Genomic DNA, 115,343 nt, shown 5'->3' on the forward strand with positions numbered 1-115,343 from the left:
CGTTGCGGACCGCAACGCGACGTTGGCTGCCCATGGTGCCGCCGACATCGCCGGCCTCGCCACCATGGGTGTGGCCCTGCCCCGAGTGCACCTGCTCATCGACAACCTGCCAGCCCTCGTCGACGCCATCGAGCGTGGCGGTGCCGCGCGACGCGGACACGTCGACCAGCTCGTCCAGGTGCTGCAGGAAGGTCGTCGTTGTGGCGTGCACGTGTCCGCCACGACGCCTCAGCGGATCGGACTGCCGGCCGCGATGATGGCCTGCTTCGCCCAGCGGTTGGTGCTGCGGATGACCGTCGACGACGACTACACGATGTTGGGCGCGCCCGTCGGAGTCGTGGACCGCGACAGCGATCCCGGACGCGGCCTGCACGGCGGCCACGAGGTCCAGCTCGCGACGCTGGGTGGCGCCGGGACCCCCGTTCAGGGCGAACGTCTCGCCCTCGTGGCCGACGCAATTCAGAGCCGGTATGCCGCCCGCCCAGCTGTGGAGGTGGCCGCCATGCCGACTCGGTTGCCCATGGACGTGCTCCCGCAGGCCCAGGGATCGCGTGTCTGCCTGGCCGTCGACGCCGACGTCGTCGGTGGTGTGTGGCTCGACCTGCGAGACGGACCACTCACCGTGTTCGGGCGCACCCGGAGCGGCCGCACGAGCTTCCTGCGCGCCGTCGCGGGCCTGGCGCGGTCCTCGGAACAGCCACCCGCACGCGTCGTGCTCATCGGCCCCCGGGCCGGCGAATGGGCAGGTGACGAGGCGTTTGACCACGTGGCTAGCGACCCGGACGAGGTCGTGAGAGAGCTCGAGGCCATCGCGGGTGAGTCACGTGGGCCGGGCAAGTGGACCCTCCTCCTGATCGATGACGCCCACGAGTGGGAGCGCGGTGCCGAACAGGGAGGAAACTTCCGGGAGCTCTGTGAGCAGATCACCACTAGCATCGCGAGTGCACAGGATCGCTCCATCGCCGTGGTCCTCGCCGGTGATCCCGACGAGGCACGACAGCGTCAGCACCTTGCGGGGCCGGTCAAGGCCGCCCGCCTGGGCCGACGGGTGATGTTGCTGGCCCCCGACCTCGCGGACGGGACGCTGGCAGGCGCGATGGTGCCGGGGGCCACGCTCGAACCGACCTCCGGAATCGGACGCGGCGTCCTGTGCACGGCAGGAACGGTGCAGGTGGTCCAGGTGGCCACCGCGCCGGAGTCAGATGCATTGATGGGGAGCTGAAATGGCACGCACACGCTGGCAGGGTCTGGCCGGAGCATGGAGTGGCACTCTCGGGCGCGCCTGGGAGAAGGGCGCGGTCGAGGTCGGCGCGGTCGCCGTCGCGGCGTCCCTGCTCGTGGGCGCCGTGGCCGGTCAGGGCCTGGCGACCGTGGCCCTCGACGTCGCCGACGGGGTCACCTGGCTCCCCGACGACGCCAGCGGCCAGATCGTCGAGATCAACCCGAGCACCGGACAGCCCCAGACCCGTCTCCAGCTGGCCGGAACCGGCAGCTCCCTGCAGATCAGCCAGCGCGACGGACGCCTGCTCGTCATGGACGGCAAGACGGGGCAGATCAGCTCGGTCAACCTCGCGACGCTCCTCGCCAGCGGGCGCCGGGCCGGCGCCCCCGTTGGCAACTCGAAACTGCTCGTCGGCACCGGTCGCGTCTACCTCGTCGACCTCAGCACCGGTTCCCTGCGCCGGGTCGACCCGATCACCCTCACCGACCTGGGCAACGAGCTCAAGCTCGGCCCGCTCGCCGACGCCGTCGTCGACGGACGAGGCACGGTGTGGTTGGCCCAGGCCGACGGCGAGGTCGTCTCGGTGCGATGGTCCGACGAGGCCGACCGGTTCGTCGGCCAGGAGCACCAGAAGGTCGCCGGGAGCGGTCCGAGCGCGCGCCTCGTGGCGCACCCCAGCGGCGTGACCGTCTTCGGCTCCGACGGTGGGGTCGTCGTGCAGGTCGGCACCGACAAGGACGTCGCCGTCCCCCTGCCCGCACTTCAGGGTGAGGTCCAGGCTGCGGCCGAGTCGCCGCGCGACCTCGTGGCAGCCGCCCTGCCCGACACCGGCGCTGTCGTCATGCTCAGCCAGGGCAAGCTCCTCGACCTCGCCGTGGGTGCGCTCGGCTGCTCCGCTCCCCAACGCCCGATCATCTTCGGCGGCCGGGTCTATGTGCCCTGCGCCAACGCCGGCCGCGTCCTGGTCCTTGGCCCCGACGGACGGCGAGCGGCACCCGACATCCTGACCGAGGACCGCCGCACCCCCACCCTGGTCATCGACGACGGTCGGCTCGTCGTCTCGTCGCCGGGCGCCGCCACGGGCGTCGTCGTCGACAACCAGGGCAACACCCGCACGGTGAAGCTCAAGGACGACAGCGTTCCGGTGCGACGCGTCGACACGCCCCCGCCGCCGCCGGTCGTGCCCGCCGTGCCCCCCGTCCTGCGACCGGACCCGCCGGCTCCGACCCGAACCGAGCAGCCACGCCCGTCCACCACCCCCGGCAACAAGCCATCCACCTCACCGTCCGGCCGGGGCCCGAACCAGTCAGGACCTGGTAACAGCAACAGCAACAGCAACGGCAACGGGCAGGGCAACGGCAACGGCTCCCCGCCCGGCACCACGACCGGGCCCCGACCTGTCTCGGCCGTGGTGGCGTCTGCCCGGGCCGACGGTGTCGTCGTCGTGTCGTGGTCGCCGACCCTGCCTTCGGAGGCCGTCGACAGCTACACCATTCGACCTGTCGGAGGCGGCGTCGGCACCGCGGCCTCGGCGGGAGCCACGAGCGTCCAGGTGTCCGGTCTGGCCGCCGGCACGACTGTGTCCTTCGTCGTCATCTCGACGGCGAACGGTCGCTCCGCCACGTCGGTGATGAGCAACCCGGTCACCGTGGCCGGTGGCGGTCCCGGGACACCCACCCCCGCCCCGACCACAGCGGCGCCGACTCCCACGCCCACGGTGACGACTCCCCGGCCGACCACGACGACACCGCCGCCCACGACACCTCCGCCCCCTCCGCCAGCCACGACACCGCCGCCGACCACGACGACGCCGCCACCCACGACTCCGCCCCCGCCACCGCCACCGGACACGAGCGAGGTGCCAGCCTCCGGCGGAGCGGTGATCACCTCGATCTACCAGGACGGCTACGCGCTCGGCGACAACGTCTACGCCACCCTCGGTGGTGCGTGGGCCTCGCACAAGGGATCGTGCGTCGTCATCAAGCAGCTCAACTCCCTCACCCCCACGACGGCGGCCCTCCCCAACTGCGGCTCGCAAACGGTGACCGTCGGACGCGTGGCTCGCGTGGGCAAGACGCTCAAGGTGACCATCCGGGCCACGAGCGAGGACGGGAGCCGCACTTCGGACTCGGCTCAGGAGGCGTACTTCATCGAGCCCGACCAGACCTCGTGCCTGTCGGCACCGGCGTCCTTCTCGGGCAACGCCAATGATGAGTACCTCCAGGTGTTCGCGCCGGCGCTACCTCCGTGTGGCTGCCCCACCGAACCCGGGACCATGTGCCCCGTGAGCCCGGTGTCCACTGCACCCGAGGACCCGGCCAAGGCACCCGTTGACGGCCGCTACACCTGGGCCGGACTCCTCTTCGGCGGCGCCGCCCTGCTGCGCACCCTGCGTCTGCGCGGTCGCAAGAACGACGGCGACACGGACCCGGAAACGGGCCACACGGCATACCCCACATTCACGTCAGACCCAGCCCGACGGCCAGGCGAAGGAACGCACCGATGACGACCACCACCGGCAGCTCGCCGATGACCGAGGCGCAGGTCGCCGCCTTCCGCCAGCTCCACTCCAAGGTGGTCGACGCGGTCGAGTCCGCCGTGCACGGCAAGCGCGGCGTCGTCGAGCTCGTCGTGATGACGATGTTCGCCGGCGGCCACGTGCTGCTCGAGGACGTGCCGGGCACGGGCAAGACGACCCTGGCACGCGCCGTCGCCGGCGCCCTGGGCGGGAAGTCCAGCCGGGTGCAGTTCACACCCGACCTGCTCCCGAGCGACGTCACCGGGACGACGATCTACGACCCGCGCACGGGTGAGGTGAGCTTTCGTGAGGGTCCCGTCTTCAGCCACGTCGTGCTCGCCGACGAGATCAACCGGGCGGCGGCCAAGACCCAGTCGGCCCTCCTCGAGGTCATGGAGGAGCACACGGTCACGGTCGACGGAGTGCCTCACCCCGTGCCGAACCCGTTCCTCGTCGTCGCGACCCAGAACCCGGTCGACCTCGACGGGACCTATCGGCTGCCCGAGGCGCAGCTCGACCGGTTCATGATCCGCACGAGCATCGGCTACCCCGACAGCGAGTTCGAGATCGGCGTCCTGCGGCCGGGCACGACAGCGGGCAACGTCGGCGCGGTGCAGACCGTCACCGATCCCGAGACCGTCGCCGGACACACGGCCGACCTGGCCCGACTGCACGTGGCCGACGAGATCCTGCACTACGTGCGTGCGCTCGGTGCGGCCACTCGCAGCGACACCCGGCTGCGGATGGGCGCGAGCACCCGTGGACTGCGTTCTCTGGTGCGCGCCGCCCAGGTGCATGCGGCCGCGCAGGGCCGCCACTTCGTCGTGCCCAGCGACGTCCAGCGACTCGCCGGACCGGTCCTGTCACACCGCGTCATCGTCCAGCGCGACGTCGCCGTGGGCGGAGTCACCGGCGCACGAGTCATCGCCGAGATCGTCGACGCCACAGCCGTCCCGCGCCCGAGCGCTGGGTGACCTGAGCGTGTCCGCCTCATCGCGCGAGGTGACTCGCGTGCGGCCCACTGTCCGTGGGGTCGTCGCGGTGATCACCGGCGCGGTGCTCCTCGTTGCCGGCATGTGGGCCGGCTACCCGACGGTGCGCGGCCTCGGGGCGGGGTTCCTCGTGCTCGTGCTCGTGAGCCTTGTCAGTGTCCTGCTTCCACTCCCCCTGTCCGTCGACCGGGTCGTTTCCCCGTCGCGGGTGTCGCGCGGCGATGCCTGCGAAGGGCAGCTGACGGTGCACAACGGCTCGGCCCGCTTCGGGACGAGCCTCGACGCCACCGACTGGGTGAGCGGCGGAGACACCTCCGTCGAGGTGCCGGTCGACGTGCCCTGGCTGCCTGCCGGCGAGTCGCGCACAGTGGCGTTCCCGCTGCCCACCGCTCGTGTTGGTCGCCTCACCATCGGACCAATGGCCCTGCGGCGCAACGGATTTGGCGGTCTGTGGCTGCGCGCAGGCCAAGTCGGAGACACCCGGGACCTCCTCGTCACGCCGAGGCTCCTGCCGTGCCATGGCGTGCCCACCGGCGTGACCCGTGGACACGTCGGCGCCGACGAACGGGTCGAGCGCGGCGGCACCGACCTCACCGGGCTGCGCGAATACGTCCCCGGTGACGACCTGCGCCGACTCCACTGGGCGACGACGGCCCGCACCGGCACGCTCATGATCCGCGAGGACAGTGATCCGTCGCGCGCCCACCTCACCGTCCTCGTCGACGACACCCCCGCGGCCCTCGTCGCCGACGGTGATCTCGACGAGATGGCCGACGTGGCTGCCAGCATCCTGCGGGCCGCCGTCGCAGCAGGGCACCCCTGTCGCCTCACCTCGGCCCGCGGCGGCATCGACATCGACCTGGCAGCCGGAATCGGCATCGCCGTCAACCCGGCAGCCGTCCTCGAACCGGCCCTCGTCGCCCTGTGCGACCTCGCGTCTCAGCCCCCGTCGACAACGGGGTCACCACCTGCACTGCACGACACCGACGTACTCGCAGTGGTGGGCAGCCGACACAGCGACCGCTCCCGACTCGCCACCCTCGCCGGCTCCCTCCGTCCCACCCTGCTGCTCATCGATCCGACTGCGACACAGGGCATTTCGTGGTCCGCAGGTGCAGCGACCCTCAGCGGTGCGCGCGCCACGGACGTCCTCGCCGCGTGGGACTCGGTGACGTCATGACCCGGGCCATCGTCGTGCGGGTGGTCTGGGCCGGCGCCCTCGTCGCCCTCGCCTCCACGGTCTTTTCTCCGGCGTATGCCGGCCGCACCCTTGCGCTCCCGGCGACCGTTCCGATGTCGCTGGGTGCCGTCCTGCTCGCGGCGATTCTGGCCCTCGCGACAGCCCGCCTGAGGCTTCCCCGATGGACCGTCGCCCTCGCTGTGACAGTGCTGACCTCGGTCGCCCTCTCGCTCGTCGTCCCCAATGTTCTCGACGCCCTCCCGCGCCTGCTGACCGCCCCGCGCCCTGCTCCAGCGACCCCTGAGACGCTGGCGCCCGTCGTGGCCGTCGTCTTCGTCGCCGCCGTCGTGGCGTGTCTCGCCGAGGTACGACCCCGGGCCACCGCGGCGGCCGTGGCGCCTGCCGCAGCTGGCCTGATCTATCTGCTGGCAGCGCTGCTCACGGCGGGGAGGACCGACTCCCATGGCCTCGTGGCTCTGGCGCTCGTCCTGGTGACCGCGGTGGGGTGGATCCTGCTCCCCCGCGACGCCCCGGCGTCCGCGGCCGGCGGATCCGTCTCTGCGCGACGGCCCCTGCGCGCCACCGTCACGGCCCTGGTCGCCTCGGTCGCAACTGCGCTGCTCGTCGCACCTCTGGCCGGGCTGGGGTCCGTGCGGCCGGATGCCTTCGACCCCCGTTCCCTCGTCACCACTCCCCGTCAGGACACGCAGGTGCTCAGCCCGCTGCCCATGCTCGGCGTGTGGGCCGACCAGACCGACCTTCCCCTCATCGAGGTGACCGGACGACCTCCCGCTCGCCTCACGCTGGCCGTTCTCCCCGACTTCGAAGGGGCCTCGTGGTCGAACAACGGACGCTTCACGGTGCCCGGTGCTGCACCCGTGGCCGACCTGCCGACGGGCCCGAGCACGCTGGCCTATGACCTGCGCGTTCGCGTGATTGCCCTCAGCGGTGGCTGGGTGCCCTCGGCGGGCAGCCCCACGGCGATCGACCTCGATGAGGTGCGAGTCGATGCCGACTCCGGTGCCGTCGTGGCGCTGAAGGGCCTGCGCGAGGACCAGCGCTACCACCTCGCCGGGCAGGTCGCCGCTGCCGATGATGCGGTCCTTGCCGGCGCGGCCGTGCCCGCAGCCGATGTGGCGAGTCGCTATCTGCGGACCCCTCAGATGCCTGCTGCGTTCGCCACCTATGCGCGAAGTGGCGTGGCCAGGGCCACGACCCGGCTCGAACAGGCCGTCGCCCTCGAGGAGCTCGTGCGGTCCGGGCGCAGGTTCAGCCCCAAGGCCCCCAGTGGGTCGTCCTACGCCCACCTCGAGCAGTTCCTCTTCCCGGCCGCCGGATCGTCGGTGGGCACCAGCGAGCAGTTCGCCGCGTCCTACGTCCTCCTCGCGCGGTCGGTGGGGCTCCCCTCCCGCCTCGTCGTGGGGCTTCAGCTCCCCGAGGGCGCGACCACACCGGTGACCCTCACCGGCGGCACGGTGCAGGCCTGGCCCGAGGTCTACTTCTCCGGGGTCGGCTGGGTGCCCTTCGACCCGACGCCGACGCAAGAGGGAAGCGCGCGCAGCGCCCCCCGTCAGCAGGTGCTCGATCGCCTCGGCGAATCGGCCGACGCCGACGATGAGAACGGCGACGACACGGTCAACCCCAACGCGCAGCGGGGCCCGGAGAGCCGCCTCAGCGAACTCTCCACCCAGGATCGGGCCCTCCTGGTCAGTGGCGCCGTCGTCCTGATCGCCCTGCTGCTCGTCATCGCCCTGGGCATCGCTCGGCAGCGCCGACGAGTGCGGCTGCGTCGGATGGGTGCCATCGGCGCCTGGCAACAGCAGATCGATGCACTCGTCCTGGCCGGCACGCCGCCTGCTCCCCCAGAGTCGGCGACGGTGATCGCGGGGCGCGTGGCCGGCGAACACCCCAGCGTGGCCGAATCGGCAGGCGAGCTGCTCGTGCGAGCCGAGCACGCGGCATACGCACCCGAAGGGTCCTCGATCACGGATGGTGACGACTCCTGGCAGCAGGCCGTCGCGATCACCACCGCGATCCGACGGGCGGCGCCCTGGTGGCGGCGGGCGATCTGGTGGTGCGACCCGCGGGTCCTGCGTCGCGGACGTCCACGCGGCTGAACGACACCTCGCGTGCCCACGACTCAGTCGCGCTGGCGGCAGACCTTGCGACTGGCGCCGGAGTCCTGAACGCCTGACTGCACGACGATCGCTGCGACCTGGAAGCAGACTTCGCGAGCCGTTGGGTCGATGCCTTCCACCGTGGTGCTCGTGGTGCCCGACGCAACCTGCTGGACGGCCTTGTTGGCATCGGTCGTGGCGTCGACGATGACGAAGGTCGCGGCGCCCTTGGTCGGGTCGGTCCAGCGCAGCAGCACAGAGGATCCCCGGTCCTCGATCTGCACGTCGGCGGGCGCCAGCTTGGGGTTGCCGATGTCGTAGGGCTTGGCCGTGACGGTGGCTCCGGTCGGCGTGCCGGAAGCCGTCGGAACCGGCGCCGCCTTCGTGGGGGTCGACGCGTTGCCCACGGGATCCTCGGAGGACCCGGCGACCTTGACGAGCACACCGACGGTCAGGCCGACGAGCACGGCCACGGCGATGACGGCGATGAGTCGGCGCAGCGTTCTCGCCCGCGGTTCGTCCTCTTCGGCCGCGGCCTGCGTGTCGGCCTGCGGGACGAGTCCGGTGGGTTCGGCGTCGGCCTGGCTGGCCCCATGCGACGGGGTCGGGTCGAAGTGCGCCACCGCGGAGGTGGAGGGAGCCACAGCGGCGACGAGGGTCTCTGGTGTGGAAACCGGAGGCGTGGGGTCGGGCACGGAAGGCACGGGAGGTTCGGGCGCGACCGGGGTCGGGGTGGGCGCCGGCGGTGTGGGCGTCGGCGCGGCGTCCTGACCCGTCGAGACGACCGGTGCGCCCCCGGGCTGCCACGCCCACTGCTCCCCGGCCAGCGCCGCGACCTCATGACGAAGGTGCGCCATCGACGGACGCTGCTCAGGTGCCGGCGCCAGGCAGGCGTCGACGAGCGCGGCCAGTCGAGCAGGCAGGTCGTCACGGCGCAGGGCTCGACGCTCGCCCCGGCGCACCCGCCCCAGGTAGGCGAGCGCGGTGTCGTCGGCAGGGTCCTCCGCGCCGAAAGGAGCCCGCCCGTCGAGCAGCGTGAACAGGGTCGACCCGAGCGACCAGATGTCGTCGGCCTCGGTGGGCGGCACGCCGTCGAGAACCTGCGGTGAGGCATGGCGGTACGAGAAGCGTTCGAGCGACGCGGTGTGTCCCGCGTCGGCCATGCGCGCAATGCCGAAGTCGGCGAGGACGTACGACGTGGGCAGGACCAGCACGTTCTGGGGCTTGACGTCGCGGTGGAGGATGCCTTGGCTGTGCGCGAAGTCCAGAGCGTCAGCCACGGCAGCGGCCGCCTTGATGACGTCGGTGACGGGCAGCGGTCCCGTCGCGACGAGTCGATCGTGCAGCGACCCGAGCTCGTGGTACTCCATGACGATCGCGGCGCGCCCGTCGGATGTCGTCCCGGTGTCGATCACCGTGACGATGTGCGGGTGCTGACGGCCCAGGCCGAGAGTGATCTCGAGCTCGCGGGTGAAGCGGGCACCGCCCGAGGTCTCGGCGATGTCGACCGTCTTGACGGCGACGAGGCGGTCGAGGGCGTTCTGGCGGGCCCGGTAGACGACGCTGTCACCGCCGCGGGCAATCTCGACGAAGTCGCTGTAGCCGGGCAGCCCCATCCCCGGGTCAGCCGCCGACGGCGTGGGAGGTGCCCACGCACTGTCTGGCACGTTCGCGCCCGCGTCCCCCTCAGTCATGACCACATCATGCACTGGGAGGTGGTCACGTCTGCTCACTCACGGCATACATGGCAGGGAGTTCGTGTCGTAGTTTGACGTCCATGGCGCGACCACCGCAGCTCACCACATCCGACGACGCCGGCTGACCGGCGATGGGCAAGTTCGTGTCACGGCCGTTGGTGCTGCTGCCCCTCGGCGTCGCACTGCTGCTCGCCGGGCTGCTCACGGGCCTCAACAGCGTCGGCGCGTGGCGATGGGGCAGCGTGCTCGACGACCAACGCTTCTGCGGCGCCGACCATCAGGGCATGTGCCTCGTCCGTGAGGACGTCACGATCGACGGACCGCGCAACACGTGGCGCAGCGCCGGAGACGACTGGGACCTGCGACCGACCTCGGGTCGCGCCCACGAGGTCTCCCTCCCCGACGGCGACTCCGACGCGCTCGACGACGCCCAGGTGCACGACGGCGCGATGCTCTCGCAGCCCGACGGTGACGTCGTGGGCGTCGAGGTGGACGGCGCATGATCGGCACGACGTCCGTGGGTGCCTACGGCGCGCTCCAGCTCGTCGGCCTGGGGTTGCTCGTCACCAGCCTGGGAGCGGGGATGGTGCTCGCGGCCCGTCGGATGCGCCGCGCGACCGGGTCGTGGGTCGAGCACGAGCCCCTGCAGAAGCACGGTTCGGCCGCGTTGGCGCTGCCGATCGTCCTGGGCTTCGTCCTGTGGGTGCTGCCGCGCTTCATCTGGTGAGCCGCGCTCATTTGCCGGCAGGGGTGGGTGTCGACGGCATCCACTCGCTGACGCCGGGTTCGGTGCGTCCGTTGGGGCCCGAGATGACGTCGAAGCCCAGGGTGAACATCGAGCGCCACTGGTCGACCGTCAGCCGCTCGGCGTTGACACCGGACTGTGGCTCGGTGAGCAGCACGCTGCCGTCCGGGCTGTGGATGTCGAGGTAGAACGTCGGCGCACCCGACTCCTGCTTGACGAGCAGGACGTAGATGTAGCCCTTGGACTCGGTCGCGACGTCGAGGTAGGTCACGCCAGTGCTCGCCGCCTCCCGCAGTGGCAGGTAGGAGACCACCTGCTGCACGACGAGATCTCCGTTGGGCGGCTTGGTGATGTGATGGCGGGTGAAGTTCGTCGTGTCCTCCACGAGCCACGAAGCACCCACGCTCTCGAGTGTCACGATGAGCGTCGGCGCGATGTAGGCGTCGAGGTAGGGAACGCCGTACTCGTCGCTCTCCAGACGGAGATCGAGGACCAGGCCCGACGTCGTGTCGGTGAGCAACCAGAGGTGCCCGGCCGTCGTGGTGAGCACCGAGTACGCATCCGGTTGGTTTCCCGTCGACCCGAAACCGGCGCGGGTGAGCGCGTCGATGAGGGTGGCATCCACCACGCCCGCATCGAGGTGGGCGACCACGGGGGCCGGGTCCTTGACCGCGAACTTGGGCGCGGAGGGTGCCTTGGCCCCGGCCTGGAAGGCCTGGACGAGAGCCGGCGGCGCCTCGTGAGCATCGAGGTCCTTGACGAACTGCGTCCCGATGAGGAAGTGCGGTTGACCCACGGAGAAGCAGGCGACGGGGTTGCCCATGACGTCGAAGGCCTGGATGCGGCGGTTGCCCTCCTCGAGCACGAGGATGCGCCCGTCAGCCGTGATCGTCAGGGCCTGTGGGTTCTGCATGAGACCCTCCCGCACCCCCTCCCCGGCGAGCGGCATGGCGCAGGGCGCGTCGTCGCTCGGCAGGGCGGCCGCGGGGAGCTTGAGGCAGTAGAGCTTGTGGTTGACGTAGTCGACGCCAACGACGTAGCCCTGAGGGTGGACCGTGAGGCCCTGCAGGTTCCCGGCGTTCATGAACCGACCCCAGGCCGTGGTCCCTTCGTAGTCGAACGTGTGCGTGCCGAGGCCCTGGTCCAGGTCGACGCCGCGCAGGTAGAACACGGGGTTCGCCGCCGTGTGAGAGCGCGGGTCGAGATAGAAGTTGTCGAGGCCGGGCACGGGGTAGGCGTAGACGGCGATGTGGCTCGTCGTGGCGGTGGTCTTCGGGTCCTTCGCCGCCGCAACCGGGTCGGTGACGGTGACCAGGTCGAGCTCGTAGAGCGGGCTCTGACCGGCCACGCCGATGGTCCAGGCCGACCCCGCGGTGACGACTGCCACCTGGCTGCTGCTCGGCAGGGTGCGACCGAAGCCGGCGAACTCATGGGCGACGTCGGGCGGGACGGGGCCGGCGACCAGTTCGCCGGCCATCGCGGAAGGCAGGGGAAAGAGCTCGGTGAGTCCGAACTGGTCGTAGGCGATGAGGGTCGGAAGGCTGAAGCCACGGGTCGGCTCGAAGATGAGGTCCTCGGGTCGGGCGAGGGTCGAGATGCTCTGCATCGCATACATGGGGACGTCCTGCGGCTGGTCGCCGTGATCGAGCGGCAGGTTCTGCCCGCTGGCCATCCAGGCGTAGCCCAGCTGGTAGGCCGTGTTGTTGTGGACGATGTTCTGCAGGAAACCGAGGTGGTGACCGGTGGGCCCCTTGGGCAGCGGATAGGTGGCTGGCAGTGGGGGCACCTCGTGCTGGGTGTCGACCACCTTGAGCTCCGAGTCGGTGCTGTCCGGGATCGGGGCGAGCGCCACCGAGAAGGCCGCGCCGGTCGTGGTGTCGCTGATGGTCCACGAGGAGTGTGGCGTCACCACGGTGATCTTCGCTGTCGCGGCGAGCGGGTTCCCCTCTGCGGCAAAGGCGGCGACGAGGTCTGCCGAGGGGCTCCCGCCGGCGTCGAGCCCGGACGCGAGCGCCGCCTTCAGGCTGAACCGCGTGACCCTCCAGACGTGGGTTCCGCCGGCATACGTGAGCGCCTGCTTCTGGCTGTAGGTCGTCGTCGGGGTGAGCGGCACGAGCACCTCGGTGATGGCGCCCTCGACCGAGATGGAGTCGCCGCTCGTCGGGACGGCGCTGACCCACCCACTGGACCACTGACCGCACAGCCAGTTGGTGTCGGAGTAGAGGCCCGCGGTGACCTCGACCTTGCCCCCGGCGGGGATGTGCGTGAAGGTCACGACGATCGGCTCGTCGTGGACAGCGGGCATCGGCCCGGCGAGCGTGTAGGTCGTGCCGCCGCCCTGACCGGGGGCCGCGGGATAGGTGACGCGCACGACGTAGTGGTCGCTCACCAACGGCCACACCGGCTTCTGGTTCTTGGTGCCGTGCTTGGGATCGGGGCTGACCGTGACCTGCAGGTCCATGGTGCGCAGGACATCGAGCTGGTAGGTCGCCGGAGACAGCACGCACTCGACCGTCGTCGCCGTGAGCGAGGCCAGGGAGGCAGCGATGCTCACCACCTTGAGGGCCCAGCCCGCCACGGGGACCTGCTCCAGCGCCTCCTCGGCGGTCATCTCGGCGACGAACTCGGCCGTGGCCTCTGTCAGCCCCTTGATGGCGGCCTTGGCGCCCATGACGATGAGGCGCTCCATGATCTTGCCGAACACGACGCCGGTGGCGATCCCCGCGAGCTTGGACAGCACCATCTTGCCGAAGCTCGAGTCGAACGTGCCCGCACCGGTGACGATGCCCGCCGCCCCCAGACAGCCGGCCACGGCGAAGAACCCCACGCCCCACTCCTCCTGGAGCCACTTGATGAAGGGGTTGATGATGTAGACCTGCGCCAGCATCGCGATCGCACCGATGCCGTAGCAGACGATGCCCGTCGCCAGGACGCCAACGATGTCGACGTCGCTGTCCCAGTCCGTGAACCCCGACGCGCAGCCGAGGCCACCGAGCAGGATGGCGGCATGTGTGGCGTCGTCGGGCCACAAAAAGGACAGTTCGGTGCGCTGGGTGAGGAAGGGTGTCGGCGCTCCGAACAGGGCCGAGCCCGCCGACGAGAAGCCGAGGTAGTTCTTGGTGTCACTGGGCTCGACGAAGCCGCGCACCATCTCGAGCGGCAGCCGGTCCTCCCACGTGAAGGGCTTGCTCGGGTCCTTGGGGTTGGTCGCCGTGATCTTTGCCCTGCTGATGGCGGTGCCGTCGGACCGCAGGAAGGAGACGTAGAGCCCGAGGTAGCGCGACGGCCAGTTCTTCACCGGGATCGTCAGCATCTTCTTGTCGTCGTCCCAGGTCAGCTCCGTGTCGTACAACCACAGGCCGTAGGTCGACGTGACGTTCTTGACGCCGAACGCGCTGGCCGATGACGAGAGCGCACCCGCACTCGTGGCGGCGGCGACGGCCGGGGCGACGGCGGCCAGCGGTCCCGGGCGTCCACCTCGCAGGTCGGGGCGCAGCTGCGGCGCGGGCGTGGGAGCGGGGGTCGCCACGGGCATCGGCGCGGGCATCGGCGCAGGCGTCGCAGGGGCAGTGGCAGTGCGCTCGGTGGTGCCGGTCGGCTGGGTCCACATCAGTCCGCGCAGGGCCGAGTCGTCCTTCGTGGCCCGCAACACGTCGGAGACGACCGCCGTCGCCGCTCCGATGACTCCGAGGTCCGATGAGTTGCCGGCGGGCGGGTCGTACTCGTCGGTGAGGTCGTAGGTGGCCAGGCCCGGAGCGTTCGAGCCCGGAGGTGTGTGCCACGTGGTGATCTTCTCGCCGTTCTTGTAGACCAGCTCCGTGTTGGCCTCCGCAGGCACGAGCGGCCCTGTGCCGTCAGGGTTCTGCGACCACGAGACCCACGACTTGTTGTACCAGCAGCTTTCGCTGTTCGGGCCGTTCTCCTGGAGGTAGGTCACGAGGTCCTGGAAGGAGATCCCCTCACTGACGTAGGTGTCGAGGACGTACTGCGCCACCATCCCGTTGACGGTGCCGATCTCGGGGTGCTGCATGACGATCGACTGCGCCGTGACGTGCGGCGGCTTCACCGCGGTCGCCGCGAGGTGGACCCCGTGGTAGTTGTCGAACGTCGCCTCGCGCTCGACCCCGTAGCTCGCGAGCGCAAGGTGATGCCGGCCGCGGTCGCGATAGCCCGGCATACGGTGCAGTGCGTCCTCGACGTCCTGGCGGCCCACGTGCATGAAGGCCATCGCGATCTCCGGGAGCGGGTGCTCATCGAGGGACGGGAAGACGACTCGATGCATCGCCACCCCCCGCACCAGCAGGGGCGCCTCCTCGACGAAGTGGGTCATCTGGGTGAGCTGGTCCTCCTGCACCAGGGCCAGCGCCGCATTGGTGGACCGGTGCTCGTCGAGCTTGGACGGCTCGTCCGCATAGCGCCGCAGCGGCACACCACCGGGCACGCCGCACAGGAGGCGGTACTCGAGCTCGGACGAGTGGGCGGAGAGGTCGAAGTGCAGGGTGCTCGGCTGGACGGTCATGATCTCTCCTGGGATGGGGTCCTGGTGCGGTCCGGGTGCGGTTCAGATCGGGCAGATGAAGTTGCCGTCGGGGTCGGGGACGCAGAATGGCGGTCGGGACAGGAAGCGGGCCCACATCCACTGGTCATAGGGCAGGCCGCTCGAGGTGTTGGCCGACACCGGGGCGCCATTGGGGCAGATCGTGCTGGTGCCCGGCGACAGCACGCTCGAGGGCAGGATCGTGATCGCGCAGGGGACGTTGACGAACTCCTCCTGGCCCGGCCCCGACGACCGGACGATCCGGATCATGCGTCCGTAGACGTCGAGCCCGCCGTCGGCTGACGGGAGCGCGGTGAACTCGATGTAGCCGCGCGCGCTGCTGAACGGGTCCTCGGCGTCGTTCGAGATCCGCCAGCCCTTCGTGCGCAACGACGTCACGGTGGCAATCGCGCTGAGAGGAACCGACGAGCCGCCGAAGAGGGAGACGACCGTGGCGAGGGCCGAGCGCACGGTGATCGTCGTGTCGACACCGCGCACGGACGACGAGAACGACAGCCACAGCGTGTAGGTCGTCGCCCCGTCGATGACCTGCCAGGACTCGGGCGTCATGTCCGTCGTCATCGTCGCGGTCGCGGCGAGGGGGTGTCCCGCCTTCTCGAAGGCGCTCCGGATGCTCGCCGCGACTGCCCCGTTGCCGCAGGCGCTCATGAGGCTGAGCGGGAGGAAGAACGACGCAGAAACGGTGTATGCCGTTCCGCTCGCCACTCCGAGCGCCGGACTGTAGTCGTTGTCGACGGTGCGGAACACGACCCACGAGTTCGATCCGTCGGTCACCCGCCAGTAGACACCGATGGTGAGCACCGCCAGCAGTGCCGAGCCGGACAGGGTGATGCCGGCCTTCTTGAACGACGTCGCCACCCCGATCGGCACGGCGCCGGTCGCCTGCATCTGCGGCAGGACTGCGGTGGGCACGGTGAAACCCTTGGTGGCTGCCTGCAGCTCCGGGACGGCGATGACGGCCTGGTCCGGTGGGAGGCTGAACAGCCACACGCCGGCAGCTGCTTTGGCATCCGAGGGATCGGCCACCGCCACCGCGGCGTTGGACAGGATGACGTCACGCAGGGTGGCCCCGGTGAAGTCGGCCCCCTGGAGGTTGGCACCGTTGAACGACGGCTGGCCGCCCGTGGAGTCCACCGACACGGTCGCACCGATGAACTTGGCGCCCGTGAGGACGGCGTAGTCGAAGTTGACCCCCGTCAGGGACGCCTGGCTGAGGTCCACCAGACCGAGGTTGGCGTTGTTGGCCTGGAGCCCCTCGATGATGGCCTTGTTGAGGTTCACGGTGCGCCCCTGGGTGGCATAGAGCTGCGCACCCGACGCGCGCACGCCGAAGAGGTTTGCACTCTTGAGGTCGACGTCGACGAGGAAGGCGTTCGTCAGCACCGCCGGCAGGGTCGGTTGGTAGACGGTGAGGGACTTCGCCGCACTCCCGGGAGTCATCGACTCGAGGAACACCAAGTAGGTCTGCTCCACTCCGCCGCCCTGCACCGACCACGCACGGTCGGGCGCGAACGTCGACTGCCGCACGGCGAACGGTGCCGTGAGTGGGTGCTTTGCCGTGGCGAAGGTCTCGGTGACCACGGCCGCATCGGCGGAGTCGAGCGCCGCTCGGAAGGCGGCATACGTCGGCTGGTCCGACCCCACGCGGAAGACCTCACCGACGGCGCCGAGCTGCGCCCCGGTCAGGTCCGCCCGGCGCAGGCTGGCACTCGACAGGTTGGTCCCGTGCATGCCCACACCACCGGTGATGGTGGTGTGGTCGAGCACCGCGAAGCCGAGGTTGGCGCCGTCGAGCTTGCTCTGGTCCAGCACACAGCCCGTGAGATCGGCGCCCGAGAAGTTGATCGTGCGCAGGTCGTAGCCACTGAGATCGAGCCGTTGGATCCTGGCGCGGGGAAACTTCGTCTGCGCATTGATGACGAGGTTGCCCGGATAGATGTCCAGCCCGCCCCCATCGGGGTTGTTGAGGGTGGCACCGGTGAGGTCCGCGCCGGAGATGTCCATCTTCCCGGTCACGGAGGAGCCGGTGAAGTCGACCCGGGTGAGCGTGGCACCCACGAAGCTCGTCTGGTAGATGTTCGCTGCCCGGACCAGGATCGCATCGGTCATCACGGCGCCCGCGAACACCGCGTGGGCCAGGTTCGTCGAGTCGGTCAGGTCGGCGCGGGCGAAGGTGGCACCCGTGCAGTCGGCTCCGGAGAGGTCGACGCCCACGAGCTTGGCGTCGTCGAAATGCGCCTGCTTCAGTGTGGCTTCGCCGAGGATGGCGTGCGGCATGGTGGCGTGTCGCAGGTCGAGGCCCGTCGCCCTGGCCTTCTGGAAGCCGGTGCCCGAGGAGAACGTCACCCCCGACAGGTCGGCTCCGGTGAGGTCGCTCTTGCTGAGGTCGATGAGCTGTTTGGCCGCGGCGAAGTCGGTGCCGTGCAGGTCTGCCCACGAGAGGTCCGGCTCGTTCGTGATCCCCTGGGCCAGGATCTGCGTGAGGCCGACCGTGACGACGCTCTGGTCGAACTGGGACGACGCGGTCGGCGCGGCTCCGTCGACCGGGACGACACCACCCGCGACGACGCTCCACACCAGGTTCGTCGGGTGGTCGCGGTCCCGGCCGAGGTCGACGACGAGGACGGCCGCCCCCACCCCGGCGCTGCGGAGCGTGAACCAGTTGGCCGCGTCCGGGGTGCCCGCGGTCGCTGCGTAGGTCGTCCCGGTGCCCACGACCCAGCGACCGTCGAGTCCGCTCCGGAGCCGGAACGCCGGGTCCGTGCCATCGCCGTTGAAGCGGTCGCTGTGATCGCTCGGTGGGGCGCCGGCCCGCAACACGCCCGACACCGGGTCGACGAGGACGTGGGTCGACCCCTGACCGAGGACCCACTTCCCGAGGAACACGGCCTCAGCCGTGCTGCAGCGGCAGGATGGTGATGAGGATCGCCGTGGGACCCATGGAGGAGTCGCTCTTCAGGGACATCGACCCCGACTGGCCAGCCTTGCCGGGAAGCCCGGCGTGGCCGGGTCCGAGCTGGCCGGCGGGAGGTGCCAGGGTCCCGTCACTCTTGTGACCGCTGGCTCCGGGAGTGCCGGCGCCGCCGGGTTGGCCCTCGTCACCAGCCCGGCCCGCCCTGCTGTCGACCGAGACCAGGCTGCTCGGCAGGCCCGAACCCAGAACCACGGTGAGGTTGCCGCCTGAGCCGGCGTTGCCTCCGCTGCCCGCTCGGCCGCCCATCCCGCCGCGCCCGCCGGAACCTCCGGCGATGACGTCCCGACAGGCCTTGGGTTGCTTGCCCGCGTTCCCTCCGGGGCTGCCGTTGCCACCCGTCCCGGCGGTGGCGCCCTTGCCGCCGTTGCCGCCGTGGTTCCACACGTCCAGTGAGGCACCGACGAACTCGTCGCACGTGAACCTGCCACCGGGGGCGCTCTCGCCGTTGACGCCCGAGTTCGCCGGTGGCGCCGTGCCACCGTCGATCCCGGGGAGTCCGGGACCTGCCGGGTGCTCGCACTTGATGCCGAAGAGGTCGGCCTTGCCCGGCTCCCCGTTGCCTGCCGGGCCGAGGGGTGGCCCGTCCTTGCCGGTGGGGATGGGGTCGGGCTGGACCGCATCCGGGCCGTCGGCCCCGCAGAACATCAATGTCGCCGTCACGGTCATCGCCTCGTCCTCTCGTCAGCTCGGGTTCTGTTTTTTGCCGTTGAGGAAGAACTGGCCGCCCTTGCCCGCAACGCCCTTGTGGCCGTAGTCCCCGCCGCCGAGGGACCCGCCGCCGCCCGTGCCCGCACCTGGCGCACCGCCGGCGCCCGGGTTCCCGCTGGACCCTCCGGTGCCGGGTTGGATCGTGGCTGCGAAGGTGGGGCTGCCCTGGGCGAAGGTGATGTAGATGTCGCCGGCATCACCACCGTCCGGACCGTCTCCCCCGGTCCCGCCCTTCCCACCGGGCCCAGCAGGGCCGCTTGCGTTCGCCGAGCAGTCCGAGGGTTTGCTGCCCGGAGGACCACCGTCCTGGCCGGTCCCGCCCGTGCCACCCGGACCGCCGTTGCCCGCGTTGCCGCCCTTGACCGTGAGGACGTAGTGGCCCTCCATCACGGCAAGGTCGATCTTGATCTGGTTGCCATTGCCCGGAGTGCCTCCGTCCTGGCCCTTGATCCCGGTGTTCCCGTGGACTCCTGGGTTGCCCTGGCCGGGCTGCACCGAGCAGCTCTTCTTGCCCTCCACCCCGGGTGTCCCCTGCGCTGCCTGAACGGGGTCGATGCTCGCGGGCAGCGGAGGCGCCGGTGCCGCGGCATTGTCCTTGCCGTCCGGACCAGTGTTGCTGATCGTGTTGTCGGACATGGCGCTCAGCTCGCCCCGGGTCCGGGTGCGTCGGACTTGATCATCTTCTGGCAGTGGAAGTCGACGTTGCCCTCGAACTTGATCGATCCTCCGGCATAGATCGTCACCAGACCGTAGATGTGCCCGCTCTCGGCCGTGATGACGTAGGGGCTGTTCGCCGTGGTGATGACCAGCTCCTCGGCAGCGAAGACCGGAATCACCTTCGGGTAGTCCATCGCGTTGATCACGTCGCGGTAGCTCTCGACCCGACTCGAGTTGCCATAGAGCCAGACGAGGTGCGCGTGATGGATCTCGGCGAGTTCCTCGGCGCTCGCCTCCTTACGGGTCAGCTGGCTGCGCTCACCAGGCCATTCGTCGGGGATGCGGTGGTGCTCTTCCATGAGTCCGCTCGTGTAATGACTGTCCGGTATGCCGGCCAGTTCCTTGAGCGTGCCGACGTCCTTGACCGTCATGAGGTGAGGTCGAATCGTGGACACGTCCGGGTCGGGACTGGCCACCAGCTGGCCCGGATGCGTGTCGGGGCCCACCAGGGCCGCGACGTCGGCGGGCTCGATCCCCGCCTGCGCGAGTCGTGCTCGAAAGGCCGCCTGCTGTGAGTCGGTGAGGTCGCTGAGTGGCATGGACGCTCCTCGGTGGTGTCAGGTGATGGATGGTGTGGGTGAGAGAGCGGGAGCTGGCTGACGGGCGTCCTCGTAGAACGCGATGAGGGACCAGCGGTCACCGTGCGTGACGCGGCGGACTCCGTGGATGAGGGCCCCGGGATGGCTGATGGCCCAGCCACGCCGCCGCTCGACCACGCGCAACCCGCCATCGAGCAACATGACCAACTCGCCCCCGGAGGTCTGGTCGGGGTCCTCGAGCGGCACGTTGACGGTCCAGTGACTGTCGTCGGGGTGGAACGGGATGAAGGGTCTCGTGCGCTCGGAGAAATGACGCACGAACACTCCCCGCGGCACGGCGTGATCGGGTGCGGCGCCCTGCAGGCGCCGGGTGACGCTCTCTCCCAGGACCGCCTCGAGCTCGTCGAGCCCGAAGTCGACCTGGTACTCGGGTCGACCGTCCACCGAGTCGATCACGAGCCCGCTGAGCCGTTCACGGGCCCGGTGCACGAGGGTCTCGCACTCCCAGTCCTCCAGGACCGACGTCCGGGTCACGTCGTCGCTGCCCGTCGGCTCGACCCCGCGCGTCCCCACCGGTCCGATGGCTGCAGCGGTGGCGGCCGAGAGCGCGGTGAGCGCCTCGATCTCCTCGGCCCGCAGGGTCGCCAGCTCCTCCGAGCGGTCGAGCAGCCTGGCGGAGATCTCGCGAAGGACGCGTCCCTCGTCGGCCCTCCCGGCGGCACCGACGGAGCCAGCTGGGCCAGCTGCGTCGGAGGTGTCCGCGGTGTCGGCGGGTGTTTCCCCGTGTGCCCGGGCAGCAGCCCCGACCACGGAAGCGCTCGGACGTGGGGCGGACAGTGGCAGGGCGGTGGCCATGAAGAACGCCGCCACGTCCGACATCGATGCACCGCACGTCGAGGACGCCGCCCCGGTGCGTGCCAACGACGGCACGTCGATCCCGACCCGCATCACGGTCCCCCGCCCGACGAGGCGACTCGTGAGGTATCCCCCGCAGACCAGCACACAACGCGGGGCCAGTTCCCACTGCTCGGCGTCGTCGCCGTCACCGACTGCGAGGTGGCACTCCCCACCCTCGTCCAGTCGCACCCAGGCCACGAGGTCGGTCCCGGCACGGGCACCCTGCTTCTCCTCGTCCACCGTCACCACGGCTGGCGGCTCGACGAGGGCCCCCATCGTCGCGATCCCCCGTGTCGTCAGCACCTCGTCGACGACGTCGACGACGCACCGGAAGGCCTCGAGGAGGTTCGACGAGCCCGACTCCGCGTCGGTGGACGAGTCATCCGACAGCTCATCGACGGGCAGGGCGCTCACCGCGGCGAGCGCCGCAGAAGTCACCCGGCGGCTCAGCACCTCGTCCCGACGGGTCACCGACCAGAGCAGGTGGCCCCGGGGATCGACGAACGCGTGGCGTGCCCTGCGCGGACCCCGGCTCAGTGCGGCCAGCTCGACCCGGCCCCCGGCGACGGCCTGCTCCTCGACCGCCGGCCTGGGCAGCCGACGCCACCGGTCCGGCGGCGGCATGTCGAACTCGTGGACTCCCCCGGGCAGGTCGGCCCTCGAGCTCACGACCAGGTCGTAGGAGACAGACACGCGTGCCTCCGCCCCGCCGTGGGGCAGCACCTCGTGACGCTGCTTCGCAGGGAAGACGAGCAGCCGTCCCGCGACGGCTTGGTAGACCGCACTGCCATGGCTGAGTGGCCCCTGACCCGATGCCGCACCCGCCCCGGCGCCGGTCGCCAGCTCGTTGGGGTGACCGGTGTTGGCAAAGCTCAGCTCCCCGCCCGGTCCGGGCGCTCGCAGATGGACCACCGCGCTCACATGGGCCGTGGGGTGGACGTGCGGCGCCACCCGCGACCCCGGCGCCGCGACAACCGGCCACGCGCGCTGGACGAGGAGGTCGAGCTCGTGGGTGGGGTGGCCGAGCTCGGCAAGGTAGGCCCATACCCCGGCGGCCACGGCTGCCGTCAGCTCGTCGAAATCGGGATCGTGGTGCAGGGTGTCGACCCCGTCGATGTCACCCGTCCAGGCAGCGCCTTCGGCGGGTGTGCGGCCGGCGAGGGAGAGGGCAGCCAGGACGAGCCGCTCGAGGGTCTCCGGGGCGAGGTCGAGGTCCTCATGGTGCACAGCGAGCGGGAACCACGTGTCCAGAGCCATGGAACTCCTCACACCTTGCACAGGGGCGAATTCCGGGCACAAAGAAATGGCAGAATTCACTGTGTGAATTGACGCAAGCAAGGGCGGGCGCATGAATGCGTCGCGATTTCCGAAAACCCACAACGGAGCCCGGAAGGACGGGTGGAGATTGCTTTCCCGAAGCCGTTCAGGTGCCGGTCCCCGGACATTCCTGAACAATCAGTCAGACTATTGCTCCTGCTTCTTCCGCGCAAGTAAATCGTCGAAACCCACGGCCCTCGATGGGCCAGCCGTCGCCCGGCTGATCCGCCAAACCCCACTGCCACAACGTCATTGGCCCCCCACAGGCCGCAGCGCGCGCCCGACTCGGTCAGCTCACCCGGGACAAAAAATTGCCCTCCTGGGACACAACTGCGTAGCCGTGGGCCAACGCTGCCGTGCCCCAGAAGGGCAATGACTCAAGATTTCAGGCGGTGGCGACGAGTCCGAGGCTCGCGGGGGCGGCGAGGCCCGCGTGCTTTGGCAGGACGCGCACGGTGTAGCCGAACGCCCCACTCGTGTTGAGCGTGAGGTCGCCGGAGAACTGGTGACGACCGTGCTCATAGGTCTCGGTGTGATCCAACGCCATCGTCGTGATGTCGTGCAGGTCGTCGCCGCGATGGTTGGTCCGACCGTGCGCGACCTGCACCTCCACGTCCTCGGGAGCGAGGCCGTCGAGCGAGACGTAGGCGTTGACGTGCAGCGTCTCGCCGATCTCGGGGCTGTCTCCGACACCCGAGGACTCGATGTGGTCGACGCTCACCTTGGGCCAGGCCGCCTTGACCCGGGATGTGTATGCCGCGAGGTCGCGAGCGCCGGCGTAGTCGTCGTGCTTGAGTGCCCAACCGGAACGGGCCGCCGGGACGTAGAGGCGCTCGGTGTATTCGCGGACCATGCGGCTCGCGCGCACCTTGGGACCGAGGGTCGAGACCGTGTGCATGACCATCGCGAGCCAGTTCTGCGGCAGGTCGTCGCCATCGACGTCATAGAAGCGCGGCGCGACCTGGTTCTCGATGAGGTCGTAGAGCGCGTTGGCCTCGATGTCGTCGCGGCGCTCGGGGTCCTCGACACCGTCGGCGGTCGGGATGGCCCAGCCGTTGTTGCCGTCGAACCACTCGTCCCACCAGCCGTCGAGGATCGAGAGGTTGAGGGCGCCGTTGAGGGCCGCCTTCATGCCCGACGTCCCGGAGGCCTCGAACGGACGCAGCGGGTTGTTCAGCCACACGTCGCAGCCCGGGTAGAGGTGCTGGGCCATCGCGATGTCGTAGTTCGGGAGGAACGCGATGCGGTGACGCACCTCGGGGTCGTCGGTGAACTTGATCATCTGCTGGATGAGCTGCTTGCCAGTCTCGTCGGCCGGGTGGGACTTGCCGGCGATGACGATCTGGATCGGACGCTCGGGGTCGAGCAGCAGCTTCTTGAGGCGGGCGGGGTCACGCAGCATGAGCGTGAGCCGCTTGTAGGTCGGGACGCGGCGGGCGAAGCCGATCGTGAGGACGTCGGGGTCGAGGATCTCGTCGGTCCAGCCCAGCTCGGCCGAGGACGCGCCGCGCTTGATCCACGAGGCGCGCATGCGGGCCCGTGCCTCGACGACGAGCTGCTCACGCAGCTGACGCTTCACGGCCCAGACCTCGTCGCGGGGCAGGTCGGCCATGGCGTTCCACGAGGCCTCGCTGTCGAGAACCGTGGTGTCGATGGTGACGTCGTCGGAGTGGCGCGCGGCGAGCTCGTAGACCTTGCGGTCGACCCAGGTCGGGCCGTGAACACCGTTGGTAATGCTCGTGATCGGCACCTCGTCGGCGTCGAACCCCGGGAAGAGACCGTCGAACATGTCCCGGCTCACCACACCGTGCAGCTTGGAGACACCGTTGGCGCGCTGGGCGATGCGCAGGCCGAGGACGGCCATGTTGAACATCGACGCGTCACCGCCCTCATAGGTCTCGGCACCGAGGGAGAGCAGGCGGTCCAGCGGCACGCCGGCCGGAGCGAGGTCGCCACCGAAGTAGATCTCGATGAGCCGTCGCTCGAAGCGGTCGATGCCAGCAGGCACCGGCGTGTGCGTCGTGAAGACGGTCGCACCGCGCACGGCCTCGAGGGCCTCGTCGAAGGTGAGGCCAGCACTGGTCACGAGCTCACTGATGCGCTCGATCGCGAGGAAGCCGGCGTGGCCCTCGTTGGAGTGGTAGACGTCCGGGGTGGGTGCACCCGTGAGTCGCGACCACAGGCGCAGTGCCCGGACGCCACCGACGCCGAGGAGCATCTCCTGCTGGAGTCGCTGCTCGCCGCCGCCACCGTAGAGGCGCTCGGTCACGGCGCGGGCGGCGTCGTCGTTGCCGGGGATGTCGGAGTCAAGGAGGAGCAGCGGGACGCGTCCGACCTGGGCACGCCACACCTGGGCGCGCAGCTCGCGGCCGCCGGGGAGCTTGATGAGGATGACGCTGGGCGTGCCGTCCTCTTCGCGAAGGAGCGCCAGGGGCAGGCCATCGGGGTCGAGGACGGGGTAGTCCTCCTGCTGCCAGCCGTCACGGTTGAAGCTCTGGCGGAAGTAGCCGGTCTTGTAGAAGAGGCCGACGCCGACGATGGGCAGGCCGATGTCGGAGGCCGCCTTGAGGTGGTCACCGGCGAGGATGCCCAGGCCACCGGAGTACTGCGGCAGGGCGGCGGCGATGCCGAACTCAGGGCTGAAGTAGGCGATGGCCGCAGGGGCACCGGCCTCACCCTGCTCGGTGGCCCATTGCTGGTACCAGCGGTCCTGACCGAGGTAGTCGTCCAAGCCGCGCTTGGCGTCCTCGACCCGCGCGACGAAGGTGTCGTCGGCGGCGAGCCGGTCGAGCTCCTCCACCGGCGTCGCCGACAGCATGGCCACGGGGTCCGAGCCCACGCTGGCCCACCGCTCGGGGTCGATGCTCTCGAAAAGGTCGCGCAGCGGCGGGTGCCAGCTCCAGCGCAGATTCATCGCGAGGTCGCCGAGCGCGGCGATGCGGGTGGGCAGAACGGGGCGGACACTGAACCGACGGATGGCCTTCACGAGGCGTCATCCTAGGGTCACAGGTCGGCGTGGCGGAAACGTTTACTCACATGGGCCCCTGACGTGCGGCGATGACTCGTGGTGAAGGGCCTCGGGACGATAGCGTCACCGTGTGACCGCGACGCCGCTCAGCACCCCGCCCCAGACCCCGATCGGACGGATCCCCGTCCTCGACGTGTCCCCACTCGTTGATGGGGGCGCCCGCCCCACGAAGTCCGTGGTGGGCGAGACCTTCCTGGTCGAGGCGACGGTCGTGCGTGAGGGGCATGACGCCGTCAGCGCCTCGGTCGTCCTCACCGATCCTGAGGGCGTCGACCACGTCACCCAGATGGTCTGCACCAACCCCGGTCTCAACACGTGGGAAGCCGTCGTCCACGCCGACAGCCCCGGACTGTGGACCTTCCGAATCGAAGGATGGTCCGATCCGTTCGGCACCTGGGAGCACGACGCGACGGTCAAGATCCAGGCCGACGTCGACACCGACCTCATGCTCGCCGAGGGCGCCCTCCTCCTCGATCGCGCCGCCGAGTCCGAGGAGCGCACCGCCACCGGTCGAGCTGCCCTCGTCGCTGGCGCCGCCGCCCTGCGCGACGAGACCCGCCCGCCGCAGGTGCGCCTCTCCTCCGTCACCCACGGACCCGTGCACGACGAGCTGACCACCACTCCGGTGAGGGACCACATCAGCCCGACCACGGCATACCCCCTGCTCGTCGAGCGTCAGCTCGCCCTCTCGGGCGCCTGGTACGAGTTCTTCCCCCGCAGCGAAGGGGCGCTCTACGACGAAGAGACGCACACGTGGCGCTCGGGCACCCTGCGCACGGCCGCCAAGCGCCTCACCGCCGTTGCCGGGATGGGCTTCGACGTCATCTACCTCACGCCGATCCACCCCATCGGGCAGGCCGCCAAGAAGGGGCCCAACAACACGCTCGACGCGGGGCCCGAGGACCCAGGCAGCCCCTACGCGATCGGCTCCCCCGACGGTGGGCACGACGCGATCCACCCGGACCTCGGCACCTTCGAGGACTTCGACTTCTTCGTCGCCGAGGCCCGCCGCCTCGGTCTCGAGGTCGCGATGGACATCGCACTGCAGTGCTCCCCCGACCACCCGTGGGTCGCCGAGCACCCCGAGTGGTTCACGACGCGCGCCGACGGGACGATCGCGTTCGCCGAGAACCCGCCGAAGAAGTACCAGGACATCTACCCCCTGAACTTCGACAACGACCCGGCCGGGGCCTACGCCGAGATGCGCCGGATGATCCAGGTCTGGATCGACCACGGCGTCACGCTCTTCCGCGTCGACAACCCGCACACGAAGCCAGTTGAGTTCTGGCAGTGGCTGATTCAGGACGTAGCCATCGACCACCCCGACATCATCTGGCTGTCCGAGGCGTTCACGAAGCCGGCCATGATGCGCACCCTCGCCAAGGCGGGCTTCCAGCAGAGCTACACCTACTACGCCTGGCGCAACACCAAGCCGGACCTGCAGGAGTACGTCACCGAGCTCGCCACGGAGACGGCCCACTACATGCGGCCGAGCTTCTGGCCGACGACGCACGACATCCTCACGCCCTACATGCAGTTCGGTGGACCGGCGGCGTGGAAGCTGCGCGCGGCACTGGCCGGCACGCTCGTCCCGACCTACGGCATCTACACCGGCTACGAGCTCATGGAGCATGTCGCCCGCCCAGGCGCCGAGGAGCAGATCGACAACGAGAAGTACCAGTACCGCAACCGGCGCTGGGAGGACTTCGAGCCCGGCGGCGCCCGCGAGGGGCAGTCGCTGGCCTGGTACCTGCGCCGACTCAACGAGATTCGCCGCGAGCACTCGTCGCTGCACTGGCTGCGCAACATCACGTTCCACCACGCCGACGACGAGAACATCATGGCGTTCAGCAAGCGCCGTGCCGTGCCAGCAGACGCAGCCACAGGCACGCCAGCGCACGAGGACGTCGTCATCGTCATCGCCAACCTCGACCCGCACAGCACCCGCTGGAGCCGCGTCGTCTTCGACATGTCCGCCCTCGGTCTGCACCCCGACGAGGGATTCCGCGCGCACGACCTCATCACGGACACGTGGTGGGACTTCCTGCGCGAGGTCACCGTCCAACTCGGCCCCGACCACGAGCCGGTCCACATCATCGAACTGAAGAGGTACTGACCCCGTGACGACCACGCAAGGCCTGGGACTGCACCAACCGGGACTCAAGCACGACCCCGAGTGGTTCAAGACGGCGGTCTTCTACGAGGTGCTCGTGCGGGCCTTCGGTGACTCCAACGGCTCCGGCGCCGGCGACTTCCAAGGAGTCATCAACCGCCTCGACTACCTCCAGTGGCTCGGTGTCGACTGCCTGTGGCTGCCGCCGTTCTATGCCAGTCCCCTGCGTGACGGCGGCTATGACATCGCCGACTACACGCAGGTCCTGCCCGAGTTCGGCACCCTGCCCGAGTTCCAGCAGCTCGTCACCGAGGCGCACGCGCGCGGCATCCGGATCATCACCGACTTCGTCATGAACCACACGAGCGACCAGCACCCGTGGTTCCAGGCCTCGCGCAGCGATCCGGACGGCCCCTACGGCGACTTCTACGTGTGGTCCGACACCGACGACAAGTACACCGACGCGCGCATCATCTTCATCGACACGGAGACGTCGAACTGGACCTTCGACCCGATCCGTCGGCAGTTCTTCTGGCACCGCTTCTTCGGTCACCAGCCGGACCTCAACTTCGAGAACCCCGCCGTGCATGAGGCGATGTTCGAGGTCGTCCGCTTCTGGATGGACATGGGCATCGACGGGTTCCGCCTCGACGCCGTGCCCTACCTCTACGAGGAGGAGGGCCACAACGGCGAGAACCACCCCAAGACGCACGCCTTCCTCGCCAAGCTTCGCAAGATGGTCGACGAGGAGTACCCCGGCCGCATCCTGCTCGCCGAGGCCAACCAGCCGCCGGCCGACGTCGTCGACTACTTCGGTTCGATCGAAGAGCCCGAGTGCCAGATGTGCTTCCACTTCCCCGTCATGCCGATGCTCTACTACGCCATGCGCGACCAGAAGGCGCAGCCGATCATCGACGTCCTCGCGTCCACGCCCGCGATCCCGGAGGGCACGCAGTGGGGCACTTTCCTGCGCAACCACGACGAGCTCACCCTCGAGATGGTGACGCCGGAGCAGCGCGCGGCGATGTACGGCTGGTACGCCCCCGACCCCCGCATGAAGGCCAACGTCGGTATCCGGCGCCGGCTCTCTCCCCTGCTCGACAACTCGCGTCCCGAGATCGAGCTCATCCACGCACTGTTGCTCTCGCTGCCCGGTTCGCCGTGCCTCTACTACGGCGACGAGATCGGCATGGGCGACAACATCTGGCTCAACGACCGCGATGCCGTGCGCACCCCGATGCAGTGGACGCCCGACCGCAACGCGGGCTTCTCCGAGGCCGACCCGGGCAAGCTCTACCTCCCGGTGATCTCCTCTCTCGTCTACAACTACAACGGCGTCAACGTCGAGGCCCAGATGGCGACCGGCCACTCGCTCCTGCACTGGGTCCGGGGCATGCTCGGCGTCCGACGCCTGCACCCGGCGTTCGGCCTCGGGGACTTCGCCATCGCGCCCACCGACAACGACTCGATCCTCGCCTACACGCGCTCCTGGGCGGGCAGTCGCGACAGCCGCGGCGAGACCGTGCTCTGCGTCAACAACCTCTCCGACAAGCCGCAGGCGGCGACGATCCAGCTGCCCGAGCACCTCGGCGAGAACGAGCTCTTCGACCTCTTCGGTGGCGCGAACTTCCCGTGGATCGCCGCCGATGGCCGCGTCACCTTCACGATGGGCAGCCGCGACTTCTTCTGGCTGCGCGTCGGGGACGAGAGCCGTCAGGAAGCGCAGAGTCGTGGCTGAGATCCACAAGGGCGCCAGCATCACGCCCACCAAGCTCGAGCTGATCGACGCATGGATGGGGACACAACGTTGGTATGCCACCAAGGGCACCTCTCCCTCGCTGCGTCGCCTTGCGTCGTGGAGACTCGGCGACCCCGAGGGCGAGGTCGGCGTCGAGGTACTCATCGTCGCCGATGACTCGGGGCCCTCGCCGATCACCTACCAGGTCCCGCTCACCTATCGGGCCGCGCCGGTGGCCGGTCTCGAAAACGCTCTCGTCGGCCTCATGGAGCACTCGGTTCTTGGCACACGGTGGGTCTACGACGCACCGCACGACCCGGTGTATGCCGGGCAGCTGCTCGAGCTCCTCCAGGGCCGGGTGCGTGCCGAGTCCAGTGCCGCGAGTGACGCTTACGACGACACGGTCGTCGCGACTCCGGCCAGCACGTGGACCCGTGCCGTGACCGTGCAGAGGTCCAAGGTCCTCTCCGGCGAGCAGTCCAACACCTCCGTCATCCTCGACTGCGTCGATGCTGCCGGTGAGCCGGTCCCGGTCATCGTCAAGGTGTTCCGGATGCTCTCCGCCGGCGAGAACCCCGACGTCGTCCTGCAGTCGGCGCTCGTCGAGCACGGGTCCCGTCGGGTGCCGGCCGTCGTGGGGTCCGTGGCCGGGCAGTGGCCCGACGCGGGCACCGAAGGTGAGCACACGGCATACGGACACTTCGTCTTTGCCCAGGAGTTCCTGCCCGGCGTCGAAGACGCCTGGCGCGTTGCCCTCGAAGCGGTGCGCGCGGGCGAGGACTTCAGCGCACCGGCGCGTGCGCTCGGCGAGGCCACGGCCGAGGTGCACGCCATGCTCGCCGACGCTCTCGGCACCACCGAGACGACTCCCGACGTCGCACGCGAGATCGTCGCGGGGATGCGCGATCGCTACGCCGCTGCGGCCGCGGAGGTCGGCGCCCTGAGCGACCACGACGAAGCCGTCTCGGCGATCTTCGATGCTGCCGAAGGCGTCAATTGGCCTGCGCTGCAACGGATCCACGGCGACTACCACTTGGGTCAGGTGTTGCACACCTCCGATGGTGGATGGGTGCTGCTCGACTTCGAGGGCGAGCCGCTGCGGCCGCTCACCGAGCGCAACCAGCCCGACCAACGCATCCGTGACATCGCGGGGATGTTGCGCAGTTTCGACTACGCCGGGGGCGCCGTCGAGCATTCGAGCGATGCGTCCGCGCGCGACTGGGTGACCGACACCCAACAGGCCTTCCTCGACGGCTACGCCGCCACCGCTGGTGAGGATCCGCGCGAACGGTCCTCACTGCTCGCCGCCTTCGAGCTCGACAAGGCGATGTACGAAGTCGTCTACGAAGTCCGCAACCGACCGTCGTGGGTCGACATCCCGCTGGCCGCCATCGAACGGCTGGCAGCAGGCTTTGGCACGACCACGGCTGCATCACCCACCGCTCCCCAGGAGGACACCCCGTGACCCCGACCCCAGCTCACGAAGTCAGCGGTGCGATCAGTGCCCTCATCCAGGGGCGGCACCAGCAGCCCCACGACCTCCTCGGCCAGCACCTCGAGGACGGCGGCCTGCGCATCCGCGCCCTGCGGCCCATGGCGACATCGGTGCGGGTGCGGTTCGAGGACGGCGAGGAGCTGACCCTCGACCACGAGGCCGAAGGTGTGTGGACGGCGGTGCGTCCGGCCACGACGAAGACGATGGACTACCGCCTGCTCGTCGCGTGGGCCGACGGCATCGAGCACCTCCAGGACGACCCCTACCGCTTTGCCCCGACCCTGGGCGAGATCGACCTGCACCTCGTCGGTGAGGGCCGGCACGAGGAGCTGTGGACCGTGCTCGGCGCGCGGGTGCACGAGTACCCCGGCCCCCTGGGGACCGTGCGCGGCACGTCGTTCGCGGTGTGGGCCCCGCGAGCCAAGGCCGTCCGTGTCGTCGGTGACTTCAACGGCTGGGACGGGCGGATCCACCCGATGCGCCTCATCGGAGCAAGCGGCGTGTGGGAGCTGTTCATCCCCGACATCGGTGCCGGCTCGATCTACAAGTACGAGATCCGCGGCGCCGATGACATCGTGCGCGCCAAGGCCGACCCGATGGCGCGCCGCACCGAGGTGCCACCGCTGACCGGTTCGGTCGTCGACGAGGCGCACCACGAGTGGGCCGACACGTCGTGGATGACGGCGCGCGCGGCCGGCAACCCGCACACCGGTCCGATGAGCGTCTACGAGGTCCACCTCGGTTCATGGCGTCAGGGCCTGTCCTACCGCGATCTCGCCGAGCACCTCGTCAACTACGTCGTCGACCTCGGGTTCACCCACGTCGAGTTCATGCCGGTGATGGAGCACCCCTACGGGCCGTCGTGGGGTTACCAGGTGACCGGCTACTACGCGCCGACGTCGCGCTTCGGGACGCCGGACGACTTCAAGTTCCTCGTGGACACGTTGCACCAGGCCGGAATTGGCGTCATCCTCGACTGGGTTCCCGGCCACTTCCCTCGTGACGAGTGGGCGCTGGCGCGCTTCGACGGACTGCCTCTCTACGAGCACCCGGACCCCCGGCGCGGGGACCAGCCCGACTGGGGCACCCACATCTTCAACTTCGGCCGGCTCGAGGTCCGCAACTTCCTCGTCGCCAACGCGCTCTACTGGCTCGAGGAGTTCCACATCGACGGCCTGCGGGTCGACGCCGTGGCCTCGATGCTCTACCTCGACTACTCCCGCAACGACGGTGAGTGGCTGCCCAACATCCACGGCGGACGCGAGCACCTCGAAGCCATCGGGCTGCTCCAGGAGACCAACGCCACGGCCTACAAGCGGGTCCCCGGCATCGTCACGATCGCGGAGGAGTCCACGTCCTGGCCGGGCGTCACCAAGGAGACGAGCGGCGGCGGTCTCGGGTTCGGCCTGAAGTGGAACATGGGCTGGATGAACGACACGCTGCGCTATCTCGCCGAGAAGCCGATCGACCGGCAGCACCACCACCACAAGCTGACGTTCGCCCTCATGTACGCGTTCAGCGAGAACTACCTGCTGCCCATCAGCCACGACGAGGTCGTCCACGGCAAGGGTTCGCTCGTCAACAAGGCACCGGGCAACCGGACCGAGCAGCTCGCGACCGTGCGGGCCTTCCTCGCCTACATGTGGGCGCACCCCGGCAAGCAGCTGATCTTCATGGGCTGTGAGTTCGCGCAGCCCAGCGAGTGGGCCGACGGCAAGTCGCTCGACTGGTGGCTGCTCGACCAGCCCGGCCACTACCGGGTCCACAACCTCGTCAAGGAGCTCAACCGGGTCTACCGCGCCCACCCTGCTTTGTGGACGCTCGATGCACAGTCCGCCGGGTTCGAGTGGCTCGACGCCGACGACAACCTCGGCAACACCTACTCGTTCGTGCGGTTCGAGGACGCGGGTCGCGAGACCGGTGACGTCGTTGCGGCCGTCGTGAACTTCGGCGGCGACTCCAAGGAGTGGCTGCGAGTCGGTGTGCCTCGCGGCGGCCGGTGGCAGGTGCTGCTCGACACGAGTGGCTACGACCAGCACGGCACGCCCAGTCAGGCCGGGCTCGAGTTCGACGCGGTCGAGGAACCCTGGAACAACCAGCCGTTCCACGTCACCGTCCGCCTCGCCGGCCTGACCACGATCTACCTCGCGCCCGTCGTCGACGAGCCACAACCCGTTGCCGAGCCGAAGCTCGTGACCCAGGAGGAAGCCAAGTGACCGAGTCTCGTGCAGGACAGCTGGCCCAGCCCTCAGACCTCGTCGACCTGCCTCATCTGGTCACGGCCTACTACGAGCTGAAGCCGGATCCGGACAACATCGACCAGCAGGTCGCGTTCGGGACCTCGGGACACCGCGGCTCGTCGCTCAACACCGCGTTCAACGAGGACCACATCCTCGCGACCACGCAGGCGATCGTCGACTACCGGAAGTCCCAGGGGTTCGACGGTCCGCTCTTCCTCGGCCGTGACACCCATGGGCTGTCCGAGCCGGCGTGGGCCTCCGCGCTCGAGGTGCTCGTCGCCAACGACGTCACCGTGCTCGTCGACTCGGCCGATCGCTACACGCCGACACCTGCGGTGTCGCACGCGATCCTCACGGCCAACCGCGGCAAGGTCACCGGCGTTGACGGTGTGCCGGCCGGCGCCGGTCTCGCTGACGGCATCGTCGTCACGCCGTCGCACAACCCGCCCTACGACGGAGGCTTCAAGTACAACCCGCCGCACGGCGGGCCCGCGGACTCGGATGCCACCAAGATCATCGCCGCCCGCGCCAACGAGCTCATCCGCGCTGGACTCGAAGGCGTGAAGCGAATCCCGTTCTCCCGGGCTCGCGCTGGCGCCCAGTCGTACGACTTCATGGGCACCTACGTCGACGACCTGCCCAACGTCGTCGACCTCGCCCGCATCAAGGACGCGGGCATCCGCATCGGCGCCGACCCCTTGGGCGGTGCCGCAGTGGACTACTGGGGCGCCATCGCGGATCGACACGGCATCGACCTCACCGTGGTCAACCCGTTGGTCGATGCGACGTGGCGCTTCATGACGCTCGACTGGGACGAGAAGATCCGAATGGACTGCTCGTCGCCCTCGGCGATGGCCTCGCTCATCAAGCGCAAGGACGAGTACGACATCGCCACCGGCAACGACGCCGACTCCGACCGCCACGGCATCGTCACCCCCGACGCCGGCCTGATGAACCCCAACCACTACCTTGCTGTCGCAATCCAGTACCTCTACGGCGGAGCGCGCCCCCAGTGGCGTGAGGACGGCTACATCGGCAAGACCCTCGTCTCCAGCTCGATGATCGACCGTGTGGCTGCCGACCTCGGCCGCAGGCTCGTCGAGGTGCCGGTCGGCTTCAAGTGGTTCGTGCCCGGCCTGCTCGACGGCTCCGGCCCGTTCGGTGGTGAGGAGTCCGCCGGTGCGTCCTTCCTCCGCATGGACGGTTCCGTGTGGACCACCGACAAGGACGGCATCATCCTCGCGCTGCTCGCGTCCGAGATCCTCGCCGCGACGGGCAAGTCCCCGAGCCAGCACTACGGCGAGCTGACCGCGAAACACGGCACACCGGCATACGCGCGCATTGACGCACCGGCCAACCGCGAGCAGAAGGCCAAACTCGGCGCGCTCACCCCCGACGCCGTGACCGCCGAATCCCTTGCGGGAGAACCGATCACGGCCAAGCTCACCGAGGCACCCGGCAACGGGGCAGCCATCGGCGGGCTCAAGGTCGTCACCGAGTCGGCATGGTTCGCGGCCCGGCCCAGTGGAACCGAGGACGTCTACAAGATCTACGCCGAGTCCTTCAAGGGCGCCGAGCACCTCGCCCAGGTCCAGGCCGAGGCCAAGGACGTCGTCAGCGCCGCCCTCGGAGCCTGAGCACGTTCGACAACACGACTGATTGGTCAGCTGGGGTTGGAGGTCAGCCGGTGCTGCTCGTCGGTGAGCCACATGCCGAGCAGGCCGCCGAAGTGACCCTCGAACTTCTCCCACTCGTGCGTGGGATAGGTCTGGTGGATCGTCGTCTGGAGCAGCTTGCGGAACTCGTCGGACCCGATCCATTCGTGCACCATCTCGTCGACGTGCGACAGTGACGTGGCGCAGAACTCCTGGTAGCGCTCGGTGTCGAAGTAGTCGTCGGCCAGCCCCTGGTAGGCCTCGAGCTTGGCCTTGTAGTCCAGCGCCCCGTCGTCGGCGATCGTGAACCACGGGTCGGTGTCGACCTGGGTGCGGGCCTTGCGACCCGTGACGACGCAGAAGACCGACCACCGCAGCAGCGCCTTCATCGCCCACGGGAAGTAGTAGTGCAGTGACGTCACCGCCACGTCGGGGCAGGCATTGGCGTAGTCGATCGGGTAGACGACCCCGTCCTTCACGAGCATCTCGCAGGAGTTGAACTCCCACCGGAAGAACGCGTTGACGGTCTGGGCGATGGTGACCGCCTCGCGACCCACGTCCTCCGCGAGGAAGCCGTGCTCCACGGCGTACCGGTTGTGCATGGGCTCGTCCGGCTGGAACTTCATCGTCATCGTCTCGGGGCCGATGGTGAGGGCGCGCGCGAAGACCTCGAAGCCGGCCACGGACTTCTGCAGGTGCATGAGCATCTCGCCGGAGTCGTCGTAGGCGTGGTGCAGTGCCTCACGGTCCTTGATCATCGAGACCCCACGCCAGCCGCCACCGTCGAAGGGCTTCATGAACATCGGGTAGCCGAGCTCGTCGGCGATGGCATCGAGGTCGAACCCCTTGTTGTAGCGGCTCGACGTGAAGGCCCAACGGGCGTTGTCCACCGGGTTCTTGTAGGGCACGAGCACGGTGTCGGGCACGTGCATCCCCAGCCGCATGAGCGCGCAGTAGGCCGAGTGCTTCTCCATCGACTGGAACGTGAAGGGGCTGTTGAGCAGGTAGACGTCGTCCATGAGCGAGACCTTCTTGAGCCACTCGCGCGGGTGGTAGTACCAGTACGCGAGCCGGTCGATCACGAGGTCCTGCCGCGGACGGTCGCGCAGGTTGAACGGCTCGATCGTCAAGCGCTCCGAGCTGACCCGGTGGTCCGCACCGTCGGCCGTGCGGATCACCCCGAGGCGCCGAGCCAGGGCCTCGAACGCGGCCGGCCAGTCGTCCTCCGCCCCGAGGAGGAGCCCGATGAGGTGGTCGGTCTTCGGTGCCATGTGCGGTCCTTCGCTGTTGGTGTTGCAGGGTTGGGTGCTGCGACGGTCCAGAGGTCAGACGAAACGCGGGAGGTGGTGCGCCAGCTGTCTGCGCCACCACGGCCAGTCATGAGCCGAGTCGTGTCCCCACACGTCCAGCTCATGCCGAATTCCTTTGTCCCACAGCAGTTGTGAGAACTCACGGGTCGACGACAGCGCACCAGTCGGCGACTCCTCGAACGGCCCCTCCCCCACGACAAGGAGGATCGACAACCGCTCGCGCAGCCAGTCGAGGTGGTCACCGTGCAAACCCGGAACGTATGCCGTCGGGTTGGCGAAGTAGGTCGCGTCACCGAGGTCGCCCCACGAGTTCCACGTCGTGGGGTCGTAGTTGCCGGAGAAGCCGATGGCCAGCGGTGCGAGGTCGGCGCGCTGCAGGGCGAACTGCACCGCGTGGTATGCACCCAACGAGACGCCGAACGTGATGAGCTCGGGCTCCTCGCTGGTCTGGTCGGCGATCCACGGGACGACGGCGTGCTCGACCCACGAGTGATAGGCGCTGTGCCTGGCCGCGCGCTCGTCGGTGGGAATGTCGTTGGCCGACCATGTCCAACCGTCCAGCGAGTCGACGGTGAAGACGCTCACGCGCCCTGCCTCGACGAGGTCGCCGATGGCATCGAGCATGCCGTTGCTCTCGAAGTCCGCAGCGCTCCCACCCTCGCTCGGGAAGGCCAGCAGTGGGCGCCCGTAGTGGCCGTGACGCACCACGGTGAGCTCGGCGTCATGGCCGGGCACTCGGAGGCGGGCTTCAGCGCGGTGCATGCGTCCTATCCTTGCGCTTCCCCCCACAGGTCCCGCAACACTTCGGTGAGATGAGGGTCGAGCGCGTCGCGCCAGGCGGTGTAGTTGTGGAGGTCCGGGACCTCGGTGAGGGTCACGTGGTGACCCGCTCGCTTCAGCGCAGCGGCCATCACCCGGTTGTTGCCGACGTTCTCCTCGAGGGAGCCGCAGGTCAGGCCGATGCGCAAGGGCCGTTGCGTGGAGCGCGTGTCGAGGACTTCCTGGACCCGGCGCGAGATCCGCCCGAAGTACTTGTAGGAGCTCTCCTGGTCATCGAGGCGGGCCTGGAAGAAGGACCCCGACTGGGAGAACACTCCCCCGATGTCCTCGACGTCGAGCAAGCCGACGAGCAGAGCCGTCAGACCGCCCAGGCTGGCACCCACGACGACGACCGGGCCGGCAATGGGCGCCGCCTCAGCCAGACGCGAAAAGCCCTGTCCCGCAATGGTTCTCAGATACTGCGGCGACCCGGAGTACCACGCATCACGAAGCACGGGATGGGCCAACGCCACGCGGAACGGCGGCAGCTCCCCTGCGGCAATCTTGGCGCCCGCGAACTGGGTGATCGACGCCAGCTGGTCGTACTCCGGACCGTCGTTGACGAGGAGGAGCGGCAGGGACTGCCCCTCCGTACCCTCGGGCGCCCACACCGTCACCGGCACGTCGTCCGCCGTCTCGCCCTCCAACGCAAGGGGGGTGAACCCACCGGAGACGGAAGGTGCCGACAGCCAGGACGGCACGGCATACCCCGGCATCTGCATCACCGAACGTGAGCCGAACGCGGTCTCGACGACGAGCGGGTTGTCCGGGTCGAGAATCGTCTCCGCGGCGACGCCGCCCTCGACGGGTCGGGTCACGATGAAGCGGTACTCGATACGTTGCAGGTCCGGGCGCGGAAGGGCCAGCTCCCACACCTCGTCGACGAGGGCGAACTCGCGCCCACCCGGGATGACCGGATCGCAGTCGAGCACGACCGAGAGGACCGCGCCCTCACCCGGGGCGAACCGGAATCGGACGTGGTCGTCGAGCAGTTTGGGCGGCACCTCAGAAGAGGGCGTTCATCAGCGCGGTGCGACCCTTGCGCACGCGCTCGTCGTGGTTGCCGACGACGTTGAACAGCTCGAGCAGGTGCTTGCGCGCCTTGTCGCGGTCCTCGCCCTCGGTCGCCTTGACCGTGTCGATGAGCCGGGTGAAGGCATCGGCCACGTGCCCACCGAGGACATCGAGATCGGCGACGGCGATCTGCGCGTCGACGTCCCCCGGGGACGCGGCAGCTGCGGCGCGGGCCGCCTGGAGGTCGACGCCGTCCGTGCGCATCATCAGCTTCACCTGGGCGAGACCGAGCTCGGCCTCGTGGTCCTTCGGGTTCTGCGCAAGTGCCTTCTCGTATGCCGTGACCGCACCTTCGAGATCGCCTGCATCGATCGCGTCGTAGGCCTCCTGGATGAGCGGGGGCAGCGCGGGCATCTCGTCGACGCCCGACGCAGCGCCGGGGACCTGGCCGAGCTCGACCCGCCCGGTGATGCCGTTCTGGACAGCGGCCTGCACGAGCTGGTCAAGGATGGTGCGGATCTCGTCGTCCTGCGGGATGCCCGGGAAGAGCGGGACGGGCTGGCCCTGGAGGAGGCCGAACGTCACCGGCACGCTGAGCTGGCCGAAGGCCTGCACGATGACCGGCTGGAACGCCTGGAGGATCGACGGGGACTTCTGCACATCGGCCGACACGACGAAGAGTCGGCCTTCGAGCTGCGCGGCGACGGCAGCGACGCGCTCGGCGAGGCCGATGGTCTGCTCGTGGGCCGAGGACCAGATGACGAGCACGGCAGGGACCTGAAGGGTCCGGTTCATCACCTCGGAGAACGTGGCATCCGTGGCCTCGACGAGGATGCCGTCGGGCAGGTCCGCCGCAGCCGTCCCCGTGGCCGTGGCCGGAGTCGCCGATGGAGTCGCAGCCGCTCCTGTGGGCGTGGTGGAGGCGAGGGCGGAGAGGTCGATGGCGCCGCGGGCGCCCCAGGGAGGTGTGGGGGTGGTGCTCATGCAGATGATTCTCTCAAAGAGCGAACCGGCCCCGCGCCCGAGGGCGTGGAGCCGGTCCTGATCGAGGGGTCAGCTCACTTGGCGGTGGCCGAGACGAGCTGCTCGTCGGCTCCCACGGCGGTGGCCGCACCCTTGGCCGGGATGACCATGATGATGTTCTCGAGACTGGTGATGCTGACGCTCGACGTGGCCTTGGTCTTGCCCACGAGCTTGCTGTAGCTGGCGGGGATCACCAGTTCTTTGGCGGCCTTGCTGGTCGAGATGACATCGAGCCGCGTCAGCTGACCGAACGTCACCGTGCCGCCGTCGGCCAGGCGGAAGGCGATGATGTTCTGGGGCACGGACGTGTGCCGTTGGCTGAAGTACGCGAGCTTCCCCAGCGACTTGACCTGGCCCGCTGCCGAGGTGCGCAGGGCGGTGGCGTAGGCGTCGGCCGTCGTGACCTCCTTGGAGGCCGTCGGCTTCGGGTAGTTCAACGCACCGGCGTAGGTGGCGAGGGCCGCCTCCGGCGCCATGGGGGCGCCGGACTTGTCCGTCGCCTTGACGAGCGGTGAGCCACTGGCAAGGTCACCCATGGCAGGCACGCTCGTGCCCGGCAGCATCGGCACGGAGGCATAGACCTTGAAGGGGTCGGCCGGGGCGGTCGACATGAGCACGTGCAGCGTCTGGGTCTTGCTCGCCTCGTCGAGGGTGCCGACGAGGATGGCGCGCGGCCACGCCTTGCCGCGCGAGATCGCGACCACCTTGGGGTTGCTCGACTTCTGCAGGGGGTCGGACGAGGCGACGGCACCGATCCTGGTGGCGGCCTGCGCCTGGGCCAACGCAGCGGCGGCGAGAACGGTCGGCTGCAACGTGGTTGCCTCGGCGCCCTTCGCGGCGCGAGCCGCCACAGCAGCATCGAGGACCCGAGCGGCGACGTTCCCGGCGCCGTCGACGTTGAGTGGCGCCGTGTCGGTGCGCTCGGCCGGTGCGTCGTGGACGCCCACGATGCTCGCGCCCAGTCCGCAGCCGGTGAGGCTCGCAGCGAGGGTCAGGCCGACGAATGAGGTGGTGAGGGTGCGGCGGTTCATGCCGTCTCCTCCTCGTGAGTCGCAGCAGGAGTGGGAGTGAAGGCGGGCCGTGGGGCCTGCGGAACGTCGGGGACGTCAGGACCACCCGTGGCGGGCTTCGCCTCGTCAGCAGAGTCGGTCGGCCCGGCCGGCTTGGTGCCGCCGTGGCGCGAGCTCCACAACAGGCTGAGTCCACTCAGCAGCAGGAACAGACCGACGAGCGCGGCGATGACGGACTGGACGAACCAGGACTTGCGCTCCCAGCTGAGGTCGACTCGCTCGATCTGACCCTTGGTCGCCTGAGCGATCACGGCCTCGGGGGCGTTCGCCTGCTCGATGGTCATCGTGACCGCACCCTCATGCGTGGCGGTGTTGCGCCAGACGTCGGTGGTGGAGAGCGCGGGCGTGGTGCCGGTGCCGCTCGTCGTCGTCTCGAGCTCCCACGGCTTCGTGCTCACGCCGGTGACCGTGGTGTGCGCGGTCTTGGCGAGGACGGCCTTGGCGTCGGAGGGCGTGGCCGCAGCAAGCCAGACGGTGCTTCCCTTGCGAGGAACCGCCGTCACCGTGACGTTGCCGTCGACGCGGTTGAGGACGGTCTGCGGCATGAGCACGGGGTTCGTGCCGGAGGCCGTCGTGGAGAAGGTCGCGGTACCGCTGCCACCGAGGTGGAAGGCGTACCAGAGGCCGACGATGGTGAGCACCAGGCCGATGAGGGCGAGGAGGCCACCGACGGCCCGCTTGGCGAGCGTGGGCATGCAAGGTCCTTTGTTTTGGAACAGGGGGCGTGCCCCGAAATGTCTCATTTCGGTCACGGACTGCTCTCAACCATGACAAAGGAGTGACTCCGGAGCCAAATCGCCTGCCATCGAGTATGCCGTGATCTCGCCTGTGCGTAACCCCTCTCGGGAGCGTGCTCAACGACTCTCAGTCGTGCTGGCCGCTCTCGTCGACAAAGTCGCCGGCAGCGACTCTCACCCCCCTGAGCAGGGAGAACAGAGCCTTCTGCTCGTCGCCACCCAGCATCCCGAGCCCGAACTGCGCAGCCTCCAGGTCAGCCGTCGTCGCCTCCATCGCGGCTCGACCGGTGTCGGTGATCACAGCAAAGGCGCCACGCCGGTCGGCCGGGTTGGTGACGCGCTCGACGAAGCCCTGGGCCGCGAGCCGCTGCACGATGTTGGTCGCGCTCGTGGGGTGCACCATGAGTCGCTCACCGATGCGGCCCATCGACAGCTGACCCCCGCGGCTGAAGGCGAGGAGCACGAGCGCCTCGTAGCGGGCGAACGTCAACCCGTGCCGCCCCGCGATGGCGTCGAACTCGGTGATGAGCAGCTGCTGCACCCGCATGATCGAGGTGGCCGTGACCATGGGCGCTGCTTGGCTCCGTTCGCCCCATCGCGCGCGCCACAGCTCCCCGGCGCGTGCGATGGGGTCGAACGGCAGCTTGAGGTCCTTGGGCACAGGAGCACGCTAGCCGCCCCCGGCCCGCGGACCTCGACTCTCACCTCACTTCAGGTCACTTCACCGAGGCCAGCGACGAGAAGGTCCCGCCGGCACCGTCGTCCCAGCCGACAAGGGCCCGAGCCCCACCCACGAGGTCGCGGGTGAGCGGCACGCTGATGACGACGAGGCCGGATGCGGTGCGGGCGACCGGCGCCACGACCTCGCCGACGATGCCGTCCCTGTCCGCGATGGTGATGTGCGCCGTGCCGGAGTCCTTGACGCGCAACCTCAGCTCGACGCTGTCACCACGCAGCTTGGCCTTGTCGACCCAGCCGACCTCGGCAGGCGTCGACGATGGGCGACCGGCCAGGGCGACGTTGGTGCGCACCGCCTGTTCGACGGACTGCGGCGAGTCGACGGACTGCAACGCCTCGGTCGGGATGACCGGATCGGCTGGCGTCGTCGGGCGGTCGGCAGGCGGGACATAACCGTCGAGCGACACGTCGCCCCAGCGGTAGGGGTCGCCCTGCACGCCGCCCCAGACGGACCAGCCGATGCGGGTCTGCCCGGTCTTGTCCTGGGTGTCGGAGTCGTAGGGCAGGACGTTGAGCCCCATGTGCGCCGGGTCGATGGCACTCGGGAGGAGCGACATCGGGATCGAGGTCTCGACGACGTAGCCGGTGTAGGGCTCGGTCACCTTGGACGCGATCCTCATGCCGGGGGCGGTGGCCGGACCATCACCCTGGTGGGCGTCGGCGTCCCGCAGGTAGCACGGTCCGCCCTCGGCCGTCCACGGCAGGATCGCTGCCTTGAACGTCGTGGACGTGTTCTCGGAGGTGCCACGTGGGTCGATGGCGATCTCGACGGAGTCGGTGCGCCAGTGCCGCTTGCAGTCGGTCGCCGCGAGCGGGGTGCCGCGCACGTCGTCCTTGACCGTGACGGCGAGGAACAGCGTGTCGTCGCGCCAGGTCACCTGAGCGGTGGCCGAGCAGTCTGCGGCCGACGTGCAGTTCTCACCCTCCCAGCGACGGGACAGGTCAAGGACGGGACCGGCATACTCCCCCGCGCTCACGACACCATCCACGGTCGGTGACGTGGACGCCTGCGGGACCACGCTCGTCGGGACGAGCTCCAGTGCCTGCTGGGTCGTGCCCGTCGCCGTCGTGCTGGTGGCGGCGATCGAGTAGAGGTAGTCGCCCGCCACGCCGCCCTCGACGGAGGTCTTGAGGGAGGTGTCGGTGTTGACCGCGGTGAACCGCACCGTGGTCTGTGCTCCCGGAGCAAGAGCGGCGTATGCCGCCGTGCCCGGGCTCATCGTGAACCCTGCCGGTGGCGTGGGGGTCACCGTTCCGGACTGGGTCGTCGCGCTGTGGTTGGTGACGACGACGTCGACCGGTCGGCTGCCCCCGGAGGCGAGGGTGAGGACGGGTCGGACGATCTCGGCGAACTCCTGCGCGTGGGCGACCTGGGCCCACTGCTGGTACTGCGTCACCTGGGGCAGGAGCTGTTGGGTGGCCGTGACCGGTGGACTCACGAGGAGCGGCTCGTCCTGGTAGCCGACACCGGCCGCGGTGTCGACGAAGGCCTTCACCCGAGCCCTGGTGCCAACGGTCGCGCCTGCCGGCGGAGTGACGGTGAAGGTGGTCGCCGCCTGGGCAGCGGAGGCGATCGTGCCGAGGGCGCCGCCGCCCGTCACGGTCCAACCCGCCGGGACCTCGAGGCGCGCGGTGCTGACACCCAGAGGAGTCGCCGCCGGGGCGGAGGCACCGACGGTCACAGAGAAGGGCGCACCGGGCAGCACCCGGTACTGGTCGGTCTCGACCGTCATTCCACTGCCGAGCGGGAGGCCGCCGGGGAGCTTGACGAGCGACCCGTCGAGCGGCGAGTGGCTCGTGAAAGCCGCGTCAGTTCCCCACTGCGGCAGCGGGGTTCGCGAGTCGATCAGGGTCAGGTAGTTGCAGCCGAGCTGGGCCGGGTCGGTCGAGACGTCGGGGAAGCCGGCCCATCCCTGGGAGGCGTACTCTCGCTGGGCGTCACGGGCGACCGCCGCCCAGGTGCGCCCATCGGGTGATGGCGCACCCGACCACACCCCATAGATCGTCTGACTCGCATCGGTCGGTGCGAACTTCTTGGCGCAGTCGGGCCCGTTGGCGCCCGTCCCGGCGGAGGAGTTCATGAAGATGCGGTCGGGCGAGAACGGCTTGAGGCCCTCCTTCGTGATCTGCTCCGGGAACCGCGTCGGGTCCCCTGCCGCCCAGTAGGCCTCGACGGCGATCCGCGCCGCCTCCTGGTGGTTGCCGTGCTGGCCCGGCGAGGGAGCGGGGTTCATCGTCAGGAGGACCTCGGGACGGGTCTGGCGCAGGATCCGAACGGTCTTGGCCAGGGTCTCCTCGTGGTCCCACACCTGGGCGGTGAGTGGCTCGGAGACGGTGTAGTAGAAGTCGACCTCGTCGAGGTTGTAGACGTCGGTGATGCCTGCCTTGGCCACTGCGTCGCGTTCCTCCCGCTCGCGGATGAGGCCGAGCGCTGGCCCTTCCTCGGGGCCGACGGCGTTGCCGCCACCCTCCCCTCGCGTGATCGTGATGACGCCGGTCCTGGTGTCGTGCTCACTGCCCCACTGTCCGAGGGCCGACAGCGTGAACGCCTCGTCGTCGGGGTGGGCACCGATGAACAGCGCATCGAGATCGGCGGGTGGGCCGGACGACGTTGTCGCATCGGGCGGTTTGGGCCCCTTGTCGACGGCGGCTCCCGGTGCTGCCAGTGCTGCGCCCGGGAGGGCGAGCGCGGCGACCAGTGTGGCCACTGCTGCGAGGGTGCTTCTGCCTGGGATTCCTGACATGTGATCTCCCCATCGAGGTGCGCCCACTGGTCGAGCTCTGAGCCGTCGTCCTCGCGGGCGCTGAGGGGGCGGCGACAGGATCAGTCCTTGACGGCCCCCTCGAGCATCCCGGCGATGAAGTGCCGCTGGAGGAAGAGGTAGACGATGACGACGGGCAGGGCGACGATCGTCGCTCCGGCCGCGAGCAGGGCGTAGCCCTGGGTGTACTGACCGGAGAAGAAGCCGAGGCCCAGCGGAGCCGTGCGCAGTGCCTCGTTGGTCGGGATCATGACGAGCGGGATGAGGAACTCGTTCCAGGTCCACATGAAGGTCAGCACGATGAGGGTGACGATCGCGGGGCGGGCGAGCGGGACGAGCACCTGCCAGAGGATGCGGTTCGTCGAGGCACCATCGAGGCGGGCCGCCTCGATGAGCGAGCGCGAACTCGACCGGAAGGCGGCGCGCAGCCAGAACGTCCCGAAGGCCACGGACTGGGCCACCTGCGGCAGGGCAATGGCCCAGAAGGTGTCCGTGAGGCCGAGTGCTCGCAGGTCAAAGAACAGGGGCACGACGATGGCCTCCGCAGGCATCATGATGCCGATGAGCATGAGGTAGAACAGCGCGTCAGCGCCCCTGAATCGCATTGTCCCGAAGGCGAATCCGGCGAGGACGGACAGCACCGTGCTCACCGTGACGACGAACGCCGACACGAAGAGACTGGTGCGCAGGTAGCTGCCGAAGCGACCGATCTCCCACGCCGCCGTGAGGTTGCCGAACCCACCCGGAGCCTCAGCATCGGGCTGTAGACCGGCGATGACGATGCTGAGAATCGGATAGATCGCGAAGATGGCGAACGCCGTGAGGATGACGTAGTTCATCGTGCGCTCGGACGTCGAGACCTTCATCAGTCGGTCACCCTGTCGCCGACGCGAGTGATGGCGAAGCTGATCGCGAAGATGATCACCGTGAGGACGACACCGATGGTGCACGCGAGGCCGACCTGGCCGAGCTCGAACGCCTGCCGATAGACCTCATAGCTCGGCACTGTCGTCGTGTGCCCCGGCCCGCCGGAGGTGGTCATGTAGATGAGGTCGAACGTCTTGAGCGCGGCAATGACCGTCAGTGTCAGCGCGACCGCGATCTCGCCGCGCACCGAGGGCAGGGTGACCGCGAAGAACTCCTTGACCGCTCCCGCGCCGTCGAGCCGGGCCGCTTCGTAGAGGTCTCGGGGGATGCGCCCCATCCCGGCCAGCAGCAGCACCGTCACCAGCCCACTCTCGAACCACGTGCCGATCAGCCCGACCGCTGGCAGCGCAAAGACGTACTCCCCCAGCCATCCTCGCGTCCAGGACTCGAGCCCGACCGAGGTCAGCACCGAGTTGATCGTCCCGTCGGGCGCATAGATCCGGCGCCAGGCCACCGCGATGACGACCATCGCCACGACCTGCGGCAGGAAGACCACGGTCCGGAAGAACCCCAACCCGCGCACGCTCGCCCGGTGCAGGACCGACGCCAGCACGAGGCCGACGAACAGCGGCACGACGGCGAAGAAGAACATCAGCACGAGCGCGTGGCCGAACGACGCCCGCAGCCGCTCGTCGGTCAGGACCTCCTGGTAGTTCGAGAGCCCGGCCCACGTACCGACGGTCAGCCCGTCCCAGTCGAAAAGGGACAAGTAGACGGCCTTGAGCAACGGATAGAGGGCGAACGCGGCATACACGAGGAAGGCAGGAAGGACGTAGAGGTAACCGATGCGCCGGGGTACTCCCGGCGGGCCGAGCGCCCGGGTGCGACCTGCCATCACTTGGCGGTGAAGTCGCCGTAGTCCTTCTGCAGCGCCTCGAGGGCCTTCTCGGGTGTGACCTTCTTGGCGAGGAGGTCCTGGAGCGTGGCCCCGAGGGTGTCACCCATCGTCGGGGTGGCCCAGTCGAGGTAGGGCACGAGCCCGTTGTCGGACGAGACCGCACCGAAGGCCGAGAAGACGTCGGTCGCGAGGGCGTCGGGCGCCTTCTGCGCCGCTGTCTCGACGACGGGCAGGTTGCCGTTGTCCGCGAGCACCTTCATCGCGTCCGGAGTGGTGAGGTAGTTGATGTAGGCCGCGGCGGCGTCCTTGTTCTTGGCCTTGTTGGTGATGGCGAAGGGGAGGCCCGTGCCACCCGTCGTGACGGCAGCGCCGCCCGCCTCGGGTGCCGGAGGGAGCGAGAACTTCACGTCGGTCTTCATCGCCGCCGAGAGGTCGGCCTGCAGCCACGAGCCGGCGATGAGGAAGACGCCCTTGCCCTTGGTGAAGCCCTGCCACGCGGGGTCGTAGTCCTGACCGTTGAAGCCCGAGCTGAAGTAGCCCTTGTCCACCCAGTCGACGAGGGTCTGGGCCGCCTTGGTGTTCTCCGGAGTCACCCAGTTGCCGCCGGTCTGGCCGAAGCCGAGCTTGCGGATGTCGTCGGCCTTGGTGAAGCGGCCCTGCACGACACCGAAGACGTGTCCGGCGGGCCACTTCTCGAGGTTGCCGAGGACGAGCGGGACCTCGCCCTTGGACTTCGCCGTCGCGAGAGCCGCATCGAACTCGGCCCAGGTCTTGGGCGGGTTGATGCCCAGGGTCTTGAGCTTGGCGTCATTGGAGAAGATGCCGACGACCTCGCCGACCTGCGGCATACCGAACAGGGAGCCGGAGCCGAAGGTCTTGCCGTCGGGTGAGTACGACGCGACGTTGCGCACCGACTGCGGATAGCGCTTGTCCCAGCCGTACGCCGCGGCATAGGGATCGAGGTTGACGAGCTGTCCTGCCTTGACGAACTCCCCCATCTGCGAGCGAGTGTTGTTGGCCTGCACCACATCTGGCGCGTCGGCGCCGGTGAGCGCCAGCCGCAGCGTCTTGACGAGGTCGTCGAAGGAGCGGGAGACGCGCTTGATCTTGATGTTGGGGTACTTCTTCTGGAACTCGGCGTTGAGCGTCTCGATCTGCTTCGCCTGACCGCCGCGCACCTCCTGGTCCCAGACGGTGAGGGTGACGTCGCCCAGGGAGGCGGCATCGGTCTTCACGGCGCCCGACGGGGTGGGCGACGCGTCGTTCTTGGCGCCCGAGCCACCCGGCGCGCAGGCGCCGAGGGCGAGCCCGGCCCCGACTGTGAGGGCAACCAGAGAGGTGCGGGTGCGGGTCATGGTGTCTCCTCGGTGAGCGGTGCAGAGGGGTTGTTGGTGCGGGAGTTGGTGGGGACCTGGGCATCGGACAGCTTGGCGATCGTCGCCGCCGCCCGGCGCACGGCGCCCGGAGGAACTTCGGCGACGAGGTCGTCGAGGAAGGCGAAGCGACGTTGCACGGATCGGGCCGCGGCGTTGGAGGTCGGCTGACGCCTCACCCGCTGCCACCAGTCGGCCAGGTCACCCCAGCCCGGTGCCGCGAGAGAGCCGCCGAACTCCTGCACGGCGAGGCTGGAGCACAGCGTGGCGAAGTTCATCCGGTCCAGTAGTGGCCACCCGGCCAGGCTGCCGACGAGGATCCCCGCGTCGAAGACGTCGCCGGCCCCGGTCGGGTCGATCGCGTCGACACGCAGGGCCGGGACGGAGGCTTCCTCTCCCGTCGCGGAGTCGATGGCCAACGCACCATCGCGGCCGTTGGTCACCACGGACAGGGGAACGAGGTCGGCGAGGGCATACAGCGCGTCGTGAGCCGAGTCGGTGCGCGTGTAGGCCATGGCCTCAACGGCATTGGGCATGAACGCGTGGCAGTGCTGGAGCTGCTCCAGGACCGTGGGCGACCACTGTCCGCTCGGATCCCAGCCCACGTCGGCGAAGAGCAGCGCGCCCCCAGCGGCTGCCTGCTCGACCCACTGCCGCTCTGGGTGCCCGTCGCCCAGGGGCCGGTCGGCGTCGAGGTCGATCAGGACCGACCGCGCCCGCGGCGCCGTTCCGATCATCTCGGTCGCCGTCTGGGGCGCGTCGTGCCCATGCGTGATCATGCGACGGTCCCCCGAGACCGACACCGAGACGGTGACCGGGGTGTGCCAGTGCGGGTAGCGCTGGGACCGCGAGAGGTCGATGCGCTCCTGCTCGAGGGAGCGCCAGCAGAACTCGCCGTAGTCGTCGTCGCCGAAGGCCGCGCCGAGTGACGTGTTGAGCCCGAGGCGGGAGGCGGCCACGGCGAGGTTGGCGATGCCACCGGGGCACGAACCCATGCCCTCGGCCCAGACCTCGGTGCCGTTCTTGGGCATCGCCGTGAGCCCGGTGAAGATGATGTCGAGGAAGACCATGCCCTGCACGAAGACGTCGACAACCGGGTCGTCGTCACGGCGCAGTGACGCGAGCGGGTCAAAGACGTGGTCCACCGGCACCTCGTCATCGTGTCCCGACATCGCCGCCACCGCAAGGGCAGATTGCGTGTTTTTGCGCGTTTGTTCGGGTCTCTCGTGCTCACAGGTGTCTCACACGGTCCAGCCATGGCTGAAACTGCGCGCTCTTGGTACGTTGCGTCACGTGAAGGTGCAACGGCACAGCGAGATCGTGGCCAGAGTGCGTGAGGGCGGGACCGTGTCGGTCAGCGAGCTCTCGAGCGCACTCGAGGTGAGCGCGTCGACGATCCGCCGCGACCTCTTCCAGCTCGACCGCGCCGGGGTGCTCACCCGGGTTCACGGCGGTGCTGCCGTGACGGCCTCCGACCCCGACACGACGCGCCCCTTTGACGCCGTGGCCCGCGCCGACGCCCACGAGAAGTCGCTCGTCGCCGCGGCCGCAGCCGCACGTGTGAGGGACGGCGAGGTCGTCGCCCTCGACATCGGGACGACCACGGCACTCCTCGCCCGCGAGCTGCGGGGACGAGCCATCACCGTCGTCACCAACAGCCTCGCGGTCCTCGACGTCCTCCGCTTCGACGAGTCGGTCGAGCTCATCCTGCTCGGCGGGATGGTGCGGCGGTCCTACCACTCACTCGTGGGGGTCCTCACCGAGGACGCGGTCCACCAGATCGGCGTGGATCGCGCCTTCATCGGCACGAGCGGCATCTCCAGCGGCGGCCAGGTCATGGACTCGACGTTCGTCGAGGTCCCGGTCAAGCGAGCCTTCATCGCCGCCGCCCGCGAGGTGGTCCTCGTCGCGGACGGCCACAAGATCCCCGGGTCCGGAACCCTGCGCGTATGCCGGGTGGACCAGGTCGACGTGCTCGTCACCACCGCGGAGGCCGACTCGCTCATTCTCGACGAATGCCGTGAACGCGGCGTGGAGGTGGTGATCTCATGAAGCTGACGATCCTTGGCGGCGGGGGCTTCCGCGTCCCCCTGGTCCACGGCGCGCTTCTGCGCGACGACTCCGAGGGGCGGGTCACCGAGGTCGTCCTCCACGACCTCGACGAGGGTCGCCTCGCGGCTGTCACCCAGGTGCTGACGCAAGCTGGCGCCTCCTTCGCCAACGCGCCCCTGGTCACGGCCACGACCGATCTCGACGAGGCCCTGCGCGGCGCCGACTTCGTCTTCTCCGCGATCCGCGTCGGTGGCCTCGTGGGGCGCACGCTGGACGAGCGGGTGGCGCTCGACCTCGGAGTCCTCGGCCAGGAGACGACCGGCCCTGGTGGACTCGCCTACGCCCTCCGCACCGTCCCGGTTGCCCTCGACATTGCCCGACGCGCCCGTGAGGTGGCGCCCGACGCGTGGTTCATCAACTTCACCAATCCCGCCGGCATCGTCACCGAGGCGATGCAAGGGGTCCTTGGTGACCGCGTCATCGGCATCTGCGACTCGCCCATTGCCTTGGCACGCAGGGCAATTGGTGCACTTGGCCTGGAACCGGCGGCAACCGCAATCGACTACGTCGGCCTCAACCACCTCGGCTGGTTGCGCGGCCTGCGCGTCGATGGCACCAACCACCTCCCCCGGCTCCTCGCTGACCCAGCGGCTCTCCGGACCCTCGAGGAGGGGCGCCTCTTCGGCACGGAGTGGATCCAGGCACTGGGCGCCATCCCCAACGAGTACCTGTACTACTACTACTTCAGCGCAGAGGCCCGAGCGGCGATCCTGTCCGCAGCGCAGACCCGCGGCGAGTTCCTGCGCGACCAGCAGGACGCCTTCTACGTGGCCGTCGCGAGCCACCCCGACAACGCCGCCACCGAGTGGCACCGGGTGCGCGAGGAGCGGGACGCGACCTACATGCGCGAGGCCCGCGCCGAGGACGAGGAGCGGGATGAGGCCGACGTGGCCGGCGGCGGATACGAGGGCGTCGCCCTGGCGATCATGGCGGCCATCAGCCATGGCGAGACGTCGTCGATGATCCTCAACATCCGTGGCGGCGGAGCCGTTCCGGGTATGCCGGACAGTGCCGTGGTCGAGATCCCGTGCGTCGTCGACAGCGAGGGTCCTCACGCGATTCCGCTCGCCCCCGTCGAGGGCCACATGCTCGGTCTCATGCAGCAGGTCAAGGCCGTCGAGCGGCTCGTCATCGAGGCAGCGACCACCGGCTCACGGCAGGCCGCGATCAAGGCCTTCGCACTTCACCCGCTCGTCGACTCGGTCTCGACGGCGCGGTCCTTGTTCGAGGGCTACCGCAGAGCCCACCCCGAGCTGGCCGCCCTCTTCGCCGACACCTGACCCGCCCCGAGCAACCCTCTTCGTGCCCCGCACGGACCTCAGGAGCAACCCTCTTCGTGCCCCGCACGGACATCAGGAGCGACCCTCTTCGTGCCCCGCACGGACATGAGGGAGCGCAGCGACGACTGTCCGTGCGGGGCACGAAGAGGAAAAGACCAGGGCGGCGTGACCGCGACGGCCTGGGATCAGGCGCGCGGCCAGGGACGGCCGTCCCGCGACGCGATGTCGGCGTTGAGCGACCCCCTCTTCGTGCCCCGCACGGACATCAGGAGCGCAGAGACGACTGTCCGTGCGGGGCACGAAGAGGAAAAGACCAGGGCGGCGTGACCGCAACGGCTTGAGGTCAGGCGCGCGGCCAGGGACGGCCGTCCCGCGACTCGATGTCGGCGTTGAAGCGGCCCAGGAGCTCGGCCAACTGCTCGACATCCTCGTCGGTCCAGTCGCTGAGCACCTTGCGGAGTCCGCGGATGTTGGCACGCCGGTCTCCTGCGAGTCGGTCCTTGCCTGCCCTGGTGACGAGGAACTTGCGCGCCACCCCACCTTCGGGGTCGGGGATGCGCTCGACCAGGCCGTCGCGCAGCATCGCGGCGGTCTGCCGGTTGAGGGTCGAGGCGTCCAGGCCGAACGCCTCGCTCAGCTGGCCGATGGACATCGGGCCCTGGAGCTGCAGTCGCGTGAGCAACGTGTAGGCGCTCCGGTCGAGCTTTTGACGACCGAGCTCATCGCGGTAGATGGGAGAGAGATGGCGACCGAGCAGCAGTGTCTCGAGCTCGATGTTCTTGTACGGATCACTCACCATTCATCCCTCCTCCTGTGGCGGTTCGCCGGAGTCTAACGCACAAGTTTTGTGCATGATGCACATGATGTGTATCGTGCACTTTATGACCACCACCCTCCCCGCCGAACCACGGGCCGCAATGACTCCGCCCGCGGTCCCGTCCGGCGCCATCATCTTCGTGCTGTCCGTCGCGGGCATCACGGCATCGCTCATGCAGACCCTCGTCATCCCACTCATCGGCGACCTGCCGACCATCCTCGGGACCAGTGCCTCCAATGCCTCCTGGGTCATCACCGTCACCCTGCTGACCGCCGCCGTCGCCACTCCCGTGAGCGGTCGCCTCGGTGACCTCTACGGCAAGCGCCGGATGATGCTCGTCTGTGCTTCCGCGCTCGTCGCCGGTTCAGTCGTCTGCGCCCTCGCAGCCTCGGTCGTGCCGATGATCATCGGTCGCGGCCTGCAGGGCGCGGGCATGGGCCTCATCCCACTCGGCATCAGTGCGATGCGCGACATCCTCCCCGCCGAGAAGCTCGGCACCGCAATCGCCCTCATGAGCGCCTCCATGGGCGTCGGTGGCGCGCTCGGCCTCCCCATCGCTGCGGCCGTCGCCGAGAACTCCAGCTGGCGCGTGCTCTTCTGGGGCGCGGCCGCAATGGCTCTGCTCATCTGCGTGCTCATCGCTACCCTCATCCCGGCCGCCTCGGCCGACACCTCCTCAGGCCCACGCGCCCGGTTCGACGTCATCGGCGCAGTCGGCCTCGGCATCGGCCTCGTCTGCCTGCTGCTCGGCGTCTCCAAGGGCGGCGACTGGGGCTGGGGTTCCCCGACCACGGTGAGCCTGCTCGTCTCCTCCGTGGTCGTGCTCCTCGCCTGGGGCTGGTTCGAGCTGCGCACCGCCGCTCCCCTGGTCGACCTGCGGGTCACCGCGCGTCCCGTCGTCCTGCTCACCAACATCGCCTCACTGGTACTCGGCTTCGCCATGTACGCCCAGATGCTGATCCTCCCGCAGCTGCTCCAGATCCCGTCCCAGACGGGCTACGGGCTCGGACAGTCGATGTTCCAGATGGGTCTGTGGATGGCACCCGGCGGCCTGATGATGATGCTCATCTCACCTCTGGGCGCGAAGCTCTCACACCTGCGCGGACCCAGGATCACGCTCGCTCTCGGCGCCCTCGTCGTCTCGATCGGCTACCTCGCCGCGGTCGTCCTCATGGGTTCGACCTGGGGCATCCTCATCGCGGTCTGCATCTGCAGCGCCGGTGTCGGACTGGCCTACGGCGCGATGCCGGCCCTCATCATGGGCTCGGTCCCCATGTCGGAGACCGGCTCGGCCAACAGCTTCAACACCCTCATGCGCTCGGTGGGCACGTCCCTCTCGGCAGCCGTGGTCGGTGTCGTGCTGGCGCAGATGACGACCGACTTCGGTCCGGTGTCCCTGCCCAGTGAGACCGGCTTCCGGACGGGCCTTCTCCTCGGTGCAGCCGTCGCCCTCGTGGCCGCCGGGGTCGCCATGGCGATCCCCACGCGAGCCAGCCGTGCGGCTGAGGAGAGCATCGAGCACGCAGCCGTCCCAGCCTGACCCCGCACCACCCACTTCGTGCCCCGCACGGACACGCGAGCGCCAGCGAGCCTGTCCGTGCGGGGCACGAAGGTCGCAGGTCGAGCTGCACGTCAGTGCTGGACGACCTCACCGTCGTCGAGCTCGATGACGCGATCGGCGCGTGCGGCTGCTTCGGGGTCGTGCGTCGTCATGATGACGATCGCTCCGGCGTCGGCCTGGGCCCGCATGAGGTCCAGGACCCGCTCGCGATTGTCGTGGTCGAGCTCGCTCGTGGGCTCGTCGGCGAGCAGCACCCGGGCACCGATGGCGAGCCCGCGAGCGACAGCAGCACGTTGCTGCTGGCCGCCACTGAGCTCCTCGACGAGGTGCGTCCCCGACTCGCCCAGCCCCACGGAGACGAGCGCCTGCGTGGCACGGGCCGCCGCATCCTTGGGATCGTGTCCTCGTGCTCGCAGTGGAGCAAGGACGTTTTCGTATGCCGTGAGCACGCTCGCGAGTCCGTTGCCCTGCGGGATGATCGCCACCGCGCTGGGGTCGAGTGAGTGACCGCTCCCCCGCCCGAGGTCGATCGCGCCCGATGCCAGCGGGACGATCCCGCCGATCGCGTTGATGAGGGTGGTCTTGCCCGCACCCGAGTGACCCGTGATCGCGACGAACTCGCCGGGGGCGGCGACAAGCGACACCGCGTGCAGAGCGGTGACCTCGCCATAGGTCACGGTGACCGCGCGCACGTCGACGCGAGCCGGCTGACCATCCCGCACGGCACCGTCGTGTCCGGACACCGCCCCGCGATGGCCGTGCTCAGAGTGCTTCCCCATCGGGCACCTCCTCGAGCTCGTCCCTGACCAAAGTCCAGCCCTGCTCCGACTCCACGAGACGGACGAGTGTGCCCGGCGTCAACGTCGCCAACACATGAGGTGGCAGCGGCACGGAGCCATCGGCCGAGACCACGGCGAACTCCTCCCCCTCACGGCCTTCGGCTCCGACCCGGCCATCACGGATCGTGACGGTACGCGGCATACGCGCTGCCACGTCGGGGTCGTGGGTGACGACGATGATCGTCGTCCCCCACGTCGAGTTGATGTCACTCAGCGTCTGGAGGACCTGGTCCCGGGCCTCGTGGTCGAGCTGACTCGTCGGCTCGTCGCCGAGGAGCAGGCCCGGCCGCGTCGAGACGGCCACCGCGAGCGCACCGCGCTGCAGCTCGCCGGGCGTGAGCGATGAGAGTGGGGTGTCGGCACGGTCACGCAGTCGAACGAGGTCGAGGATCTCGTCGACGGGAGCGATGTCCTGTCCGCGACCGCGGCTTGAGCCCTGCGCGAAGGCGACGTTCTCGCGGATCGTCTTGTGCGGGATGAGGTTGCGGGACGCGCCCTGCAGCACGATGCCGACGTCGCGGCCGCGCAGGGAGTCGAGGTCCTGCTCCGACATGCGCGACAGCTCGTGGTCCCCGATCCGGATCCGACCCGCGCTCGGCCGCAGGAGACCGCCGAACAACGTCAGCAGGGTGGACTTGCCCGCGCCGGAGGGCCCGAGCAGCGCGACCATCTCGCCCGCCTGTACCGACAGGTCGACTCCTGCGAGCGCCGCGACGTCGTGGTGCTCGGCCCGATAGATGTGCACCAGTCCGGCTGTCATGACGGGAAGTCCGGTCACCACGCCTCCCTCAGTCGATCGGAATCTCCCTGTCGGGAGGCGCGCAGGGCCAGGACCGACGACACCAGGGCGAGGACGAGGACGGCGACCAGCCAGGCCAGGCCCATGACGAACCAGGCGGGTGACAGGTCGAGGGCGGGCACTGGCGCCGGGGTGTCGAACAACGGGATGAGTGGGACGGCCAGCACGGATCCCACGACTCCACAGAGGGCTCCGACGACGGCTGCGACGAGGACCGGCGCCAACGCCTCGCGCACGGCAGCGCGCCGCAGGTCTCGACCGGAGACACCAGCCACCCGGAGCGCAGCGATGTCGCGGGTGACGATGCGCCCGGTCGTCATCGACACGACGACGAGCATGACTGCGGCAAGAAGGAGCGAGAGGACCGCGGTGAACAGTCCGAGCAACAGGCCCCAGCCGGTGGCCGACTCATCGAGGAGTCGCTTGTCCTCCGCCTGCGAGCGCGTGCCGAGGATCTCGAGGCCACCAGCACGCAGAGCCTTCTCCGCACCGGCCACCCCACCAGGGAACTGGTCGTCGATCCAGACCTCCATCGACCCGGTCGGCGGGAGGCGCCCACCGATGCGGAGCATGAGGTCGAGATTGACGAGGGCTCCGCGGTTCCCGACGAAAGGCAGTGCCGGGAGGAGTTGCTCGGCCGTTGCCGGGGTGGTCCGACCGGCGAGGCTCTGGATGTCGAACTGCTCAGCCGTCCCGCCGACGGGGACGCGTCCCGACAGCAGGGCCGGAATGAGCGTGGGGGCATCGGCCCGGTTGATGGCCGCGATGCGGCCGGTGTTGGTGAAGGTCAGCCGCAGGCCAGCGGCAGGCCCGGCTGCCAGCGCGATGGAGTCCGTCGGTGGTCCCGAGATCTCGACCGGGAACCCCGTCGCCGGGTCGATGACGACCTGTCCGCTGCTCCCACTGGGACTCTCGGCGTCGCCACGGGGCCGCAGCCACCCACCCACGGCGTCGATGCCCAGACTCTTGCCGTCGAGGGCCAGCCCAGAGATGTCGATGGATCCCCGGACGGCTTCGAGACCCGGGTTGCTCTCGCCGACGTCGAGTCGCAGCCAGAGCGACTGCAGGCGACAGCCCTGTGGACAGAGCAGCGGTGCGTCCAACGCCACCGTGCCCTTGCCCTGGCCCGGCAACGCCCCCAGGTCGCGGGTCAGGACCTCACCCTCCGGAGTGGTCACACTGATGCCGAGACGCAACGGCGTCCCCGACACCGTCGCCGGCTGCCAGTCCTCCGGCGGGACGTCGGCCGGTCGCGCGCCAAAGCCGTAGCCGAGCGGCGCCACGGCAAAGGTCACGCTGGCCGTCACTCGGTTGCCCTTGAGCTGCACCGGTGGCTGGTCGGGCAGGGCGATCCTGTCGAGGGCGAGAGGCGCTTGGGCACTCGGCGCATAGGCGATCCGGCGCAACTGCTCCGGGCGCGCGGCGAGGGTCGTCGTCGAGTCGGGGTCCCGCTGGCTCACGATCCCGACCGGCATCGCGTGTTCTCGCTGCCCGAGCGGAAGTTGGTCGACCACACGAGCGACGGCTGTGGGGTCCTTGGACCCGGTGCGCAATGCGCCGAAAGCGCCGACCGTGAGCTCGGCGCGACTCTCCCTGTTGCGATCGGCGACGGCCACGGCATCGGCCGCGAAGACCACGAGGGCCGACACCGCCGTGACGACCAAGAGGACGTGCCGCGTCGTGGGGCGCCGAGCGATGGCCAGCCCTGCCAGCGCCGACCCCAGGCTGCCCGAATCCAGGGCTCGCCGACCCAGGCGAGTCGCCACGACGACCACCACCGCACCCAGCAGCGCCCCGGCCGCGAGGGCGAGGAGCGTCGGGGTGAGGATCGCCATCGGCCCGGTGATCTGGTCGGTGACGATGCCGACGACGCCCACGGCGGCGAGGACGACGAGGATGACGTCGCCCACGCGCAACGTGCGCGCAGCGGTGACCGGTGGAACCCGCCGGAGCAGCGAGGCGATGGGTTCACGCAGAACCGGCCGCGCGGCGGCATACACGACTGCGAGGGAGGCGAGCCCGGCAACGGCAGCGGCGAGCGGCACCTGCCACCCCAGCTCGAACGGCACGCCCGGCGGCAGGATGAGACGCCGCACGACCTCGCTCAGCCCGACGGCGAGCAAGAGTCCGAGCGGCAGCCCGAGCAGCACGGTGAAGCCGAGCTCGGCCATGACCAACCGACGGCTTGCGTCCCGGCTCCGGCCCCGCAGACGGGACACGGCGATCTCCGGGCGGCGCTGTGCCACAGCGGCTCCCGCGACGAGCACGAGCACGGCGAGCGCCACGGCCACGAGCTGCGCGATGAGCAGGGGAACGAGCTGGCGGACGAGCGTCTGACCGTCGTCGACCTGGGTGGCGATCTCGGGCAGCGGGCTGTCAACACTGGCCTGGTTGGGTGGGCGCAGCGCCGCCACCGCAGCACCCGCCTCGGCGAGCGAGTCGAGGGTGATCGCGGACGTCTTGAGCCGGTAGTCGACGGACAGCTGCGCGTCCTGCCAGCCCTTCTCGACCCCCTCGGGCGTGACGATGAAGTCGTCGATCCCGGGAACGAGGTCACCGAACTCGATGAGGTTGCCGGACTTGCCCTGCAGCTCGGTGCGAAGCCAGTAGTCAGGCTCGCCCTTGACGGTGTAGAGCCCCGAGATCGTGTAGCCCACGGACTGGCCGAGGTCGTTGGGCACCGTGAGCGCCGTCCCGACCTTCCATCCCCAGACCTTGCCGTCGGCCGCGGAGACGAGCAGGTCGTTCGGCTTCGTCGGACACGCTCCCACGCTCAGCGTGACGTGCTCGCAGACCTCGTCGCGCGCCACGAGGCGCACCGGCGACGGTTTCTTGCCCGCGACGGGCACGACCTGCGTGTCGTCCGTGGTCATCGACAGGCCTGGTTCGTACCACCGCAGGAGGTTCGCGGGCATGGCCCCCTCGACCGCACCCGCGGCAAGCGTCTCGTCCTGAGTGCGACTGGCCAGCACGCCGAGCTTGAGGTCAGAGGCCTCCATCCGACCCAGCGTCGCGCGCAGCAGCGCCTGGTCGATCGAGCGTGAGAAGAGCGGCGCGAAGGCCGCGCATGTGGCGACCAAGGCCGAGATGAGGATGAGGACAAGGGACTGACCGCCGCGGTAGCGAATCGCCTTCCACATGCGTCAGGTCCCCCCGGGTCTCGGTCGTCGATGCGTCACTCGCACCTCGGCCACGCTAACGAGGGGGTCGGGACGGCCTGACCTTCTGCCGACAACCGTGACAGTTTCGAAACTTTGTCACGTCGGGTCAGTCGTGCTGGAGCACGGCTTCCAAGCGGTCGAGCTTGCCCTCGAGCTCGCCGGTGCGACCCGGTCGGATGTCGGCCTTGAGGACGAGTCCGACGCGCGGTCCGTGAGCAGCGAGGGCGTCGACACAGGCCTTGACGACGGCCATGCACTCGTCCCACTCCCCCTCGATGGTCGTGAACATCGAGTCGGTGCGGTTGGGCAGACCGCTCTCGCGGACGATGCGCACCGCTTCGGCGACGGCTTCGGTCACCCCTCCTTGGTCATCGGAACCGGACGGGGACACGGAGAAAGCAACAAGCATGACGACACCGTATGCCGTCCGCCCGCGTTCGCGTCCGGCGCGCCTCTCGCTCGACTCGCCTCTCGCTCGACTCGCCTCTCCGTCGGGGTCAGCGCGCCTCGGGCGCCAGGAAGGCGTGGACGAGCGGCACGACCCCGGCGCCTTCACCACTGGCCGAGGCGACCCGCTTCATCGACCCGCACCGGATGTCGCCAGCGACATAGACCCCGGGCACGGTCGTGGCATAGGGCTCCGGCGGCCGGCCACCCTGCCACGACTGCCATGGGGTTTCGGCACCGGCGAGGACGAACCCCTTGTCATCCCTCGCCACGTCCGGCGGGAGCCAGCTGCACGTCGGCTGCGCGCCGAGCAGGAGGTAGAGCCCCGCCGCGTCGACCCGCTCGTCGGCGCCGGACTCCACGTCGCGCAGGGTGAGCCACTCGAGGTGCCCCTCGCCGCCACCGTCGGTGACGATGGTCCGCGGTCGGATGGTGATCCGCGGGTTCCCCTCGAGTTCGCGGATGAGGTACTGCGACATGGTCGCAGCCAGTCCCTCCCGCCGGACGAGGATGGTCACGTGCTTGGCAAAGCGAGAGAGGTGCACCGCCGCCTGCCCGGCGCTGTTGCCACCACCCACGACGTAGACGTCCTTGTGCTTGACCTCTCGTGACGTGCTCGCGGCAGCGCCATAGTTCACGCCCCGACCGACGAGGTCCTCGAGCTGCTCCACGCCAAGGCGTCGGTAGTCGACCCCCGTGGCGATGAGCACGGCTCGACCACGCACCGTGTCGGCACCGAGCTCGACGACGTGGCAGCCGTCGGGGCCTGCCGCGATCCGCAGCCCGGTCACCTCCTGGCCAGCGAGGAACCGCGCCCCGAAGCGGACGGCCTGTGACCGCGCACGTTGCGCGAGCCGCATACCGGAGATCCCCCGGGGGAAGCCGAGGTAGTTGCGGATCATCGAGCTCGTCCCGGCCTGCCCGCCGATCGGCCCCTGGTCGATGATCAGGGTGTCGAGCCCCTCGGACGCCGCATAGACGGCCGCACCGAGTCCTGCGGGCCCGGCACCGACGATGACGAGGTCACAGATCGCGTCCTCGCCGATGTCGGTGGGGCGACCGTAGAGCGCGGCCCCGAGGTCGGCGTTCGTGGGCTGCGACAGGGTGAGCTCGCCGTTCGGTCCCTGGAGCAGCGGAAGCTGCGCGTCAGGACCGGCCGAGGCCAGCACCTCGATGCCCGCGGGGCTGTCGGAGGTGTGCACCGTGTTGGGCATGCCCATGCGGTCGAGGAAGTCGCGGATCCGGCTGAGGTCGGGCGAGGGTCCATCGGCGATGATCCGGGTCCCGTCGATCTCGGACAGGCCGAACGACTGCGCCCAGTCCGACAGCGTCTCGCAGATCGCGGTGTGGAACTCCTCGTCCCGTGGCCCCTGCGGCAGCATGAGGTAGAGGTCGAGCCGGCCCTCGGCGAGGCTCTCGCGCATCACCGACACCGAACCGCGGAAGCGCTCCGCCGGGACGTAGACGAGTCGGCGGGCGCTTGGCATGAACTTCTGGAACTTCGCGAGCAGGTGGGTGGCCTTCTCACCCTCCGCGAAGAACTCGCAGGCCGCGAGCGCGACGGGTCGTCGGCCGGTCTTGAGGTCGGTGAGGACCTCGATCGCCTCCTCCATCGTCGTCGGCGCGATGATCTCGTAGTCGACGGCATAGCGCTGCGTGAGCACGTCGACCATCGCCTGCCGGTAGTCGTTGCCGAGGACGAGGATGACGGGGGTCGGGCGCGTGTCTGGAGGTGTCACCCTCCTCACGCTACTGGCGTCCGGGCTCCCCGGTGAGCCGGTCGACGACGTCCTGCGCGGCGGCATACACATCCGTGTCGCCGGAGGCGACGGCACTGGCGAGCTCGTCGGTTACGAGGCCTCCCCCGTCACCGAGTCGTCGGCGCAGCGTCGCGAGGGCGATGGCCTCGATCTCGGCCTGGGCCCGACGGCGCCTGCGGTCCTCGAGCGCGCCGGACGACGTGAGCCAGTCGCGGTGTGCCGCAAGCGAATCCACAAGCTCGGGTATGCCGTCCCCTCGGCTCGCGACGGTCCTCACCACCGGGGTCCGCCAGTTGACGGACCGCTCGCGGTTCCCGAGCTGGATCATGTGGCGCAGGTCGCGCACCGTGTCGTCGGCGCCGTCGCGGTCGGCCTTGTTGACGACGAAGACGTCACCGATCTCGAGGATGCCTGCCTTGGCCGCCTGGATGCCGTCGCCCATGCCCGGGGCGACGATGACGACGGTCGTGTCGGCGCGGGCGGCGACCTCGACCTCGGACTGCCCCACGCCGACGGTCTCGAGGAGGACGACGTCGAACCCGGCGGCATCGAGGACGCGCAGGGCCTGGGGCGTGGCGAAGGACAACCCGCCGAGGTGGCCGCGTGACGCGACCGAGCGGATGAAAACGCCCGGGTCAGTGCCGTGTTGCTCCATCCGGATCCGGTCACCGAGCAGCGCGCCACCGGAGAAGGGCGACGACGGGTCGACCGCGAGCACGGCGACGCGCCTGTCCTGCGCCCGGAAGGCCGCGATGAGAGCCGCCGTGGTCGTGGACTTGCCGACCCCGGGTGATCCCGTGAGGCCGATGATGTGGGCGCCGCCGGTGTGCTGTGCGAGCGCCGCCATCACCTCGGGGAGGGCGGGGTGACCGTCCTCGACGAGGGAGATGAGCCGGGCCACCGCACGCGAACGCCCCTCTCTCGCTTCAGCAACGAGAGAGGGGACGTCGACGATGCGGGGTGACCTCGCGATGGTGCGCGCCTGAACGCTCAGGCCTTGGGCACGGTGATGAGCAGGGCGTCGCCCTGACCGCCACCACCACAGAGGGCGGCGGCTCCGGTGCCGCCACCACGACGCTTGAGCTCGTGGGCGAGGGTGAGGACGACGCGGGCACCCGACATGCCGAGCGGGTGACCCGTGGCGATGGCTCCACCGTTGGGGTTGACGATCTCGGGGTCGACGCCGAGCTCTTTGGTCGAGGCGAGGCCGACCGCGGCGAACGCCTCGTTGATCTCGATGGCGGTGAGGTCGGCCGGCGTGATGCCCGCGCGCTCGCACGCCTTCTTGATCGCGTTGGCCGGCTGGCTCTGCAGGCTCGAGTCGGGGCCCGCGACGACGCCGTGGGCGCCGATCTCGGCGAGCCAGTCGAGGCCGAGCTCCTGCGCCTTGGACTTCTTCATGATGACGACGGCGCACGCACCGTCGGAGATCTGCGAGGCGGAGCCTGCAGTGATGGTGCCGTCCTTGGCGAAGGCCGGGCGGAGCCTGGACAGCGACTCGGTGGTCGTGTCGGCGCGCACGCCCTCGTCCTCCTTGAACTCGATCGGGTCGCCCTTGCGCTGCGGGATGGAGACGGCGATGACCTCGTCGTCGAAGAGTCCGTCCTTCCACGCGCGGGCGGCCTGCTGGTGGCTGCGCGCGGCGAAGGCGTCCTGCTCCTCGCGGGTGAAGGCGCTCGCGTCCACGTTGCGGGACTCGGTGAGCGAACCCATCGCCTGGTTGGTGAGGACGTCGTAGAGACCGTCGAAGGCCATGGAGTCCTGAAGGGTGACGTCGCCGTACTTGTAGCCGTCGCGGCTCTTGGGCAGCAGGTGCGGAGCGTTGGTCATCGACTCCTGTCCGCCGGCGACGACGACCTCGAACTCACCGGCGCGGATGAGCTGGTCCGCGAGCGCGATGGCGTCGATGCCGGACAGGCAGACCTTGTTGACGGTGAGGGCGGGGACGCTCATCGGGATACCAGCCTTGACCGCGGCCTGACGGGCGGGGATCTGGCCCTCGCCCGCGGTGAGGACCTGGCCCATGATCACGTAGTCGACGTCCTCGGGCTTGACGCCCGACTTCTCCAGGGCGCCCTTGATGGCGAACCCACCCAGGTCAGAGCCGCTGAAGCCCTTGAGGCTGCCGCTCATGCGGCCCATCGGGGTCCTCGCCCCCGCAACGATGACTGTCGGGTCGGTGTTCTGGGTCGGGGCGGTGCTCACTGCGGTCCTCCAACGTCGGTGTCGGGCTGAGTGCCCAAGGGGCTCCCATGATGCTAGCCACTTCCCCGCCCCGGGCCGACGGGCCCTGTGACGGACGTCCCGTAGGTGTCCATTGCCACACCCACAACACCTGTATGCGGTGCGCTCACCTCCCTAGGCTCGGGTCCTATGAGTTCCCGTCACCTTGAGTCCTCTCCGATCGCATCGCTGTTCACGGCGATCGACCACGTCGGCGTGGCCGTCACCGACCTCGACGAGGCGATCGCGTTCTACCGCGACACCTACGGGATGACGCTGGCTCACGAGGAGGTCAACGAGGAGCAGGGCGTTCGTGAGGCGATGATGGCGGTCGGTGACTCGGGCTCGCACATCCAGCTGCTGGCGCCCCTGTCCCCCAAGTCGACCATCGCGAAGTTCATCGACCGCAGCGGCGCCGGTGTCCAGCAGGTCGCCTACCGCGTCGAGGACATCGATGGTGTGAGCGCCACGCTTCGCGAGCGCGGCCTGCGCCTTCTGTACGACGAGCCCAAGCGCGGCACGTCGAACTCACGGGTGAACTTCATCCACCCCAAGGACGCCGGCGGCATCCTCGTCGAGCTCGTCGAGCCCGCCACTGCCCCACCCACCCACTGACCCCCGACTTATTGCGCAAAACGTCGGTTCACCCCACTGATTGCGCAATCCGTCCAGCATGTCAACGCATCACCTGACCTGACCCACCCAGATCAAGGAGCACCACCTCTCATGGACCAGATCCGCGACGCCATCCTCAGCGGTGACCGCACCGAGGAGACCTACGCGAACCTCGCCATCCCCGCGACCTACCGGGCGGCGACCGTCCACAAGGACGAGGTGGACATGTTCGAGGGCCTCACCGCCAAGGAGAAGGACCCGCGCAAGTCCCTCCACATCGATGACGTCCCGGTCCCCGAGCTCGCGCCCGGCGAGGCCCTGGTCGCCGTCATGGCCAGCGCCATCAACTACAACACCGTGTGGACCTCGATCTTCGAGCCGGTCTCGACCTTTGGCTTCCTCGAGCGCTACGCCCGCACGTCGGAGTTCGCCAAGCGCCACGACCTGCCGTACCACATCGTGGGCTCCGACCTCGCCGGCGTCGTGCTCCGCACCGGCCCGGGTGTCGGCAAGTGGAAGGTCGGCCAGGAGGTCGTCGCCCACTGCCTGTCCGTCGAGCTCGAGGACGCCGATGGTCACAACGACACGATGCTCGACCCGCAGCAGCGCATCTGGGGCTTCGAGACCAACTTCGGTGGCCTCGCCGAGCTCGCGATCGTCAAGACCAACCAGCTCATGCCCAAGCCGACCCACCTCAGCTGGGAAGAGGCGGCGTCGCCCGGTCTGGTGAACAGCACGGCATACCGTCAGTTGATCTCCAAGAACGGTGCCGCCCTCAAGCTCGGTGACCGCGTCCTCATCTGGGGCGCCTCTGGCGGCCTGGGGTCCTACGCGACGCAGATGGCGCTCGCTGCCGGTGCGACCCCGATTTGTGTCGTCTCCTCGCCCGACAAGGCCGAGATCTGCCGCAAGATGGGCGCCGAGCTCATCATCGATCGATCCGAGAAGACTGGCGAGGGTTACCGTTTTTGGAACGACGAGGACACCCAGCAGGACCCCAAGGAGTGGCAGCGTCTCGGCAAGAAGATCCGTGAGCTCACGGGCGGGCACGACGTCGACATCGTCTTCGAGCACCCGGGTCGCGAGACCTTCGGCGCCAGCGTCTACGTGGCACGCAAGGGCGGCACCATCGTCACCTGTGCGTCGACCTCGGGCTTCATGCACGAGTACGACAACCGCTACCTCTGGATGAACCTCAAGCGCATCATCTCGTCACACTTCGCGAACTACCGCGAGGCGTGGGAGGCCAACGAGCTCATCAACCGCGGCCTCATCCACCCGACGCTGAGCAAGACCTACACGCTCGACGAGGTCGGTCAGGCTGCGCTCGATGTCCACAAGAACGCGCACCAGGGCAAGGTCGGCGTCCTCACCCTCGCCCCCGAGCCGGGCCTGGGCATCTCCGACCCCGAGAAGCGCGCGAAGTACGAAGCAGAGATCAACCGCTTCCGCGACGCCTGAGTTTGCGACGACAAGCCAGCCCATCGGTGTATGCCGGTGGGCTGGCTTCGTCTTGCGCCTCGCCCTATTGGTGGCGTTGGCGCGGGACGAGCACCTCGTCGAGGAGGAGGAGCAGCGCCGCCGCCACGGGGATGGCGAGCAGGGCTCCGAGCACTCCGAGCAGGGTGCCGCCCGCGAGAGCCGCGACGACCGTAAGCGCGCCCGGCACGGAGACCGTGCGCTGCATGATCTTGGGCGCGATGACGTAGTTCTCGACCTGCTGGTAGATGAGGTAGTAGATCGCCGCGAAGAGCGCGATCCGTGGTTCGTCAAAGAAGGCCACGAGGCAGACGAGGCCCGCACCGAGGGTCGCACCGACCATCGGGATGAGACCGAGGAAGCCGACGAGGACGGCGAGCACCGCGGCATACGGAATGCCGAGGAGCAGCATCATCACGTAGCTGAGGATCGCGTTGATCGACGCGATGGCGACCTGGCCGATGGCGTAGGAGCCGGTGCGACGCATGATCTCTTCGCTCAGCTGGGCGAAGCGGTTGCGGCGGCTGGCCGGCACCATCGAGTAGGCGGTCTTCTTCATCTTGGGCAGTGACGCGAGGAAGTACAGCGTCAGGATGAGGATCGTGAAGGTCTGGAAGACGCCGTTGAGGACGGCGCGACCGGCGCCGAGCACCCCACCGAGGATCGAGCTGATGAAGGTCTCGTCGGTGATCCGCTTGTTGAACTCCTCGCGGACCTTCTCGACGATGTCGTAGTTCTTGTCGAGCTCCTGGGCCCATTTCGCGTTGAGGATGCGGTCGAGATAGCTCGGCGCCTGCTGGATCAGCTCGCCGCCCTGGGTCACGACCGGCGGGAAGACGAGCAGGCCGAGGAAGGTGAAGACGACGAGCACCCCGATGAAGACGATGCCCACCGAGAGCGAGCGCTTGAGCCCGCGTCGCTCGAGCCATTCCACCATCGGGTTGAGGGCGAGGGTGAGGAAGAGCGCGACGACGAGGATCGTGATCGTCGTCGCGAGGCGACCGAGCGAGTGCCACAGCCCGATCGCGATGAGGGCTCCCAGAGCGCCGACGAAGCCGAGGTAGAACGGCGAGCGCCGGTTCATGGGGCGGCCCATCTCCCCGAACTGGGTGATTCCGCTGGTTGCCGACGTCTCCGTCGCGGCGGCAGCCGTCTCTTCCGCGTCGCTCGAGGTCGACGACTCCGACGTCGCTGCCTCGTCGTCATCCCCCAGGAGGTCCTGGATGAGGCTGTGCTCGAGGTGCTCGTCACCGTGACGGATGCGGTTGCTCTCACGCAGGGCGCTGCGCTGCCGCTGGCGGTAGTCCCGCCAGCTGCGTACCGAGTTCTTGCCCCAGCTCAGGTTCACGTCGATCTCCTCGTCGGAAGCATTCGACGGGCATCATCGCAGGTCAGCGGAACGCTCCACGCGGTTGTCGTCGTTCGCGTGCCGTCCAGCACGGCGAGTGCCAGTGTCTGCGGTCGCCCACGCCACCCACGCCTTCTTCGGGCCAGGCAACGACGTGGGGCGTGCCGGGCACGATGTCCTGCTCGCAGCCGGGGCAGAAGTAGGTGCGCTCCGAGGAAGCACCGGTGAGGCGACGCACTGCCCACCGCTGACCGGCATACATCTCGGTCGTTGTGCCACCACCGGTGAGGCGTCCCATCGCGAGAGGCACGTCCTCGGGACGTCGGCGGTTGGCACGGGGCATGACTCAATCGTCCCAGACTCGATGTCACCGGTGGCTGCGAGGGTGAAGCCATGACCGACACGTGGGACATGGTGCAGGCCGAGCGGGAGGCCCTCGTCGCGGACCTGTCAGGCATCAAGGAGGACCAATGGGCTGAGCAGTCACTGTGTGGTGACTGGACCGTGCGTGGCGTGGCGGCCCACCTCGTCGACAACGCGCTCACGACCCGCTTCGGCATCGTCGTCGCGATGGCCCGGGCGCGGTTCGACTTCGACAGGCAGAACGCGATGGGGGTGGCTCGCGCGCTGGGCGACTCCCCCGCGGCCACCCTCTCGAATCTGCGGGGTGTCGTCGATCGCCGCACGGGTCCGCCAGCACCGGTCGACAGCCGGCTCGTCGAGGAGGTGGTCCATGGGGAGGACATCCGGCGGCCGCTCGGCATCACCCACGCGTATGCCACGGACGCTGTCGAGCGCTCACTGGTCCACCAGGCCAGGACCCCCGTGAGTCTGGGCGGCGGCAAGCAGCGCATCGCGGGGGTGCGTCTCAGCGCCACGGACAGCGACCTCGTCATCGGCGACGGCCCAGACGTCGTCGGCCCGACCCTCTCGCTTCTGCTCGTGACCTCCGGTCGCGACGCGGCGCGGGTCGACCTCGACGGACCCGGAGTGCCCCACCTGGGCTGAGTCGCTATGTCCTGACGCGGGCACTTGTCGGGTCATAGAGCGGTCGGAGGGAGACGGTCGCCGGGACGCGCACGCCGGCGACATCGACTTCCCAGGTGCCCTCGTCGAGCCACGCCTTGGTCACAGGTCCGTGCGCCGCGACCGACGCGATGCCCACCGCACCGCCCAACGTCCAGCCGTAGGACGCCGAGCGCACGTCACCCACCGGCACCCCGTCACGCAGCAGCACCTCGGCGCCGAACAGCAACGGCTCGGGGTCGGTGAGCAGCACCTGGACGAGTTTCTCGTGACGCGGTGTCTCGCGCTCGGCCAGCACCGCCTCGCGCCCGATGAAGTCGTGCTCGAGGTCGACGGCGAACCCGAGCCCGGCCATCTGCACCGAGTCGGTGTTGTCGATGTCGTGGCCGTAGTCGCGATAGGCCTTCTCGAGCCGCAGGGATCCGAGCGACTTCAGACCCACAGGAAGGAGCCCGTATGCCGTGCCCTCCTTGCGCAGTTCCCTCCAGACCGCGGCGGTGTGCTCCCGCGGGAGGTAGAGCTCGTAGCCCAGCTCCCCCACGTAGGTGATCCGGACGCAGAGAACCTCGACGCCAGCCACCGTGATGGTGCGTGCGGTGCGGAACGGGAAGGCGTCTGTCGACAGGTCGGCATCGGTGAGGGCGGCGAGCAGGTCCCGGGACAGTGGCCCCTGGACGTTGAGCTGACCAGTGGCCTCGGTGACGTCCTCGATGACGACGTCGGCGTCACCGATCTGACGCCGCAGCCAGGCCAGGCTGTGGCCGTGGGCGGTGTCGGAGGCGACGACGAGGAAGTCGTTCTCGCCCCTCTTGGTCACTGTCAGGTCGGCCTCGATGCCGCCGTCGGGCCCGAGCCACTGGGTGTAGGTGATGCGGTCGATGTCGCCGTCGACGTGCCCAGCGCTGACTCTCTCGAGGACGACGCCAGCGTCAGCACCCGTGACGACGAAGGTCGCCATGAACGACATGTCGATGAGCCCGACGGCCTCACGCACCGCGCGGTGTTCGGCCTCCCACCGGTCGAACCACGGCTGGCGACCCCACGACGGGGTGACGTGGGCACTTTGTCCGTCGCCGGCATACCAGTCGGCACTCTCCCAGCCCGAGACGTCCTTGAGCTTCGCGCCCGCGGCGACCATCTCCTCGTGGACCGGCGAGACGAACGTGCCGCGTCCGGTCTTGAGCTCAACGCCGGGAGTGTGCGCGGCATAGGTCTTGCCGAGAACCTCGGTGACGCGGTCGCGCCGGTAGTCACGATGGAGCTGGTGCGGCCTGAAGCGAGCAACGTCGATCGCTGTGACGTCCACGTCGGGACGACCATTGGCGATCCAGTGGGCCATGACCCGACCGAGCCCACCGCTGCTGAGGATGCCGACCGAGTTCAGGCCCGCCGCAACGAAATAGCCCTGCAGGTCGGGTGCCTCGCCGACCGCCGGCAGCCGGTCGGGGGTGAAGGACTCGGGCCCGCAGAAGAAGGTGCGCACCCCTGCCTCCAGGGTGATCGGGACACGTGACATCGCGGTCTCGAGCGCCGGAGCCATTCGCTCCCAGTCGGGCGGCAGCGTTCCGAACGAGAAGTCCTCGGGGATGCCGTCGAGCTTCCAGGCGGCCGCCTCCGGTTCGAAGAGGCCGACCATCATGCCGCCGCCCTCCTCGCGGTAGTAGCCGTAGCGCGCCGGATCCTCGAACACCGGCCCGTTGGGATCGAGCCCGGGGATCGTGTCGGTGATGAGGTAGTAGTGCTCGGCCGCCTGGTTGGGGATGACGACGCCATGCCGCTCCCCCAGCTGGCGGGCCCACATGCCGGTGCAGTTGACGACGGTCTCGCAGTCGATGTCACCGACGCTGGTCCGCACTCCAGTGATCCGCGGCAGCGCCCCGTCGGTCCGGGTGATGACGTCGCCCGCCGTCACGCCCTCGACGATGCGCACCCCGAGATTGCGGGCACCGCGTGCCAGCGACATGGTGAGGTCAACGGGATTGACGCGCCCGTCGCCGGGGACGTGGAAGCCGGAGATGAGGCCGTCCATGTCGGCGAGCGGGAAGAGCTCGGCCATCTCGCGGGGGCTGATCTCGTCGACCTCGAGTCCGTGTCGGCGCTGGAACGCTGCCACCCGCCGGTACTCCTCGAGCCGATCGGTGTCGCCGACTGCCTCGATGAGGCCCACCGGTCGGAAGCCCGTCGACAGCCCGGTCTCCGCCTCGAGCCGTCCGAACAGGTCGCGCGAGTAGAGCCGGATCCCGGTGAGCGTCTCGCTCGTCGACCCGAAGCAGGTCATCAGTCCGGCCGCGTGCCACGTCGTCCCGCTCGTGAGCCGATCGCGCTCGAGCAGGACGACGTCGGTGACCCCCTCATGGGCGAGGTGGTAGGCGATCGACGTCCCGATGACCCCGCCGCCGATGATGACGACCTGGGCGCGGGCGGGAAGCTGCGTTGCACTCACACGCGGAGGCTACCCACCCGCCGCCGCGAACTCGCAGCGTCTGCGGAAAGGGTTGCTGGAGCGACCCTTTCCGCAGACGCAAGGAGTCAGGCGTAGGTACGGAAGCCGCGCCCCGTCTTGCGGCCCAGATATCCGGCCGTGACGAGGTGCTCCAGCAGCGGTGCCGGCGCATAGCCGGGCTCACGGAACTCGATGTAGAGCTCGCGCTCGATGGCCAGCGACACGTCGAGGCCGACCACGTCGAGGAGCTCGAACGGACCCATGGGCAGACCACAGCCGGTCTTCATCGCGGTGTCGATGTCGTCGGCGCTGGCGTAGTTGGCGTCGAGCATCTTGATCGCGTCGTTGAGGTAGGGGAAGAGCAACGCGTTGACGATGAAGCCCGAGCGGTCGCCACACGTCACCGGGTGCTTGCCGATCTCGCGGCACAGCTCCTGCACGGTCGCGACGACGTCCTCACCGGTCGACACGGTGTGCACGACCTCGACGAGCTTCATGATCTGCGCCGGGTTGAAGAAGTGCATGCCGACGACGTCCTGGGGGCGCGACGTCACGCGGGCACAGTCGATGATCGGCAGCGACGACGTCGTCGTCGCGAGAATCGCCCCGGGCTTGCAGATCTTGTCGAGGTCACGGAAGAGCTCCTGCTTGATCGCGAGGTCCTCGGCGATGGCCTCGACGACGAGGTCGACCTCGGCCAGGTCGGCGCGCTCGGTGCTCGGGTGGAGACGGGCCAACAGTGCGTCGGCCTCCTCCTGCGTGGCACGACCCTTCTCGACCGCGCGGGCCTGGGACTTCTCGATCGCGGCACGGACGCCGTCGAGCTTGTCCTGGCTGCGGGCGACGTACGTGACGCTCTTCCCCGCCTTGGCAAAGACCTCGATGATGCCGGTCGCCATCGTGCCGGAGCCGACGACGCCGACCGACGAGACCTCGCGCAGCGCCACGCCCGCGGCAACGCCGTCACCCGGCGTCTGCGCATCGGCGACGACCTCGGGCGAACCCGCCGCGGCATACGTGTAGAAACCGCGACCGGTCTTGCGACCCTTGAGACCGGCGGACACCATCTGCTTGATGATGGGGCTCGGTGCGTGGAGGCGGTCGCGCCCCTGCTTGTACATCGTGTCGAGAATCTCGTATGCCGTGTCGAGACCGATGAGGTCGAGCAGCGCGAGCGGGCCCATCGGGTAGCCGCAGCCGAGCTTCATCGACGCGTCGATGTCCTCGCGGGTGGCGTAGCGGCTCTCGAACATCGAGACCGCGTGGTTCAGGTAGCCGAAGAGCAGGGCGTTGGCGATGAAGCCAGCCTTGTCCCCGACGATGACCGGCTTCTTGTCGATGCGCTCGGCCAGGGCCTTGACGTCCTCGAAGACGTCGTCGGCGGTGATGACGGTGCGGATGACCTCAACGAACTGCTGGACGGGCGCCGGGTTGAAGAAGTGCATGCCGACGATGCGCTTGGGGCTCGTCGTCGACGCGGCGATCTCGGTGACCGGCAGCGACGACGTGTTGGTCGCGAGAATGGCGTCGGGTCCGACGATGGAGTCGAGCTTGGCGAAGATCTCCTTCTTGAGATCCAGGTGTTCGGGGACTGCCTCGACGACGAGCTGACAGTCGGCGAGCGACTCGAAGTCGGTCGCGTAGGTCACGTGCCCGTGCAGGGTGTCGTGGGCCGTCTGGTCGATCTTGCCGCGGTCGAGGGCGCGCCCGGTCGACTTCGCGAGGAAGGAGCGCCCGCGCTCGACGGCCTCGTCGGTGACGTCCACGGCGACAACGTCGATCCCGTTGCGCGCGAACACCTCCACGATGCCCGCACCCATGGTGCCCAGTCCGATGACGCCTACTTTGGTGAACTCACGTGACATGTTCGGAGTCTCCCAGAGTGGGGCTGCACTGTGGTCACCGATGCGACGTGAGCCTGCCCACCCCACCGGTCTCAGTGGTGAGCTAGGCCGGGACGAGGGCGACGTCCAGAACCTCGTCCTGCTCGGCGACGATCCGGGAGGGCTGCACGAGCACGAGCAGGACAACGGCGCCGAGCCAGACGGCACCGGTCATCACCACGGCCATGCCGACCGCATTGCCCGTGCTGACCAGACCGGTCAGCGGCGTGATGACGCTCGCCATGCCGAACTGGATGGCCCCGAGCAGAGCAGCCGCAGAGCCGGCAGCCTCACCGTGTCGCGACAGGGCGAGCGCCGGGGTGTTGGGGAACGACAGGCCCACGGCGAACATGACGAACCACAAAGGCACGAGGACCAGGACCAGCGGCGCGTCGGTGAGTGCGGCCGCGAGCAGGCCCGCGGTCGCAGCCATGGCCACGACGACGCCAGCGGTCAGGATGTGCTGCGGTTCCCACTTGCGCAGCAGGAACGGGTTGACCTGGGTCGCCACGATGAGCCCCGCCGCATTGACGCCGAACAGGATGCCGAACTGCTGCTCATTGAGGCCGTAGTACTCCTGCAGGACGAACGACGAGCCCGCGACGTAGGCGAAGAGGGCGCTGAACATCAGGCCCGCGAGCAGCACCAGCCCGACGAACGGACGATCGCGCAACAGACCGGCATACGTGCGCAGCGTGGCTCCGACCCGTGCGGGTCGCCGGCGCGCGACCGGCAGGGTCTCGTCCAGACCGCGCAACGCGACCACGAAGAGCACGACAGCGATTCCGGCCAGCGCCCCGAAGATCCCGCGCCACCCGGTGAGCTGGAGCAGGAGGCCACCGAGGGACGGGGCGAGGATGGGGGCGACACCGATGACGAGCGTCAGGTGGCTGAGCAGCCCGGCGGCTCGACGCCCGGTGAACAGGTCACGCACGACGGCCATCGCGGTGACCGCGACCGCCGCACCCGAGACACCCTGACCAATGCGCACCGCGGTGAGCACTTCGATCGACGGGGAGAGGCCGGCAAGCACGGACATCACGGCGTGGGCAGCGATGCCGCCCAGCATGACGCGGCGGCGGCCGACGGCATCCGAGATCGGGCCCAGCACGAGCTGACCAAGACCGAGGCCGAGCATGATGCCGGTGAGGGTGAACTGCACCTGGGGCTCGGTGGCACCCAGGTCATCTGCCAGCGTCGGCAGGGCGGGCAGGTAGGTGTCGATCGTCAGCGGGCCGAGCGCGACGAGTGCGCCGAGAACCAGAACCAGACGGAGATACGCACGCCCGGCGAGGGGGACGGCGGGAGTCGGTGCGGTGTGGGTGGTGGGGCGCGCTGACACGCTGCTGGCTCCTGAGAAAGGGTGGGATCGGACGGTGGCGCGCGCGCCGGTGAGCCCGCATCGTCAGTGTCCAAGGCACTGGCGCGCCGAGGCATTCCCGTTTCGCGTGGGCTGTGCACGCCTGCGCCGGTCGGGACCCTCGACCGGAAGGCGACTATGGTGTGCCGGTGCGAGTGGTGATTGCGAAGTGCAGCGTTGACTACGACGGTCGACTGACGGCCCATCTCCCTCTCGCGACCCGGTTGCTCATGGTCAAGGCCGATGGCTCGGTCCTCATCCACTCCGACGGCGGGTCCTACAAGCCCCTCAACTGGATGTCGCCGCCGTGCGCGATGGCCGAGGTCGAGCCCGAGGAGTCCGAGGTCGCCGAGGGCGTCACGGCCGTGTGGGTCGTCCAGCACGCCAAGTCCGAGGACCGCCTGCGGGTCAAGCTCCACGAGATCCACAGCGACACGGCGCACGACCTCGGCGTGGACCCGGGCCTGGTCAAGGACGGCGTCGAGGCCCACCTCCAGAAGCTCCTCGCCGAGCACATCACCACGCTGGGCGACGGCTTCACCCTGACCCGGCGTGAGTACATGACGCCCATCGGACCCGTCGACATCCTCTGCAAGGACTCGGCGGGCGCCACGGTGGCGGTCGAGATCAAGCGCCGCGGAGACATCGACGGCGTCGAGCAGCTCACCCGCTATCTCGAGCTCATGAACCGCGACACGCATCTCGCGCCCGTCTCCGGCGTCTTTGCCGCGCAACAGATCAAGCCGCAGGCACGCACGCTCGCCGAGGACCGCGGCATACGCTGCGTCGTTCTCGACTACGACGAGCTCAAGGGCATCGACAACAGCGAACACCGCCTGTTCTGAACCGTCTTCGGCCCAGAAGAGAACTCAGCTCAGACGACGGAGCGGTCGGCGCTCCCCGGCCACGACACGACGGTGACGTCGTCGGCATCGATGCTGATCTGCGCCACGGCGCAGTTGGGCAGGAACATCCGCTCCGCGAGGTCATTGCGCACGTTGCGGCCCAGTCGCGGCAGGCAGAACGACATCACTCCCCCATGGGTGAACACGAGCACGGTCTCGCCGCGGTGCTGGTCCGAGATCGCCTCGAGCGCAGCGCGATAGCGATCGAGCGCCTGCTCGCCGCTCTCACCGCCGGGGATGAACGTGCCCAGATGTCCGGACTTCCACGCCTCGAAGACACCCATGAGCTCGGGGTCGTCGTGGGCGCGACCCGCGAGCAGACCCACGGAGAACTCCTGCAGGCCGTCGATCGCCCGCGACTCGACACCGAGGACCTCTGCCGCGATCGCGCCAGACTCTATGGCGCGCTGCAGCCGGCTCGTCCAGACGGCGGCGATGTTGCGGGACCGGAGCGACTCGGCCACATGCCGCACCTGGTCCTTGCCCTTGTCCGTCAGCCACCCGCCGTCGTCCGAGAGCACCTTGGCGTGGGGATAGTCGGCATCACCGTGGCGAGCCACGAGCAGCGTTGCGGGACAGTGCAGATCACTCACCCCCTCACCTTCCCATGCCGTTCGGACAATGCGTGGGTATGCCGTGTGCTCCCGAATCCGGTCGACACCGCACCTTCTCGGCTGGTCAACTGAGGGCGTGACCGACGACTTCTCCTTCGCGACGCTCGACCTGGATGACGAGAGTCACGAGAACACCGCCCGGGTGAACGGCTGGCTCGACGCCGTCACGCGCGGCTTTCACCAGGGCCATGCCACCGACGAGTTCCGTGAGAAGTGGCTCGCAGCCGTACGCCTCGACGGTGCGACATCACGCGGCGTGTGGGAATCGCCCGAGCTTCCCCTCTCGACCGAGGTCCCGGTCGCGACGTTCGGACACTTCGTCAAGACGCTCAACGCGGGTGCCGCGCACCTCCCCGCCCGGATGATCACCGACGTCACCGTGGCACCGACGCACCGTCGTCGCGGCCTCATGCGTCGACTCATGACCGAGAACCTCGAGGACGCAGCATCCACGGGCATCCCGGTCGTGGTGCTCACGGCATCCGAGGGCGCCATCTACCAGCGATTTGGCTTTGGCCCCGCGACCCGCGAGGCACAAGTACGCGTCGACAGCACGTCCCGATTCCAGCTGCGTCAGGTCCCCGACGACGGTGGACGGGTTGCGATGGTCGACGCCTCGGTCGCGTGGCCGACCCTGTCTGCGGTCTTCGAGAAGCACCATCTCGTCACCCGAGGCAGCCTCGGTCGCCCGACGTACTACGAGGCCTGGCTCAAGGGATATGACTGGCAGGCACAAAGCGAGGACCGCCGGCAACGCATCGCCGTCCGCTTCGGACCAGACGGAGAGGCCGATGGTTTCGTGGCCTATGCGCAGAAACGGACCGAGGGCACGGGCGAGATCGAGGTCCGTGACATGGTCACGTCGTCGCCGGCCGCCCACCTGGCCCTCTGGCAGTTCCTCGCTGACATCGATCTCGCCGACGTGGTCACCGTCTCGGCGCCCGTCGTCGATCCGCTCACTCATGCCTTGGTCGATCACCGAGTGCGACGGGTGACGGCCATGCCCGACCACCTGTGGGTGCGCATCCTCGACGTTCAGGCCGCTCTCGAGGCGCGCCCTTGGTTCGGCACCGATCGCATCGTCCTTCGGGTGGTCGATGGTCTGGGACACGCGGACGGCACGTTCTCGATCGACGCCTCTGACGGACGCGCAGCAGTGACTTCGACGACGGACGCGCCCGACGTCACCCTTGATGTCGAAACCCTCGGCACGCTCTACCTCGGTGACGTCACGGTCGACCCGCTGGCCAAGGGGGGCCGCATCACGGCCACCGGCGAAGCGCTGCGCCGGTTCGCCGCCCTGGCCGATGGCTCACCGTCGCCTCACTGCAACACCCACTTCTGACCCGACGGAGATCTGCCGGGACGCGAGGACCCGGGTCCTCAGACGGTGGGAGCGGCCGTGGTCAGGCGGGAGTCGCGGATGACGTCGACGAAGCGGCCCATGATGTCGTTGAGGCCGAAGTCCTTGGGCGTGAACACCTCAGCCACACCGATGGCCTTGAGCTTGGCGGCATCGGACTCGGGGATGATCCCGCCGACGATGACCGGGATGTCGCCCGCCCCGGCCTCACGCAGCCGGTCGAGGACCTCGGGGATGAGCTCCATGTGCGACCCGGACAGGATCGAGATCCCGACGAGGTGGACGTCCTCGGACACGGCGGCCGCGACGATCTGCTCAGGCGTCAGGCGGATGCCCTGGTAGATGACCTCGAAGCCGGCGTCGCGCGCGCGCACGGCAATCTGCTCGGCTCCGTTGGAGTGACCGTCGAGGCCCGGCTTGCCCACGAGAACGCGCAGGGTCTCGCCCAGCTCGTCGCGCAGTCCGGCCACGCGCTCGCGCACTGCGGAGAGCTCGGCGCCGGCAGCTCCGCCGGTCAGGCCGACCGTGCCCGTCACCCCGGTCGGTGCACGGAACTCGCCGAACACCTCGCGCAGGGCCTGCGCCCACTCCCCCGTGGTGACCTCGGCGCGAGCGCACTCGATCGAGGCCTCCATGAGGTTCTCGTCGGTCTGTGCCGCGGCCTTGAGCCGAGCCAGCGCCGCGACCGCGCGCTCGCGCTTCACCGGATCGGCGTCGCGGGTCTCGCGCCACTCGCGCACTGCCTTGGCGGCTGCGGCCTCGACGCCTGCGTCGACGGACTGGATCGCGGTGTCGAGGTCGGCCGTCAGCGGGTTGGGCTCGGTGGTCTCGAACTTGTTGACACCGACGACGATGTCCTCACCGGCCTCGATGCGCTGGCGACGCAGCGCGTGCGAGGCGACGAGGGCCGACTTCATGTAGCCGCTCTCGACGGCAGCGACCGCCCCGCCCAGCTCGGCGACCCGGGCGATCTCGGCCTTGGCGCCGGCGACCAGCTCGGCCACCTTGGCCTCGACGACGGCCGACCCCTCGAAGAGGTCTTCGTACTCGAGCAGGTCGGACTCGTAGGCGAGCACCTGCTGCATGCGCAGGGACCACTGCTGGTCCCAGGGACGCGGGAGGCCAAGCGCTTCGTTCCACGCCGGCAGCTGCACGGCGCGCGCGCGGGCACCCTTGGAGAGCGTCACCGCGAGCATCTCGAGGACGATGCGCTGCACATTGTTCTCTGGTTGCGCCTCGGTGAGCCCGAGCGAGTTGACCTGCACGCCGTAGCGGAAGCGTCGCTGCTTGGCGTCGGTCACGCCGTAGCGCTCCCGGGTCAGCTCGTCCCAGAGCTCGACGAAGGCGCGCATCTTGCACATCTCCTCGACGAACCGCACACCGGCGTTGACGAAGAACGAGATGCGCGCGACGACCTCGCCGAAGCGCTCCTGCGGCACCTGGCCCGCGTCACGCACGGCATCAAGCACGGCAATCGCCGTGGACATCGCGTAGGCGATCTCCTGCACGGGCGTCGCGCCAGCCTCCTGGAGGTGATAGCTGCAGATGTTGATCGGGTTCCACTTGGGGATGTCAGAAACGGTGTAGGACACCATGTCCGTGATGAGCCGCAGGGATGGAGCCGGCGCAAAGACGTAGGTACCGCGCGACAGGTACTCCTTGATGATGTCGTTCTGGGTCGTGCCGCCGAGCGCCTTGACCACCGACGCCGGGTCCTCGTCCGCAGCAGTCGCCTGGTCCTCAGCCGCGACCTGATACATCGCGAGCAGCCACATCGCCGTCGCGTTGATCGTCATTGAGGTGTTCATCTGACCGAGCGGGATCTGGTCGAACAGCGCGCGCATGTCACCGATGTGCGAGATGGGGACACCGACCTTGCCCACCTCGCCGCGCGCCAGCACGTGGTCGGGGTCGTAGCCCGTCTGCGTCGGCAGGTCGAAGGCGACCGACAGCCCCGTCTGCCCCTTCGCGAGGTTGCGGCGGTACAACGCGTTGGATGCAGCGGCACTGGAGTGGCCGGCATACGTGCGCATGACCCACGGACGGTCGCGCTCGGGGCGAGCAGGAGCGGCGGCGGGCGCGATTGCGGCAGAAGGGTCTTCGGGCATGCCTTCAACGCTACGCGGGGCCCACCGGTCGAGACAGGGTCTCAGGCGGTGAGAGTGCTCACGCCGCGAGGGAGGCGCGCGGGCGCCGAGAAGGCGAAAGCCGGTCAACGAGCCACTCCACCGGTCCCCGCCCGACGAATCGAGCCCAGGCCCAGGCCGTGACGAGCGCCACGAAGAGCAGCAGGCCGAAGGGCAACCAGCCGCCCGCGGGGAACCTCGGGATGAGGGGCACGAGCAGCACGACGTGGAAGACGTAGAGGGACAGCGCCACCTGACCGACGAGCGAGAGTGGGCGCAGCACGGCATACACGGCTGGCCGTCCTCCCGCGGCGATGTCAACGGCCATGACGATCCCGTATGCCGCCAGCGCCAGTCCGTTCTCCTGCACCTGGTCCGGGTAGTCACCGGAGAAGACGACGGGGTGCCCGAGCAGCTCCGCGGCGAAGCTGGCCCACAGCATGGTCAGCCCGCCGAGGGCGCACCACCACGAGGTGCGTTCGTCACCGAGCCCGCGCCGCGCCAGCACTGCCCCCACGAGGAAGAGCGGGAGGAGGGTGAGGACGCGGTAGTGCACGTTGGTGACGAGCCACTGCACCAGCGGGTTGGCTGCCCAGTCAGCCGTGGTGGCAACCATGCCCGCGACGCCACCGCCCGCGCGGGTCACCGCCTCGATCACCCAGGGACCGCCGACGAACAGAACGGCAGAGATCCCCACCAGCCATCGCGTCCCCAGAACGAGCAGGGGGGTGCCGATGATGAGCAGGAGTCCCAGGATGTGCAGGATCACGGCGACCCAGTGGTTCAGCTGCTCCAGACCCACGCCGAGGGCGATGAGGGCGAGACCCCTCACGGTCGCGCGACCCACCCCTCGCGCAGCGGAAGCACGATCGAAGACCAGGCCCGCGGCCACACCCATGACGAGGACGAACAGCGGCGAAGCAAGGTCATTGACCTGTTGCAGGACGAACGCGCCGGAGGTCGACACCCGCTCACTGATGAACGGAACTCCGTGGGCGATGACCATCGCGACGACGGCCAGTCCACGCGCAGCATCCAACCCGAGAACGCGTCGGGGGACGGCATCGCCGTCAACGGCGGTCACGGGATCTGCCACATCACGGAACCTGCCACATCACAGAATCTGCCACACGGACGGGGCTGGCAGACGGTGTGTCGCAGAGGTCAGCTGACTGCGGTGGCGATCGCCGACGGCATGGCGCCGACGACGTGGTTCAAACGGGCGCGACGCAGCAGTCGCAGAGTGCGCTCGTCGGCATCGACGATGCAGAAGCTGCGTGAGCCTCGGCGAGCGCGCCGCAGACACTCGACGATGACGCCGAAGCCGGTCGCGTCACCGATCTCGCACTCAGCGAGATCGAGGAGGAGGTCGTCGTGGCCGTCATCGACGATGCGGTGCAGCACCATGCGCACGTCCGGGACGGTGTGGAAGTCGAGGCGTCCGCGCAGCGAAACATGGTGTCCAGACGCGTCGCGACGCTCGTCGAGCGTCACGATCGTGTGTCCACGCTGATCCACGGTCGCCTTCTTCATGTGGGCCCCATTGAACGCGACGGTTCCCACGGTCCGGGCATGCTCCGGGTAAAGAATCGGCAAAGGCGTCTGGCAGTCTCATCCCATGGTCAACCTCACCCGCATCTACACGCGCACCGGCGATGACGGCACCACCGGCCTCGGAGACTTCAGCCGCACGAGCAAGACGGACCCGCGCCTGGCGGCCTATGCCGACGTCAACGAGGCCAATGCGGTCATCGGGGTCGTCCTCGCGACCGGCACCCTCACCGACGACGTCCGCGCGATCCTCACCCGGGTGCAGAACGACCTCTTCGACGTCGGCGCCGACCTGTGCACTCCCCTGCTCGAGAACCCCGAGTACCCGCCGCTGCGCGTCCAGTCGGTGTGGATCGACGAGCTCGAGGCCGACTGCGACACCCAGAACGCCAAGGTCGAGAAACTTCGCTCCTTCATCCTTCCGGGAGGCTCGGTCGGCGCGGCCCACCTCCACCAGGCAACCACGGTCGTCCGCCGGGCGGAGCGCACGACCTGGGCGGCCATCGAGGCTCACGGCACCGAGGTGGGGACAACCCAGGGTGAGGGTGGCGTCAACCCGACCACGGCGGCATACCTCAACCGTCTTTCCGATCTGCTGTTCATTCTCGCGCGCGTGGCCAACCTCGACGCGGGCGGCGACGTCCTGTGGCAGCCGGGCGGCGGTCGCGTGACCGCACCCCCCAAGGGCACCAAGAACTCGGAGACCGACGACCCCACGACCGACGACGACTGAGCTGCGCTCCAGTCGTCAGGCGACGTTGACGTTGAAACCGGGGGGCGAACTCTCGAGCCAGGCACGCAACGACGTGTATGCCGCCGGGCTGAGGGCGAGCTCGTAGTCCTCCGACCGCGACCGGCCGGTCACACAGACCGCGTCCGAGGGGAGCCCCGGGACGGCCTCGCCGAGCCGGCGTGGCGCCCCGAGGTCTAGGTCGTGGCGGATCCACGAGTGACCGGGACGCAAAGAGGGACCGACGACTGAGAACCAGTCGAGTCGATCCCCCGCGATGCGCGCCAGGCCGAGACGCCAACGGCGGTCTCCGGTGCTGATCGCGCACAGCATGAGCGGCTTGCCGCCCGAGATGTAGCGGCGACGCAGCCAGACGTAGACGATGGACGCCACGAGAAGGGCGAGCGCCACCACGAGCACGAGCTCGATGGTGGCGATCGGCGTCATGGCATTCCCCGCCCGGATCTAGTTGGTCAGACCCGAGGCGTCGACGGCCTCGGCGAGGATCGTGACGCGGTCGTGGTCGACCGAGAGGAAGCCACTGTCGATGGTGGCCGTGCGCACTCCACCCTCGGCGTGGATCTTGACCTCGCCCTCGACGAGAACGCCGAGCAGGGGGGTGTGACCGGGCAGGATGCCGAGCTCACCCTCGATGGTGCGGGCGCTCACCTGGCTCGCCTCGCCCTCCCAGACCTTGCGGTCCGCGGCAACGAGTTCGACCTGAAGCTGGCTCACGAGTTCCTCCGGGAAGTGATGTGGGTGTGAAGTCTAGCGGCGCTGGCTGGGAGGCCCTGCACCGTATGACGCAGGGCCGATACCGCTCGCGGCATCGGCCCTGCGATCAAGCGTGAAGAATCAGAGACTCTTCTGGATCTCAGCGTTCTGGCGCTCGACGTCGTCGAGGCCACCACACATGAAGAAGGCCTGCTCAGGGAAGTGGTCGTAGTCGCCATCGGCGATCTTCGTGAACGCCTCGATGGTGTCGACGAGCGGCACCGTCGAGCCCTCGATGCCGGTGAACTGCTTGGCAACGTAGGTGTTCTGACCGAGGAAGCGCTGGATACGACGGGCGCGGTTGACGAGGATCTTGTCCTCTTCGGAGAGCTCGTCGATGCCGAGGATCGCGATGATGTCCTGCAGCTCCTTGTTGCGCTGAAGGATCGACTTGATGCGAACCGCGGTGTTGTAGTGGTCCTCGGCGATGTAGCGACGGTCGAGGATTCGCGAGGTCGACGTGAGCGGGTCGACGGCCGGGTAGATACCCAGCGAGGCGATCTCACGCGAGAGCTCGGTCGTCGCGTCGAGGTGCGCGAACGTCGTGGCCGGGGCCGGGTCGGTGTAGTCGTCAGCAGGCACGTAGATCGCCTGCATCGAGGTGATCGAGTTGCCTCGGGTCGAGGTGATGCGCTCCTGGAGCGTGCCCATCTCGTCGGCGAGGGTCGGCTGGTAACCCACGGCGGACGGCATACGGCCGAGCAGCGTGGAGACCTCGGAACCGGCCTGCGTGAAGCGGAAGATGTTGTCGATGAAGAGCAGAACGTCCTGGTTCTGCACGTCGCGGAAGTACTCGGCCATGGTGAGGGCCGAGAGGGCGACGCGAAGACGCGTGCCCGGCGGCTCGTCCATCTGGCCGAACACGAGGGCGGTCTGTCCGAGGACGCCGGCCTCTTCCATCTCGACCATGAGGTCGTTGCCCTCACGGGTGCGCTCACCGACACCGGCGAACACCGAGACACCACCGTGGTCGCGAGCGACTCGGGCGATCATCTCCTGGATGAGGACGGTCTTGCCGACACCGGCTCCACCGAACAGGCCGATCTTGCCACCCTGCACGTAGGGGGTCATGAGGTCGATGATCTTGATGCCGGTCTCGAACATCTCGGTCTTGGACTCGAGCTGGTCGAAGGCCGGGGCCTTGCGGTGGATGCCCCAACGCAGGGAGGGCTCGAAGGTCTCGCCCTCGGCGAGGTTCATGACCTCACCCGTGGTGTTGAAGACCTTGCCGAGCGTCTCGTCGCCCACGGGCACCGTGATGGGGCCGCCGGTGTCCTGCACCTGCGTGCCGCGGACGAGTCCGTCGGTCGGCTGGAGCGAGATGGCGCGAACCATGTTGTCGCCGATGTGCTGGGCGACCTCGAGGTTGAGGTTCTTCTTCTCACCCGAGAGCTCGACCGTGGTGGTGAGCAGGTTGTACTGCTCGGGCATGGCGTCGGCCGGGAACTCGATGTCGACGACCGGGCCGATGATGCGCGAGACACGGCCGACTCCGCCGGCTTCCGGCGCTGCGTTTGCAGTGTTGTCAGTGACAGTGGCAGTCATTTTCTCTCTCACTTGCTCTCGGCCAGGGCGCTGGCGCCACCGACGATTTCGCTGATCTCTTGGGTGATCTCCGCCTGACGGGCCTGGTTGACCAGTCGGGTGTACTTCTTGACGAGCTCCTCGGCGTTGTCCGTCGCGGACTTCATCGCACGCTGACGTGCGGCGAGCTCGGACGCGGCGGCCTGGAGCATGCAGTTGAACAGGCGCGAGGTGACGTACTTCGGCAGGAGCGCGTCGAGCACGTCCTCCACGCTCGGCTCGAACTCGTAGAGCGGGAACAGGTCGCCCTCTGCAGGCGCCTCGGTTCCTTCCACGATCTCGAGCGGAAGCAGGCGGATGACCTCGGGCTCCTGCGTCACCATCGACACGAAGCGGGAGTAGACGATGTGAACCTCGTCGACGCCACCCTCGGACTCGGTGTCCAGGAGGAAGTCCGCGACAAGTCGCTCGCCGATCTCACGGGCACGGTCGAAGGTCGGCTTCTCGGAGTCACCGGTCCACTCGGCCGCGAACGGGCGCTGACGGAACTTGAAGTAGCCGAGCGCCTTGCGGCCCAGGAGGTAGGGGACGGCTTCCTTGCCCTCTTCACGCAGACGCGCGATGAGACGCTCGGACTCCTTGAGCACCGACGAGCTGTAGGCGCCGGCCAGTCCACGGTCCGAGGTGATGATGACGACCGCAGCGCGGGTCACCTTCTCCTTCTCCGTGGTGAGGAGGTGCTCCTCGTTGGAGAAGGTCGCGACAGCCGACACTGCGCGAGTGATCGCGCGAGCGTAGGGGGTCGATTCACGCACGGCCTGCTGGGCCTTGACGACGCGAGCCGCGGCCATGAGCTCCATGGCCCGCGTGATCTTCTTCGTCGCGCTGACGGACCGGATGCGCTGCCGGTAAACCCGGATCTGCGCTCCCATAGTTTTCCGCCTTCCTGTTTCTCAGGTTGCTGTCTCTGCTGTCGAAAAATCTTTGCTGCCCAAAATCTTGGGTATGCCGTGCAGTCGCCGTGGGCGACCACGCTGCGGGTGCCGGGTGGTCACCATCGGTGACCACCCGGCATACCGGATCAGCGCTTCTGCTTGACGATCTGCTCCTGCTCGGAGTCGAGTGCGTCGTCGCCGCTCTCGTTCGCGTCGCCAACGGGCACGTTGGCCTTGTCGGAGGACTCGAAGCCCTTCTTGAAGGCGTCGATCTCGACCTTGAGGGCTTCTTCGGTGGACTCCTCGAACTTGCCCGTCTCGCGGATCGCGTCGAGCAGGTCCTTCTTGCTGCGACGAAGGTGACCGAGGAAGTCGGCCTCGAAGCGGCGGATGTCCTCGACGGCAACCGAGTCGAGCTGACCGGTGGTGCCGGCCCAGACCGAGACGACCTGCTCCTCGACCGGGAACGGGTTCGACTGCGACTGCTTGAGCAGCTCGACGAGACGCGCACCCTTGGCCAGCTGGGCCTTGGAGGCGGGGTCGAGGTCGGAGGCGAACATCGCGAAGGCCTCGAGCGCACGGAACTGGGCGAGGTCGAGCTTCAGACGACCCGACACACCCTTCATGGCCTTGGTCTGCGCGGCGCCACCGACTCGGGACACCGACACACCCACGTCAACCGCGGGGCGGACGTTGGCGTTGAACAGGTCGGCCTGGAGGTAGATCTGACCGTCGGTGATGGAGATGACGTTGGTCGGGATATAGGCCGAGACGTCACCCGCCTTGGTCTCGATGATCGGGAGGCCGGTCATCGAGCCCGCGCCCAGCTCGTCGCTGAGCTTCGCGCAACGCTCGAGCAGACGGGAGTGCAGGTAGAAGACGTCACCGGGGTAGGCCTCGCGGCCCGGCGGGCGACGGAGGAGGAGGGACACGGCGCGGTACGCCTCGGCCTGCTTGGACAGGTCATCGAAGACGATGAGGACGTGCTTGCCCTGGTACATCCAGTGCTGGCCGATGGCCGAACCGGTGTAGGGCGCGAGGTACTTGAAGCCGGCCGAGTCGGACGCGGGGGCCGCGACGATGGTCGTGTACTCCATGGCACCGGCGTCCTCGAGCGTGCCGCGGACCGACGCGATGGTCGAGCCCTTCTGGCCGATCGCGACGTAGATGCAGCGCACCTGCTTGTTCGGGTCGCCCGTCTCCCAGAACTCCTTCTGGTTGATGATCGTGTCGACGGCGACCGTGGTCTTGCCGGTCTGACGGTCACCAATGATGAGCTGACGCTGCCCACGGCCGATCGGCGTCATGGCGTCAACGGCCTTGAGGCCGGTCTGCAGCGGCTCGTGAACCGACTTGCGCTGGACGACGTTGGGCGCCTGGAGCTCGAGCGCGCGGCGCTCGTCACTCTGGATGTCGCCGAGGCCGTCGATCGGGTTGCCGAGGGGGTCGACGACGCGGCCGAGGAAGTTGTCTCCCACGGGAACGGAAAGGACCTCTCCGGTGCGCTTGACCTCCTGGCCCTCCTCGATCTTGGAGAAGTCACCGAGGATGACGACACCGATGTTGTGGACGTCGAGGTTGAGCGCGAGGCCCAGCGTGCCGTCCTCGAACTCCAGGAGCTCGTTGGTCATGGCCGAGGGCAGACCCTCGACGTGGGCGATGCCGTCACCAGCGTCGCTGACTCGGCCGACCTCTTCGCGGGAGGCCGCGCCGGGCTCGTAGGACTGGACGTAGGTGTCCAGTGCGTCCCGGATCTCCTCCGGACGGATCGAGAGCTCCGTCATGTGATCTCTTCTCCTCGGTTACCAGCCCCCTGTGGGGCCGAAGTGTGTGTGGTGTCCTGCTTGTTCAGATGTGGTCGAGCAGTGGCGCGAGCGCCGGGTCAGCCGGCGAGGTCGCGCCGCACCATGTCCAGGCGCCGGAGCACTGTGCCGTCAACGACTTCGTCGCCGATCTGGACGCGGATCCCGCCGACGATGCTCGGGTCGAGCACCAACTGCAGGGTGACCTTCTTGCCGTAGATGTCGCGCAGCGCCGCCGCGAGGCGGGACTGCTGCTGCTCGTCGAGCGGCACGACGGCGGTGACGAGAGCGGTGAGCTCGTCGTGACGACCCGCCGCGAGCTTGAGGTAGGCCTCAAGCACTCGGTCGAGGCGACGACCACGCGGCACGAGCACGGCCTGCTCCGCGAGACGGATCGTCTCGGGTGCTGCCTTGCCCTCGAGCAGGGTGCGCACGACGCCGGCCTTGCCGGTGGCGTCGGTGTTGCGGCTCGACAGGGTGTCGCGGAGCCCGGCGTCGGCGGCGATGATCCGCTCGAAGCGGAACAGCTCGTCCTCGACCGCGTCGACTCGTCCGGCCTTCTCGGCACTCGCGATGAGCGCCCGAACAGCCAGCGCCTCGAGCGTGTCGCCGAGGTCGCCCTCGTCGGACCAGCGCTGGGCGACGACCTCACCCGTGAGATTCGTGGCCGCCTCGCTCACCTTGCCGCCGAAGAGGCGGTCGGCGAGTGCTCGCTTCGCGTCACCCTCGCGAGAGGGATCAGCGAAGGCACGACGCAGGGAGACGTCGGTCTCGATCGCACGAGCGATCGAGAAGAGCTCCTCCGCGAGTGCAGCACGGTCGACGCCGTCAAGAGCCAGGGTGAGGGCCTTGTCGGCCGCCGCCCGGGCTCCGCGCGACGAACCACGCATCAGGAGTCCCCGTTGCCGAGGTCCAGCTCGGTCTGCTGAGCCTGCGAGGGCTCGCCGACCGAAGCGGACGCGCCGACCTTCTCGGGGCGGACGTTGCCGCTCTCGAGTTCGGCGAGGAAGCGGTCGATGGTGCCCTTCTGGCGCACCTCGTCCTCGAGGGACTCCCCGACGATACGACCGGCGAGGGTCGTGGAGAGGGTGCCGACCTCCGAGCGCAGCGAGACCAGGGCCTGCTGACGCTCGGCCTCGATCTGACGCTGTGCCGATTCGGTGATCCGAGCGGCCTCCGCCTGCGCCTTCTCGCGCAGTTCGGTGACGATCAGAGCGCCCTCGGCGCGTGCCTCCTCGCGGATGGTGTTGGCCTCGGTACGGGCTTCGTGCAGCTGGGCTTCGTACTGCTGAAGCGCTGCGTGAGCCTGTGCCTGGGCCTCCTCGGCCTGCTCCATGCCACCCTCGATGGCCGCGGTGCGCTCTGCGTAGAGCGCCTCCATGCGCGGAACGACCTTCGACTTGTACAACCAGTACATGATGCCGAAGGCAATCAACCCGACGATCATCTCAACCGGGTGCGGGAGCAGCGGGAAGCCCGAGGGGAAGCCCACCTCTTCGGCGGCAACGACGGATGTGGGAATCACATCTGGTCCTATCTGTTTAGGGCTCGATCAGCAGTAGACGAGGGTTCGGTCAGCCCTTGAAGACGAACGCGAAGACCAGACCGAGGATCGCCAGTGCTTCGGTGATCGCCATGCCGGTGAAGGCGATGGTCTGGAGCATGCCGCGGGCCTCGGGCTGACGCGCGACGCCGTTGATGTATGCGGCGAAGATCAGGCCGACACCGATGCCGGGGCCGATCGCGGCAAGGCCGTAGCCGAGGAAGGCAATGTTGCCAGTGACCATGTCAGTGTTTCCTTTCGGAGGCGCCGGAGGGGTTCCGGCGTCGAGTGCGGTGCGGTGTATTCAGTTGGTGGTGCAGACCGGCTGGAAGGACCGGGGCGTGTGGCGTCTCAGTGGTGTTCGGAGACGGCGTCGGAGATGTAGAGCGCGGCGAGCAGGGTGAAGATGAACGCCTGCAGGAACTCGATGAGCAGCTCGAAGAACGTCATTCCGATCGAGAAGCCGAAGGCGAGGATGCCCGAGCCCTTGAGGAAGAAGTTGTCGCCGTGGAGCAGGAGGTACTCGCCGCCCAGGATGAAGACGAGGAGCATGAGGTGGCCGGCGAGCATGTTGCCCATGAGTCGCAGGGCCAGTGTGAGCGGCCGGATCACGAAGTAGGTGAGGAACTCCAGCCCGAAGAGGATCGGCTTCAGCCAACCGGGCAGACCCGGCGGGATGAGCGACTTCAGGTAGGGCAGGACGCCGTGCTTCCGGCGGATTCCCACGGTGTGGTAGACGATGTAGACGATCAGCGTCAGCACCAGCGGGATGCCCAGGCGGCTCATCGTCGGGTACTGGACGAAGGGCAGGATCCCGAACAGGTTGTTCAGCAGGATGAGCGTGAAGAGCGTCATCAGGAGTGGGACGAACTGCAGGAAGTCCTTGCTACCGATGATGTCGCGCCCGAGCGTGTTGCGGACGAAGTTGTAGACACCCTCGACCATGAACTGACGCTTGGTCGGCACGACGGCCAGCTTGCCGCTCGTCCCCACGAAGAACCACGCGAGAACTCCGACGGAGATCAGGAGGACCAGTGCGGGGCGGGTGAATGCCCAGGCGCCCTCGCCGATCAGTGGCCACCAGAAGTCCTGCACGCCAGGCGTTTCGAATCCGCCTTCGCCAGCGACGGAACCGATGCCGGGCAGCATGTGCAGGGCCATCATGTTCGGGGTCAAGACCTCTCCTCCAAGGACGTGTCAAACAGTTGCCGCGTCGTCTCCGACCCGAGTGAAACAGCAGTGGCGCACCACGGCGCCAACTTCATCGAATCTGCAGTCGACGGCACGCCGTACGGTACCGGACGCGCACCGGTGGTGGATACGCGGCCCGAAATCATGACGAGCCCCCGTCGGCGGTCTGATCCGCGACTGACGGCTCGTCATAAACAGGCACGCGGGCGTGACGCCAGGCGTACATCTGGGCGCCCTGCCAGACGAGAACGGTGACGAGCAGGGCGATCCCGGCGGCGGTGCTGTCGAACGTCTCAATTTGACGTGCGACGACGAGCACCCCGAGCAGCAGGATGACCTGCGCGAAGTAGACAGCCATGCCGACGGCCATGAAGAGCGCCGGCTGGGTGTTGTCCCGCACGAACCGGCCGACGATGAACAGGCCGGAAGCGAAGAAGACGATCCCGATGATCACGCCCACGAGGGCGGAGACGAGGCCGATGCCACCTCGGAACGGAGTCAGGACCAGTGCGGTGACGACTCCCGCGACTGCGGTGGGAAGCAGTGCCCGGCGCAGGACGACGTCAAAGAGGTTGTCGCCTCTCGCCGCGGTCTGCTGTGTCATCACTGGGTCTCCATTGACTCGTTTCGGGTGCTTGTGAAAACTATCACAAGCGCCCCACCGAGGCCAACTGGCCGACGGAATGGGGCGTCCCCGAAGGCGGTTCCGGCGGCGAATACACTCACCGCCATGAGACAGCGGCTCCTCGTCGGCATGGCCTGCGCAGACGCCGTACTCCTCTTCATCGCCTTTGTCATCGCTGCCTTCGCGCAGTTCGGCGGTCACCCGTTCAGCGAGACCGTGAAGTTGCAGACCCAGGGCCGTGGCCTGCTGAGCATCCTCGTCATTGCCCTTGTGGGGTCCCTCCTCGGCAGCACCCTCGTCGCCGCGGTCATGCCGCAGGGGCCGCCACGACCGACGTTCAGCCGCGCGGCTCTCGGTGCGCTCTTCGCCTTCCTCGCCATCACGGCCCTGATCGTCCTTGCCCGCCCCTACTACTCTCGACCGCACCTCTTCACGACCCTGGCGATCTGGCTCGGCCTGGTGCTGCTGATGCGGGCCGTGCTGAGGTTGCGACCGTGGACCGAGCGCCTCGTCGTCGTCACCAGTTCCGAGGCCATCGTCCAGGCCCTCGACGCGACCCCTCACATCACGGTCGTCGGCGTCATCGACCCGGCCGCGACCGGACCTCTGTCCGCTCCCCCGCACGACACGATTCTCACGGTCGACCTCAGTGCCCCGTGGTCGCGTGAGGTCACCCGCTACGTTTCCGCGACGTCGGTCGCCGGCCGCGAGGTGCGCCCCCTCAACGACGTCTACGAGGAGCACACCGGCCGTGTCCCCCTCGGACACCTCTCCGAGGGGTGGGAGATCGAGACCTCCCTCTTGCGCAAGCTGCCCTTCCTGCCGTTCAAACATGCGGTCGACCTCGCCCTCGTCGTGGTCACCCTTCCCGTGTGGCTCCCTGTCATTGCGGTCGTGGCGCTCCTCGTCCGAGTCGTCGACGGCAGCCCGGTGATCTTCCGACAAGTGCGCGTCGGACGTCGCGGCGAGCTCGTCGAGCTCTTCAAGTTCCGCACGATGCGCGCGGACGCCGAGGCACACGGAGCCAAGCAGGCAACCGGTGACGATCCGCGCATCACACCTTTGGGCGGCTTCCTGCGCAGCGTCCGGCTCGACGAGCTCCCGCAGTTCTTCAATGTGTTGCGCGGCGAGCTCTCTCTCATCGGCCCCCGGCCCGAGCAGGTGAGCTTCGTCGAGAAGTACCGCGAGGCGATCCCCTTCTACGACCAGCGCCACCTCGTGCGGCCCGGCATCACCGGGTGGGCGCAGGTGCGCCACGGCTATGCCGCGTCGGAGGAGGAGACCATCGAGAAGCTCTCCTACGACTTCTACTACCTCAAGCACATGTCGCCGCTGCTCGACCTCGAGGTCTTTGCTCGCAGCGTCTGGACCATCGCGTCGGCATCGGGCACCAAGCCCAAGGCTCGGCCTTCGGTCGAAGAGGCCGCCGCGCTCGAGGCGGAGGCACGTGAGCAGAGCGCCGACGACCGCCGCAATCGCCGCAACAACAACTGACCCCAGACTGAACGACTGAGTGCCCGTTCGCAATGCGCGAACGGGCACTCAGTCGTTGTTGCTCAGCGCGGGTATGCCGGGAAGCGCGTCACGAGATCGGTCACCTCGGCGCGCACCTCCTTGGAGACCTTGTGGTCCGGGTCAGCGTCACCGTCGACGACTGCGCGTGCGATGAGGTCGGCGATGGTGCGCATCTCGTCCTCGCCCATGCCCTGGGTCGTGACACACGGCGTGCCGACACGGATGCCACTGGCGATGTTGGGCTTCTGCGGGTCAAAGGGGATGGCGTTCTTGTTGAGGGTGATGCCGGCCGCGTCGCAACGGGCTTCGGCATCGACGCCGGTGACGAGCACCGGCTGGAGGTCGTGCAGCGAGAGGTGGGTGTCGGTTCCGCCCGTGGTCGGGCGAATCCCCTTCTCCCCCAGCGTCTCCGCGAGAACCTTGGCGTTGGCGATGACCTGCTTGGCGTAGGTCTGGTACTCGGGTGAGGCGCACTCCTTGAAGTTCGTGGCCTTGGCCGCGATGGTGTGCATCTGCGGGCCACCCTGCATCATCGGGAAGACCGCCTTGTCGATGGCCGCCTTGTGCTCCTCCTTGCAGACGATCGCCCCACTGCGCGGGCCACGAAGCACCTTGTGCGTCGTGAAGCTGACGACGTCGGCGTAGGGCACCGGGCTGGGGATGGCCTTGCCGGCCACGAGGCCGATGAAGTGGGCGGCGTCGACCCAGAAGATCGCGCCGACCTCGTCAGCGACGCGGCGGAAGAACTCGAAGTCGATGAGACGCGGGATCGCTGAGCCACCGGCCAGGATGACCTTGGGACGATGCAGCCGCGCCAGAGCCTCAACTTCGGCGTAGTCGATGTCCTCGGTGTCCTTGTCGACGCCGTAGTGCACGGCGTTGAACCACTTGCCCGAGAACGACATCTTGGTGCCATGGGTGAGATGGCCACCGTGCGGGAGGCTCATCGCGAGGATCGTCTCGCCGGGCTTCATGAACGCGCCGTAGACCGCCTGGTTGGCGCTGGCACCAGAGTGCGGCTGGACGTTGGCGTGGTCGGCCTCGAAGAGGGCCTTGGCCCTCTCGATGGCGAGGATCTCGGCCTTGTCGACCTCGGAGCAGCCACCGTAGTAGCGACGTCCGGGGTAGCCCTCGGCGTACTTGTTGGAGAGCGTCGACCCCAGCGAGGTGAGGACGGCGGGCGAGGACATGTTCTCGCTCGCGATGAGCTGCAGGCCGCCACGGAGGCGGTCCAGCTCGGACACCAGCACTCCCGCGATCTCGGGGTCGTAGGCCTCAAGGGCCCCGAAGTCCGAACCGTAGAACGTCTCACTCATCTTTGCTGCTCTCCTCGGGTTCTGATGCCTGGGATTCTGGTGCCGGGGTTTCTGCTGCCGGTGTCTCTGTTGCGGGGGCCTCTGACACCGGGGTCTCCGACGCCTGCTCGTCGGCCGCCGGCTCTTCTGGCGGCAACTCTAGATGTTGGTTCGCGAGGGCCATGATCTCGTCCGCGTCGATCGCACCCCGGCGCAGGATCGTCGGCTCGGGGTGGGTGCAGTCGACGATGGTCGATGCCAGACCACCGGTGACGGGACCGCCATCGAGGTAGAACTCCACCGATGCGCCGAGCTGGGTGGCCGCATCGATGATGGTGCGGGAGGCCGGCTGTCCGGTGCGGTTGGCGCTGCTCACTGCCATGGGCCCGACCTCCTTGAGGAGCTCGAGGGCGACCTCGTTGTCGGGCATGCGCACCGCGACCGTGCCGCCGGTGTCGCCGAGATCCCACATGAGGGAGGGCTGCGCCTTGAAGACGAGGGTGAGCGGTCCGGGCCAGTATCGCTCGATCAAGGCGCGGGCGTAGGCCGGCACGTCCGTCGCGAGTCCGTCGACGGTGCGCACCTCGGGAACGAGGACCGGTGGCGGCATCTCGCGACCGCGACCCTTGGCGTCGAGGAGCCGCTGGACGGCGTCGGGAGAGAAGGCGTCGGCGCCAATGCCGTAGAGGGTGTCGGTCGGCAGGACGACGAGATCGCCCTGGCGCACTCCGGCGGTTGCCTTGGCAATGCCGTCCTGGCGTCCCTCGGGGGTCGTGCAGTCGAAAACGGGGCTCATGGGAGCAGCCTAGGACCGCGCCCGCCGCTCCCCGATCGCGGGCATCTCACACGGCGCTGACCTGCGGCTTTTCAAAAACTTGTTGCGATCACTACTCACATGAGGGACCCGTCTCTGCGTAGGGTCAGGTCGTTCGTCCCTGTCAATCGAACGGAGGTGAAACACATGCGCGGTTCCGGACTCATTTGGACCATCGTCGGTGTTCTTCTGATCATCGCCCTGCTGATCTACATCTTCTGACCAAGGCCGACGCCAAGCCACGGCCCCACCCGCATGCGGGTGGGGCCGTGGGGCGTCTCAGGCCCGAATGGCGACAGTCGCTCTTGGCCGGCCGGTCAGGTCGAGGCGGTCCTCGACGTGCGACCACGAGCCGGTTGCCCGCAGCGCAGCGGGCAACGACTCGCCCTGGCTGTCGGCATGTTCCATGACGAGGACTCCCCCACTGCGCAGCAACTCTGCCGCTCGCCCAGCAACGAGACGAGGAATGGCCAAGCCGTCCTCACTGCCGCCGTAGAGCGCGACGTGCGGATCGTGGTCGCGCACCTCGGGATCGATGGGCTCGGCCGTCGTCGGGATGTAGGGCGGGTTCGACACGACGACATCGACCTCGGCCAACTCTTCGAAGGCGGTGACCGCGTCACCGTGGACGATCTCGACGTCGAGTCCGAGGCGCTCGCGGTTGCGTTGCGCCCACGCCACCGCCAGGTCACTGACCTCGACGGCATGCACCCGGGCGTCGGGGACCTCCGACTTGATTGCGAGCGCGATGGCTCCCGACCCGGTGCAGAGGTCGATCACCACGGGCTCCGCAACGCCAACCTCGACACACTCGGTCACGGCATCGATGGCCCACCCGGCGACCACCTCGGTCTCCGGTCGCGGCACGAACACCCCTGGACCCACCTCGAGCTCGAGTCCACGGAACCACGCCCGGCCCGTGAGGTGTTGCAGCGGAACGCGACTCGCACGCTCGGCGACGAGTGCGGCATACCCCTCAGGTTCGGAACCACCGAGGATCATGCGCCGCCGCACCTCGCTCGAGTCCACGCCCAGGGCGTGCGCCGCGAGAGCAACCGCATCGTGCTCGGGCGAGCCGACGCCGGCCTCGTTCAGGACGCGGGTCGCGTCACGGACCGCGTCACGCAGGTCGCTCACGCGGTGCTCTCGCCGAGCGCCGCGAGCCGCGCCTGTTCGTCGGCCGTCATGGCCGACTCGACCACGGCGTCGAGCTCGCCACCGAGCACGGTGTCGAGGTTGTAGGCCTTGAAACCGGTGCGGTGGTCGCTGATCCGGTTCTCGGCGAAGTTGTAGGTGCGGATGCGCTCGCTGCGGTCGACGGTGCGCACCTGGCTCGCGCGGATGTCGGCGCTCGCCGCGTTGGCCTCGTCCATGGCCATCTGGTGCAGCCGCGCCCGCAGCACGCGCATCGCGGCCTCGCGGTTCTGCAGCTGCGACTTCTCGTTCTGACAGATGACGACGGTGCCGGTCGGGAGGTGGGTGAGGCGCACGGCCGAGTCGGTGGTGTTGACGCTCTGCCCACCGGGGCCGGACGAACGGAAGACGTCGATGCGCAGGTCATTGGCGTGGATCTCGACCTCGACCTCTTCGGCCTCGGGCATGACCCAGACGCCAGCAGCACTCGTGTGGATGCGGCCCTGCGTCTCCGTGATGGGTACGCGCTGGACGCGGTGGACGCCGCCTTCGTACTTGAGGCGGGCCCACGGACCCTCGCCGGGCAGGGGCGCCTTCTTGGACTTGACGCTGACCTGGACGTCCTTGAACCCACCGAGGTCGGTCTCGGTCGAGCCGAGGACCTCGGTGCGCCAACCACGCCGCTCGGCGTAGCGGAGATACATCCGCAGCAGGTCGCCCGCGAAGAGGGCCGACTCCTCACCGCCCTCCCCTGCCTTGACCTCGACGATGACATCGCGGTCGTCGTCGGGGTCTCGCGGGATGAGCAGTCGTCGGAGCCGATCGGCGGCGTCGTTCGCGCTGGTCTCGAGTGCAGGGACCTCAGCGGCAAAACCTGCGTCCTCGGTGGCGAGTTCGCGGGCTGCCTCGAGGTCGTCGGTGGCCAACTGCCAAGCGGCGTATGCCGCGACGGTCGGTCCCAGCGCGGCATACCTCTTGTTGATCTCGCGGAGCTTGTCGGGATCGGACGCGATCGCCGGGTCACCCATCTCGCGCTCGAGCGTGGCGTGCTCCTGGGCGAGGACCTCGGCGGACTCGAACATCTGGGGGTGCCTCTCGGGACGGTGCGGGCAGTGGCTCAGCGGCAGGTGAAAACACGAATGCGCCGACCCGGATCCCCTGAGGGATCAACGGGTCGGCGCATTGCGAGTGCTACGCGTCGGCCTTCTTGCCGTAGCGAGCCTGGAAGCGCGCAACGCGGCCACCGGTGTCGAGAATCTTCTGCTTGCCCGTGTAGAACGGGTGGCACTGGCTGCAGACCTCAGCGTGGATCGCGCCACTCTCGGCGGTGCTGCGGGTGGTGAACGACGCGCCACAGGTACAGGTGACCGTGGTCTCGGCGTAGTTCGGGTGAATGTCCTTCTTCACGATGTTCTCCTTCAGAGCTCTTGGATGTCTCCGGGTCGGCGGGTCCATCAGGTAGATGCAAACCCGGTAGCGCCCCGCCTGCATCCACTCGTGAGGGTGATGCTCAGGAAACGCGTTCGTGCCGTGAACCGGTCCAGCGAACAAGTGTGCCAGAGCAGGCACACAGAGACCTAAACGACGCCGCCCCTCCACACATTCCCGGACCGGGGTGCCAGAGGCGTCAGGTGCGACGCCTCTGGCACTCAGGCGGCGAGGCGCTGCGTGAGCAGAGCGTGTGCCGCCACGACTTGTCCGAGGAATCGCTCCCTGGCCAGCCTCAACCCGAGCAACGGAATCCTCAGCATCACGTCGCCGCCGATGACCAGATCATTCTGGCGGAGAGCGTCGTCGACCGGGTTGAGGGCCCATTGGTGGTGCCCACCGTCGATCTCCACAGCCAACCCGACCTCTTCCCAACACGTGTCGAGGTAGACCCGGCCATCGGCGCCGTGCCGCACGCATTGGCGGGTCGGCGGCGGCAGGCCGACCTCTCGGCACAGACGCGCGAAATCCAACTCTCCCAAGGCCTGAGCCCCGTCGCAGATGTCGATCACAACTTCGGTGAGGAACGGGATGCGAGAGCCCGTCTTGCGCGCCCCACGCCACGCCTCGAGGAGCCGAATAGGCGTGGTCAGCCGCTGCTGCACCACAAGGCACAGGACCAAGGCTGCCTCTCGATCCGACCTCGCCCACAGGGCCGCGTGAACGACCGCGTGCTCCGGACGAACCCGCGGGAGCCCCGATCCGCCCTCGGCCGGCATCGTCGTTCGCCGATGCAGACGCACACCGGGAACGAGGTGATGACGGTTGTTCCTCGGTTGGGACACGTCGATCACCTGTGGGACGAATCCCCGGAGTCCGGCCGCCAGCAAGGCCGCGGAACCGTCCAGAGCCGCTCCGGAGCCCGACTCCCACACCGCCCGCCAGAGATCTGCCCGTGGTGACAGCTCCCCCGCGGCCAGGGCCACGGTGTGACGCCCGTGGGTGAACCACCGCCCGGCCCTGACCTCAGAGCGCACCTCAGCCTTGCCAACGCCCAAGCGACGCAGGTCGGCGCGATGGACCACGTCGTCGTGTTCGGCAGCGAGAGGCTGCGCGATGGCATGTCGCTCTTGGCGCGTCGGACTTCTGCGGGTCATGCCTTGAGCCTGCCCAGGAGGCCGGTACTTGGGCAGTCCCGCCGCAACATCTGTGGATGGCGAGGGCGCCTGCGGGGCCCTGTGGACAGGCGCCGCGGGCCCGACGGTCGAGTGCCAGAGGCGTCAGGAGTGACACCTCTGGCACTCGGTGGGTTCAGGGGAGGTTGGTGAAGGCCTTCTCGAGGTCGGCGATGACGTCGTCGACACCCTCGAGCCCGACCGACAGGCGCAGCAGGTCCGCATCGGGTCGCGCCTCGGAGACGACGAGGCGATGCGTGAGGCTCGCCGGGTGCTGGATGAGGCTGTCCACTCCTCCGAGCGACACGGCGTGGGTCACGAGGTCGAGATGTTCGACGAAGGCGGCTGCCGCGGCATACCCACCGGTGAGCCGGAAGGCGACGAGCGCACCCGGGCCAGCCATCTGGGTCCCGACGAGTCCGTGGGGGTCTCCGCCGGCCAGGCCCGGGTAGTGCACCCGCGACACCTCGCACCGCTTCGTCAGCCAGGCCGCAACCACGGCCGCGGACTCCTGCTGGGCGCGCACCCGGACGTGGATCGTCTGCAGTCCACGGTGCAGCTCATAGGCCGCGAGCGGGTGCAGCACGGCACCGGTGATGGCACGGATCTGCCGCAGCCGGGCCGTCCACTCGTGGTCGGCGGCCACGACCCCACCCATGACGTCGCCGTGCCCGCCCATGAACTTCGTGGCCGAGTGCAGGACGAGGGTGGCGCCGTGGCGCGTGGGCTGCTGGAGGACCGGCGTGGCGAAGGTGTTGTCCACGGCCACGGGCACGTCACCGGCCTGCGCCACGACTGCCGCGATGTCGACGAGCTCGAGCGAGGGGTTGGCCGGCGTCTCGAGGAGCACCAGACCCGTGTCGGGACGAAGGGCGTCGCCGACCGTCTCCGGCGTGGCCCATGTGACGGTCGTGCCGAGCAGCCCTGTGGCGAGGAGGTGGTCCGAGCCGCCGTAGAGCGGACGCACGGCAACGACGTGAGGCGTGCCGGCCGCCACGGCCGCGAGGAGAACAGCGGTGAGGGCCGCCATGCCGCTCGCGAACGCCACCGACGAGTCGGCCTGTTCCAGGGCGGCGACGGCCCGCTCGAAGCGGTCGACCCCCGGGTTCCAGAGGCGCTGGTAGACCAGCGTCGCCTCGTGGTCGGGCCGCTCCCCCGCACCCAACGTGTCGTATGCCGTTCCGCCGGCTTCGATGGTCGGCATCGGATACGTCGTGGCCAGGTCGATGAGCGGGACGTGCAGCCCGAGCCCGGTGAGGTCCTCACGGGCGGCGTGCACTGCCGTGGTGGCGGGATCGGCGTAGCGCGTCATGGATTCAGACCTCATGACGACCATCCTCCGCAGGATCCACGCTCTGATGAAACAGTCCCGCTGAAACCGGCACCAGAGTGGGAATGTCTGATGCGATCCACGGCTACGCCTGAGTAGCGTGGGGGTGTGCCGAAGAATCCGCATCCCCTCACCCCCGGTCCGGCCCCAACCGCGCCACCCTTGCTCGACGAGATCGACCGTGCCCTCGTCGTCGCCCTCGTGGACGACGGACGCATCTCGAACGCGGCCCTTGCCCGCGAGGTCGGCATCGCCGAGTCGACCTGTGTCGGTCGGGTGAGATCACTGCGGGAACGTGGCGTCATCACCGGCTTCCACGCGTCCCTCGACGCCGCCACGATGGGGCGCCCGCTGCAGGCTGTCATCGCGATCGGGTTGTCGGGACACGACAGGGCTCAGGTCGAGGCGTTCGGCGACGAGATGGCTGGCCTCCCAGGGGTGCTGGCGGCCTTCAACATCAGCGGAGCCGACGACTTCCTGGTGCACGTGAGCGCCGAGTCCCCCGACCAGCTGCGTGACTTCGTCCTCGACAACGTCTCGAGCCGGCCCGGCGTCTCGCACGTGCAGACCTCGCTGATCTTCCGCGCCCACACCGGAAGGCAGAGCCTGTGATCCGCCCAGCAACCCCGGCAGACATCGACGACCTCATCCGGTTCCGGGTCATCATGTTCGAGGCCATGGGCACTGCGCAGCCCGACCTCGATGCACCCGAATGGCTCGCCGCAGCGCGGGCCTGGTTCGAGAGAGTCCTCGAGCGAGATGACGCGCTCATCCTCGTCGCCGACGTCGACGGGCACCTTGTGTCGTGCGGTGTCGCCGAGGTCAAACACATCGGCCCGAGCCCGGGCTGCCCCAACGGCCGTGCCGGGGTCATCAACAACATCGTCACCGTCGTGCAGGCGCGCGGTCAGGGCTGGGGACGGCGCATCACCCACGGCCTGGTCGACTGGTTCGACACTGAGACCGACGCCCGCCGCGTCGACCTCTACGCCACGCCTGACGGAGCCCTCATCTATCGGGACCTCGGCTTCACGGAGCACACCTTCCCGGCCATGCAGCGACCGTCACCTCGCCTCGAGAGGTGAGCGGACGGCATACCCTTCAAAGCCGTGAGGCGGCCTCCCCAGTGGGGAGACCGCCTCACGCAACGAAGGACAGCGTCAGTCCTTGTCCTCGTCGTCGAGCTTGATCGAGCTGTTCTGCTGGACCTGCAGAAGGAACTCATAGTTCGTCTTGCTCTTGCGGAGCCGGTCGAGCAGGAGCTCGATGGCCTGCTGGCTGTCGAGTGCAGCGAGCACGCGACGCAGCTTCCACATGATCTTGAGCTCTTCGGGTGCGAGGAGGATCTCTTCGCGACGGGTGCCCGAGTTGTTGATGTCCACCGCCGGGAAGATGCGGCGGTTGGACAGGCCACGGTCGAGCTTGAGCTCCATGTTGCCGGTGCCCTTGAACTCCTCGAAGATCACCTCGTCCATGCGCGAGCCGGTCTCGACGAGCGCCGTCGCGAGGATGGTGAGCGAGCCACCGTCCTCGATGTTGCGCGCTGCGCCGAAGAACTTCTTCGGCGGGTAGAGGGCAGCTGAGTCGACACCACCGGAGAGGATGCGGCCACTTGCCGGGGCGGCAAGGTTGTAGGCGCGACCCAGCTTGGTGATCGAGTCGAGGAGCACGACGACGTCGTGACCCATCTCGACGAGGCGCTTGGCGCGCTCGATCGCCAGTTCGGCGACCGTCGTGTGGTCCTCGGCAGGACGGTCGAAGGTCGAGGCAATGACCTCACCCTTGACCGCGCGCTGCATGTCGGTGACCTCTTCGGGCCGCTCGTCGACGAGAACGACCATGAGGTGAACCTCGGGGTTGTTCGTCGTGATGGCGTTGGCGATGGCCTGCATGACCATGGTCTTGCCGGCCTTGGCGGGCGCGACGATGAGGCCACGCTGACCCTTGCCGATGGGGGCGACCAGGTCGATGATCCGCGTCGTCAGGATGCCCGGCTCGGTCTCGAGACGGAGGCGGTCCTGCGGGTAGAGCGGCGTGAGCTTGCCGAACTCGACCCGGGCGCGGGCGTCGTCGGGGTTCTGGCCGTTGACGGTGTCGAGGCGCGCGAGCGGGGTGTACTTGGCCCTGTTGTTGCGCGTCCCCACGGTCTGCTGCTGGGGGTCCTCACCATCGCGCGGCGCCTTGGTGGCACCGACGACGGCGTCACCCTTGCGCAGGTTGTGGCGCTTGACCATGCCGAGCGGCACGTAGACGTCGTTGTTGCCCGGGAGGTAGCCCGAGGTGCGAACGAACGCGTAGTTGTCGAGGATGTCGAGAATGCCGGCCACGGGCACGAGGACGTCGTCCTCGGTGATCTGCGGCTCGTTCTCGACCTGGGTCTCGCCACCAGCGGTCACGGGGCGACGCTTGTCGCGGTCCCGGCTGCGGTTGCGGTTGCGGCGACGACGGCCACTGCGGCCGGTCTCGTCGTCATCGTTGCCCTGGTCCTGGCCGCCCTGGTTCGGGCCCTGGTCCTGACCCTGCTGCTTGGCGGCCTGGCCCTGGTTGCGGTCGGTCGCGCGGTCGTTGGTGCGATCGCGCTGCTCCCGGCCGCTGTCGCGCTGCTCGCGGTTCTGGCCGTTGCGGGCCTCGGCCGGGGCCTCGGACGTGTCGGTCCGCTCCGTGCGATCCGTGCGATCAGCGCGGTCGATGCGCTCCGCACGATCCGCGCGGTCGGTCCGGTCCGTGCGATCGTTTCGCTCGGCGCGGTCCGTGCGCTCCGCCCGCTCAACGCGCTCGGGACGCTCAACGCGCTCGGAGCCGTCCTCGCTGGCCGTCGACGACTCGGTCGACACCTTCGGGGTCTCGGACTTCGGGGTCTCGGACTTCGGGGTCACCTGGCCCGACGAGGAGGCGCGACGCGAACGTCCCTGCGCCGGAGCGGAGGACGCGGCCTCGGACGTCGCGGCGGGACCGCTGTCGCCGTTCTGCCGAGACTTGATGGCGGCGACGAGGTCGCCCTTGCGCATCTTGGTGGTGCCGGAGATGCCCATGCTCGAAGCAAGACCCTGGAGCTCGGCAAGGCGCATGGCCGTCAGCGAGCCCGATCGGCGCGGGCTCTGCCCGGATGCCGCGGATGCCTCAAGGGTGGTGGTGTCTGTCACGAAGGATCCTTCCCCTCGTCAGTGGGCCCGAGCCCGCACTGGGCAGGGCCGAAAGTGGGTGCCAGAAGCCTGGCGGATTGATCCACGGGGCTGCCGACTTTCCGGCGCGTGACTCAGCACGACCAGCCCAACAGTGGAGGGTGCGTGTCGCGGTAGGCATCGGGTGAGCAGAACGCTTCCCCGGCATCAACTACGAGCGCACTTCCACAGTAACACCCTGCCCCTCTCGTGCCCGGGCGCCTCGCGCTTCACGTTCAGGAGTCGAGGACCTGCGCACCGCGATCGGGTATGCCGGGGAGCAACACCTGCCACCCATCACCTCCCGCTTCCCTCACGGCTGTCGCCGTGGACGAGGTGGCGAGGACCAGGACGGACGGGCCGGCCCCGGAGATGACGGCCGCGTGCCCGGCGGCACGGAGCTCGTCGACGAGATCCATCGAGGCGGAGTATGCCGGGCGGCGGGGTTCCTGGTGGAGCCACTCGCGAGTGCCGTCGAGGAGGTACTCGGGCGCACTGGTGATGGCGTGGATGAGCAGGGCCGCGCGGGCGGAGTTGGCCGCCGCATCGGCCAGTCGCACCTGGGCGGGAAGCACCGCTCGCGCCGTGGCCGTGGACAGCTGGGTCTGCGGGGTGAAGACGACCGGGACGACGTCGGGGTGGGCGACGAGCCGAAGGGTCGTGGTCCCCTGCTCGGCGTTGTCTGACCATGAGAGCGTCACACCACCGAACACGCTTGCGGAGGAGTTGTCCGGGTGCCCTTCGAGGCGCGCCGCGAGGTCATTGACGGCGCCCAGGTCGATGTCGGCGCCGGGCTGCCCGTCGCGAGCGGCCCGCAGGGCGTGGGCGAGGACGATGCCCATGACGATGGCGGTGGCCGACGAACCCATGCCGCGGCCGTGGGGCACGGCGTTGTCGCACTCGAGACTCAGGCCCGTGGGCGCCTGTTCGCCGAAGGACTCAAAGGCGTGGACCAGGCTGCGGAAGACGAGGTGGGAGGCGTCGGTCGGGACCGCGCCGGAGCCTTCACCCGTCACGGTGATCTCAAGTCCTGAGTGCGCGAGCACCGTTGCGCGACAACGGTCCCAGACACCGAGAGCGACCCCGATGGAGTCAAAGCCCGGCCCGAGGTTGGCACTGCTCGCGGGCACCTTCACGGCCACGGAGGTGCCGGGCAGCCACTCCCCCACGATCAGCTCTCGAAGCCGAGGACCTCGGCGACAGCCTGGGCCTCGGCGTGGACCTTGACCGGCTCGATGTCGGAACCGTCAGCCGTGCGCAGGGCCCACTGGGGGTCCTTGAGGCCGTGCCCGGTCACGGTGCAGACGATGGTCGCGTCGCGCGGCACCTCACCGCGCTCGCTCGCCTGCATGAGGCCGGCGATGCTCGCGGCCGAGCCGGGTTCGACGAAGATGCCCTCGGTCGAGGACAGCAGGCGGTGCGCGGCGAGGATCTGCTCGTCGGTGACGGACTCGATGCGGCCACCGGACTGGTCGCGCGCCTCCTCGGCCTGACGCCACGAGGCGGGGTTGCCGATGCGGATCGCCGTGGCGATGGTCTCGGGGTTGTCGATCGGGTGGCCGAGGACGAGTGGAGCCGCTCCAGCAGCTTGGAAGCCCCACATCTGGGGAGTGTGCGTCGACACGGCCGGCAGGCCCTCGGCGTCCGTGGCGTACTCGGTGTAACCGCGCCAGTAGGCCGTGATATTGCCGGCGTTGCCGACCGGAAGGATGTGGATGTCGGGAGCATCGCCCAAGGCGTCGACGATCTCGAACGCCGCGGTCTTCTGTCCCTCGATGCGCGCCGGGTTGACCGAGTTGACGAGCTCGACCGGGTGCACCTCGGCGAGCTTGCGCGCCACGGTGAGGCAGTTGTCGAAGTTGCCGTCGACCTGGATGAGCGTGGCGCCGTGGGCGATCGCCTGGCTGAGCTTGCCCATCGCGATCTTGCCCTCGGGGACGAGGACGGCGCACGTCATGCCGGCCTTGGTCGCGTAGGCCGCAGCGGAGGCGCTCGTGTTGCCGGTGCTCGCGCAGATGACGGCCTTCGCGCCGCGACCCTTGGCGTAGGAGATGGCGGTGGTCATGCCGCGGTCCTTGAAGGACCCGGTCGGGTTGAGGCCTTCGTACTTGACGAGGACGTTGGCACCGACGAGCTCGGACAGGTGCTCGGCCTGGATGAGCGGCGTGCCGCCCTCGTGCAGGGTCACGACAGGTGAGCCGGCCAGCATCGGCAGGCGGTCGGCATACTCACGGATGACTCCGCGCCATTGGTGTGCCACGTCAGGCCCCTTCCACTCTCATCCAGGAGACGACCGCGTCGACGGTGTCGAGGCCGGTCAGGGCATCGACCGTCGCGGCCAGCGCGGAGTCGGGCGCGCGGTGCGTGACGATGACGAGCGAGGCGCGTTCGTCACCCTCGCCCAGCACCCGCTGTCGGACGGTCTCGATCGACACGCCGTGCTCCGCGAACGCCGATGCCACCTGGGCGAGGACGCCCGGGCGGTCGGCCACGGCGAGGCTGATGTGGTACCTCGTCGTGGCCTGGCCCATGTCGACGACGGGAAGGTCTGCATAGGCGGACTCGGTCGGGCCGTGCCCTCCGGCGAGGCGGTGGCGGGCGACAGCGACGACGTCACCGAGGACGGCCGACGAGGTCGGGTCGCCGCCGGCACCCTTGCCGTAGAACATGAGCTCGCCCGCGGCAGCGGCCTCGACGAACACCGCGTTGTAGGCATCGCGCACCGACGCCAGCGGGTGGCTGCGAGCGATCATCGCGGGGTGCACCCGCACGCTCACACCGCTCGGCGCACCGGACTCGTCGCGGACGAGTTCGCAGATCGCGAGCAGCTTGACGACGGCATCCATGTCACGGGCCGCCTGGATGTCGGCGGCCGTCACCTCGGTGATCCCCTCGCGGTGGACGTCATCGATGGAGACACGGGTGTGGAACGCCAACGACGCGAGGATCGCGGCCTTGGCGGCAGCGTCGAAGCCCTCGACGTCGGCGGTCGGGTCGGCCTCGGCATAGCCGAGCGACTGAGCCTGCTCGACGGTCTCGGCGAAGCCGGCACCGGTCGAATCCATCTTGTCGAGAACGAAGTTCGTCGTGCCGTTGACGATGCCAAGGACGCGCTGGACGTCATCACCGACGAGGGACTCGCGCATGGGTCGCACGATCGGGATGGCGCCAGCGACGGCGGCCTCGTAGTAGAGGTCGACCCCGTGCTCGCCCGCGGCGGCATACAGAGTTGGTCCGTCCTCGGCGAGCAGCGCCTTGTTGGCGGTGACCACCGAGGCCCCGTGCTGCATCGCCGTGAGGATGAGCTCGCGAGCCGGGTCGATGCCGCCGATGACCTCGATGACGATGTCGGCGCCGCGCACGAGGGTGTCCGCGTCGGCCGTGAAGAGTGACGGGTCGACGGGAACATCGGGGCGCGGGCGGTCGGGGCGACGCACGGCGATGCCGATGAGCTCGAGCCTGGCGCCGACGCGCGAGGCCAGGTCGTCGGCGTTGTCGACGAGCATCCTCGCGACGGAGGAGCCCACGACCCCACACCCGAGCAGGGCAACCTTGAGGACCGGCAGATCAGCAGTGGTGGGTGCCATTTCGGCGGGGTTCTCCTCTGACGTCATGGGCTCGACCGCACCGCGGCGACATCATTGCGCTGCGTCATCACTGCTCCCGACGTCGAGAGCAAGCAGGTCGTCGATGGTCTCACGGCGCACGATGACCCGTGCCTTGCCGTCTCGGACCGCGAGCACCGGCGGTCGCGGCGTGTGGTTGTACTGGCTGGACAGCGCGCGGCAGTAGGCGCCGGTGCCGGGCACGGCGATGAGGTCACCCGGCTGGGTGTCCGCCGGCAACCACTCGTCCTGGACGACGATGTCGCCGCTCTCGCAGTGCTTGCCGACGACGCGGGCCAGCATCGGCTCGGCGTCGGAGCTGCGGTTGGCCAGGGTGCACGAGTAGTCGGCCTCGTAGAGCGCGGGCCGCACGTTGTCACTCATGCCCCCGTCGACGGAGACGTAGACACGGGAGTGGTGGTCGCCGAGCTCGACCGGCTTGACCGTGCCGACCTCGTAGAGGGTGAAGGTCGAGGGGCCGACGATGGCGCGACCTGGTTCGATCGAGACGCGTGGGAAAGGCACAGCAACCGAGTCCGAGTTTGCGCCGATGGCCTTGAACTCGCGCCCGACGATGTCGGCGAGCTGTGCGCCGAGCTCGCCCGGCCCGAGCGGCGTGTGCTGCGACGTGTAGGCCATGCCGAAGCCGCCACCGAGGTCGATCTCCGGGCTGTGGTGCCCGAGCTCGTTGGCGATCTGCGCGTGCAGCCCGACGAGCCGGCGAGCACTCATCTCGAAGCCGCCGGTGTCGAAGATCTGGCTGCCGATGTGCGAGTGCAGACCACGCAGGTCGAGGGTGTCGTGCGCGAGGACGGCCTTGGCCGCGACGAGCGCCTGCCCACCGGAGAGGCTGAAGCCGAACTTCTGGTCCTCGTGCCCGGTGGCGATGAACTCGTGGGTGTGGGCCTCGACGCCGACGGTCACGCGGATCATCACCGGGGCAACCACGCCCAGCTCGGCAGCGATCTCTGCCACTCGCTCGATCTCGATGAAGGAGTCGACGACGATCCGCCCGACGCCGTAGTCGAGGGCATCGCGGATCTCGGCCAGCGACTTGTTGTTGCCGTGGAAGCCGATCCGCTCCGCCGGGAAGCCTGCGCGGCGAGCCACGGCGAGCTCGCCGCCACTGCACACATCGAGCGAAAGCCCCTCTTGCGCAACCCATTTCGCGACGGCCGTGCACAGGAACGCCTTGCCGGCGTAGTAGATGTCGGCGCCACCGCACACCGTCTCGAACGGAGCCGCGAAGTCGTCGCGGAAGCTGCGGGCCCGCGCTCGGAAGTCACCCTCGTCGACGACGTAGGCCGGTGTGCCGAACTCGCGTGCGATGGTGTCCACGTCGAGACCGGCAACGGTCAAGCGGCCCTCGCCGTCACGGCATACCGAATCCGCCCAGAGCTGCGGAAGCAACGCGTTGACGTCGGTCGGGAACGGCAGGTAGAGCGGCGGGCCGCCATAGCCCTCGGCGTGGAGAGCACCGGCCTCGTGCGAACGCATCGGTCAGTCCCTCACATGCGCTCGGGCGCGCTGACGCCGAGCAGGTCGAGGCCGTTGGCGAGCACCTGACGGGTGGCGTCGTTGAGCCACAGCCGGGTGCGGTGGAGGTCGGTGACCTCCTCCTCGGCGTTCATCGGCCGGACCCGGCAGGTGTCGTACCACTTGTGGTAGCGGCCGGCGAGGTCCTCGAGGTAGCGAGCGACCCGGTGGGGTTCGCGCAGCTGGGCGGCCTGGGCGACGACCCGGGGGAAGTCGCCGAGGATCGCGAGGAGCGTTGCCTCGGTGGCGTCGGTGAGCAGCGCCGGGTCGAAGCCGTCGTCACGGCGCACGCCGTCCTCCCCGGCGAGCCGGGACACGTTGGCCGTGCGGGCGTGGGCGTACTGGACGTAGAAGACCGGGTTGTCGTTGGTCTGCTTGCGCAGCTCCTCACCGTCGAGCGACAGGGGGCTGTCCGCGGGGTAGCGAGCCAGGTTGTAACGCACCGCGTCCTTGCCGATCCAGTCGAGCAGGTCGTTGAGCTCGATGATGTTGCCGGCCCGCTTGGACAGCTTGGCGCCGTTGAGGTTGACGAGCTGACCGATGCGCACGTCGATGTTGACCTCGGGGTCGTCACCGGCGCAGGCAGCGATCGCCTTGAGGCGGCCGATGTAACCGTGGTGGTCGGCTCCCAGGAGATAGATCTTCTCGGTGAAGCCGCGGTCCTTCTTGCTGAGGTAGTACGCAGCGTCGGCCGCGAAGTAGGTCGGCACCCCGTCGGCGCGGATGAGTACCCGGTCCTTGTCGTCGGTGAAGTCGGTCGTGCGCAGCCAGACCGCGCCGTCCTTGTCATCGACGTGGCCCTGCTCACGCAGGCGTTCGACGGCCTTCTCGACGGCACCACCGTCATGGAGCTCCTGCTCGGAGAACCAGACGTCGAAGAACACCCCGAACCGCTCGAGCGTCTGCTGGATCTCGGCGAGCTGCGCCGTGTAGGCAAGGGGCCGGGCCACGGCGATGGCCTCGTCCTCGGGCAGGTCGAGCACGTCCGGACGCTGCTCGACGACGGCCTTGGCGAGGTCGCCGATGTAGGCACCCGGGTAGCCGCCCTCGGGAGTGGGCTGGCCCTTGGCGCCGGCCAGGACACTGAGCGCGAACTTGTCCATCTGGGCGCCGGCGTCGTTGATGTAGTACTCCGCCGTGACGTCCGCCCCCGAGGCCGTCAGCAGTCGCCGCATCGAGTCGCCGAGCGCGGCCCAACGGGTGTGACCGATGTGCAGCGGGCCCGTGGGGTTGGCAGAGATGAACTCGAGGTTGATCGTGTGGCCGGCTTCGGAATCGTTCTTTCCGTATGCCGTGCCGCTCTCGACGATGTTCCGCGCCAGTTCTCCGGCGCTCGCGGCATCGAGACCGATGTTGAGGAAGCCGGGGCCGGCGACGTCGACCTGCGCGATGCCGTCCATGGCGCGGAGACGCTCGGCGAGGCGCGTCGCGAGGTCACGCGGCGGCATACCGGCTGTCTTGGCCAGCTGAAGCGCGATGTTGGTGGACCAGTCGCCGTGGCCGCGGTTCTTGGGTCGCTCCACACGAACTTCACCGGGGACATCGACGGTGAAGTCACCGGCGGCAGTGGCCTCGAGCAGGGCAGCCCGGATTGCGGAGGAGAGTTCTTCGGGAGTCACCCGGGAAGTCTATTGGGCCTGAATCTCCGGGCGTCCGTCGGCCGCGAGGCGTGAGATGACCTCGACGAGCTCGACCGGATCGAAGGGCTTGCCGACGAAGGCGTCGAATCCGGCCAGTGTTGCGGCGCTGCGGTCGTGCTCTGTCGTCGACGCCGTGACCAGGAGGGTCGGGACATCGGCGAGACGCGGATGGGCGCGGATCGCGGCGATGGCCCACCATCCGTCTCGGCGCGGGGTCTGCGCGTCGAGGACGATGACGTCGGGAACTCGGGCCGACGGATCGATGAGGTGACTCATCGCTTCGTGACCGTCCGCGGCCTCGAGAACGTCAAAACCTTCGAGTTCGAGATTGATCCGGATGATGGCCCGAATGGAGTCGATGTCGTCGCAGACCATGACCAGCGGACGGGGCGCGATCGCCACGACTGCGGGTACGGATTCCATGGTCTGAACTCTAGGCTGCTACCCTCCCTGAGCATCCCAAAACGGCTCGAATCACCAGCATTCGGACCGTTTGAGCCCCCGTAGCTCAGGGGATAGAGCACCGCCCTCCGGAGGCGGGGGCGCAGGTTCGAATCCTGCCGGGGGCACGCGAAGAAGGCCGGTGAAGGACACGGAGTGTCAATTCACCGGCCTTTCGCGTGCCCCCGGCAGAAGTAACAGGCGCTTCGAACGGAGTGAGAGCGCCGACGGGGGCACCAAGGGGCGCCGGCGCAGCCGGGGGCAGGTTCCGGGCCGAAGGTCCGCTGCCTGAGAGGTGCAGCGGCGGCGTAAGCCGGCGGCAGCGGAGGAACTTGGTGGGCAGGAACTCAGCCGCGCTGGGACTCAGCCGCGCTGCGACGAGTCAGTGACCTCGCCGACGAGTTCCTCGATCACGTCCTCCAGGAACACGACCCCGATCACTCCCCCGTCGTCAGCCACGACCCGCGCCAGGTGCGAACCCGTGCGCTGCATCGTGGCGAGTACGGATTCCACTTCGTCGCCCGGTCGCACGTTCGCCATCCTGCGGATGCGTTTGGCCGGCACGGGCTGCAGGCGTTCCTCCTCGTCGGCGAAGAGCACGTCCTTGAGGTGGAGGTAGCCGGACAGCTCTCCCCCGGCGTCAACGACCGGGAACCGGGAGTAGCCGTGTCGGGCCACGAGTCGTTCGATGCCGTCGGGGGTGGCGTCCAGCCCGACGGTGATGAGCTGGCCGAGGGGCACACCCACGTCGCGCGCATCCTTGTCGCTGAACTCGAGGGCCGCTCCGAGCAGGCCGTACTGGTCCGCCTCGACGAGCCCTTCCCTGTGCGACTCGGAGAGGATCTGGGCGACCTCCTCGGCGGTGAAGGCGGATGCCAGCTCATCCTTGGGGTCGACGCCGAGCGCGCGGACGAGGACCTTGGAGATCCAGTCCATGGCGCTGATGATCGGCTTGACGACGTTGGACACGACAACGAGGGCCGGCACGAGCGCGATCGCTGCACGTTCGGGTGTCGCGATCGAGAGGTTCTTGGGGATCATCTCGCCGATGACGACGTGCAGGAACACGACGATGAGCAGGGCCAGCACGAGCGCGAGCACGTCGGCGGCGGCCTCGGGGGCGCCCAGGGCTTCAACCGGCCCGACGAACGCATGGTGCAGCGCCGACTCCGAGATGGCACCGAGCATGACCGAGCAGACAGTGATCCCGAGCTGAGCCGTCGCGAGCAGGATTCCGGTGCGGGACATGGCATCGAGCGCGGTGCGGGCGCGGCGACTGCCTTCTTCGGCGAGGGGTTCGAGCTGGCTGCGCCGGGCCGACATGGCGGCGAACTCGGCGCCGACGAAGAACGCGTTGGCGAGCAACAGGACGATGGTGATGAGGACGGTTCCCAGGCTCATGCGGGCGCCCCCTCTTCCTCGTCGGGCGAGCCCGTGGGGGCATCACCCTCCTGCAGGACGGGCGTGAAGCGCAGGCGGTCGACCCGACGCGCTTCCATGTCGATGACCGTGATCCGCCATTGCGGCAGTTCGACGACGTCGCCGACCTCGGGCACCCGCCCGAGCTCGGACATGAGGAACCCAGCGACCGTCTCGTATGCCGGCCCCTCGGGGATCTCGATGCCCGTGCGCCTTTGCACTTCGTCGGGTCTCCAGAGACCCGGGACGGTCCAGGAGCCATCGGTCATCTGCCGCCCGGTGGTCTGGCTGCGGTCGTGCTCGTCGGACACCTCGCCGACGATCTCCTCGACAAGGTCCTCGAGGGTGACGACTCCGGAGGTGCCGCCGTACTCGTCGACGACGATGGCGAACTGTTGACCGCTGTCGCGCAGGTGGATGAGGAGCGGGTCGAGGCGAATCGTCTCGGGGACGACGAGCGGCGGGGTCATCAGGGCCGACACGGGGACGTCGTCACGCCGCTCGTGGGGAACGGCGATGGCCTTCTTGACGTGGACCACTCCGTCGACGTCGTCCCAGTCGTCGTCGATGACGGGGAAGCGGGAGTGGCCGGTCTGGCGCGCGAGCTCGACGCATTCGCGGGCGGAGGCGGACCGGTCGATGGCGGTGGCCCGCGAGCGCGGGGTCATGACGTCGGCTGCGGTCTGCGCACCAAAGGTGAGCGAGGCGGTGACGAGACGGGCCGTCCCGAGGTCGAGCGTGCCGGCCTCGGCGGAGGTCCGCACGAGGGAGGCGAGTTCGGCGGGGCTGCGAGCGGCCGAGAGTTCCTCCACGGGTTCGACACCCATCGCGCGCAGTGCCGAGTTCGCCGTGCCGTTGAGGACCTGGATGAACGGTTTGAAGGCGAGGGCGAACCACCGCACGGGCGCGGCCACCCACTTGGCCGTGGCGAGAGGGGTCGAGATCGCCAGGGTCTTGGGCACCATCTCGCCGACGATCATCGAGAAGATCGTGGCGATGACCATGGCGAGCACCGAAGCGACGCGTTCGGCGAGCGACTCGCCCAGACCCAGCGACTCGAGCGGTCCGAGGAGCAGCTTCCCGATCGACGGGTTCGCCAGGAAGCCGAGCACCAGCGTGGTCAGGGTGATCCCGACCTGCGAGGCGGACAGCTGCGTGGACAGGGCCCGAAGGGAGGTGAGGACGGAACGGGCGCGCGTGTCACCGCGCTCGACGGCCTTCTCGACACTGGGCCGGTCGAGCGCGACCAGCGCGAACTCGGCGGCAACGAACAGGGCGGTCCCCAGCGTCAGCGCAATGCCGGCGAGGACGAGTAACCACTCGGTCATAGTGGGCACCATCCTAGGGATGCGTCGGGCCGGGACGGGACGGGGGACCTCGGGGACGCGCCCAGCCGTGGACGGAGTCATCCTTCGGGTGGACCCGGACTCCGCCGCGCGGTTGACCCTCACGCGACGTGAGCCTGCAAGACTTGGCGCCATGGCCAGACATCAGCTTTCGGGGGGCGGCGCTCGATGACCGCCACTTCAACGACCACCGGCGCACGCATCGAGGTGCGTGACCTCACCAAGACCTTCGGGTCCTTCACCGCTGTCGACCAGTTGTCCTTCCAGGTCGAGCCGGGCCGGATCACCGGCTTCCTCGGCCCCAACGGCGCCGGCAAGACGACGAGCCTGCGCATGCTTCTCGGGCTCATCCACCCGACGTCGGGCAGCGCGACCATCGACGGTCAGAACTACCACGACCTCGACCACCCGCAGTCCGTCGTGGGTTCGGCCCTCGAGGCGACGAACTTCCACCCAGGGCGCACCGGTCGCGACCACCTCCGGGTCCTCGCCGCCGCAGGCGGCCTGCCCGACAGCCGCGTCGACGAACTCCTCGAGCTGACCGGCATACCCGCCGCTGCGCGCAAACGCGCTGGTGAGTACTCCATGGGCATGCGCCAGCGTCTCGGTCTCGCGGCCGCACTCCTCGGGGACCCGCGGGTCCTCATCCTCGACGAGCCGTCCAACGGTCTCGACCCGGAAGGCATCCGCTGGCTCCGCGGGTTCCTGCGCCACCTGAGCAGTGAGGGCAAGACGATCCTCGTCTCCAGCCACCTCCTCCAGGAGGTCGAGGCCACCGTCGACGACGTGGTCATCATCGCCAACGGCCGCATGGTCCGCTCCGGTGCCATGTCCGAGCTGCGTGGTGCTCCGTCGACGATCGTCCGCACCTCCGATGTCCAACAGCTCGCCGGCGCCCTGCGCGTCGCCGACGTCATGTCCTCCCCCGGCACCGACGGCGAGCTCATCGTCGAGACGACCGACAAGCGACTCGTCGGTGACGTGGCTCTGCGAGCGGGCCTGCCCGTCTGGGAGCTGCGTGACCGCAAGGCCGACCTCGAGGCGCTCTTCTTCGAGCTCACCGAGGGCACCAACCGCAATCTCGGCGACGGCAGCAGCAGCCCGCACGAGGCCGATGCCATCTCCGGTCAGGAAGGGGCGAACCTCTGATGGGCGATGCCATCAAGTCCGAGTTCCGCAAGTTCTTCACGACCCGCATGTGGTGGGGCATGGCGATCGCCATGTTCATCGGCGGCGCCCTCTTTGCGGTGATCCTCGGGTTCGTCCTCACGATCGCCCCGACCCAGGAGTCGGTCGACGCGGGACAGCCCACGGGAAGCCCACTCCAGATCGCGAACAGTGTCTACACGGCCGGGCTCACCATCGGCTACACGCTCACCCTCGTCATCGGGATCATGCAGATCGGCTCCGAGTACCGCCACAAGACGGTGACGAGCACCTTCCTCAGCACTCCGCGACGGATGCGGGTCATGCTCGCCAAGGTCGTGGCACTGCTCGGCATCGGCGCCGTCTACGGCCTCATCTCGCTCATCGGATCCGTCATCGCCGGAGCCATCGTGCTCCAGTCGCGCGGCGCGGACCCGTTCCCGAGCACGGAGGTGTTGCGTGCCCTGGCGTTGAGCCTGCTGGTCCTTGGCCTGTGGGCCCTCATCGGTCTCGGTGTCGGCATCCTCATCCCCAACCAGGTGGCCGCCCTGCTCATCTCCATCGGAGTCGCCTGGATCATCGAGCCGCTCGCCGGCTTCGCGCTGAGCTTCTGGGACTTCGGTCGCGAGCACATCGTGCACTTCCTGCCGGGTCAGGCGACGAACGCGATGGTGAGTGGGGTCTCCCAGGGTGGAGACAACGCCGTGCAACCGCTGAGCTGGTGGGCCGCCGCCCTCGTCCTCGCCGCGTATGCCGCCGTGATGAGTGCCATCGGCACCTGGCGGACCGTGCGTCAGGACATCTCCTAGAACCTCCCACCGCGGGTGAGCAGGCTGGGTTCAGGGGCCAGCCAGCTCACCCGCGGTGGGTCAGGAAAAGCCGACCCGGTATGCCGGGTGCGAGCCACACGGCATACCGGCTCGTTTTCGTGCGGTGACACACGGGCGCAGACAGGCTGGACCGACGCTCGGCGGGCGGGGTCGGAGAGATAGGCTGGCCGGACACGAGATCCCTGAAGTCAACGCGCAGAAAGAGGCGTAACCGCCGTGCCCGACCAGCCCGCTTCGAACGATCCCCTCACAGCCTTCGGTCCCAACGAATGGCTCGTGGACGAGCTCTTCGAGCAGTACCAGAAGGACAAGAACTCGGTCGACAAGGCGTGGTGGGACTTCTTCGCTGACTACGACCCGACGACCGCCCACGCGGCAACCGGCAACGGCGCGACCACGGGCGACGCCCCCGCGCCTGCTGCGACCACTCCGGCCGCGCCCGCTGTTCCCGCTCCGGCATCTGCACCTGCGGCGGCAGCCGCGGCGCAGCCCGCCCCCGCGAAGGCCGCCCCGGCCACCGCCGCTCCGGCCGCGGCACCCAGGGCCGAAGCCCCCAAGGTCGAGGCACCGTCCGACGCTCCGGTCGAGGCGCCCAAGCCCCGCGACGCCGCCCCCGCCAAGTCCGAGTCGGCCGTCAACGCACCCGAGACCTCGCCGATCCGCGGTGCAAGCGCCCGTGTCGTGACCAACATGGAGGCCTCGCTCACCGTCCCGACGGCCACGAGTGTGCGCGCCGTCCCGGCCAAGCTGCTCGTCGACAACCGGATCGTCATCAACAACCACCTCGCCCGCTCGCGCGGCGGCAAGGTGAGCTTCACCCACCTCATCGGTTTCGCCGTCGTCAAGGCCCTGGGCGTCATGCCCGCCATGAACGCCGGCTTCACCACCGACGAGAAGGGCAAGCCGGTCCTCGTGACGCCGGCCCACGTCAACTTCGGCCTCGCCATCGACCTCGAGAAGCCCGACGGCACACGCCAGCTCCTCGTCCCGTCGATCAAGTCCGCCGAGACGATGGACTTCGGCCACTTCTGGACCGCCTACGAGGAGATGGTCAAGAAGGCCCGCGGCGGCAAGCTCACCGTCGAGGACTTCCAGGGCACGTCGATCTCGCTGACCAACCCCGGCGGCATCGGCACCGTCCACTCCGTCCCGCGCCTCATGGCCGGCCAGGGTGCGATCGTCGGCGTCGGCGCGATGGACTACCCCGCCGAGTGGCAGGGCGCGAGCGACGAGACGCTCAACCGCAACGCCGTCTCCAAGATCCTCACGCTGACGAGCACCTACGACCACCGGATCATCCAGGGCGCCCAGTCCGGCGAGTTCCTGCGCGTGATCCACCAGCTCCTCCTCGGCGAGAACGGCTTCTACGACGAGATCTTCGAGAGCCTGCGCATCCCCTACGAGCCGGTGCGCTGGGTCCAGGACATCTCGGCCTCCCACGACGACGACATCAACAAGGTGTCGCGCGTCCAGGAACTCATCCACGCCTACCGCGTGCGCGGCCACCTCATGGCCGACACCGACCCGCTCGAGTACAAGCAGCGGCGCCACCAGGACCTCGACGTCACGAGCCACGGCCTGACGCTGTGGGACCTCGACCGCTTCTTCGCCACGGGCGGGTTCGGCGGCCAGCCGTTCCTCAAGCTCCGCAAGATCCTCGGCATCCTGCGCGACAGCTACTGCCGCAGCATCGGCGTCGAGTACATGCACATCCAGGACCCCGAGCAGCGCCAGTGGATCCAGTCCAAGATCGAGGTCGGCTACGCCAAGCAGACCCGCGAGGAGCAGCTGCGGATCCTGCGCAAGCTCAACGCCGCCGAGGCGTTCGAGACCTTCCTGCAGACCAAGTTCGTCGGCCAGAAGCGCTTCTCGCTCGAGGGTGGCGAGTCCGTCATCGCGCTGCTCGACCGCGTCCTGTCGCTCGCTGCCGAGGACAACCTCGAAGAGGTCTGCATCGGTATGCCGCACCGCGGGCGCCTCAACGTCCTCGCCAACATCGCGGGCAAGTCCTACGCCCAGATCTTCCGCGAGTTCGAGGGCAAGCAGGACCCCAAGTCGGTCCAGGGCTCGGGTGACGTCAAGTACCACCTCGGCACCGAGGGCACCTTCACCGCCGAGGACGGTGCGACGACCAAGGTCTACCTCGCGGCCAACCCGTCGCACCTCGAAGCCGTGAACCCGGTGCTCGAGGGCATCGTGCGCGCCAAGCAGGACCGCCTCAACCTCGCCGGCGAGGACTTCACCGTCCTGCCCGTCCTCATGCACGGTGACGCGGCCTTCGCCGGCCAGGGAGTCGTCGCCGAGACGCTCAACCTGTCGCAGCTGCGCGGCTATCGCACTGGTGGCACGGTCCACATCGTCGTCAACAACCAGGTCGGCTTCACGACCTCACCGAGCTCCTCGCGGTCCTCGACCTACTCGACCGACGTCGCGCGGATGATCCAGGCGCCGATCTTCCACGTCAACGGTGACGACCCGGAGGCGTGCGTGCGCGTCGCCGAGCTCGCCTACGAGTTCCGCAAGGACTTCGCCAAGGACGTCGTCATCGACATGGTCTGCTACCGCCGCCGCGGTCACAACGAGGGCGACGACCCGTCGATGACCCAGCCCCTGATGTACAACCTCATCGAGGCCAAGCGCAGCGTCCGCAAGCTCTACACCGAGTCCCTCATCGGGCGCGGCGACATCACCGTCGAGGACGCCGAGGCCGCGCTGCGCGACTACCAGCAGCAGCTCGAGCGGGTCTTCGTCGAGACCAAGGAAGCCCTCAAGCAGAACGACGCCGAAGCCGCCAAGGCTGCCGACGACAACTACACCGGAACCGACGTCGAGGGCCACACCGGTCTCGAGCCGCCCACGGCGCAGACGACCGATGCCACGACGCGATCCGCGACCGAGACGGCAATCTCGCCCGAGGAGCTCAAGGCGATCGGCGAGGTCTTCGCCAACCCGCCGCACGGCTTCACGGTGCACCCCAAGCTGCAGCAGATGCTCGACAAGCGCGTCGGCAGCGTCAGTCAGGGCGGGATCGACTGGGCGACCGGCGAGCTCCTCGCCTTCGGTTCGCTCCTCAAGGAGGGCACGCCGGTGCGCCTCGCCGGTCAGGACAGCCGTCGCGGCACGTTCGTGCAGCGTCATGCCGTCCTCATCGACAAGCAGACGGCGCTCGAGTGGACGCCGCTCCTCTACCTGGGCGAGGGACAGGGCCGGTTCTGGGTCTACGACTCGCTGCTCTCCGAGTTCGCGGCCCTGGGCTTCGAGTACGGCTACTCCGTCGAGCGGCCCGACGCCCTCGTGCTCTGGGAGGCCCAGTTCGGTGACTTCCTCAACGGCGCGCAGACGATCATCGACGAGTTCATCAGCTCCTCGGAGCAGAAGTGGGGCCAGCGCTCCTCCGTCGTGCTCCTGCTCCCCCACGGCTACGAGGGTCAGGGCCCCGACCACTCCTCCGCCCGCATCGAGCGCTTCCTGCAGATGTGCGCCGAGGACAACATGACGGTGGCCTACCCGACGACGCCTGCGTCGTACTTCCACCTGCTGCGCCGCCAGGCCTACGCCCGACCGCGCCGACCGCTCATCGTCTTCACGCCGAAGTCGATGCTGCGCCTCAAGGCAGCCTCGAGCATGCCCG

90 protein-coding genes and 1 tRNA gene (2 of these 91 running past the window's edge) are annotated in these 115,343 nt (G+C 68.8%); 28 read left to right on the forward strand and 63 right to left on the reverse strand.

Annotated elements, in window-relative coordinates:
• The 5 genes in view from JNB_RS06580 to JNB_RS06600 are tightly spaced (at most 37 nt apart) and all read left to right on the forward strand, a layout consistent with a single transcriptional unit that may run on beyond the window.
• Positions 1-1,222, forward strand: partial view of an FtsK/SpoIIIE domain-containing protein gene (locus JNB_RS06580; RefSeq protein ID WP_009775645.1) — the 3' portion only. The gene continues 3,197 nt to the left of window position 1, outside the view; 1,222 of the gene's 4,419 nt are visible here — the last part of the coding sequence; the start codon falls outside the window, past its left edge; its stop codon occupies positions 1,220-1,222.
• Position 1,223: 1 nt separating this feature from the next.
• Complete coding sequence (locus JNB_RS21650) at positions 1,224-3,728, forward strand: fibronectin type III domain-containing protein (protein WP_009775646.1); 2,505 nt, start codon at positions 1,224-1,226, stop codon at positions 3,726-3,728.
• Positions 3,725-4,714 (forward strand): MoxR family ATPase, encoded by a 990-nt coding sequence (locus JNB_RS06590; protein ID WP_009775647.1) that lies wholly within the window; start codon positions 3,725-3,727, stop codon positions 4,712-4,714. The genes JNB_RS21650 and JNB_RS06590 overlap by 4 nt, the downstream gene beginning before the upstream one ends.
• A 37-nt stretch (positions 4,715-4,751) precedes the next feature.
• Complete coding sequence (locus JNB_RS06595) at positions 4,752-5,912, forward strand: DUF58 domain-containing protein (RefSeq protein WP_050766587.1); 1,161 nt, start codon at positions 4,752-4,754, stop codon at positions 5,910-5,912.
• Positions 5,909-8,029, forward strand: coding sequence for a transglutaminase-like domain-containing protein (locus tag JNB_RS06600; protein ID WP_009775649.1), 2,121 nt, complete (start codon positions 5,909-5,911; stop codon positions 8,027-8,029). Before JNB_RS06595 ends, JNB_RS06600 begins: the two co-directional genes overlap by 4 nt.
• Positions 8,030-8,052: 23 nt before the next feature.
• On the opposite strand, the gene JNB_RS20345 is transcribed toward JNB_RS06600, so the two are convergent.
• A complete protein-coding gene (locus JNB_RS20345) occupies positions 8,053-9,723 on the reverse strand; it encodes a serine/threonine-protein kinase (RefSeq protein WP_083784421.1) in 1,671 nt (556 codons plus the stop codon).
• A gap of 134 nt (positions 9,724-9,857) precedes the next feature.
• Here JNB_RS20345 and JNB_RS20350 point away from each other — a divergent pair, with 134 nt between their 5' ends.
• Together JNB_RS20350 and JNB_RS20355 are read left to right on the forward strand one after the other, a co-directional pair.
• Complete coding sequence (locus tag JNB_RS20350) at positions 9,858-10,229, forward strand: hypothetical protein (protein ID WP_009775651.1); 372 nt, start codon at positions 9,858-9,860, stop codon at positions 10,227-10,229.
• Positions 10,226-10,453 carry a hypothetical protein gene (locus tag JNB_RS20355; protein WP_009775652.1) on the forward strand — a complete coding sequence of 76 codons (228 nt, stop codon included), beginning with the start codon at positions 10,226-10,228 and terminating at the stop codon, positions 10,451-10,453. Before JNB_RS20350 ends, JNB_RS20355 begins: the two co-directional genes overlap by 4 nt.
• 7 nt (positions 10,454-10,460) lie before the next feature.
• Here JNB_RS20355 and JNB_RS06615 read toward each other — a convergent pair whose 3' ends face one another.
• The 7 genes from JNB_RS06615 to glgP form a co-directional block, all read right to left on the reverse strand.
• Positions 10,461-14,990, reverse strand: a complete 4,530-nt coding sequence (locus tag JNB_RS06615; protein ID WP_009775653.1) for a hypothetical protein — start codon at positions 14,988-14,990, stop codon at positions 10,461-10,463.
• 42 nt (positions 14,991-15,032) lie between these two features.
• A complete protein-coding gene (locus JNB_RS06620) occupies positions 15,033-17,915 on the reverse strand; it encodes a pentapeptide repeat-containing protein (RefSeq protein WP_009775654.1) in 2,883 nt (960 codons plus the stop codon).
• Positions 17,916-17,919: 4 nt separating this feature from the next.
• A complete protein-coding gene (locus JNB_RS21465) occupies positions 17,920-18,669 on the reverse strand; it encodes a hypothetical protein (RefSeq protein ID WP_009775655.1) in 750 nt (249 codons plus the stop codon).
• Between the two features lie 15 nt (positions 18,670-18,684).
• Positions 18,685-19,347, reverse strand: coding sequence for a hypothetical protein (locus tag JNB_RS06630; protein WP_009775656.1), 663 nt, complete (start codon positions 19,345-19,347; stop codon positions 18,685-18,687).
• 5 nt (positions 19,348-19,352) lie between these two features.
• On the reverse strand, positions 19,353-19,967 hold the full coding sequence (locus tag JNB_RS06635) for a hypothetical protein (protein ID WP_009775657.1): 615 nt from the start codon (positions 19,965-19,967) through the stop codon (positions 19,353-19,355).
• A gap of 18 nt (positions 19,968-19,985) precedes the next feature.
• Complete coding sequence (locus tag JNB_RS20360) at positions 19,986-22,121, reverse strand: TIGR02466 family protein (RefSeq protein ID WP_009775658.1); 2,136 nt, start codon at positions 22,119-22,121, stop codon at positions 19,986-19,988.
• Between the two features lie 445 nt (positions 22,122-22,566).
• Positions 22,567-25,167 (reverse strand): alpha-glucan family phosphorylase, encoded by a 2,601-nt coding sequence (glgP, locus tag JNB_RS06645; protein WP_009775659.1) that lies wholly within the window; start codon positions 25,165-25,167, stop codon positions 22,567-22,569.
• A gap of 112 nt (positions 25,168-25,279) precedes the next feature.
• Here glgP and JNB_RS06650 point away from each other — a divergent pair, with 112 nt between their 5' ends.
• The 5 genes from JNB_RS06650 to pgm are packed head-to-tail and all read left to right on the forward strand — an operon-like array spanning position 25,280 to position 34,432.
• Complete coding sequence (locus JNB_RS06650) at positions 25,280-27,325, forward strand: alpha-1,4-glucan--maltose-1-phosphate maltosyltransferase (RefSeq protein ID WP_009775660.1); 2,046 nt, start codon at positions 25,280-25,282, stop codon at positions 27,323-27,325.
• 4 nt (positions 27,326-27,329) lie between these two features.
• Entirely contained in the window at positions 27,330-29,060 is a 1,731-nt protein-coding gene (treS, locus tag JNB_RS06655; RefSeq protein ID WP_009775661.1) for a maltose alpha-D-glucosyltransferase, read from the forward strand.
• Complete coding sequence (locus tag JNB_RS06660) at positions 29,053-30,525, forward strand: phosphotransferase (RefSeq protein WP_009775662.1); 1,473 nt, start codon at positions 29,053-29,055, stop codon at positions 30,523-30,525. Before treS ends, JNB_RS06660 begins: the two co-directional genes overlap by 8 nt.
• Complete coding sequence (gene glgB, locus JNB_RS06665; RefSeq protein ID WP_009775663.1) at positions 30,522-32,771, forward strand: 1,4-alpha-glucan branching protein GlgB; 2,250 nt, start codon at positions 30,522-30,524, stop codon at positions 32,769-32,771. The genes JNB_RS06660 and glgB overlap by 4 nt, the downstream gene beginning before the upstream one ends.
• The gene (gene pgm, locus JNB_RS06670; protein WP_009775664.1) at positions 32,768-34,432 is read left to right on the forward strand and encodes a phosphoglucomutase (alpha-D-glucose-1,6-bisphosphate-dependent); all 1,665 of its coding nucleotides are present in this window, start codon (positions 32,768-32,770) and stop codon (positions 34,430-34,432) included. The genes glgB and pgm overlap by 4 nt, the downstream gene beginning before the upstream one ends.
• Positions 34,433-34,458: 26 nt before the next feature.
• Here the strand turns inward: pgm and JNB_RS06675 are convergent, their stop codons facing one another.
• The 12 genes from JNB_RS06675 to JNB_RS06730 all read right to left on the reverse strand — a co-directional run bounded on the left by JNB_RS06675 (position 34,459) and on the right by JNB_RS06730 (position 48,233).
• Positions 34,459-35,721 carry a RimK family alpha-L-glutamate ligase gene (locus tag JNB_RS06675; protein WP_009775665.1) on the reverse strand — a complete coding sequence of 421 codons (1,263 nt, stop codon included), beginning with the start codon at positions 35,719-35,721 and terminating at the stop codon, positions 34,459-34,461.
• Between the two features lie 54 nt (positions 35,722-35,775).
• The gene (locus JNB_RS06680) at positions 35,776-36,522 is read right to left on the reverse strand and encodes an esterase family protein (RefSeq protein WP_009775666.1); all 747 of its coding nucleotides are present in this window, start codon (positions 36,520-36,522) and stop codon (positions 35,776-35,778) included.
• Between the two features lie 5 nt (positions 36,523-36,527).
• Positions 36,528-37,583, reverse strand: a complete 1,056-nt coding sequence (locus JNB_RS06685; RefSeq protein ID WP_009775667.1) for an esterase family protein — start codon at positions 37,581-37,583, stop codon at positions 36,528-36,530.
• A gap of 1 nt (position 37,584) precedes the next feature.
• The gene (locus tag JNB_RS06690; protein ID WP_009775668.1) at positions 37,585-38,577 is read right to left on the reverse strand and encodes a tetratricopeptide repeat protein; all 993 of its coding nucleotides are present in this window, start codon (positions 38,575-38,577) and stop codon (positions 37,585-37,587) included.
• Between the two features lie 74 nt (positions 38,578-38,651).
• A complete protein-coding gene (locus JNB_RS06695; protein WP_009775669.1) occupies positions 38,652-39,647 on the reverse strand; it encodes a hypothetical protein in 996 nt (331 codons plus the stop codon).
• Positions 39,644-40,381: a hypothetical protein gene (locus tag JNB_RS06700; RefSeq protein ID WP_009775670.1), complete on the reverse strand. Its 738-nt coding sequence runs from the start codon at positions 40,379-40,381 to the stop codon at positions 39,644-39,646. Before JNB_RS06700 ends, JNB_RS06695 begins: the two co-directional genes overlap by 4 nt.
• 169 nt (positions 40,382-40,550) lie before the next feature.
• A complete protein-coding gene (locus JNB_RS06705; RefSeq protein ID WP_009775671.1) occupies positions 40,551-41,084 on the reverse strand; it encodes a MarR family winged helix-turn-helix transcriptional regulator in 534 nt (177 codons plus the stop codon).
• A gap of 55 nt (positions 41,085-41,139) precedes the next feature.
• Entirely contained in the window at positions 41,140-43,869 is a 2,730-nt protein-coding gene (locus JNB_RS06710) for a sugar-binding protein (RefSeq protein ID WP_009775672.1), read from the reverse strand.
• Between the two features lie 116 nt (positions 43,870-43,985).
• A complete protein-coding gene (locus JNB_RS06715; RefSeq protein WP_009775673.1) occupies positions 43,986-44,789 on the reverse strand; it encodes a carbohydrate ABC transporter permease in 804 nt (267 codons plus the stop codon).
• On the reverse strand, positions 44,789-45,685 hold the full coding sequence (locus tag JNB_RS06720; RefSeq protein ID WP_009775674.1) for a carbohydrate ABC transporter permease: 897 nt from the start codon (positions 45,683-45,685) through the stop codon (positions 44,789-44,791). Before JNB_RS06720 ends, JNB_RS06715 begins: the two co-directional genes overlap by 1 nt.
• On the reverse strand, positions 45,685-47,043 hold the full coding sequence (locus JNB_RS06725) for an extracellular solute-binding protein (RefSeq protein ID WP_009775675.1): 1,359 nt from the start codon (positions 47,041-47,043) through the stop codon (positions 45,685-45,687). The genes JNB_RS06720 and JNB_RS06725 overlap by 1 nt, the downstream gene beginning before the upstream one ends.
• Positions 47,040-48,233: a PfkB family carbohydrate kinase gene (locus JNB_RS06730; RefSeq protein WP_009775676.1), complete on the reverse strand. Its 1,194-nt coding sequence runs from the start codon at positions 48,231-48,233 to the stop codon at positions 47,040-47,042. Before JNB_RS06730 ends, JNB_RS06725 begins: the two co-directional genes overlap by 4 nt.
• Positions 48,234-48,354: 121 nt before the next feature.
• Between JNB_RS06730 and JNB_RS06735 the strand changes: the two genes are divergently transcribed.
• Both JNB_RS06735 and JNB_RS06740 read left to right on the forward strand, forming a co-directional pair.
• Entirely contained in the window at positions 48,355-49,113 is a 759-nt protein-coding gene (locus JNB_RS06735) for a DeoR/GlpR family DNA-binding transcription regulator (RefSeq protein ID WP_009775677.1), read from the forward strand.
• On the forward strand, positions 49,110-50,453 hold the full coding sequence (locus JNB_RS06740) for a 6-phospho-beta-glucosidase (protein WP_009775678.1): 1,344 nt from the start codon (positions 49,110-49,112) through the stop codon (positions 50,451-50,453). The genes JNB_RS06735 and JNB_RS06740 overlap by 4 nt, the downstream gene beginning before the upstream one ends.
• A 343-nt stretch (positions 50,454-50,796) precedes the next feature.
• Here JNB_RS06740 and JNB_RS06745 read toward each other — a convergent pair whose 3' ends face one another.
• Positions 50,797-51,252, reverse strand: a complete 456-nt coding sequence (locus tag JNB_RS06745; RefSeq protein WP_009775680.1) for a MarR family winged helix-turn-helix transcriptional regulator — start codon at positions 51,250-51,252, stop codon at positions 50,797-50,799.
• An 82-nt stretch (positions 51,253-51,334) separates the two neighbouring features.
• Between JNB_RS06745 and JNB_RS06750 the strand changes: the two genes are divergently transcribed.
• Positions 51,335-52,810 (forward strand): MFS transporter, encoded by a 1,476-nt coding sequence (locus tag JNB_RS06750; protein ID WP_202795218.1) that lies wholly within the window; start codon positions 51,335-51,337, stop codon positions 52,808-52,810.
• Positions 52,811-52,902: 92 nt separating this feature from the next.
• Here JNB_RS06750 and JNB_RS06755 read toward each other — a convergent pair whose 3' ends face one another.
• The 7 genes from JNB_RS06755 to JNB_RS06785 all read right to left on the reverse strand — a co-directional run bounded on the left by JNB_RS06755 (position 52,903) and on the right by JNB_RS06785 (position 62,042).
• Entirely contained in the window at positions 52,903-53,610 is a 708-nt protein-coding gene (locus tag JNB_RS06755) for an ABC transporter ATP-binding protein (RefSeq protein ID WP_148232341.1), read from the reverse strand.
• Entirely contained in the window at positions 53,594-54,430 is an 837-nt protein-coding gene (locus JNB_RS06760) for an ABC transporter ATP-binding protein (RefSeq protein WP_050766681.1), read from the reverse strand. Before JNB_RS06760 ends, JNB_RS06755 begins: the two co-directional genes overlap by 17 nt.
• Before the next feature lie 14 nt (positions 54,431-54,444).
• Positions 54,445-57,609 (reverse strand): FtsX-like permease family protein, encoded by a 3,165-nt coding sequence (locus JNB_RS06765; RefSeq protein WP_009775684.1) that lies wholly within the window; start codon positions 57,607-57,609, stop codon positions 54,445-54,447.
• A gap of 127 nt (positions 57,610-57,736) precedes the next feature.
• Positions 57,737-58,039 (reverse strand): thiamine-binding protein, encoded by a 303-nt coding sequence (locus JNB_RS06770; RefSeq protein ID WP_040883634.1) that lies wholly within the window; start codon positions 58,037-58,039, stop codon positions 57,737-57,739.
• An 88-nt stretch (positions 58,040-58,127) separates the two neighbouring features.
• Positions 58,128-59,816 (reverse strand): FAD-dependent oxidoreductase, encoded by a 1,689-nt coding sequence (locus JNB_RS06775; RefSeq protein ID WP_009775686.1) that lies wholly within the window; start codon positions 59,814-59,816, stop codon positions 58,128-58,130.
• 10 nt (positions 59,817-59,826) lie between these two features.
• Positions 59,827-60,792: a methylmalonyl Co-A mutase-associated GTPase MeaB gene (gene meaB, locus JNB_RS06780; protein ID WP_040884340.1), complete on the reverse strand. Its 966-nt coding sequence runs from the start codon at positions 60,790-60,792 to the stop codon at positions 59,827-59,829.
• Between the two features lie 35 nt (positions 60,793-60,827).
• Complete coding sequence (locus JNB_RS06785) at positions 60,828-62,042, reverse strand: acetyl-CoA C-acetyltransferase (RefSeq protein WP_009775688.1); 1,215 nt, start codon at positions 62,040-62,042, stop codon at positions 60,828-60,830.
• 168 nt (positions 62,043-62,210) lie between these two features.
• Between JNB_RS06785 and mce the strand changes: the two genes are divergently transcribed.
• Together mce and ccrA are read left to right on the forward strand one after the other, a co-directional pair.
• Entirely contained in the window at positions 62,211-62,675 is a 465-nt protein-coding gene (mce, locus tag JNB_RS06790) for a methylmalonyl-CoA epimerase (protein ID WP_009775689.1), read from the forward strand.
• A gap of 111 nt (positions 62,676-62,786) precedes the next feature.
• Positions 62,787-64,136: a crotonyl-CoA carboxylase/reductase gene (gene ccrA / locus JNB_RS06795; RefSeq protein WP_009775690.1), complete on the forward strand. Its 1,350-nt coding sequence runs from the start codon at positions 62,787-62,789 to the stop codon at positions 64,134-64,136.
• A 64-nt stretch (positions 64,137-64,200) separates the two neighbouring features.
• Here ccrA and JNB_RS06800 read toward each other — a convergent pair whose 3' ends face one another.
• Both JNB_RS06800 and JNB_RS06805 read right to left on the reverse strand, forming a co-directional pair.
• Positions 64,201-65,502 carry an AI-2E family transporter gene (locus JNB_RS06800; protein ID WP_009775691.1) on the reverse strand — a complete coding sequence of 434 codons (1,302 nt, stop codon included), beginning with the start codon at positions 65,500-65,502 and terminating at the stop codon, positions 64,201-64,203.
• A 43-nt stretch (positions 65,503-65,545) separates the two neighbouring features.
• A complete protein-coding gene (locus JNB_RS06805) occupies positions 65,546-65,845 on the reverse strand; it encodes a hypothetical protein (protein ID WP_009775692.1) in 300 nt (99 codons plus the stop codon).
• A 50-nt stretch (positions 65,846-65,895) separates the two neighbouring features.
• Between JNB_RS06805 and JNB_RS06810 the strand changes: the two genes are divergently transcribed.
• Complete coding sequence (locus JNB_RS06810) at positions 65,896-66,510, forward strand: maleylpyruvate isomerase family mycothiol-dependent enzyme (RefSeq protein WP_009775693.1); 615 nt, start codon at positions 65,896-65,898, stop codon at positions 66,508-66,510.
• Positions 66,511-66,514: 4 nt separating this feature from the next.
• Here JNB_RS06810 and JNB_RS06815 read toward each other — a convergent pair whose 3' ends face one another.
• From JNB_RS06815 to JNB_RS06825, 3 genes are all read right to left on the reverse strand, one after another.
• Positions 66,515-68,971 (reverse strand): FAD-dependent oxidoreductase, encoded by a 2,457-nt coding sequence (locus JNB_RS06815; protein WP_009775694.1) that lies wholly within the window; start codon positions 68,969-68,971, stop codon positions 66,515-66,517.
• Between the two features lie 86 nt (positions 68,972-69,057).
• Positions 69,058-70,836, reverse strand: a complete 1,779-nt coding sequence (locus JNB_RS06820) for a 3-hydroxyacyl-CoA dehydrogenase family protein (RefSeq protein WP_009775695.1) — start codon at positions 70,834-70,836, stop codon at positions 69,058-69,060.
• Positions 70,837-70,918: 82 nt separating this feature from the next.
• Positions 70,919-72,196: a multidrug effflux MFS transporter gene (locus JNB_RS06825; RefSeq protein WP_009775696.1), complete on the reverse strand. Its 1,278-nt coding sequence runs from the start codon at positions 72,194-72,196 to the stop codon at positions 70,919-70,921.
• Positions 72,197-72,363: 167 nt separating this feature from the next.
• Here JNB_RS06825 and nucS point away from each other — a divergent pair, with 167 nt between their 5' ends.
• Positions 72,364-73,059, forward strand: coding sequence for an endonuclease NucS (gene nucS / locus JNB_RS06830; RefSeq protein ID WP_009775697.1), 696 nt, complete (start codon positions 72,364-72,366; stop codon positions 73,057-73,059).
• A 29-nt stretch (positions 73,060-73,088) separates the two neighbouring features.
• Here the strand turns inward: nucS and JNB_RS06835 are convergent, their stop codons facing one another.
• Positions 73,089-73,712 (reverse strand): histidine phosphatase family protein, encoded by a 624-nt coding sequence (locus JNB_RS06835; RefSeq protein ID WP_040883635.1) that lies wholly within the window; start codon positions 73,710-73,712, stop codon positions 73,089-73,091.
• Between the two features lie 97 nt (positions 73,713-73,809).
• Here JNB_RS06835 and JNB_RS06840 point away from each other — a divergent pair, with 97 nt between their 5' ends.
• Positions 73,810-75,078 carry a GNAT family N-acetyltransferase gene (locus tag JNB_RS06840; RefSeq protein ID WP_009775699.1) on the forward strand — a complete coding sequence of 423 codons (1,269 nt, stop codon included), beginning with the start codon at positions 73,810-73,812 and terminating at the stop codon, positions 75,076-75,078.
• A 38-nt stretch (positions 75,079-75,116) separates the two neighbouring features.
• On the opposite strand, the gene JNB_RS06845 is transcribed toward JNB_RS06840, so the two are convergent.
• The 3 genes from JNB_RS06845 to JNB_RS06855 all read right to left on the reverse strand — a co-directional run bounded on the left by JNB_RS06845 (position 75,117) and on the right by JNB_RS06855 (position 78,755).
• The gene (locus JNB_RS06845) at positions 75,117-77,129 is read right to left on the reverse strand and encodes a protein meaA (RefSeq protein ID WP_009775700.1); all 2,013 of its coding nucleotides are present in this window, start codon (positions 77,127-77,129) and stop codon (positions 75,117-75,119) included.
• 133 nt (positions 77,130-77,262) lie between these two features.
• The gene (locus JNB_RS06850) at positions 77,263-78,318 is read right to left on the reverse strand and encodes an acyltransferase family protein (protein ID WP_148232343.1); all 1,056 of its coding nucleotides are present in this window, start codon (positions 78,316-78,318) and stop codon (positions 77,263-77,265) included.
• A gap of 68 nt (positions 78,319-78,386) precedes the next feature.
• Complete coding sequence (locus JNB_RS06855) at positions 78,387-78,755, reverse strand: STAS domain-containing protein (protein ID WP_050766684.1); 369 nt, start codon at positions 78,753-78,755, stop codon at positions 78,387-78,389.
• An 85-nt stretch (positions 78,756-78,840) separates the two neighbouring features.
• Between JNB_RS06855 and JNB_RS06860 the strand changes: the two genes are divergently transcribed.
• Positions 78,841-79,506, forward strand: a complete 666-nt coding sequence (locus JNB_RS06860) for a cob(I)yrinic acid a,c-diamide adenosyltransferase (RefSeq protein WP_009775703.1) — start codon at positions 78,841-78,843, stop codon at positions 79,504-79,506.
• A gap of 15 nt (positions 79,507-79,521) precedes the next feature.
• On the opposite strand, the gene JNB_RS06865 is transcribed toward JNB_RS06860, so the two are convergent.
• The 10 genes from JNB_RS06865 to JNB_RS06910 form a co-directional block, all read right to left on the reverse strand.
• Positions 79,522-79,950: a DUF2550 family protein gene (locus JNB_RS06865; RefSeq protein ID WP_009775704.1), complete on the reverse strand. Its 429-nt coding sequence runs from the start codon at positions 79,948-79,950 to the stop codon at positions 79,522-79,524.
• A gap of 18 nt (positions 79,951-79,968) precedes the next feature.
• Positions 79,969-80,238 carry a F0F1 ATP synthase subunit epsilon gene (locus JNB_RS06870; RefSeq protein ID WP_009775705.1) on the reverse strand — a complete coding sequence of 90 codons (270 nt, stop codon included), beginning with the start codon at positions 80,236-80,238 and terminating at the stop codon, positions 79,969-79,971.
• Between the two features lie 120 nt (positions 80,239-80,358).
• Entirely contained in the window at positions 80,359-81,822 is a 1,464-nt protein-coding gene (gene atpD / locus JNB_RS06875) for a F0F1 ATP synthase subunit beta (protein ID WP_009775706.1), read from the reverse strand.
• An 8-nt stretch (positions 81,823-81,830) separates the two neighbouring features.
• Positions 81,831-82,733, reverse strand: a complete 903-nt coding sequence (locus JNB_RS06880) for a F0F1 ATP synthase subunit gamma (RefSeq protein ID WP_009775707.1) — start codon at positions 82,731-82,733, stop codon at positions 81,831-81,833.
• Positions 82,734-82,882: 149 nt separating this feature from the next.
• Positions 82,883-84,520: a F0F1 ATP synthase subunit alpha gene (atpA, locus tag JNB_RS06885; protein WP_009775708.1), complete on the reverse strand. Its 1,638-nt coding sequence runs from the start codon at positions 84,518-84,520 to the stop codon at positions 82,883-82,885.
• Between the two features lie 98 nt (positions 84,521-84,618).
• Complete coding sequence (locus JNB_RS06890) at positions 84,619-85,428, reverse strand: F0F1 ATP synthase subunit delta (protein WP_009775709.1); 810 nt, start codon at positions 85,426-85,428, stop codon at positions 84,619-84,621.
• Complete coding sequence (locus JNB_RS06895) at positions 85,428-86,063, reverse strand: F0F1 ATP synthase subunit B (protein WP_009775710.1); 636 nt, start codon at positions 86,061-86,063, stop codon at positions 85,428-85,430. The genes JNB_RS06890 and JNB_RS06895 overlap by 1 nt, the downstream gene beginning before the upstream one ends.
• A 49-nt stretch (positions 86,064-86,112) precedes the next feature.
• Positions 86,113-86,325 carry an ATP synthase F0 subunit C gene (atpE, locus tag JNB_RS06900; protein WP_009775711.1) on the reverse strand — a complete coding sequence of 71 codons (213 nt, stop codon included), beginning with the start codon at positions 86,323-86,325 and terminating at the stop codon, positions 86,113-86,115.
• 107 nt (positions 86,326-86,432) lie between these two features.
• Entirely contained in the window at positions 86,433-87,245 is an 813-nt protein-coding gene (atpB, locus tag JNB_RS06905; RefSeq protein ID WP_009775712.1) for a F0F1 ATP synthase subunit A, read from the reverse strand.
• 169 nt (positions 87,246-87,414) lie between these two features.
• Positions 87,415-87,876, reverse strand: a complete 462-nt coding sequence (locus tag JNB_RS06910) for a hypothetical protein (RefSeq protein ID WP_009775713.1) — start codon at positions 87,874-87,876, stop codon at positions 87,415-87,417.
• 126 nt (positions 87,877-88,002) lie between these two features.
• Between JNB_RS06910 and JNB_RS20365 the strand changes: the two genes are divergently transcribed.
• Positions 88,003-89,391: a sugar transferase gene (locus JNB_RS20365; protein WP_009775714.1), complete on the forward strand. Its 1,389-nt coding sequence runs from the start codon at positions 88,003-88,005 to the stop codon at positions 89,389-89,391.
• A gap of 62 nt (positions 89,392-89,453) precedes the next feature.
• Here JNB_RS20365 and glyA read toward each other — a convergent pair whose 3' ends face one another.
• The 7 genes from glyA to JNB_RS06950 all read right to left on the reverse strand — a co-directional run bounded on the left by glyA (position 89,454) and on the right by JNB_RS06950 (position 96,594).
• Entirely contained in the window at positions 89,454-90,728 is a 1,275-nt protein-coding gene (glyA, locus tag JNB_RS06920; RefSeq protein ID WP_009775715.1) for a serine hydroxymethyltransferase, read from the reverse strand.
• Positions 90,721-91,503, reverse strand: a complete 783-nt coding sequence (locus JNB_RS06925) for an L-threonylcarbamoyladenylate synthase (RefSeq protein ID WP_009775716.1) — start codon at positions 91,501-91,503, stop codon at positions 90,721-90,723. The genes glyA and JNB_RS06925 overlap by 8 nt, the downstream gene beginning before the upstream one ends.
• A gap of 297 nt (positions 91,504-91,800) precedes the next feature.
• Positions 91,801-92,658 carry a peptide chain release factor N(5)-glutamine methyltransferase gene (gene prmC / locus JNB_RS06930; protein WP_009775718.1) on the reverse strand — a complete coding sequence of 286 codons (858 nt, stop codon included), beginning with the start codon at positions 92,656-92,658 and terminating at the stop codon, positions 91,801-91,803.
• A complete protein-coding gene (gene prfA / locus JNB_RS06935) occupies positions 92,655-93,737 on the reverse strand; it encodes a peptide chain release factor 1 (RefSeq protein WP_009775719.1) in 1,083 nt (360 codons plus the stop codon). The genes prmC and prfA overlap by 4 nt, the downstream gene beginning before the upstream one ends.
• A 109-nt stretch (positions 93,738-93,846) precedes the next feature.
• A complete protein-coding gene (gene rpmE, locus JNB_RS06940) occupies positions 93,847-94,062 on the reverse strand; it encodes a 50S ribosomal protein L31 (RefSeq protein ID WP_009775720.1) in 216 nt (71 codons plus the stop codon).
• Positions 94,063-94,304: 242 nt separating this feature from the next.
• Entirely contained in the window at positions 94,305-95,240 is a 936-nt protein-coding gene (locus JNB_RS06945; protein ID WP_009775721.1) for a hypothetical protein, read from the reverse strand.
• Between the two features lie 154 nt (positions 95,241-95,394).
• Positions 95,395-96,594, reverse strand: coding sequence for a PLP-dependent aspartate aminotransferase family protein (locus JNB_RS06950; RefSeq protein ID WP_009775722.1), 1,200 nt, complete (start codon positions 96,592-96,594; stop codon positions 95,395-95,397).
• 102 nt (positions 96,595-96,696) lie between these two features.
• Here JNB_RS06950 and JNB_RS06955 point away from each other — a divergent pair, with 102 nt between their 5' ends.
• Positions 96,697-97,200 (forward strand): Lrp/AsnC family transcriptional regulator, encoded by a 504-nt coding sequence (locus JNB_RS06955; protein ID WP_040883637.1) that lies wholly within the window; start codon positions 96,697-96,699, stop codon positions 97,198-97,200.
• On the forward strand, positions 97,197-97,673 hold the full coding sequence (locus JNB_RS06960; protein WP_009775724.1) for a GNAT family N-acetyltransferase: 477 nt from the start codon (positions 97,197-97,199) through the stop codon (positions 97,671-97,673). The genes JNB_RS06955 and JNB_RS06960 overlap by 4 nt, the downstream gene beginning before the upstream one ends.
• A gap of 75 nt (positions 97,674-97,748) precedes the next feature.
• Here the strand turns inward: JNB_RS06960 and rho are convergent, their stop codons facing one another.
• From rho to JNB_RS06995, 7 genes are all read right to left on the reverse strand, one after another.
• On the reverse strand, positions 97,749-99,731 hold the full coding sequence (rho, locus tag JNB_RS06965; protein ID WP_040883638.1) for a transcription termination factor Rho: 1,983 nt from the start codon (positions 99,729-99,731) through the stop codon (positions 97,749-97,751).
• A gap of 254 nt (positions 99,732-99,985) precedes the next feature.
• Positions 99,986-100,918 (reverse strand): homoserine kinase, encoded by a 933-nt coding sequence (gene thrB, locus JNB_RS06970; RefSeq protein WP_009775726.1) that lies wholly within the window; start codon positions 100,916-100,918, stop codon positions 99,986-99,988.
• Positions 100,919-100,920: 2 nt separating this feature from the next.
• The gene (gene thrC / locus JNB_RS06975) at positions 100,921-102,009 is read right to left on the reverse strand and encodes a threonine synthase (protein WP_009775727.1); all 1,089 of its coding nucleotides are present in this window, start codon (positions 102,007-102,009) and stop codon (positions 100,921-100,923) included.
• 1 nt (position 102,010) lies between these two features.
• Positions 102,011-103,363, reverse strand: coding sequence for a homoserine dehydrogenase (locus JNB_RS06980; RefSeq protein WP_009775728.1), 1,353 nt, complete (start codon positions 103,361-103,363; stop codon positions 102,011-102,013).
• A gap of 24 nt (positions 103,364-103,387) precedes the next feature.
• A complete protein-coding gene (gene lysA / locus JNB_RS06985) occupies positions 103,388-104,851 on the reverse strand; it encodes a diaminopimelate decarboxylase (protein WP_009775729.1) in 1,464 nt (487 codons plus the stop codon).
• Between the two features lie 11 nt (positions 104,852-104,862).
• Positions 104,863-106,509, reverse strand: coding sequence for an arginine--tRNA ligase (argS, locus tag JNB_RS06990; RefSeq protein ID WP_009775730.1), 1,647 nt, complete (start codon positions 106,507-106,509; stop codon positions 104,863-104,865).
• A gap of 9 nt (positions 106,510-106,518) precedes the next feature.
• Complete coding sequence (locus tag JNB_RS06995; protein WP_148232344.1) at positions 106,519-106,953, reverse strand: response regulator; 435 nt, start codon at positions 106,951-106,953, stop codon at positions 106,519-106,521.
• Between the two features lie 74 nt (positions 106,954-107,027).
• Here JNB_RS06995 and JNB_RS07000 point away from each other — a divergent pair.
• Positions 107,028-107,099, forward strand: a tRNA-Arg gene (locus JNB_RS07000).
• A gap of 235 nt (positions 107,100-107,334) precedes the next feature.
• Here JNB_RS07000 and JNB_RS07005 read toward each other — a convergent pair.
• Both JNB_RS07005 and JNB_RS07010 read right to left on the reverse strand, forming a co-directional pair.
• A complete protein-coding gene (locus JNB_RS07005; protein WP_009775732.1) occupies positions 107,335-108,372 on the reverse strand; it encodes a hemolysin family protein in 1,038 nt (345 codons plus the stop codon).
• Positions 108,369-109,718, reverse strand: a complete 1,350-nt coding sequence (locus JNB_RS07010; protein ID WP_009775733.1) for a hemolysin family protein — start codon at positions 109,716-109,718, stop codon at positions 108,369-108,371. Before JNB_RS07010 ends, JNB_RS07005 begins: the two co-directional genes overlap by 4 nt.
• A gap of 186 nt (positions 109,719-109,904) precedes the next feature.
• Here JNB_RS07010 and JNB_RS07015 point away from each other — a divergent pair, with 186 nt between their 5' ends.
• From JNB_RS07015 to JNB_RS07025, 3 genes are all read left to right on the forward strand, one after another.
• Entirely contained in the window at positions 109,905-110,885 is a 981-nt protein-coding gene (locus JNB_RS07015) for an ABC transporter ATP-binding protein (protein WP_009775734.1), read from the forward strand.
• Complete coding sequence (locus JNB_RS07020; RefSeq protein WP_009775735.1) at positions 110,885-111,691, forward strand: ABC transporter permease subunit; 807 nt, start codon at positions 110,885-110,887, stop codon at positions 111,689-111,691. The genes JNB_RS07015 and JNB_RS07020 overlap by 1 nt, the downstream gene beginning before the upstream one ends.
• A 237-nt stretch (positions 111,692-111,928) precedes the next feature.
• On the forward strand, positions 111,929-115,343 hold the 5' portion of the coding sequence (locus JNB_RS07025; RefSeq protein ID WP_009775736.1) for a multifunctional oxoglutarate decarboxylase/oxoglutarate dehydrogenase thiamine pyrophosphate-binding subunit/dihydrolipoyllysine-residue succinyltransferase subunit. It continues 431 nt past the right edge of the window; only the first 3,415 of its 3,846 coding nucleotides appear in the window; the start codon lies at positions 111,929-111,931; its stop codon lies beyond the right edge, outside the window.

It is taken from the genome of Janibacter sp. HTCC2649 (assembly GCF_000152705.1).
In the GTDB taxonomy this organism is placed as follows: Bacteria; Actinomycetota; Actinomycetes; order Actinomycetales; family Dermatophilaceae; genus Knoellia.

Bases quoted from the DNA above. Each gene is read 5' to 3' on its own strand.
- JNB_RS21650 (WP_009775646.1), top strand. From the start codon at position 1,224: ATGGCACGCACACGCTGGCAGGGTCTGGCCGGAGCATGGAGTGGCACT.
- JNB_RS06590 (WP_009775647.1), top strand. From the start codon at position 3,725: ATGACGACCACCACCGGCAGCTCGCCGATGACCGAGGCGCAGGTCGCC.
- JNB_RS06600 (WP_009775649.1), top strand. From the start codon at position 5,909: ATGACCCGGGCCATCGTCGTGCGGGTGGTCTGGGCCGGCGCCCTCGTC.
- JNB_RS20345 (WP_083784421.1), bottom strand. From the start codon at position 9,723: ATGACTGAGGGGGACGCGGGCGCGAACGTGCCAGACAGTGCGTGGGCA.
- JNB_RS20350 (WP_009775651.1), top strand. From the start codon at position 9,858: ATGGGCAAGTTCGTGTCACGGCCGTTGGTGCTGCTGCCCCTCGGCGTC.
- JNB_RS20355 (WP_009775652.1), top strand. From the start codon at position 10,226: ATGATCGGCACGACGTCCGTGGGTGCCTACGGCGCGCTCCAGCTCGTC.
- JNB_RS06615 (WP_009775653.1), bottom strand. From the start codon at position 14,990: ATGACCGTCCAGCCGAGCACCCTGCACTTCGACCTCTCCGCCCACTCG.
- JNB_RS21465 (WP_009775655.1), bottom strand. From the start codon at position 18,669: ATGACCGTGACGGCGACATTGATGTTCTGCGGGGCCGACGGCCCGGAT.
- JNB_RS06630 (WP_009775656.1), bottom strand. From the start codon at position 19,347: ATGTCCGACAACACGATCAGCAACACTGGTCCGGACGGCAAGGACAAT.
- JNB_RS06635 (WP_009775657.1), bottom strand. From the start codon at position 19,967: ATGCCACTCAGCGACCTCACCGACTCACAGCAGGCGGCCTTTCGAGCA.
- JNB_RS20360 (WP_009775658.1), bottom strand. From the start codon at position 22,121: ATGGCTCTGGACACGTGGTTCCCGCTCGCTGTGCACCATGAGGACCTC.
- JNB_RS06675 (WP_009775665.1), bottom strand. From the start codon at position 35,721: ATGGCACCGAAGACCGACCACCTCATCGGGCTCCTCCTCGGGGCGGAG.
- JNB_RS06680 (WP_009775666.1), bottom strand. From the start codon at position 36,522: ATGCACCGCGCTGAAGCCCGCCTCCGAGTGCCCGGCCATGACGCCGAG.
- JNB_RS06690 (WP_009775668.1), bottom strand. From the start codon at position 38,577: ATGAGCACCACCCCCACACCTCCCTGGGGCGCCCGCGGCGCCATCGAC.
- JNB_RS06695 (WP_009775669.1), bottom strand. From the start codon at position 39,647: ATGAACCGCCGCACCCTCACCACCTCATTCGTCGGCCTGACCCTCGCT.
- JNB_RS06700 (WP_009775670.1), bottom strand. From the start codon at position 40,381: ATGCCCACGCTCGCCAAGCGGGCCGTCGGTGGCCTCCTCGCCCTCATC.
- JNB_RS06715 (WP_009775673.1), bottom strand. From the start codon at position 44,789: ATGAAGGTCTCGACGTCCGAGCGCACGATGAACTACGTCATCCTCACG.
- JNB_RS06720 (WP_009775674.1), bottom strand. From the start codon at position 45,685: ATGGCAGGTCGCACCCGGGCGCTCGGCCCGCCGGGAGTACCCCGGCGC.
- JNB_RS06725 (WP_009775675.1), bottom strand. From the start codon at position 47,043: ATGACCCGCACCCGCACCTCTCTGGTTGCCCTCACAGTCGGGGCCGGG.
- JNB_RS06730 (WP_009775676.1), bottom strand. From the start codon at position 48,233: ATGTCGGGACACGATGACGAGGTGCCGGTGGACCACGTCTTTGACCCG.
- JNB_RS06740 (WP_009775678.1), top strand. From the start codon at position 49,110: ATGAAGCTGACGATCCTTGGCGGCGGGGGCTTCCGCGTCCCCCTGGTC.
- JNB_RS06745 (WP_009775680.1), bottom strand. From the start codon at position 51,252: ATGGTGAGTGATCCGTACAAGAACATCGAGCTCGAGACACTGCTGCTC.
- JNB_RS06750 (WP_202795218.1), top strand. From the start codon at position 51,335: ATGACCACCACCCTCCCCGCCGAACCACGGGCCGCAATGACTCCGCCC.
- JNB_RS06755 (WP_148232341.1), bottom strand. From the start codon at position 53,610: ATGGGGAAGCACTCTGAGCACGGCCATCGCGGGGCGGTGTCCGGACAC.
- JNB_RS06760 (WP_050766681.1), bottom strand. From the start codon at position 54,430: ATGACAGCCGGACTGGTGCACATCTATCGGGCCGAGCACCACGACGTC.
- JNB_RS06765 (WP_009775684.1), bottom strand. From the start codon at position 57,609: ATGTGGAAGGCGATTCGCTACCGCGGCGGTCAGTCCCTTGTCCTCATC.
- JNB_RS06770 (WP_040883634.1), bottom strand. From the start codon at position 58,039: ATGCTTGTTGCTTTCTCCGTGTCCCCGTCCGGTTCCGATGACCAAGGA.
- mce (WP_009775689.1), top strand. From the start codon at position 62,211: ATGAGTTCCCGTCACCTTGAGTCCTCTCCGATCGCATCGCTGTTCACG.
- ccrA (WP_009775690.1), top strand. From the start codon at position 62,787: ATGGACCAGATCCGCGACGCCATCCTCAGCGGTGACCGCACCGAGGAG.
- JNB_RS06805 (WP_009775692.1), bottom strand. From the start codon at position 65,845: ATGCCCCGTGCCAACCGCCGACGTCCCGAGGACGTGCCTCTCGCGATG.
- JNB_RS06810 (WP_009775693.1), top strand. From the start codon at position 65,896: ATGACCGACACGTGGGACATGGTGCAGGCCGAGCGGGAGGCCCTCGTC.
- JNB_RS06820 (WP_009775695.1), bottom strand. From the start codon at position 70,836: ATGTCACGTGAGTTCACCAAAGTAGGCGTCATCGGACTGGGCACCATG.
- JNB_RS06845 (WP_009775700.1), bottom strand. From the start codon at position 77,129: ATGCGCACGTATGCCGGCCACTCCAGTGCCGCTGCATCCAACGCGTTG.
- JNB_RS06855 (WP_050766684.1), bottom strand. From the start codon at position 78,755: ATGAAGAAGGCGACCGTGGATCAGCGTGGACACACGATCGTGACGCTC.
- JNB_RS06860 (WP_009775703.1), top strand. From the start codon at position 78,841: ATGGTCAACCTCACCCGCATCTACACGCGCACCGGCGATGACGGCACC.
- JNB_RS06865 (WP_009775704.1), bottom strand. From the start codon at position 79,950: ATGACGCCGATCGCCACCATCGAGCTCGTGCTCGTGGTGGCGCTCGCC.
- atpD (WP_009775706.1), bottom strand. From the start codon at position 81,822: ATGACTGCCACTGTCACTGACAACACTGCAAACGCAGCGCCGGAAGCC.
- JNB_RS06880 (WP_009775707.1), bottom strand. From the start codon at position 82,733: ATGGGAGCGCAGATCCGGGTTTACCGGCAGCGCATCCGGTCCGTCAGC.
- atpA (WP_009775708.1), bottom strand. From the start codon at position 84,520: ATGACGGAGCTCTCGATCCGTCCGGAGGAGATCCGGGACGCACTGGAC.
- JNB_RS06890 (WP_009775709.1), bottom strand. From the start codon at position 85,428: ATGCGTGGTTCGTCGCGCGGAGCCCGGGCGGCGGCCGACAAGGCCCTC.
- atpE (WP_009775711.1), bottom strand. From the start codon at position 86,325: ATGGTCACTGGCAACATTGCCTTCCTCGGCTACGGCCTTGCCGCGATC.
- atpB (WP_009775712.1), bottom strand. From the start codon at position 87,245: ATGATGGCCCTGCACATGCTGCCCGGCATCGGTTCCGTCGCTGGCGAA.
- JNB_RS06910 (WP_009775713.1), bottom strand. From the start codon at position 87,876: ATGACACAGCAGACCGCGGCGAGAGGCGACAACCTCTTTGACGTCGTC.
- JNB_RS20365 (WP_009775714.1), top strand. From the start codon at position 88,003: ATGAGACAGCGGCTCCTCGTCGGCATGGCCTGCGCAGACGCCGTACTC.
- glyA (WP_009775715.1), bottom strand. From the start codon at position 90,728: ATGAGTGAGACGTTCTACGGTTCGGACTTCGGGGCCCTTGAGGCCTAC.
- JNB_RS06925 (WP_009775716.1), bottom strand. From the start codon at position 91,503: ATGAGCCCCGTTTTCGACTGCACGACCCCCGAGGGACGCCAGGACGGC.
- prfA (WP_009775719.1), bottom strand. From the start codon at position 93,737: ATGTTCGAGTCCGCCGAGGTCCTCGCCCAGGAGCACGCCACGCTCGAG.
- JNB_RS06945 (WP_009775721.1), bottom strand. From the start codon at position 95,240: ATGACCCGCAGAAGTCCGACGCGCCAAGAGCGACATGCCATCGCGCAG.
- JNB_RS06950 (WP_009775722.1), bottom strand. From the start codon at position 96,594: ATGGTCGTCATGAGGTCTGAATCCATGACGCGCTACGCCGATCCCGCC.
- JNB_RS06980 (WP_009775728.1), bottom strand. From the start codon at position 103,363: ATGACGTCAGAGGAGAACCCCGCCGAAATGGCACCCACCACTGCTGAT.
- lysA (WP_009775729.1), bottom strand. From the start codon at position 104,851: ATGCGTTCGCACGAGGCCGGTGCTCTCCACGCCGAGGGCTATGGCGGC.
- JNB_RS06995 (WP_148232344.1), bottom strand. From the start codon at position 106,953: ATGGAATCCGTACCCGCAGTCGTGGCGATCGCGCCCCGTCCGCTGGTC.
- JNB_RS07005 (WP_009775732.1), bottom strand. From the start codon at position 108,372: ATGAGCCTGGGAACCGTCCTCATCACCATCGTCCTGTTGCTCGCCAAC.
- JNB_RS07010 (WP_009775733.1), bottom strand. From the start codon at position 109,718: ATGACCGAGTGGTTACTCGTCCTCGCCGGCATTGCGCTGACGCTGGGG.
- JNB_RS07015 (WP_009775734.1), top strand. From the start codon at position 109,905: ATGACCGCCACTTCAACGACCACCGGCGCACGCATCGAGGTGCGTGAC.
- JNB_RS07020 (WP_009775735.1), top strand. From the start codon at position 110,885: ATGGGCGATGCCATCAAGTCCGAGTTCCGCAAGTTCTTCACGACCCGC.